This is a genomic window from Silvibacterium bohemicum (assembly GCF_001006305.1).
GTDB lineage: Bacteria > Acidobacteriota > Terriglobia > Terriglobales > Acidobacteriaceae > Silvibacterium > Silvibacterium bohemicum.
This window is the reverse complement of the sequence record NZ_LBHJ01000008.1, coordinates 57,380-172,722: the sequence shown is the minus strand read 5'-3', so window position 1 is coordinate 172,722 and position 115,343 is coordinate 57,380. Positions and strand designations below refer to the sequence as shown.

The 115,343-nt window shown below is 58.6% G+C and carries 97 protein-coding genes (1 of these 97 cut by a window edge); 54 read left to right on the top strand and 43 right to left on the bottom strand.

Annotated elements, in window-relative coordinates:
• Nucleotides 1-2,651, top strand: the 3' portion of a protein-coding gene (locus XX99_RS15910) for an FG-GAP-like repeat-containing protein (protein ID WP_050060392.1). It extends 499 nt beyond the left edge of the window; only the last 2,651 of its 3,150 coding nucleotides appear in the window; the start codon falls outside the window, past its left edge; the stop codon is at nt 2,649-2,651.
• Between the two features lie 144 nt (nt 2,652-2,795).
• Here XX99_RS15910 and XX99_RS15905 read toward each other — a convergent pair whose 3' ends face one another.
• The 9 genes from XX99_RS15905 to XX99_RS15865 all read right to left on the bottom strand — a co-directional run bounded on the left by XX99_RS15905 (nt 2,796) and on the right by XX99_RS15865 (nt 12,376).
• Nucleotides 2,796-3,254 carry a chemotaxis protein CheX gene (locus XX99_RS15905; RefSeq protein ID WP_050060391.1) on the bottom strand — a complete coding sequence of 153 codons (459 nt, stop codon included), beginning with the start codon at nt 3,252-3,254 and terminating at the stop codon, nt 2,796-2,798.
• Between the two features lie 60 nt (nt 3,255-3,314).
• Nucleotides 3,315-4,193: a CheR family methyltransferase gene (locus XX99_RS15900; RefSeq protein WP_050060390.1), complete on the bottom strand. Its 879-nt coding sequence runs from the start codon at nt 4,191-4,193 to the stop codon at nt 3,315-3,317.
• Nucleotides 4,190-5,395 carry a protein-glutamate methylesterase/protein-glutamine glutaminase gene (locus XX99_RS15895; protein WP_082125633.1) on the bottom strand — a complete coding sequence of 402 codons (1,206 nt, stop codon included), beginning with the start codon at nt 5,393-5,395 and terminating at the stop codon, nt 4,190-4,192. The genes XX99_RS15900 and XX99_RS15895 overlap by 4 nt, the downstream gene beginning before the upstream one ends.
• Before the next feature lie 4 nt (nt 5,396-5,399).
• Complete coding sequence (locus XX99_RS15890) at nt 5,400-5,774, bottom strand: response regulator (protein ID WP_050060389.1); 375 nt, start codon at nt 5,772-5,774, stop codon at nt 5,400-5,402.
• Between the two features lie 79 nt (nt 5,775-5,853).
• Nucleotides 5,854-7,536, bottom strand: a complete 1,683-nt coding sequence (locus tag XX99_RS15885) for a methyl-accepting chemotaxis protein (RefSeq protein ID WP_082125632.1) — start codon at nt 7,534-7,536, stop codon at nt 5,854-5,856.
• A gap of 106 nt (nt 7,537-7,642) precedes the next feature.
• A complete protein-coding gene (locus tag XX99_RS15880; protein WP_197081896.1) occupies nt 7,643-8,101 on the bottom strand; it encodes a chemotaxis protein CheW in 459 nt (152 codons plus the stop codon).
• A gap of 68 nt (nt 8,102-8,169) precedes the next feature.
• A complete protein-coding gene (locus tag XX99_RS15875; protein WP_082125631.1) occupies nt 8,170-10,905 on the bottom strand; it encodes a hybrid sensor histidine kinase/response regulator in 2,736 nt (911 codons plus the stop codon).
• 312 nt (nt 10,906-11,217) lie between these two features.
• Nucleotides 11,218-11,775, bottom strand: coding sequence for a chemotaxis protein CheX (locus XX99_RS15870; RefSeq protein WP_050060388.1), 558 nt, complete (start codon nt 11,773-11,775; stop codon nt 11,218-11,220).
• 34 nt (nt 11,776-11,809) lie between these two features.
• Nucleotides 11,810-12,376, bottom strand: a complete 567-nt coding sequence (locus XX99_RS15865; protein ID WP_184085185.1) for a response regulator — start codon at nt 12,374-12,376, stop codon at nt 11,810-11,812.
• A gap of 107 nt (nt 12,377-12,483) precedes the next feature.
• On the opposite strand from XX99_RS15865, the gene XX99_RS15860 reads away from it, so the two are divergent.
• From XX99_RS15860 to XX99_RS15850, 3 genes are all read left to right on the top strand, one after another.
• Nucleotides 12,484-14,637 (top strand): outer membrane protein assembly factor BamB family protein, encoded by a 2,154-nt coding sequence (locus XX99_RS15860; protein ID WP_050060386.1) that lies wholly within the window; start codon nt 12,484-12,486, stop codon nt 14,635-14,637.
• Nucleotides 14,638-14,704: 67 nt separating this feature from the next.
• A complete protein-coding gene (locus XX99_RS15855) occupies nt 14,705-15,940 on the top strand; it encodes a nucleoside permease (protein ID WP_156186023.1) in 1,236 nt (411 codons plus the stop codon).
• Between the two features lie 96 nt (nt 15,941-16,036).
• A complete protein-coding gene (locus tag XX99_RS15850; protein ID WP_197081895.1) occupies nt 16,037-17,431 on the top strand; it encodes an NAD-dependent succinate-semialdehyde dehydrogenase in 1,395 nt (464 codons plus the stop codon).
• Nucleotides 17,432-17,449: 18 nt separating this feature from the next.
• On the opposite strand, the gene XX99_RS15845 is transcribed toward XX99_RS15850, so the two are convergent.
• A complete protein-coding gene (locus XX99_RS15845) occupies nt 17,450-18,835 on the bottom strand; it encodes a cytochrome P450 (protein WP_050060383.1) in 1,386 nt (461 codons plus the stop codon).
• 254 nt (nt 18,836-19,089) lie between these two features.
• On the opposite strand from XX99_RS15845, the gene XX99_RS15840 reads away from it, so the two are divergent.
• Nucleotides 19,090-20,562 (top strand): ArnT family glycosyltransferase, encoded by a 1,473-nt coding sequence (locus tag XX99_RS15840; protein WP_184085188.1) that lies wholly within the window; start codon nt 19,090-19,092, stop codon nt 20,560-20,562.
• Between the two features lie 280 nt (nt 20,563-20,842).
• Nucleotides 20,843-21,325 (top strand): GNAT family N-acetyltransferase, encoded by a 483-nt coding sequence (locus XX99_RS15835; protein WP_184085191.1) that lies wholly within the window; start codon nt 20,843-20,845, stop codon nt 21,323-21,325.
• A 180-nt stretch (nt 21,326-21,505) separates the two neighbouring features.
• Here the strand turns inward: XX99_RS15835 and XX99_RS15830 are convergent, their stop codons facing one another.
• The 4 genes from XX99_RS15830 to XX99_RS15815 all read right to left on the bottom strand — a co-directional run bounded on the left by XX99_RS15830 (nt 21,506) and on the right by XX99_RS15815 (nt 23,838).
• Nucleotides 21,506-22,024 (bottom strand): c-type cytochrome, encoded by a 519-nt coding sequence (locus XX99_RS15830; RefSeq protein ID WP_050060380.1) that lies wholly within the window; start codon nt 22,022-22,024, stop codon nt 21,506-21,508.
• A 1-nt stretch (nt 22,025) separates the two neighbouring features.
• Nucleotides 22,026-22,382 carry a cupredoxin domain-containing protein gene (locus tag XX99_RS15825; protein ID WP_050060379.1) on the bottom strand — a complete coding sequence of 119 codons (357 nt, stop codon included), beginning with the start codon at nt 22,380-22,382 and terminating at the stop codon, nt 22,026-22,028.
• Nucleotides 22,383-22,461: 79 nt separating this feature from the next.
• Entirely contained in the window at nt 22,462-22,773 is a 312-nt protein-coding gene (locus tag XX99_RS15820; RefSeq protein ID WP_156186022.1) for a c-type cytochrome, read from the bottom strand.
• A gap of 3 nt (nt 22,774-22,776) precedes the next feature.
• Entirely contained in the window at nt 22,777-23,838 is a 1,062-nt protein-coding gene (locus XX99_RS15815; RefSeq protein ID WP_050060377.1) for a hypothetical protein, read from the bottom strand.
• Between the two features lie 327 nt (nt 23,839-24,165).
• Here XX99_RS15815 and XX99_RS15805 point away from each other — a divergent pair, with 327 nt between their 5' ends.
• The 5 genes from XX99_RS15805 to XX99_RS15785 are packed head-to-tail and all read left to right on the top strand — an operon-like array spanning nt 24,166 to nt 31,733.
• Nucleotides 24,166-26,886 carry an SLBB domain-containing protein gene (locus XX99_RS15805; protein ID WP_050060375.1) on the top strand — a complete coding sequence of 907 codons (2,721 nt, stop codon included), beginning with the start codon at nt 24,166-24,168 and terminating at the stop codon, nt 26,884-26,886.
• Between the two features lie 35 nt (nt 26,887-26,921).
• Nucleotides 26,922-28,190 carry a GumC family protein gene (locus tag XX99_RS15800; RefSeq protein WP_050060374.1) on the top strand — a complete coding sequence of 423 codons (1,269 nt, stop codon included), beginning with the start codon at nt 26,922-26,924 and terminating at the stop codon, nt 28,188-28,190.
• The gene (locus XX99_RS15795; RefSeq protein WP_050060373.1) at nt 28,187-29,539 is read left to right on the top strand and encodes a hypothetical protein; all 1,353 of its coding nucleotides are present in this window, start codon (nt 28,187-28,189) and stop codon (nt 29,537-29,539) included. Before XX99_RS15800 ends, XX99_RS15795 begins: the two co-directional genes overlap by 4 nt.
• The gene (locus tag XX99_RS15790) at nt 29,536-30,834 is read left to right on the top strand and encodes a lipopolysaccharide biosynthesis protein (protein WP_050060372.1); all 1,299 of its coding nucleotides are present in this window, start codon (nt 29,536-29,538) and stop codon (nt 30,832-30,834) included. Before XX99_RS15795 ends, XX99_RS15790 begins: the two co-directional genes overlap by 4 nt.
• The gene (locus tag XX99_RS15785) at nt 30,831-31,733 is read left to right on the top strand and encodes a glycosyltransferase family 2 protein (protein WP_050060371.1); all 903 of its coding nucleotides are present in this window, start codon (nt 30,831-30,833) and stop codon (nt 31,731-31,733) included. The genes XX99_RS15790 and XX99_RS15785 overlap by 4 nt, the downstream gene beginning before the upstream one ends.
• On the opposite strand, the gene XX99_RS15780 is transcribed toward XX99_RS15785, so the two are convergent.
• The 12 genes from XX99_RS15780 to XX99_RS15725 all read right to left on the bottom strand — a co-directional run bounded on the left by XX99_RS15780 (nt 31,730) and on the right by XX99_RS15725 (nt 46,668).
• Nucleotides 31,730-32,848 (bottom strand): glycosyltransferase family 4 protein, encoded by a 1,119-nt coding sequence (locus tag XX99_RS15780; RefSeq protein ID WP_050060370.1) that lies wholly within the window; start codon nt 32,846-32,848, stop codon nt 31,730-31,732. The genes XX99_RS15785 and XX99_RS15780 overlap by 4 nt on opposite strands.
• Entirely contained in the window at nt 32,839-34,017 is a 1,179-nt protein-coding gene (locus XX99_RS15775) for a glycosyltransferase (RefSeq protein WP_156186021.1), read from the bottom strand. The genes XX99_RS15780 and XX99_RS15775 overlap by 10 nt, the downstream gene beginning before the upstream one ends.
• Nucleotides 34,018-34,142: 125 nt before the next feature.
• Nucleotides 34,143-35,870, bottom strand: coding sequence for a sensor histidine kinase (locus tag XX99_RS15770; RefSeq protein WP_184085194.1), 1,728 nt, complete (start codon nt 35,868-35,870; stop codon nt 34,143-34,145).
• 96 nt (nt 35,871-35,966) lie between these two features.
• Nucleotides 35,967-36,644, bottom strand: coding sequence for a response regulator transcription factor (locus tag XX99_RS15765; RefSeq protein WP_050060367.1), 678 nt, complete (start codon nt 36,642-36,644; stop codon nt 35,967-35,969).
• 157 nt (nt 36,645-36,801) lie between these two features.
• On the bottom strand, nt 36,802-38,118 hold the full coding sequence (locus tag XX99_RS15760; RefSeq protein ID WP_050060366.1) for an amidohydrolase family protein: 1,317 nt from the start codon (nt 38,116-38,118) through the stop codon (nt 36,802-36,804).
• Nucleotides 38,115-38,840: a class I SAM-dependent DNA methyltransferase gene (locus XX99_RS15755; RefSeq protein WP_050060365.1), complete on the bottom strand. Its 726-nt coding sequence runs from the start codon at nt 38,838-38,840 to the stop codon at nt 38,115-38,117. The genes XX99_RS15760 and XX99_RS15755 overlap by 4 nt, the downstream gene beginning before the upstream one ends.
• Nucleotides 38,837-40,300, bottom strand: a complete 1,464-nt coding sequence (locus XX99_RS15750) for a B12-binding domain-containing radical SAM protein (protein ID WP_050060364.1) — start codon at nt 40,298-40,300, stop codon at nt 38,837-38,839. The genes XX99_RS15755 and XX99_RS15750 overlap by 4 nt, the downstream gene beginning before the upstream one ends.
• The gene (locus XX99_RS15745; protein ID WP_184085198.1) at nt 40,297-41,256 is read right to left on the bottom strand and encodes a class I SAM-dependent methyltransferase; all 960 of its coding nucleotides are present in this window, start codon (nt 41,254-41,256) and stop codon (nt 40,297-40,299) included. Before XX99_RS15745 ends, XX99_RS15750 begins: the two co-directional genes overlap by 4 nt.
• Nucleotides 41,257-41,297: 41 nt before the next feature.
• Nucleotides 41,298-42,128, bottom strand: a complete 831-nt coding sequence (locus tag XX99_RS15740; RefSeq protein WP_050060362.1) for a class I SAM-dependent methyltransferase — start codon at nt 42,126-42,128, stop codon at nt 41,298-41,300.
• Nucleotides 42,119-43,555, bottom strand: a complete 1,437-nt coding sequence (locus tag XX99_RS15735; protein WP_050060361.1) for a B12-binding domain-containing radical SAM protein — start codon at nt 43,553-43,555, stop codon at nt 42,119-42,121. The genes XX99_RS15740 and XX99_RS15735 overlap by 10 nt, the downstream gene beginning before the upstream one ends.
• 39 nt (nt 43,556-43,594) lie before the next feature.
• A complete protein-coding gene (locus XX99_RS15730; RefSeq protein WP_050060360.1) occupies nt 43,595-45,103 on the bottom strand; it encodes a B12-binding domain-containing radical SAM protein in 1,509 nt (502 codons plus the stop codon).
• Nucleotides 45,103-46,668 (bottom strand): B12-binding domain-containing radical SAM protein, encoded by a 1,566-nt coding sequence (locus XX99_RS15725; protein WP_082125645.1) that lies wholly within the window; start codon nt 46,666-46,668, stop codon nt 45,103-45,105. Before XX99_RS15725 ends, XX99_RS15730 begins: the two co-directional genes overlap by 1 nt.
• A gap of 182 nt (nt 46,669-46,850) precedes the next feature.
• Here XX99_RS15725 and XX99_RS15720 point away from each other — a divergent pair, with 182 nt between their 5' ends.
• Genes XX99_RS15720 through XX99_RS15705 form a run of 4 tightly spaced genes read left to right on the top strand, consistent with a single transcriptional unit; the run spans nt 46,851 to nt 51,782 of the window.
• Nucleotides 46,851-47,801, top strand: coding sequence for an HPr kinase/phosphorylase (locus tag XX99_RS15720; protein WP_156186019.1), 951 nt, complete (start codon nt 46,851-46,853; stop codon nt 47,799-47,801).
• Nucleotides 47,798-48,256, top strand: coding sequence for a hypothetical protein (locus XX99_RS15715; RefSeq protein WP_050060358.1), 459 nt, complete (start codon nt 47,798-47,800; stop codon nt 48,254-48,256). The genes XX99_RS15720 and XX99_RS15715 overlap by 4 nt, the downstream gene beginning before the upstream one ends.
• Entirely contained in the window at nt 48,253-49,551 is a 1,299-nt protein-coding gene (locus XX99_RS15710) for a nucleotidyltransferase family protein (RefSeq protein ID WP_050060357.1), read from the top strand. The genes XX99_RS15715 and XX99_RS15710 overlap by 4 nt, the downstream gene beginning before the upstream one ends.
• Nucleotides 49,548-51,782 carry a glycosyltransferase 87 family protein gene (locus tag XX99_RS15705; protein ID WP_050060356.1) on the top strand — a complete coding sequence of 745 codons (2,235 nt, stop codon included), beginning with the start codon at nt 49,548-49,550 and terminating at the stop codon, nt 51,780-51,782. The genes XX99_RS15710 and XX99_RS15705 overlap by 4 nt, the downstream gene beginning before the upstream one ends.
• A gap of 14 nt (nt 51,783-51,796) precedes the next feature.
• On the opposite strand, the gene XX99_RS15700 is transcribed toward XX99_RS15705, so the two are convergent.
• Nucleotides 51,797-52,411, bottom strand: coding sequence for a hypothetical protein (locus XX99_RS15700; RefSeq protein ID WP_156186018.1), 615 nt, complete (start codon nt 52,409-52,411; stop codon nt 51,797-51,799).
• A gap of 107 nt (nt 52,412-52,518) precedes the next feature.
• A complete protein-coding gene (locus XX99_RS15695) occupies nt 52,519-54,009 on the bottom strand; it encodes a periplasmic heavy metal sensor (RefSeq protein ID WP_050060354.1) in 1,491 nt (496 codons plus the stop codon).
• A 297-nt stretch (nt 54,010-54,306) separates the two neighbouring features.
• Between XX99_RS15695 and XX99_RS15690 the strand changes: the two genes are divergently transcribed.
• A complete protein-coding gene (locus XX99_RS15690; protein WP_050060353.1) occupies nt 54,307-57,231 on the top strand; it encodes a ligand-binding sensor domain-containing diguanylate cyclase in 2,925 nt (974 codons plus the stop codon).
• A 516-nt stretch (nt 57,232-57,747) separates the two neighbouring features.
• Complete coding sequence (locus XX99_RS15685; protein ID WP_231581421.1) at nt 57,748-58,893, top strand: phosphatidylinositol-specific phospholipase C1-like protein; 1,146 nt, start codon at nt 57,748-57,750, stop codon at nt 58,891-58,893.
• A 143-nt stretch (nt 58,894-59,036) separates the two neighbouring features.
• On the opposite strand, the gene XX99_RS15680 is transcribed toward XX99_RS15685, so the two are convergent.
• Nucleotides 59,037-61,952, bottom strand: a complete 2,916-nt coding sequence (locus XX99_RS15680; RefSeq protein ID WP_050060351.1) for a glycoside hydrolase family 9 protein — start codon at nt 61,950-61,952, stop codon at nt 59,037-59,039.
• A 153-nt stretch (nt 61,953-62,105) separates the two neighbouring features.
• The gene (locus XX99_RS15675; protein ID WP_156186017.1) at nt 62,106-65,474 is read right to left on the bottom strand and encodes a TonB-dependent receptor; all 3,369 of its coding nucleotides are present in this window, start codon (nt 65,472-65,474) and stop codon (nt 62,106-62,108) included.
• Between the two features lie 708 nt (nt 65,475-66,182).
• Between XX99_RS15675 and XX99_RS15665 the strand changes: the two genes are divergently transcribed.
• Nucleotides 66,183-66,686: a YciE/YciF ferroxidase family protein gene (locus XX99_RS15665; protein ID WP_050060349.1), complete on the top strand. Its 504-nt coding sequence runs from the start codon at nt 66,183-66,185 to the stop codon at nt 66,684-66,686.
• Between the two features lie 67 nt (nt 66,687-66,753).
• On the opposite strand, the gene XX99_RS15660 is transcribed toward XX99_RS15665, so the two are convergent.
• A complete protein-coding gene (locus XX99_RS15660) occupies nt 66,754-67,638 on the bottom strand; it encodes a hypothetical protein (protein WP_050060348.1) in 885 nt (294 codons plus the stop codon).
• A gap of 258 nt (nt 67,639-67,896) precedes the next feature.
• Between XX99_RS15660 and cutA the strand changes: the two genes are divergently transcribed.
• From cutA to XX99_RS15640, 5 genes are all read left to right on the top strand, one after another.
• Nucleotides 67,897-68,223: a divalent-cation tolerance protein CutA gene (cutA, locus tag XX99_RS15655; RefSeq protein ID WP_050060347.1), complete on the top strand. Its 327-nt coding sequence runs from the start codon at nt 67,897-67,899 to the stop codon at nt 68,221-68,223.
• A 66-nt stretch (nt 68,224-68,289) separates the two neighbouring features.
• The gene (locus XX99_RS27305; protein ID WP_156186016.1) at nt 68,290-68,448 is read left to right on the top strand and encodes a hypothetical protein; all 159 of its coding nucleotides are present in this window, start codon (nt 68,290-68,292) and stop codon (nt 68,446-68,448) included.
• Between the two features lie 24 nt (nt 68,449-68,472).
• Entirely contained in the window at nt 68,473-69,081 is a 609-nt protein-coding gene (locus tag XX99_RS15650; protein ID WP_050060346.1) for a biotin transporter BioY, read from the top strand.
• 223 nt (nt 69,082-69,304) lie between these two features.
• Nucleotides 69,305-70,189 carry a menaquinone biosynthesis family protein gene (locus XX99_RS15645; RefSeq protein ID WP_050060345.1) on the top strand — a complete coding sequence of 295 codons (885 nt, stop codon included), beginning with the start codon at nt 69,305-69,307 and terminating at the stop codon, nt 70,187-70,189.
• Nucleotides 70,190-70,390: 201 nt separating this feature from the next.
• The gene (locus XX99_RS15640) at nt 70,391-71,356 is read left to right on the top strand and encodes an amidohydrolase family protein (protein ID WP_050060487.1); all 966 of its coding nucleotides are present in this window, start codon (nt 70,391-70,393) and stop codon (nt 71,354-71,356) included.
• Between the two features lie 259 nt (nt 71,357-71,615).
• On the opposite strand, the gene XX99_RS15635 is transcribed toward XX99_RS15640, so the two are convergent.
• The 4 genes from XX99_RS15635 to XX99_RS15620 form a co-directional block, all read right to left on the bottom strand.
• Complete coding sequence (locus XX99_RS15635) at nt 71,616-73,166, bottom strand: S10 family peptidase (protein WP_231581438.1); 1,551 nt, start codon at nt 73,164-73,166, stop codon at nt 71,616-71,618.
• Nucleotides 73,167-73,406: 240 nt separating this feature from the next.
• Nucleotides 73,407-73,892, bottom strand: coding sequence for a bifunctional nuclease family protein (locus XX99_RS15630; protein ID WP_050060344.1), 486 nt, complete (start codon nt 73,890-73,892; stop codon nt 73,407-73,409).
• An 81-nt stretch (nt 73,893-73,973) separates the two neighbouring features.
• Nucleotides 73,974-75,317 carry a tRNA (N6-isopentenyl adenosine(37)-C2)-methylthiotransferase MiaB gene (gene miaB, locus XX99_RS15625; RefSeq protein ID WP_050060343.1) on the bottom strand — a complete coding sequence of 448 codons (1,344 nt, stop codon included), beginning with the start codon at nt 75,315-75,317 and terminating at the stop codon, nt 73,974-73,976.
• Between the two features lie 29 nt (nt 75,318-75,346).
• Nucleotides 75,347-76,492, bottom strand: a complete 1,146-nt coding sequence (locus XX99_RS15620; RefSeq protein ID WP_050060342.1) for a GGDEF domain-containing protein — start codon at nt 76,490-76,492, stop codon at nt 75,347-75,349.
• 183 nt (nt 76,493-76,675) lie between these two features.
• Here XX99_RS15620 and XX99_RS15615 point away from each other — a divergent pair, with 183 nt between their 5' ends.
• The 12 genes from XX99_RS15615 to XX99_RS15560 all read left to right on the top strand — a co-directional run bounded on the left by XX99_RS15615 (nt 76,676) and on the right by XX99_RS15560 (nt 87,616).
• Complete coding sequence (locus XX99_RS15615; RefSeq protein ID WP_050060341.1) at nt 76,676-77,638, top strand: threonine dehydratase; 963 nt, start codon at nt 76,676-76,678, stop codon at nt 77,636-77,638.
• Entirely contained in the window at nt 77,635-78,147 is a 513-nt protein-coding gene (locus XX99_RS15610) for a PaaI family thioesterase (RefSeq protein ID WP_050060340.1), read from the top strand. Before XX99_RS15615 ends, XX99_RS15610 begins: the two co-directional genes overlap by 4 nt.
• 163 nt (nt 78,148-78,310) lie before the next feature.
• On the top strand, nt 78,311-79,936 hold the full coding sequence (locus XX99_RS15605) for a glycoside hydrolase family 5 protein (protein WP_197081894.1): 1,626 nt from the start codon (nt 78,311-78,313) through the stop codon (nt 79,934-79,936).
• A 145-nt stretch (nt 79,937-80,081) separates the two neighbouring features.
• Nucleotides 80,082-81,467, top strand: a complete 1,386-nt coding sequence (locus XX99_RS15600; RefSeq protein ID WP_050060339.1) for an MFS transporter — start codon at nt 80,082-80,084, stop codon at nt 81,465-81,467.
• Nucleotides 81,468-81,719: 252 nt separating this feature from the next.
• Nucleotides 81,720-82,703: a pyridoxal 5'-phosphate synthase lyase subunit PdxS gene (gene pdxS, locus XX99_RS15595; RefSeq protein WP_050060338.1), complete on the top strand. Its 984-nt coding sequence runs from the start codon at nt 81,720-81,722 to the stop codon at nt 82,701-82,703.
• Between the two features lie 77 nt (nt 82,704-82,780).
• Nucleotides 82,781-83,053, top strand: coding sequence for a UPF0175 family protein (locus XX99_RS15590; RefSeq protein WP_050060337.1), 273 nt, complete (start codon nt 82,781-82,783; stop codon nt 83,051-83,053).
• Nucleotides 83,050-83,532, top strand: a complete 483-nt coding sequence (locus XX99_RS15585; RefSeq protein ID WP_050060336.1) for a hypothetical protein — start codon at nt 83,050-83,052, stop codon at nt 83,530-83,532. Before XX99_RS15590 ends, XX99_RS15585 begins: the two co-directional genes overlap by 4 nt.
• Nucleotides 83,533-83,545: 13 nt before the next feature.
• Nucleotides 83,546-84,175: a pyridoxal 5'-phosphate synthase glutaminase subunit PdxT gene (gene pdxT / locus XX99_RS15580; protein ID WP_050060335.1), complete on the top strand. Its 630-nt coding sequence runs from the start codon at nt 83,546-83,548 to the stop codon at nt 84,173-84,175.
• 13 nt (nt 84,176-84,188) lie between these two features.
• Nucleotides 84,189-84,944 carry a cytochrome c oxidase subunit II gene (locus XX99_RS15575; protein WP_050060334.1) on the top strand — a complete coding sequence of 252 codons (756 nt, stop codon included), beginning with the start codon at nt 84,189-84,191 and terminating at the stop codon, nt 84,942-84,944.
• Nucleotides 84,941-86,599, top strand: coding sequence for a cytochrome c oxidase subunit I (locus XX99_RS15570; protein WP_231581417.1), 1,659 nt, complete (start codon nt 84,941-84,943; stop codon nt 86,597-86,599). Before XX99_RS15575 ends, XX99_RS15570 begins: the two co-directional genes overlap by 4 nt.
• 24 nt (nt 86,600-86,623) lie before the next feature.
• Complete coding sequence (locus tag XX99_RS15565) at nt 86,624-87,385, top strand: cytochrome c oxidase subunit 3 (RefSeq protein ID WP_050060332.1); 762 nt, start codon at nt 86,624-86,626, stop codon at nt 87,383-87,385.
• Entirely contained in the window at nt 87,386-87,616 is a 231-nt protein-coding gene (locus tag XX99_RS15560; protein WP_156186015.1) for a hypothetical protein, read from the top strand.
• Between the two features lie 19 nt (nt 87,617-87,635).
• Here the strand turns inward: XX99_RS15560 and XX99_RS15555 are convergent, their stop codons facing one another.
• Nucleotides 87,636-88,445 (bottom strand): DUF1223 domain-containing protein, encoded by an 810-nt coding sequence (locus XX99_RS15555; RefSeq protein ID WP_050060330.1) that lies wholly within the window; start codon nt 88,443-88,445, stop codon nt 87,636-87,638.
• 310 nt (nt 88,446-88,755) lie between these two features.
• On the opposite strand from XX99_RS15555, the gene XX99_RS15550 reads away from it, so the two are divergent.
• Nucleotides 88,756-89,802: a VWA domain-containing protein gene (locus tag XX99_RS15550; protein WP_050060329.1), complete on the top strand. Its 1,047-nt coding sequence runs from the start codon at nt 88,756-88,758 to the stop codon at nt 89,800-89,802.
• A 99-nt stretch (nt 89,803-89,901) separates the two neighbouring features.
• Here XX99_RS15550 and XX99_RS15545 read toward each other — a convergent pair whose 3' ends face one another.
• The 5 genes from XX99_RS15545 to XX99_RS15525 all read right to left on the bottom strand — a co-directional run bounded on the left by XX99_RS15545 (nt 89,902) and on the right by XX99_RS15525 (nt 93,639).
• A complete protein-coding gene (locus XX99_RS15545) occupies nt 89,902-91,164 on the bottom strand; it encodes a glycosyltransferase (protein WP_050060328.1) in 1,263 nt (420 codons plus the stop codon).
• Nucleotides 91,165-91,321: 157 nt separating this feature from the next.
• Complete coding sequence (gene thiS, locus XX99_RS27745) at nt 91,322-92,521, bottom strand: sulfur carrier protein ThiS (protein ID WP_184085201.1); 1,200 nt, start codon at nt 92,519-92,521, stop codon at nt 91,322-91,324.
• Between the two features lie 78 nt (nt 92,522-92,599).
• The gene (locus XX99_RS15535; RefSeq protein ID WP_050060327.1) at nt 92,600-92,809 is read right to left on the bottom strand and encodes a hypothetical protein; all 210 of its coding nucleotides are present in this window, start codon (nt 92,807-92,809) and stop codon (nt 92,600-92,602) included.
• Between the two features lie 168 nt (nt 92,810-92,977).
• Nucleotides 92,978-93,244: a ubiquitin carboxyl-terminal hydrolase 14 gene (locus tag XX99_RS15530; RefSeq protein WP_050060326.1), complete on the bottom strand. Its 267-nt coding sequence runs from the start codon at nt 93,242-93,244 to the stop codon at nt 92,978-92,980.
• 92 nt (nt 93,245-93,336) lie between these two features.
• Nucleotides 93,337-93,639, bottom strand: a complete 303-nt coding sequence (locus XX99_RS15525; protein ID WP_050060325.1) for a putative quinol monooxygenase — start codon at nt 93,637-93,639, stop codon at nt 93,337-93,339.
• Between the two features lie 554 nt (nt 93,640-94,193).
• On the opposite strand from XX99_RS15525, the gene XX99_RS15520 reads away from it, so the two are divergent.
• The 16 genes from XX99_RS15520 to XX99_RS15445 all read left to right on the top strand — a co-directional run bounded on the left by XX99_RS15520 (nt 94,194) and on the right by XX99_RS15445 (nt 109,011).
• Nucleotides 94,194-94,601 carry an NADH-quinone oxidoreductase subunit A gene (locus XX99_RS15520; RefSeq protein WP_050060324.1) on the top strand — a complete coding sequence of 136 codons (408 nt, stop codon included), beginning with the start codon at nt 94,194-94,196 and terminating at the stop codon, nt 94,599-94,601.
• 3 nt (nt 94,602-94,604) lie between these two features.
• On the top strand, nt 94,605-95,111 hold the full coding sequence (locus tag XX99_RS15515) for an NADH-quinone oxidoreductase subunit C (protein WP_050060323.1): 507 nt from the start codon (nt 94,605-94,607) through the stop codon (nt 95,109-95,111).
• Entirely contained in the window at nt 95,111-96,346 is a 1,236-nt protein-coding gene (nuoD, locus tag XX99_RS15510; protein ID WP_050060322.1) for an NADH dehydrogenase (quinone) subunit D, read from the top strand. Before XX99_RS15515 ends, nuoD begins: the two co-directional genes overlap by 1 nt.
• A complete protein-coding gene (locus tag XX99_RS15505; RefSeq protein WP_050060321.1) occupies nt 96,343-96,909 on the top strand; it encodes a hypothetical protein in 567 nt (188 codons plus the stop codon). The genes nuoD and XX99_RS15505 overlap by 4 nt, the downstream gene beginning before the upstream one ends.
• The gene (locus XX99_RS15500; protein WP_050060320.1) at nt 96,887-97,252 is read left to right on the top strand and encodes a hypothetical protein; all 366 of its coding nucleotides are present in this window, start codon (nt 96,887-96,889) and stop codon (nt 97,250-97,252) included. Before XX99_RS15505 ends, XX99_RS15500 begins: the two co-directional genes overlap by 23 nt.
• A gap of 3 nt (nt 97,253-97,255) precedes the next feature.
• The gene (locus tag XX99_RS15495) at nt 97,256-97,765 is read left to right on the top strand and encodes an NADH-quinone oxidoreductase subunit NuoE family protein (protein WP_050060319.1); all 510 of its coding nucleotides are present in this window, start codon (nt 97,256-97,258) and stop codon (nt 97,763-97,765) included.
• Nucleotide 97,766: 1 nt separating this feature from the next.
• Entirely contained in the window at nt 97,767-99,080 is a 1,314-nt protein-coding gene (gene nuoF, locus XX99_RS15490; RefSeq protein ID WP_050060318.1) for an NADH-quinone oxidoreductase subunit NuoF, read from the top strand.
• Between the two features lie 6 nt (nt 99,081-99,086).
• Complete coding sequence (locus tag XX99_RS15485; RefSeq protein ID WP_050060317.1) at nt 99,087-99,272, top strand: type II toxin-antitoxin system HicA family toxin; 186 nt, start codon at nt 99,087-99,089, stop codon at nt 99,270-99,272.
• On the top strand, nt 99,269-99,574 hold the full coding sequence (locus XX99_RS15480; RefSeq protein ID WP_050060316.1) for a type II toxin-antitoxin system HicB family antitoxin: 306 nt from the start codon (nt 99,269-99,271) through the stop codon (nt 99,572-99,574). Before XX99_RS15485 ends, XX99_RS15480 begins: the two co-directional genes overlap by 4 nt.
• 6 nt (nt 99,575-99,580) lie before the next feature.
• Nucleotides 99,581-101,929 carry a molybdopterin-dependent oxidoreductase gene (locus XX99_RS15475; RefSeq protein WP_050060315.1) on the top strand — a complete coding sequence of 783 codons (2,349 nt, stop codon included), beginning with the start codon at nt 99,581-99,583 and terminating at the stop codon, nt 101,927-101,929.
• Nucleotides 101,930-102,014: 85 nt separating this feature from the next.
• The gene (gene nuoH / locus XX99_RS15470) at nt 102,015-103,073 is read left to right on the top strand and encodes an NADH-quinone oxidoreductase subunit NuoH (RefSeq protein WP_082125623.1); all 1,059 of its coding nucleotides are present in this window, start codon (nt 102,015-102,017) and stop codon (nt 103,071-103,073) included.
• A gap of 75 nt (nt 103,074-103,148) precedes the next feature.
• Nucleotides 103,149-103,643: an NADH-quinone oxidoreductase subunit J family protein gene (locus XX99_RS15465; protein ID WP_050060314.1), complete on the top strand. Its 495-nt coding sequence runs from the start codon at nt 103,149-103,151 to the stop codon at nt 103,641-103,643.
• Between the two features lie 3 nt (nt 103,644-103,646).
• A complete protein-coding gene (gene nuoK / locus XX99_RS15460; protein WP_050060313.1) occupies nt 103,647-103,952 on the top strand; it encodes an NADH-quinone oxidoreductase subunit NuoK in 306 nt (101 codons plus the stop codon).
• Nucleotides 103,953-103,965: 13 nt separating this feature from the next.
• Nucleotides 103,966-105,933 (top strand): NADH-quinone oxidoreductase subunit L, encoded by a 1,968-nt coding sequence (gene nuoL, locus XX99_RS15455; protein ID WP_050060312.1) that lies wholly within the window; start codon nt 103,966-103,968, stop codon nt 105,931-105,933.
• A 43-nt stretch (nt 105,934-105,976) separates the two neighbouring features.
• Nucleotides 105,977-107,521 (top strand): complex I subunit 4 family protein, encoded by a 1,545-nt coding sequence (locus XX99_RS15450; protein ID WP_082125622.1) that lies wholly within the window; start codon nt 105,977-105,979, stop codon nt 107,519-107,521.
• Complete coding sequence (locus XX99_RS15445; RefSeq protein ID WP_050060311.1) at nt 107,518-109,011, top strand: NADH-quinone oxidoreductase subunit N; 1,494 nt, start codon at nt 107,518-107,520, stop codon at nt 109,009-109,011. Before XX99_RS15450 ends, XX99_RS15445 begins: the two co-directional genes overlap by 4 nt.
• A gap of 177 nt (nt 109,012-109,188) precedes the next feature.
• Here the strand turns inward: XX99_RS15445 and XX99_RS15440 are convergent, their stop codons facing one another.
• A complete protein-coding gene (locus XX99_RS15440; RefSeq protein WP_050060310.1) occupies nt 109,189-111,375 on the bottom strand; it encodes a PP2C family protein-serine/threonine phosphatase in 2,187 nt (728 codons plus the stop codon).
• A gap of 101 nt (nt 111,376-111,476) precedes the next feature.
• Nucleotides 111,477-112,397, bottom strand: a complete 921-nt coding sequence (locus tag XX99_RS15435; protein ID WP_082125621.1) for a YihY/virulence factor BrkB family protein — start codon at nt 112,395-112,397, stop codon at nt 111,477-111,479.
• 694 nt (nt 112,398-113,091) lie between these two features.
• On the opposite strand from XX99_RS15435, the gene xrtE reads away from it, so the two are divergent.
• Complete coding sequence (gene xrtE, locus XX99_RS15430; RefSeq protein WP_050060309.1) at nt 113,092-114,792, top strand: exosortase E/protease, VPEID-CTERM system; 1,701 nt, start codon at nt 113,092-113,094, stop codon at nt 114,790-114,792.
• 312 nt (nt 114,793-115,104) lie between these two features.
• Nucleotides 115,105-115,341, top strand: a complete 237-nt coding sequence (locus tag XX99_RS15425; RefSeq protein ID WP_050060308.1) for a cold-shock protein — start codon at nt 115,105-115,107, stop codon at nt 115,339-115,341.
• Nucleotides 115,342-115,343 lie beyond the last annotated feature (2 nt).

The following is a 115,343-nucleotide window of genomic DNA, read 5'->3' as shown; positions in this document are numbered from 1 at the left end:
CCTTCATTTCGACGAACACGTCGCAAACCACTATCCTGGTAGAAACCTTTTTGAACGACGGCACGGGCAACTTTCCGGCACAAAAGACTTCGACTTACACGGTGCCCATACTGTCCACTTTGGAAACCGGTTCAATCGCCACACTGGCGGATGTAAATCAGGATGGCAAGCTGGATCTGCTGCTGGTAAGAGACTGTGTCCAGGGCAATCCGCCCTGGACCTTCGGCAATCCCCTCTATGTCGATGTGCTGTTAGGTAATGGAGACGGCACTTTTCAACCGCCTGCAGCGGCCGGCACAATCTCCTTTGCAGGAAGTGCTGCGGTCTTCCCCTTCAGTAGTCTAACCCTTGCAAATCTCGTCGCCGGCTCGTCCATTCCAGACATCGTGTTAAGTAATTCTTCCGGCATTTATGTGGCGAATGGTAACGGTGATGGGACATTTCAGACCCCCACTTACCTTTTGCAGGACTATACATTTCCTTCCGTTCAGATCGCAGATCTGAACGGCGATGGCAAGTTGGACCTTGTCCTGGGCGGTGCCGCTGGAGTGACGTCCTTTCTTGGCAATGGCGACGGAACCTTCGGAGGGGTTACCGGAGCTGTAGTTTCGGGCGACGGCCAAATGACGATTGCCGATTTCAACGGCGATGGCAAGATCGATCTCGCAGCCCAGAATAGCGAGAATGGGGACGTTGAGGTCGCCCCAGGTAACGGCGACGGAACATTCCGCGCTACTCCGGTGCTGTTTTCTACGACAACACCGATACTCAATCCTCCGGACATAGATATACAGGTCGCTGGCGATATCGCCGGAAACGGAACTAACTGGGTTATCGGTTTGGGTAACGGAATGGTCCTGAGCGGATCGCCGAACGGAAAGGAAGGATTCAACTACCTGAACGCTCTGCCGTCGGTGGCAACGTATTACACCTTTTGGCTCTTTCCAGTTTTGGGCGACTTTAACGGAGATGGAAAGCAGGACCTTATTCTGGCAGGAAACAACAACGTCGCGGTCGCGCTCTCAAATGGCGACGGAACGTTTGCAACTCCAGTGAACGTGCCTCTCAGTGTGACTCCCAGTTGCGTAATTCTCAATGTGGCCGTTGCCGATGTGAACAGAGATGGCAAACTCGATTTGCTCATCGCCTATCCAGGTGATTTCCGATGCGGAATCCCTAACACAGTACCCTCGGGTTACCTAGTGGCGCTCGGGAATGGCGATGGAACCTTTAAGACCGCCACCTTTACACCTTACGGGGAGTCGCTCTCGGAGCTTGCGCTGGCGCCGTATCACGGACCTGGAAAACCACTGGACATGGTGGCCGAGGATGAAGGCTTACCACCGGGAAGCTCATCAATAGTGAATCCCAGTGTCAGCTTGCTGCCCGGAAATGGAGACGGCACCTTTGGAGCGCCGGTCACGCTTTTCACTGATTCACAACAGGGGGTCTCGCTTCGGACTGACGATTACAATCAGGATGGGAAGCCCGACCTTACACTCTTCGATGGCTCCGAAATAGATGCAGATTCAGGGATACTCCTGTACGCAGGGAACGGAGACGGGACTTTTGCTGCGCCCGTGTTACTCAGCTCCGTCGGTGGGGCTCTCGCCGGAACTTATGCCGATGTCAATAATGACGGCGTTCCGGATCTCATTTTCACCGGCTACTCTGGTCTTTCGGTTGCCCTCGGAACCGGCGGCGGTTCATTTGCGGCTCCAATCGCAAACTTTGCACCAGAGCTTTTTGGTCCTGTCCTGACCGGCAGCTTTCTTGGAGACAATACCATCAGTGTCATCATCAGCGACGGTTCCCACGGCGCTACCACCTTTTACATGAATGAGGGTGGAACAAGCCTCAGCGTCGTACCTAATTCGACGACATTAACAGCTGGCCAAAACCTAATATTGAACGTGCCGCTTCAAGCCACGCTGCAGAACCAGCCCGCTCCTACAGGAACCATCACTCTTTACGACGGCTCAACGGTACTCAGCAGCGGTTCGGTCTCGGGATTCACCTTCATCACCACTCAGTTGGCGGTTGGTGGCCACACCATCAAGGCCGTCTATAGTGGAGACTCTCACTTCTATTCGAACACTTCTCCCACTATCTCGATTTCTGTCAACGCAGTGCCGCCCGACTTTACGCTGAAGACAAATCCCTCAAGCGTAACCGTCTCTCCCGGACAATCAGCCAATGTTCAGATGACAGTCGCAGCAAACGCTACGCTCGCAGGGAACCTTACCTTCCAGTGCAGCGGATTGCCCTCAAAGGCAGCATGCACCTTCAGTCCCTCGACTTTGAGCGTGGCCTCAAGTCAATCCGGAGGCGTGGCTCTCACAGTCTCGACCCAATCGACAACAGTCGCTCAAGCGAGCTTTGGCAGCTTTCCCTTTATCGCCAGATGCTCGATTGCCGCTCTGCTGCTTTTCGGCTTCCCTCTCCGGAGGAGAAACCTTACGCGGCTTCTGCTGCTCTTCTGTGCTGTGGCGCTATCATTCACTGGTTGCGGCAGCAGCAGCACCATCCCCGCTCCACCAGCGAATGCAGGAACACCCGCTGGAACCACGACCTTCACAGTTGCTGCCACAGTTACATCGGGAAACACGATGATCACTCACACCTCGACGATCACCTTAGTCGTGCAGTGAAGGTTCACTGAGTGACGGCAGAGCATTAAGAGTAATCGACCCAGTTAGCCATAACATCATGCAGTTGGCTAGATTGCGGCTTGATTTGCAGATCGGGCAACTCGCAGTGCCGCGTTTTCCCTATTAGGCCGAGCATGCCAGAGGTCAGTTGCAGTGCATCAGCGAGAGCTTGAGCTGACCTAGCTCGCTTTCGAGGACGATCTTGCTGTGCTCTTTGTATGGTTCCGAACGGGTGCGGTGGGGGTTTTGCGGCAGGATGGTGGTTACTGGGATCGATAACTCGGTGTCCGCGGGCAGGAGGCATTTGAGATTGCCGGCGATGGTGTTCAGCACCTCGCCCATGACATCGGTGAGGTCGGACTCGGATAGGTCGGATCGATTCGTGGAGAGCATGAGGCTGGCCAACGACACGGCAAAGGGCCGCGTGCATTCCAGCAGAAAGACACCCTGCCACTGGTGGGCGAAGCGGATCTCGCTGCGCACGTTTCCCTCGCGCGATTGCCACCTCTCTTCGACGGGCAGCATGAAGCTGTCGGTCATCTGATAGATGGTCTGCTGGGCGACGGTGATCTGCTCCTCGCGATAGACATCGAAGATGGACATCGGATCAGTTCCCGCCTTTCGTGAATCAATTCTGGATCAAATTCCGGATCAAACTCTGGATCAAATTCCGGATGAATTCTTGGAAAAATAGACGATTGCTCCGCCGATGGTCTCGGTCGCGAAGCCGTCATGCAGGTTGATGATGGTCTCGGCGCAGCCCAGAACCAGGGTTCCTCCAGGTGCGAGCGCGCCGCGGATCTGGTCGAGAATGGCTTTCTTGGTGTCGACATCGAAATAGATCAGGACATTCCGGCACAGGACGATATCGAAGGGGCCCATGCCGCGCATGCTCTGGCGCAGATCCATGGAGCGGAAGGAGACCATGTTGCGGATCGAGGCGTCGATCTCCCACTCCAGCCCGTTCTGGCGGAAGTATTTCAGAAGATAGCTGGAGGGCAGGCCGCGATTGACCTCGATCTGCAGGAACCTCCCTTTGCGGGCGCGCTCCAGCACCTGCTCGGAGAGGTCGGTCGCCAGGATCTCGACTTCGCCGGGGCGGATGCCCATCTCGTTCAGCATCATGCCCAGGCTGAAGGCCTCCTGCCCGGTCGATGCGGCGGCGGACCAGATGGAAAGCTTGCGTCCGGCGGCCTTGGCCTGCAGGATGCGGGGGATGACGGTTTTGCGCAGCGCGTCAAAGATGGCGAGGTCGCGAAAGAAGAGGGTCTCGTTGGTGGTCATGGCCTCGACCACGCGCCGGGCGAGAAGCGAGGAGGAGTTCTGCCGTACCTGCTGACAGAGCTCGTTGAGCGACTGCAGCCGTTCGATGCGAACGATGGGAGTGAGGCGCGACTCGATCAGATAAAGCTTGGAGGCGTCGAGAACGATGCCCGAGGCGTTGTAGACATGCTTCTGAAGAAAGCTGTAGTTGTCGTCGGTAATGACGGAACGAGGGGGCGCGGGCTTGGTCTCGGCGAAGGCTTTCGAGGTTTCTATCATGCGTTTGCGACCTGCCTGACCTGCCTTAGAAGGCATTGCCCCATGGATTTGAGGCTGACGACCATGTCCGCGAGACCGGCTTCGACCACGGCGCCGGGCATGCCCCAGACCACGCTCGAATCGTGATCCTGGGCGATGACAGAGCCGCCGAGGTTTTTTACCAGCTCGGCTCCGAGCGTGCCATCCCTGCCCATGCCGGTGAGGATGGCCACCAGCACATCGCCCTGAAAGATCTCGGCGGCGGAACGCAGCATCACGTCAACGGCGGGGCGACAGGAGTTCTCCATGGGCCCCTGATCGAGGGCGATCAAGGTCTGCGTTCCGCGCGTCGCAAAGCGCATGTGGAAGTTTCCCGGCGCAATGTAGGCGGTTCCCGGCTCGAGAGGCATACCGTGGCCGGCCTCGACCACGCGGATGCGGCACTTGCCGTTGAGCCGCTCGGCCAGCACCTGGGTAAAGAGTGGGGGCATGTGCTGGACGATCACGATGGGGAGAGGGAAATCGGCGGGGATCTCGGGCATGACCTCACCCAGCGCGGTCGGTCCTCCGGTCGACACGCCGATGGCGAGGATGCGGTAGGGCCGGGTGCGGCGCGCAGCCGGCCGGGCGGGAAGAATCAGGGAAGAGGTCGGGGAAAAGCTCGGGGTAAGGGTTGGGGAATGGGTTGGGGGCGCGATTGCCGCGCGGGCGGGTATGGCGGCAATCGGGGGCGGCGTCTTCGCCTTGGGCGTGAAGAACTGCTTGAGTTTAGGCAGCAGCACCTCGCGCAGATGCGCAATGGCCTCTTCGGCCGAGCCGGTATTTACCGGCTTGGTGACATACTCGCTTGCGCCGCGCAGCAAAGAGTCGATGGTGGCTCGCGCTCCCCGCTCGGTGAGCGTGCTGAACATGATGACGCGGATGCCGGGATGGCGCTGGTGGAGACGGGAAAGCGTCTCGAGACCGTCCATCTCCGGCATCTCGATATCCAGGGTGAGAATGTCGGGACTGAGCTCGTCGACCTTCTGCAGGGCAAGCACACCGTTGGCCGCGGTTCCCACTACTTCGATCCCGGCATCCTCTTCGAGCACGCGGGCGATCATGCGGCGGATGACTACGGAGTCGTCGACGATCAGGACGCGTATCCTGCGGTCCACGCCGGGAATACCGGGGATGCTGAGGATGCCGGCGATGGGATGGGCCGCTGTGCTCTCGGGGGTCATGGCGTCAGTCCGCGATGTGCAGGATTTCCAGCTTTTCCAGGATGGCCGCTTCGGTGAAAGGCTTGGTCACATACTCGCTGACACCTGCCTCGAGCGCAGCTTCCATCCGCTGCCGGTGGGTTTCGCTGGTGATCATCATGACCGGCGTGTTTTGAAAACGGTGGTCGGCGCGCAGGGCCTGAACGAATTCGAGACCGTTCATCTCCGGCATGTTCCAATCGGCGCAGATCAGCGAGAAGGCGCGCGGATCGCGGCGCATGAGCGCGATGCCGTCGCGTCCGTTCTCGGCCTCGACGACATCGAAGCCGGCGCGCACCAGAATCCGCGACAGGATGCCGCGGATGGCCCGTGAGTCGTCCGCCACCAGCGCCCTCTTCATCGTGACTTCCCTCCTCGAAGCGTGCGAAGTGTGGACCAACATGCAAAGCCTGGCTAGGCAGTCCGGATCAAGCCCGAGTTCAGGCCTGGGGCGCGAAGGTGGCGATCAGGGTGCGCAGCTGCGCGGCCATCTCGGTCAGGGAGCGGGCCGCGACCTGCGTCTCCTTGGAGCTGGCCGTGGTGTGGGCAGCGGTTTCAGCAACGCGCGAGATGCTCTGCGCGATTTCGCTGGTGCCGCGCGCCGCCTCGGTGACGTTTCTGCCGATCTCATTGGTGGTCGCGGTCTGCTCTTCGACGGCGGAGGCGATGGTGTTCGAGATATCGTTCACCTGGTTGATGACCTCGCCCACCTGGCCGATGGCAGTGACCGCGGCCTGGGTATCGCTCTGGATGGCGTCGATCTTGTGGCCGATCTCCTCGGTGGCGCGGGCCGTCTCCTTGGCCAGCTCCTTGACCTCGTTGGCAACTACAGCGAAGCCTTTGCCTGCTTCGCCGGCGCGCGCGGCTTCGATGGTGGCGTTGAGGGCCAGCAGATTGGTCTGCTGGGCGATCGAGGTGATGACCTTGATAACTTTGCCGATTTCGACGCTCGAGGCTCCGAGCTTGCCGATGGTGTGATTGGTGGAGTCGGCGAGGGCCACCGCCGATTTGGCGACGCGCGAAGCCTCGGTGGCGCTCTTCGAGATCTCGCGGATGGAGACCAGCATCTCTTCGGAACCGGCGGCAACCACGCCTACGTTGGCCGAGACCTGCTCGCTGCCCCGCGAGGCGATGCTGGCCTGCTCGGCGGTCTCGGCGGCGCTCGAGGTGAGCTGCTGGCTGATGGCGGAGAGCTCTTCGGAAGATGCGGCAAGAGCAACCGCCGTCTCCTGCAGGCTCTCCACCTTCTTTTCGAGTTCGGCAGCGGTTCGCTTGTCCCGTTCCATGGCGTCGGCAATCTCCTGCCGCATGCGCACCTGCGCGGTGATGTCAGTGGCGAACTTGACCACCTTCATGGGCTTGCCATTGAGATCGAGGATGGGGTTGTAGGAGGCCTGGATCCAGACCTCCCGTCCGCCCTTGCCCAGCCGTTTGTACTCCCCTGCCTGGTATTCGCCGCGATTGAGCGCGGCCCAAAAATCGCGATAAGCGGCGCTCGCGGCCAGGGCGGGATCGGCGAACATGCTGTGGTGGCGGCCCTGAATCTCGGCCAGCGCGTAGCCCATGGCGCCGAGGAAGTTCTCGTTGGCGGCGAGGATGGTGCCATCCATCGCAAATTCGATCACCGCCTGCGATTTGTGGATGGCCTGGATCTGCCCGGCATGGTTGGCATTTTGCAGCTTGGCGGCGGTGATGTCGGTCGCGAACTTCACCACTTTCACGGGCTTGCCGCTGTGATCGAGGATGGGGTTGTAGGAGGCCTGAATCCAGACCTCCCTACCGTCTCTGCCGACGCGCTTGTATTCGCCGGCGTTAAATTCGCCGCGGTTGAGCGTCAGCCAGAATTCGCGATACTGCGAGCTCGAGCGCGTGGCGTCGTCGACAAACATGCTGTGGTGGCGGCCGCGTATCTCGTCGAGCGTATAGCCCATCACGGTAAGGAAGTTTTCGTTGGCGGTAAGGATGGTGCCGTCGAGTGCGAACTCAATCACCGCCTGGACGCGGTTGAGGGCAGCGACCATGGCGGCCAGGCCGGAGGAGTCGCTGTACCTGCTATTGCGTGGCAACGGGGCGAGAGCGTTGACCCTTACCGAGAGATTTGCTGGTGCGATTGCCTTGCTCATGACTCTCCTTTGTGCCGTCTTCTAAATTTGGTCTTACACTTTCTGCGGTTAAAAATTCTCAGGTTGAAATTTCGTGGTTTTTAATCTGTGATGCCGGTTGTGCGCCTCAGCTCGAGGCGCTGGCCAGCAGCCGCTTGGTATCGAGCACCAGCAGCAGCCGGTCGTTCAGGTTGTAGACACCCTCGATCAGCTCGCGGCGCGCGGCCGGCATGTTCTCCGGGACCGGCGCAAAGGCCTTCAGGGGAACGTCGAGGACGTCGCCGATATCGTCGACCAGCAGGCTGACGCCGCCGTCGTCGGAGCGGATGATGATATTGCGAGCCAGCACCTCGGATTCGGACGAGGGCAGGCCCAGACTGCGCCGGGTGTCGACCGCTACCACGATCTGGCCGCGCAGGTTGATGAGTCCGCGGATGGCGGGCGGGGCCAGAGGGATGTCGGTCATCTCCTGGTGGCGCATGACCTCCTGCACCTTCTCAACCTCGATGCCGAGGAAGAGTTCGCCTACGTGGAAGGTGGCATATTGCCTGGTCATCGACCTGCCCGGATCGCCGGCTTCGATCATCGTCTTTCCCTGCCCTCTCTCTGGTCTCAGTCCTGTGTTATCCGTTTTGTGTTTCCGTTTTTCTTCTCTTATCTGTGCCCCAGGAAGACCGGTTCCCGATCCGGCTGATATTCCACGTCGGGCTCGCGATCCGCATCGATCTGGCGCAGCAGCGAGTCGATCGATTGCAGCAGCCCCTCGCGATCGGCCACGCTTTCGATCCTCTCGAAGCGCAGATCGCCGTGCCGGTGGGGATGGTTGTCATGATTCGAGAGCCCGATGACGGGCAGTCCCTTGAGGAGGTCGTTGCCGCGTATGGCTTCGAGCAGCTCCCATCCATCTTCTTCTTCGAGATCGAGCGCTGTGACCACCGCATCGATGCCGCCGCGCAGCAGGCGGGTAATGGCATCGGGCACGCCGGTGGATTCGAAGACGCGGTAGCCGGAGATCTCGAGGTAGCTGCGCAGCATCTCGCGAGCCATCAGCGCCGGCTCGACCAGCAGGACCGATGGCGCGACCTTCCCGGACTTTGGCGGGGCCTCCAGCCAGTCGTCGCCGCATAGCTTTACCAGCGCATGGAGATCGACGAAGTCGGTCAGCGCGTCGGCTACCAGCGCCGAGCCCAGCAGGCCGGGCGTGGAGCTGGCCCGGGAGACAGTGATGGCCCCTTCGGTGATATCGAGAATCCGATCGACGACCAGCCCCAGGCTGCGCACTCCATCACTGAAGACGATGACCAGCACCGATCCCCCCTCAGCGAAGCTCGCGCTTTCCGAGCCGTTCAACGCGCTTTCGAGATGCACCAGCGGCAGGATGCGCCCGCGATAGTGTAAGGCCGGGCGTCCCGCGGCATACTCCACGCGCGAAGCCGGAAACTCCTCGAGGCGCGAGACCAGGGCCAGCGGCGCGGCCAGACGGCCGTGACGGCCGGCGCTGAAGAGCAGCAGACGCTGCGTCGAGGCCTGAGCACGCTCCATGCTCTCTGCCGCTGCTGACGAGGTCTCGCGGGCGCGCGGCCCGATGCCCGCCAGCCGGGCAATCCCCGCCACGTCGAGGATGAGCGCCACCTTGCCGTCGCCCATGATGGTGGCGCCGACGTAGCAGTTCAAGCCCTTCAGCTCTTTGCTCAGCGGCTTGACCACGATCTCCTGGGTGTCGCTGATGTGGTCGACGACCAGGCCGAGCTGGCGGTCGTCCATCTGCAACACGACAATGTTCATGACCTCGCGCGCGCCGGGCGGGCGGGTCATGCCCAGGACTCGGTTGAGGTCGGCCAGCGGCAGCAGCTTGCCGCGATGCTGGTAGACCGGAGTGCCGTGTATATCCTGCACCTGGGTCAACTTGGCTTCGCCCTCGATGCGGACCAGCTCGAGCAGATTGGCCTGGGGGATCACGAAGCGCTGCCTGCAGCTCAGGTCGCCGCCGCCGGTCACGCTGCCTTCGACGGTGACCACCAGGCCGGGAATGATGGCCAGGGTGAGGGGAATCTTGATGCGGACGGTAGTACCGGCGCGCGGGTTGTTGTAGATGTCGACGCTGCCGCCGATCTTCTCTACGTTGGTCTTGACCACGTCCATGCCTACGCCGCGGCCGGAGATGTTGGTGACCTTCGCCGAGGTGGAAAAGCCGGGCTGAAAGATAAGCTGCGTGGCCTCGCGATCGGAGATCTGATTCAGCTGCTCGGGGCGCAGCAGGCCTTTCTCCAGAGCTTTGGCCTTGACCCGCTGAGCGTCGATGCCGCCTCCGTCGTCGGAGATCTCGATATTGACGTGGCCGCCCTCGTGAAAGGCGCGCAGCAGAATCTTTCCGGCGGCATGCTTGCCCCTCTGCAGGCGCAGCTCGGGCAGCTCGATGCCATGATCGCAGGAGTTGCGGACGATGTGCGTAAGCGGATCTTTGATGGCCTCGATGATGGTCTTGTCCAGCTCTGTCTCCGCGCCCTCCATCTCCAGCTGAATCTTTTTGCCACACTCCGCCGCGAGGTCGCGCACCACACGCGGCAGCTTGTTCCAAACCACGCCGATGGGCTGCATGCGCATCTTCATGACGCCCTCCTGCAGCTCGCTGGTGATGAGATTCAGGCGCTGCGAAGCCCCGCTGAGGTGAGAGGCCTCGGTCGAGACATCCTGGAGCAGCTGATTGCGCGCCAGCACCAGCTCGCCGACCAGGTTCATCAGCTTATCCAGCAGCTGGACATCGACGCGGATGGTGGAGTCGGCCAGGTTGGACGATGGCGCGGCGCTGTCTTCACTGCGGGGCTTGCTGTCCGAAGCGATAAAAGAAGGCGCGGCGGCCTTGGCCGACTCCTCCTTGGCCGACTTCTCAGGGAGCGGTTCTGACGGCAGTTGGACAGCTGCCATCGGTGGTATCGGAGCATCGGAAAGGGGAGCCACAATCGCGATTGCGTCCGCGGCTTCGACCACCCTCTGCGCTGCACCACTCTCGCCGCGATAGACCGCCTCCAGGCGGAGACAGAGATCGGGATAGGCATTGTCTCCTTCGTTGCCGGTGGCCTCGATGTTGGTGAGGATGACCTTGACCGCATCGACGGTTTCGAGGATGAGCGAGGCCACCTGGGGGGTGAGCGCGCGCTGGCGCTCGCGCAGCTGGCTCAAAATGTTTTCGGCGACGTGGGTGATCGCGCCCAGCTTGTCGAAGCCGAAGAAGCCTGAAGTGCCCTTGATGGTATGGACGGTGCGAAAGACCTCGGCTATGAGGGAGGCATCTTCGGGACGCTCTTCGAGCTCCACCAATTGGCGATCGAGATTGGCAAGGTTCTCGTTGCTCTCGATGAGAAATTCGCGAACGTCTTCGTCTTGCACCATGTTCCAACTCTTCTCTCAAGTCTGTAACTGGAAAATCGACGACCGGAAAATTCCGCGACAGCAGTGCGCGTGCACGCGGGCAGCCGGGGGTGAACAAGAGACGGCTGCGTTTTTACGCGTGAACCTTCTTCAGGCCACTTAGGCTATTTGCTGCGTCTTCTGCTCTCATCGGCGCAGAATTGGCACACTTGAGAACTTTCGTTTCGGAGATTGCAAGAATGATGAGGCGGGATTTGTACGATTTTGAGACGGCGTCGCGTTTTGAAACAGCTTCTCAACCAAATTGGCGGCAAGAAGCGATGGCTTAGAAGGCTAGCGGCCGGCGCAGGAGATGGTCCAGAACTGGCCCAGCGCGCCGCGCTTTTCCTCCAGGCTGTTCATGTAGAGTTTGACGCGCAGCAGCTGGTCGCCGATTTCGATGGGCAGCACGGTGATCAGCTCGCCCGAGGTGCGCATCTCGACGTCGGTGCCGTAGATGATGGTGGGAATGCTGAGAGCCATGGCGCCGAAGTGTTTTTCGAGCTGCGTCTTCATGCCTCCGAAGACGATGTTAGTCATCTCGGCAACGGCGTCGAGCGCGTCTTCGGTGAGGGTGGTGGCCTCGGTGCCGAGCATCAGATTGGCCAGGGTGCAGGCGAACTCCGGCGAGCACTCGAGGATGCCGGTTCCGCTCAGCGCGCCTACCCAGCCGATGACCCCGGCGACACTGCGACCCGCGCTGCGGGCGGCATCCTTGCGCTCGTCGCGCTTATCTTCTCCGACCACGGCCTCCACATTGGCCATGGTGAGAAAGGCGTGAGGAATCAGCCCGCTTACTGTCTCGGCAGCCAGCTTCTTGATGCCGAAGATATCGATCTCTTGAACGCTCATTTTTTCCTTTGCGACCGTCAGGGCCCAGGGATGTTCAGGCGGCGGCGGTGTTCAGGCACTGGACGAGCTTCTGCTTCACCTCGTCAGTAGTAAAGGGTTTGTGAATGTAGCCTTTCGCGCCGAGCTGCACGGCTTTGACTACGTTTTCCATTCCGCCCTCAGTGGTGACCATGATGATCGGAATGCCGCTCCATTCGGTGCGCTGCTGCACTGCCTCCAGAAACTCGAGGCCGCTCATCACCGGCATGTTGACATCGCAGAGGACGAGCTGAACCTGATTGGCCTCCATGGCTTTGAGCGCCTGACTCCCATCGCCGGCTTCGAATATCTGGGTGATATCGATGCTGCATTCGCCGAGCACTCGGCGCAGCATCTTCCGAATCACCATGGAATCGTCGATAAGAAGAACATTGAGCAAGCTGCCCTCCGGAATGATTGCGTCATTTACAGCACAGTTAGCGCCGTGCGCGGAAGCTGCTTCGGGAGCAGGCTCCGCGAGCACAGCGTCTGTTGTTGCTCCGCATGTTCTCTGTATCGGCGACGACGCGCGGCACATTAGAGGATCGGCTCCAGTCTTCTGCATGGGGATGGGCCGTGCCATTTGCCTCTCGGGTAAGATTGGGACGCGAGAAAATCGGCCAATTGCAATGCGGACACAAAGTCGGTCGCTTTCTTCTACGCTCGCCGCTGGGGAGAACATTGCCGAGCATGGATCGAATTGGGACACAGTACGCAGCGACGGCGCTAGCTATCGCCGGGACGGCAATCGCGTGCATGACGGCTGTATCGCCGGCTTATGCAGGCCCCGCCAAAAAAAATACAGACCAGAAGAACGTGGGTTGGACCGCCTATAACGGACAGGCCAACGGCGACCACTACTCGCCGCTGACCCAGATCGACCGCAACAATGTCCGCAGGCTCAAAGTAGCGTGGAGCTTCGACACCGGCGAGCGCGGCGGACTGCAGACCAATCCTCTGATCGTTGGGCGCAGGATGTTCGTCTATTCTCCGTCGGAAAAAGTCATCGCGCTCGATGCGACGACGGGAAAAATCCTCTGGACCTTCGACTCGGGCGTGAAGGGCGAGCAGCCGGATCGCGGCATGTGCTATTGGACCGACGGCAAGGAGAGCCGGCTGCTGGCGAGCGTGATGGATCATCTGTATGCGCTCGATCCCGAGACCGGCAAGCCTATCCTCACCTTCGGAGAGAATGGCTCCATCGATCTGCGCAAGAACCTGAGCGAGGCCGACTCATCGAAGACCTTCGCGGTGATGACGACGCCCGGCGTTCTCTATCGCGACCTCATTATCACCGGCTTTCGCGAGCCTGAGACGCGGCCGGCGGCGCGGGGAGATATTCGCGCCTACGACGTGCGCACCGGTAAGCTGCGCTGGTCGTTTCACACCATTCCGCATCCCGGCGAGCCGGGATACGAGAGCTGGCCGAAGGATGCGTGGAAGACAACGGGCGCAGCCAATAACTGGGCGGGGATGGCGCTCGACGAGAAGCGCGGCATCGTGTATGTGCCGACGGGCTCTGCGGTATCGGACTTCTACGGCGCGGATCGCGTTGGCAACGATCTTTATGCCGACACGCTGCTCGCACTGGAGGCGAAGACCGGCAAGCTGCTCTGGCATTTTCAGGGGGTGCATCACGACATCTGGGATCGCGACTTCCCTTCACCTCCGGCATTGGTGACGGTAACACGCAATGGCCGTCGCATCGATGCGGTTGCGCAGACCAGCAAGCTCGGCTATGTCTATCTCTTCGACCGCGTGACCGGTACACCGCTCTTCCCCATTGAAGAGCGGCCGTTTCCGGCGAGCGATGTTCCGGGAGAGGTGGCATCGGAGACGCAGCCGATTCCGGCTGCGCCTGCTCCCTATGCGCGCCAGCGGCTCACCGCGGATATGTTGACGCAGCGCACGCCGGAGGCGCATGCGTGGGCATTGGCGCAGTTTAAAAAGCTTCGCAGCAATGGGCAGTTCATTCCCTTTGCAGCCGACAAACAGACGGTGATCTTTCCCGGCTTCGATGGCGGCGGGGAGTGGGGCGGACCGGCAATCGATCCACGATCAGGCGTGATCTATGTGAACTCGAACGACGTGGCATGGACGGGCGGGCTCACTCCCAATGTGCAAAGCGGCAATGCAGGCGAGGATATTTACAATCGCGACTGCTCGCTGTGCCATGGCGACGATCGCGAGGGCTCTCCACCAGCCTTTCCAGAGTTGACAAATATCGATAAACGGCTTAGCGATGCGGATATTCTCAAGGTTCTCCGCGAAGGCCGGGGACGGATGCCGTCGTTTACCGATCTCAATGATGCGCAGCTGCTCGACCTGCTGCGCTTTCTGCATGCAGGACCGGAGCAACCAAGTGCAGACGAGAAAGAAGTCGCTTCTCGCTCAGTGACGGCGGAGGGCGCGGCCCGGTATCGCTTCACCGGCTACCGGAAGTTGCTCGACCCTGATGGCTATCCTGCGATTGCTCCACCATGGGGAACGCTGAACGCCATCGACCTGAACACCGGCAGATATCTTTGGAAGATTCCCTTTGGGCAATATCCCGCGCTTGCGGCCAAGGGCATGGCCGATACCGGCTCAGAGAATTACGGCGGCCCTGTTCTGACTGCGAGCGGCGTGCTGTTCATCGGCGCAACCATCTACGATCGGAAGATACGCGCATATAACAGCGAGAGCGGCACGCTGCTATGGGAAGCGGAACTTCCCTACTCTGGAGTGGCGACGCCGGCGACCTATATGGTGGATAGCAAGCAATACGTGGTCATCGCAACGAGTGGGCTACGCGATCCTAAAGGCCCGCAGGGCGCAGCGTACGTTGCGTTTTCGCTTCACTAACAAACAGAAAGCAGCCGCGGGAATAAAGCCTGGCAGGAATTGTTTTGGGGACTTGATGAAGAAACAAATGAGTGTTCGCCTGAGCTTGATGATGCTCCTGGAATATTTTATCTGGGGCGGTTGGTATGTAACGTTGGGAACCTGGCTGGCTCAGACGCTCCACTTCAGTGGTGAGCAGGTGGGACTGGCGGCCGGCGCAACGGCGATTGGAGCGATCGTTTCGCCTTTCTTTGTCGGCCTTATTGCCGACCGGCTCTTTGCCACGCAGCGGGTTTTGGCAGCGCTGCATCTGCTTGGCGCGGTTTTGCTTTTTTTTGCCTCGCGGCAATCGAGCTTCGCTTCGTTCTACTGGCTGGTTCTTCTCTATTGCTGCTGCTTCATGCCTACTCTGGCGTTGACCAATTCGCTGGCCTTTCGCCAGATGCGCGATCCGCAGACGCAGTTCGGTCCGATCCGTGTGATGGGCACGCTGGGATGGATCGCGGCAGGGATGCTGATCGGCAGCCTCAAGATCGAAGCGACCGCCCAGCCGATGCGTATTGCCGCGGCCTGCTCGCTGCTGATGGCGATCTACAGCCTGACTCTGCCGCATACTCCGCCGCTGGAACGCGCGGAGGGGCTGTCTCTCAAATCCATCTTTCCGAAAGAGGCTTTTCAGCTTCTATCCGGCCGCTCGGTCGCGATCTTCGCGCTCGCATCGTTCCTTATCTGCATTCCGCTGCAGTTTTATTACGCCTTCACCAACCTCTTTTTGAATCAACAGGGCGTGGTGAATGCCGCGGGCAAGATGACGGGCGGACAGATGTCGGAACTCTTCTGCATGCTGCTTATCCCGTGGTTCTTCCGCCGTCTCGGAGTGAAGTACATGCTGGTCGCAGGCATGCTGGCCTGGGTGTTGCGTTACGTCTTCTTTGCGTACGGCAACAATGGTCCGGGCATGTGGATGTTCTGGGCAGGGATTCTTCTGCATGGCATCTGCTACGACTTTTTCTTTGTCACGGGACAGATCTACATCGACCGCAAGGCGACGGCTGCTCTGCGCGCCGCGGCGCAGGGGCTCATCACGTTCATCACCTACGGAGTGGGTATGTTCGTGGGCTCGTGGCTTTCGGGCGCGGTGGTGCAGCACTACAGCTCCACCATCGCAGGAGTGACGAGCTATCAGTGGCGGGCCATCTGGCTCTTCCCCGCTGTCTGTTCGGCCGCCGTATTGCTGCTGTTCCTTGTAACCTTCTCCGAACGGGAGAAGCCGGGATTGGATGCTGAAGCGGCGGCCGAGGCCATGCCTTCGACGGTGAACTAAAGCTCGGGCCGCAGGCAACGGGGTGTACTTGAAATTGACGCCTTCGGTAGGATGGACATCTCACAGCAGAGGGGATGTCCTCCCGGAGGTATGCCATTGCCAGCTATTGCTAATGTGACCGCAGAGTCGGCGGTTTCGATCAATCCCGCAACCGGCGAAGAATTCGCGCGGTATGAGTTTCAGCGTGAACGCGTATGGGATCGCTCGCTGGCGCAGGCTCATGCCGGATATCGCCTTTGGGCCGCGGAGCCGATAACCCAGCGCATCGATGTGCTGCGCCGCATGGCAGGTGTTTTGCGCCGGAACCTTGACCGCATGGCTTCGATGGCCACGCGCGAGATGGGAAAACCCATCGTCCAGTCGCGCGCCGAGGTAGAGAAATGCGCCACGTTGTGCGACTGGTGCGCGGAAAATGGCGAAGCGATCCTGGCCGATGAGAAGACCAGCATCGGCGATCAGGCTTATATCTCCTACCTGCCGATTGGGCCGGTGCTCGGCGTGATGCCGTGGAATTTTCCTTACTGGCAGGCGATGCGCGGCGCGGCGGGAATCGTGCTTGCCGGCAATGCTTATCTGCTCAAGCCGGCTCCGAACGTGATGGGATGCGCTTACCTGCTGGCGGAAGCATGGCGCGAGGCCGGCGTTCCGGAGGGCGTATTCAGCATCCTCAATCTGACCACCGATGGCGTGTCGAAGGTGATTGCCGATCCCCGCGTGGCAGCGGTCTGCGTGACAGGAAGCGTTCGAGCAGGCTCGGCGATTGCCGCGCAGGCGGGGGCAGCACTGAAGAAATCGGTGCTTGAGTTGGGAGGATCCGATCCATTCATCGTATTGGCGGATGCGGATCTCGAACGAGCGGTTCAGGCTGCGATCGTGGGGCGCTTCCAAAATAACGGCCAGATCTGCATCGCCGCCAAACGCATCATTTTGGAGAAACCGATTGCCGAGGAGTTCACGCGCCACTTCGTGGATGAGGCAGCCAAACTGATCGTTGGCGATCCCATCAATGAAGCCACCTACATCGGTCCCATGGCGCGCTTCGATCTGCGCGACGAGCTGGCGTCGCAGGTGGACAAGAGCATTGCCGAGGGTGCGAAGCTGCTGCTCGGCGGCAAGAAGCTCGATGGTCCGGGGAACTATTTTGCTCCCACGGTGATGGCGGGAGTTACACCGGCGATGACGGTGTTTCGCGAGGAGGTCTTTGGTCCGGTCGCCTCGCTTATCGTCGCGAACGATACCGAAGATGCGGTGCGGCTTGCGAATGACAGCGAGTTCGGACTGAATGGCGCGCTTTGGACCGGCAACAAGGATCTGGCGCGGCGACTGGCGCGACGCATCGATACGGGCGGCCTGTTCATCAATGGCACATCGGCGTCCGATCCTCGCGTGCCTATCGGCGGAGTCAAAAAGAGCGGCTACGGACGCGAGCTGTCGTATTTCGGCATCCGGGAATTCACGAACGCGCAGACGGTCTGGTTCGATCGCAGTTGAGCACCTTAGCTCGATACGTTATCGCGGCTCGGGAATCATGGGCAATCCATATTTCGCGCGGAGGATGAGCCGCCCCTGCGGCTCGACTTTGTGGCCCGGAACGAGGCGCAAACGATAGTGCTGCGCAATGGTCGCCAAGATCATCGTTGTCTGGGTCATCGCAAAGCTGGCGCCGATACATACGCGGGGGCCGACACCAAAGGGAAGATATGCGAGGCGAGGCCGCGATGCTGACTGCGAGGGGTGAAAGCGCTCCGGGTCGAAGCGTTCAGGGTCGTCCCACAGCTTACGATGGCGATGCAGAATCCACGGCACGACGGATATGGTCGCGCCCTTGGGAATCGACTGCCCGCACACTTCATCGTCGGCGAGCGCTTCCCTCCACGCCAGCATGTGAAAAGGCGGATAGAGACGCAGAGCCTCTTCGATGACCATGCGGGTGTACGGCAGCCTTTCGAGATCGGTGAAATCCGGAGCGCGACCCGCAAGCACGGTGTCCACTTCCCGATGCAGCTTCGATTCCTGTTCGGGATGTTGCGAGAGCAGATACAGAGTCCAGGCAAGGGCCTGGGCGACGGTCTCGTGTCCCGCCGTAAAGATGGTGATGACGTAGGAGCGCAGCTCTTCCGGGGTCATCGGGCTGCCGGTCTTGGGGTCATTCAAGGTAAGCAGCGAATCGACCTTGGCACCGTCTTCTGCTTTGCGGGTGCGACTTCGAACTGCAATGGCTTGATCGATCGCGGAGGCCATGTGGTTGAACATTCGCCGGCCCTGGCGTCTCCGATACAAGCGGCGCAGACGATTGAGAACGGGGATGAAGTCGACCAGATCGATCATCGGCTCCGAACGATAGCGATGCGAGATGGTTTGCATCGCCTCTGCAATCCCTTCGTACTCGGAGGCGAAGAGAATTTGTGCGATGACCTGCGAAGTAAGCCGCAGCATGGTCGCGGAGATCTCGATGGACTCGCCGCGAGGCAAGCTATGCCAGGTCCTCAGCATCCGTTGACAGGCATCGGAGATGATGGGCGCGTATTGCGGAATGCTGCGGTAATCGAAGAGCGGAGTCATGGCGGAGCGCCGTGTACGCCAGGATTCATCTGCGATTTCGACGACGCTGTCCTCGATGCCCATGGCCGACACGCGCTGCTCCATCTCGCCCTTGACATAGTTTTTGGCGTTGTCGATCAGCACTCGCTTAATTCCTGCGGGATCGTTTATCAAGAAGTGATTCGGTCCCAGGTGGGGAATCTTGACAATCCAATCTTCATACATACCGTAGTGATAGCCGGCAAGCGTGCTATCGCTGGTAGCTCGCAGGTACTGGAAGAACGGCAACTGTTCCGGCGGCGGTATGGGTGCGGCGGGGATGGGAGGGGTCTCGGTTTCTTCGATGCTTTTCATATAGGATCGGACATCAAGGATTAGATATTGATATTAAAGAAAGACGCCCGACAAACGATTATGCCTCCGAGAGTGTCAGAGACTTTTCAGAGAAATGTCTCTCCTTGAGCCGAATGAAAGGAATATTTTGAGTCCGGGCGTGTCCATCGGCTCACGGCGCATCGGATTCGGCGACAATGAGGTATACGGGTCGCCGGTATCGAATGATAAATAAAATTCGTAACTCAATTCCCGCATGGATATGGCCGCACTTTTTGTTGTCTTTCCTCCTGCCTGTTTATCTTTATCTAAGCCTGTTCCGCTTTCCATGGGCTCCTATCTACCTTGACGGAGATCAGACCTTCTTCTGGGAGTATGCACTGCGCATGCTCCAGGGAGAGCATATCTATCGCGATTTTTTCCAATTCACACCTCCAGGCACCGACCTTGTTTTTCTCCAAGCATTTCGCCTCTTCGGTCCGCACATCTGGGTGCTGAATGCCGTGGTTTTGCTGCTTGGCACGGCGCTTGCCTGGATGTGTTTCAAAATTGCGCGACGGTGGATGGACCAGGAAGCGGCGCTGCTGGCAACCGCCATTTTTGCAGTGATCATTTATGGCCGCTTGCTCGATGCAACCCATCATTGGTTTAGCCTGCTCTCCGTGCTCTGCGGCGTTCAAGCGGTGCTGCCGGCGCGAACATCGGCGCGAATTGCGATTGCCGGAGCGTTTTTCGGCATCGCATCTTTCTTTACGCAAACGGCTGGTGTCGCCGGCGTCGCAGCGTTGTTATGCACTCTGCTCTGGGAACATGCGTTCTGTATCCGGCCGTTAAAAAAGACGCTGGTATTTTCCGCAGTCCTTGTGGGAACATTTCTGGCCGTACTGGGAGCGCTGAGCGCGCATTTTCTAGCCGAGGTGGGATGGCGCACGGTATGGTATTTTCAGGCTACTTACCCCCGCAAGTATATCGCATATCGGCATAACGGAATCTTGCCAGGCGGAGAAGCCTGGCGCCGGATTTCCGACCTCTGCGAGCATTATTTTTTCTATTTCCTTCCTGCGGCGATCTACCCTCTGACGTTGTGGCGATGCTGGAAGGACCGCGATGACAAGGTGCGGACGCCTCAGGTACTTCTGCTCGCGATGACCGGCAGCCTCCTTTATCTGGTGGTTGCGGCGCGGACCAACTGGACGCGAGTCTATACAATTTCACTGCCTGCGGTGATTCTGCTGATCTATTCCATGACTCGTCATCGCCGTCTTCGCTCCAGATCCGCGGGAGCCGTTTGGGTGCTAATCGCATGCCTCGCAACGGGACAGACTGCGCTGCGATATCGGCATAACGGGTATGTGACACAGCTACCTGCGGGGCGGGTTGCACTTTCCAAGCAAAAATTCGATAAGTTCGTATGGCTTGCAAGCCATACGAAGCCGGGCGACTATCTTCTTCAGGCTCTATGGCTGAATCTCTATCTGCCTTTAGAGTTACGCAGTCCTGTGTTCGTCGACGGACTGTTAAGCGGCGAGGTCACGCGACCCGAATTTGTCGATCTTTCCGTTCGGCAGTTAAAGAGCAAACGGGTGAAGTACATCGTTCTCACTCCATGGATCGCGTCAGCAACCGATCCCCCTCCGCCATGGGAGAATCATCTCGGTCCGTTTGAAGACTACGTGCATAACCATTACAGCTTCGTCTACCGCTTTCCCGATCAGGATGAGGTTTGGCAGCTCCGCGAAGACGATTGAGACATCCGAAAATGCGGATTAGTATGGCCGCAAATTCGACGAGATCGAAACGACCCCGAGAGAGCACGTTCGTTCACCTGTCACGATAAAAAACAAAACCGTGAAGACTCTCTGACAAGCAGCAGACCGGCCAAGTTTATGCTCGGCTTGCAGTGATGTTGTCGAGACCACTTTTGTCCGCGACACCAGCGCGGCGAAGAGCCATACGACAAGAAATGTGGCAGGTATCGAAATGTCCCAACATCAAGCAGTTTCGTGCATTCCCTGCACCGAGGAACCATTGCGACAGATAAGACTTGCACGAACCGACGAAGCCTCTTCTGTTCTTGAATTGATTGAACGAAGCTTTCGCGGCCGCGATTTCTACGCTGAGATGCGCGCCTACAGCGAACATGAAGTTATAGCTCTGATCTCCGAGGGGAGCATTCTGGTTGCGGAAAGCGCGGGAGCCCTCCTGGGCTGCATTCACATCGCGCTCCGTCCGGACGTGACCCGCTTAAAGCTGCTAGCCGTATCGGACTGCCAGAGACGCTCCGGAGTCGGCACCCAGTTGCTAGAGACTGCCGAGCGGCTTACCGCCAACATCTCCTGTGCCTTTGTTCATGTAGCGGTCTTCAGCCTGCACCCCGACATCCTGTCCTTCTTCCGCGGCCGCGGTTATACCCCATTTTTGATCGAGCGTTTCCCTTCTACCGAGCAATCATCGCTGCTTCACTTCGTATGGATGTCCAAGCAGCTGGAGAATTATCCCCGCGCGTTCTGATGCGGCAAGTCGCTGCCGCGCCTGCGGGCCCTGTAATCTTGCTCCTTCGAGATTCTTCCTTGTTGCGGTCATCTGAATGACGTGGATCGCTTTGAGGTCTTGATGACCCCTACAATGCAAAATAAAAATGCCTCGGACTGCACGCGCAGCTCCGAGGCATTTTTTTCTATCAGCGATCTTTCATTCCGACTTGCTTTTACCCGAATCGTCCGACCCGTATTCGTCGCCGCTATAGGCTTTTGGATCTCCCAGGCTTCCCGCAGGCGGGAGGTGACGGATGAAAAGGATCATCTTCCAGACTTCTTCATCGCCCAAGGTTCCCTTGGAGGCCGGCATTCCGGAGGGGAAAATGCCGTTGTCAATAACCCACTTCAACTGCCCATCGGAATAGCTCTGTACCTGAGCCGAAGCCAGCGATGGGATAGGGGGAGAAATCTGCGCAGCGAAGGGGACACCTGTGTTTTGCGCGTCTCTTCCGTGGCATGACACGCAGTAGTAACCGAAGGTTTTCTTTCCGTCGTCGATATTCTCGGCCGTTGCCGGCAGAGGGTTGCGCTCGGCGCGATTGCCGACGGTGACATGATGCTTTGTCCACTGGACCGCGGTCGTCTCAAAGCGGCCAGGCGTCTTGACGCGGCATCCTGCGACGCTGGCCATCGCGAGGATGGCCAGGATTACGCTTCGCCGGGGAGCACGCATCTTAGTTGCCTACCACATGAACTACGAACAGCATGGAGCCGTGGCCGGAGCCGCAGAACTTTCCGCACTTGCCGTGAAAGTCTCCGACCGTGTCGGGGGTTACCTGAACTTCAGTGACCTTTCCCTTGTTCATGGCTGCATTGATGTGCAAGCCTTCGACCAATAGGCTGTGCGGAACGTCGTCCGACGTCAGGGCAAGCGTTACGGTCTGTCCCTTGGTTAGGGTTATTTCAGCGGGGCTGAAGGAAAAGCGCTTGGCGTGAATCTCGATTCGCTTAGAAGCATCCTGCGCGTTGACTGCATGCGAACCGCCCAGGACGAGTGAAAGTGCCAGTCCCAGATGTAAGAGGTGTTTCATGTCCGTAGCTCCTTATTGCGCTGTGTGGAGGTTTATGTTTCATCATTCGGGAGACAATGATGCCGGCGTCGAAAATTGTTTAGGGGGCAAGATATCTGAGTAGCGCCTGTTCATCTGCACGGGACAGGCGTGCGCGGACGCGCATGTGCATCACGACCGTGCCGGTTATACGCGGAGGTATGGTCATCGGCGGCTTGTGGCAGCGCGAGCAATTGTTGGCGAAGACCTTTTCGCCGCGATCGGTGTCGCTCGCCTGTGCCGCTTGGGGCGCAGGCTTAGCAGCCTCCGGGGACTGACTCTGGGCCAGCAAACCCGCCGCGCCGATCCATACTCCCACCGCTGCCAGAACTACGAGCACCGTCTTCTTCGAAATCAACCTTTGTTTAGCCACGAGCTACTTCCTTCCCGGCCAAAGAGGCCATAGAAAACGATAGGTGAAACCGACGTTCCAGACGTTTTGATCGTTGCCGGAGCTGAACTGGCGGCCGTAGTTTGAAATCACGCGCCAGTTGTTGTCGCGAAAGTAGTAGTTCAACGCGATATCGACACGCTGCGTGTTTACGGTAGGCAGGCCGTGGCCGCCACCGTTTAAAGGATCGAATTGCTGCGAGCGCAGTCCGATCTGCAAGTTTTTAAATAAATTGTTAGCTACGGGCAATTGAGAAAGCATGTAATTGCCTTCTACCCAATAGCCCTGCCCGTAGAAGCTGCGGTCGTATTCCGTCTTTACATCCAGCGGTATGGCTTGCGGCTTCCACTGTGCATACAAAGCGCCGCTGTTGATCTCATGTCCTTCGAGAAGACGCTGATACGAACCGCCAACCTCGATATGCTTATCCGGAAAAAAGATACTTCCATCACCGCCTGCCACGCGTGATGCCTGTAGCTCGTTGGTATTGCTGTGCGTCGAGAAGTAGGCGGCATAGTCGATAGTGAATTTATCCGTTTGAGCCGCGACGCCACGCAACTGGCCGCCATCGCCCGAGCCGTTTGGAGTACCGATTGCGCCAGTGATCGGTCGATCCTGGAAGACGGCGATCCATAATGCCTGATATCGCTCAGGATAGAGGCCGAAGGGGAGCCAGTATCTGCCAGCTACAGCGGTCACATGCGAACTGGCGAGCCAATCCAGCTGGGCGTATTCTACCGATTTAAAAATTTCACCGGTGTAGTCTCCAGTTCCGTTGCGTCGTTCGAAAAAGCCCGTGAAGTCAGTTCTGCTTTCGAGCAGCACATGGCTTCCGAAGGGCACTAGAAGAACAGGGTCAATCTGCGGCAGCAGAGTGGGCACACCGCCAACCACGTTATAGACGTAACCGAGTCCGCCCGAAACCACCGGAACATATCCGGCGCTCGTCGACTTGCTATCGGTATCGGTTGATTTGTTATCGGCATCTTGCGCTCTTGCGGCGAATGAGCACAGCAGCATGCATCCAGCCCAAATCCATTTCTTCATGTCGTCGCCATTTCTTAGGTTTTCTACTTAGTCGCGTATCGAGATGGTGTTCGTAACGTCTAACTGGTAATCGATGTGCTGCGTCGTCCGAACGCAGGTACGCGTTATTCAGCAGCAATGCCAGTCTACGAAGCGCCTGTCTTTCGCTTGCACGCGGAATGTCATTCTCTTGTCATTGGTTGCGGGCCGCCGTTTTATTCCGATGAAAGTGATTTATAACCAGTTCATCGAAGGCGCACATGTGCGCGGAGAGCGACGATGCATCGAGGGAATCCTCAACACCTTCAGATTGGCCGCGACTCAATCGTTTGTTTCGATGAAGGAATCATGATCACCAAAAGAATTGACACCAAAAACGGATCTTCCGCGGACAGTCGTTCGTTGCGCGCCATCTATCGTTCAGGCCTCTGCAGATGGCTGATGGTTGCGGCATTGACGCTTTCATTCAACGTCCGCGCTCATGCGCAGGACCCGCTGATGCAGGGTCAACAACAAAATTCGCAGTCGCAGCAGTTTCCCGGAAGCATCTCAAGCCAGCAATTCTGCAATGACTTTCTGTCTCCTTGCACATCCGGTAGTGGACAAGGCGGGGTGTACTCTACACAATCTCCCTTTCAGACCGCGCCCGTTCCTACGAATACCGATTTGAGCGGCCCAGGATTTACAACTCCCCAAAGCACAGATCCGTCTCAGGCGCTCGCGCCTGCCAGCACACCGGCGCCGGCAGTGCAGCGGAAAGCCGAACATCCGACGGAGTTTCAGATATTCGTGGCGGGTGCGGTCGGCAAGCTTCTGCCTATTTACGGACACCAGCTCTTTGTCGACGCCCCTTCCACTTTCGCTCCCTTGGATAAAGGACCTGTGACTTCGAACTATGTCGTGGGACCAGGGGACGAGCTGATGATTCACGCATGGGGTAGCGTGTCGTTCAATGTGCGCCAGCTCGTGGACCGCTCGGGAAATATTTTCCTGCCGCACTTCGGCAGCATCCGGGTAGCGGGGCTTCACTCTTCCGAACTTAATCAATTCCTGTCCGATCGTATCGGGAAGGAATTTCGCCAGTTCGACATCTCAGTGACGCTGGGGCAGCTGCGTTCGATTCAGGTGTTGGTAGTGGGCCGCGCTTATCGTCCAGGTTCATACACGCTAAGCGCGCTCAGCACACTGGTCAATGCGCTGTTTGCCTCTGGCGGACCCTCTTCTACCGGCTCCCTGCGCGCCATCGAATTGCGGCGCGACGGTAAAGTGATAACTACTCTTGACCTTTACCAGCTGATCGCTTTAGGCGATGAGTCGAACGATGCTCCGCTACTTCCCGGCGATGTGATCTACATTCCTCCGGCCGGCCCACGCATCGCGGTTGCAGGGAGCGTGAACCAGCCGGCGATTTATGAGATCCACGATGGCGATACAGTATCGGCTGCGATCAAGCTGGCCGCCGGTACGACGTCGATTGCGGCGCTACAGCGCGCGGAGCTGGAGCGTATCGATTCCGACGGCGAGCGTCATGTCATCGATCTGAAGCTCAGTTCGGACCAGATGCAGACTCCACTGCACGATGGGGATGTACTGCGAGTGTTCCAGCTTGCTCCCAAATTCGACAATGCGGTAATTCTGCGAGGCAACGTCGCAAATCCAGGACGATATGCGTGGCACGAGGGAATGCGCATCCGCGATCTGATTCCGAGCAAGGAAAGCCTGATAACACGGGACGCTCTGAACAGTCGCAATGCACTGGCCTTGACCGACGATGAGCGCACGCATGCCAATCGGATCGAACTCTCGTCGCGCAACTCAAACATGAACGACAACGCCGGAATGCAATCCGGTAGCAGCGACAACAATCAGGATTCGCAGACATCAGGAACACCACCACCTTCGTCTGGTGATGCTGCGAAGACCAACCAAGCGAGTCAGACCGGCTCTTCCAATCAGAACACGCCGCCTACTCCGAGCCAGATGCGTACGATGCCGGCAAGCCCAGAGGATCAGGTACCGAGCTCATCGACATCGACAGGGCGAAGCATCAGCTTCGATCTGGGCCGGCCTTCGGAGGAGTTTCCACGCAAGAACTTGGTGGACTCCATCGCACCGGAGATCAATTGGGATTATGCGGTAATTCAACGCGTCAACCCCACAGACATGCGATCGGTGCTGAAGTCTTTTCATCTTGGCCGGGTGGTGCTCGATCATGACGACTCGGAAAACTATGAACTTCAACCCGGCGACGTTGTGACGATCTTTTCGCAGGCGGATCTTCGCGTACCCGATAAGCATCAGAGGAAATTCGTTCGTTTGGAGGGAGAGTTCGGAGCGAGCGGAATCTATAGTGTCGAACCAGGAGAGACTCTTCGCGACCTGGTGGCTCGTGCCGGCGGACTGACCCCAGACGCTTACCTCTTTGGGTCTTTCTTCACGCGGCGTTCGACGCGGTTGCAACAGCAGTCGATGCTCGATCAATATACGGTAGATCTGGAGAAGGAGATCGACCGCGAAGCAGGCAATTCCGCCAACGATGCGATCACGCCGCAAGAGGCAGCGGTCTCCGCAGTCAGCGTCGAGAATCGACGCGCGCTGCTAGTCAAGCTGCGGCAGGTGCAGGCCACGGGAAGAATCGTGCTGAGTCTCGAGCCAGGCAGCAACGACATCAGCAGCCTTCCCGACATGCCGCTTGAAGATGGAGACGTATTCGTTGTTCCTACACGGCCAGCGAGCGTCTCGGTTGTCGGCGCGGTCTACGATCAGAACTCCTTTCTCTTCGCTCCTCGCGGCGACGTCGAACACTATCTGCAGCTCTCGGGCGGCGTGACCAAGAACGGCGACTGGAAGCACTCTTTCCTGCTGCGAGCCGATGGATCGGTGGTCAGTCATACGTCGCTGCTTGCCCGCTCGGATCACGGACTGGAGCATTTCAACGTGAATCCCGGAGACTCCCTGATCATTCCTGAGCAGTTCAGCAAGAGCACCTGGATGCGTGGTCTGACCGACTGGTCATCGATCTTCGCTCAGTTCGGATTAGGCGCTGCGGCTGTCAGCGTCCTCAAGTAACAGGCGAGGAACAGATGCGAATTGAGGACGTGAGAATGATCGAGAATCAAGAATCCGAAGAGCAATCAGAATCGGAGCTGCTCAAAAAGCTGGTGGTGTTAACGGCGCACCGCCGGCTGATTGTGGGCGGTGTATTGGCTGTAGCCTTGTTTACCGCAGTTTTTTCGCTCGTGGTGCCTCCGGTATATACGGCAACGGCGTTGATTATGACTCCACAGAACTCGCCCACGTCCGCTTCGGCTCTGTTAGGGCAGCTCAGCAGCGGACTGGGAGGCGGTACTTCCGGCGGTGGTGGTGGTGGTGGTGGAATCGGCGCTCTGGCTTCACTGGCGGGAGACGGCGTTTTGAAGAGCCCTACGGAAACATTCGTTGGAGTGCTGGCAAGCCGCACCGTGGCCGATCACCTCATCGAGCGATTCCATCTGCAAAAGGCTTATCACAAACGGACGTTGGTCGATTCACGGCTCAGCCTGGCACATCACACGCGCGTTGAGATCACGCGCGGCTCGTTGATCCGCATTTCGGTGGAAGACCGCAACGTCGAACGTGCGGTGGCGGTAGCCAATGGCTATGTGGATGAGCTTTACCATATGAACCAGAAGCTGGCGCTAACGACCGGTGCGCAGCGCAGACTCTTCCTGGAGCAACAACTGGCAACTGAGCGCATTGCTCTGGGACAGGCCGAAGATGAGTTCACCAAGCTCGAGCAGAAGACAGGCGTGATTCGTCTCGCGGATCAGGCAGAGATCACGATGCGTTCGGTGGCGGAGATCCGCGCAGCGATGTCGGCGAAGGAAGTGCAGGTGGAAATGCTGCGAAAGACCGCTACGGAACAAAACTCCGCACTGCAAGGATTGGAAGGCGAGATCGCAGCATTGCGCGGTCAATTGAATAAAGCAGAGAGCACCGCCCCCGCAGAGAACGACAACTACTTTCTTTCGATAGGCCGTATCCCTACCGCCGGTCTGGAGTATGTCCGTGCAGAACGCGAGCTCCGCTACCATGAAGCTTTATTCGAGATGCTGGCCAGGCAATATGAGGCAGCACGCTTGGAAGAGGCGCAGGCGCCGCCGCTGATCCAGGTGGTAGACCCAGCGATCGTTCCGGATAAGCGGTCGTGGCCGCCGCGAACCCTACTGGTGATGCTGGCGATGCTGGCCTCCGCAATTGCGTTCACGTGTGGAGTTTTGCTCAAGGCGCGGTGGAACGCAATGATCGCGCGACCGGCCAATGTGAAACACATGAATGCACTGCGCAGCATGCTGCGCGGAAGTTTGAGGGATCAGATCAGGGGCGGTGCGTGAAGGTAGCGTCATTCTTTTACGCCCTGGCGCTGCTGACGTTGCCGGTGGGACCGGCGACCAAGCTTCTGCTCGGGCGCGAAGAGATGGTCTGGCTCGATCCGACACTCATCTTCGGGGTGCTCGCCTTTGCAGCGCTCATTCCGGCATGGAGAGCAGAGCACTCTCGCCAGCTACCGCAGGTGGCCCCTATCCTTTCTGGGCTTGCGCTCATCTGCATAGCCTGCGCACTTTCGGGATATCTGCTGCGCCTGCCCGAAAATCTGTATGGCGCGCTGCGCGAACCGCTGAAATTTTTCCTGATGATCATCTGGTTTGTCACTTCGTGCTGGTTCCTGCGTTTTCGCTCGTCACTGGTTTTTCGGTGGGCATCGGTCGCGGCGGTACTCGGCATTCTGAGCGGGCTCTCCATTTATTTCATGGCCGCAGGTTTGCTGCCGGTTTCAGCCGGAGCGGTCTCTTATTCGCGGCTTTATATTCTTCGGCAATCCATCTGGTTCGACTTCACGCCGATTCCACGCATGGGTGGCCTCTTCATCGAAGCCCCGCCATTCGGCCTGACGATGTTGGCGCTTTGGGTGTTGTTTTGCGTGGCGCTTCGCTCTGGTGTTCGCACTAAGGCAACGTTGATCGGCGCAGGATTTTCACTGATTGGTGCTTTGGCATCGCTCTCGGATCAAGTAACGGTAGGGCTGGCCATCTGCGCGACGGCTAGCGTCTTGTCGATTACCACGAGGCCTCGTTGGATGAAGCGCGCCGTTCTGAGTTTCACCGTCGTCGTATTCATCGGAGTCTGCGTGCTCTCCTTGCAGAGCAAATTGACGGCAGCGGCAGATGCACAAACAGCCGTGAACATTTATCGCAATAGCGTCGGAGAAAGAACCTTTCACCTGAATTACGGCCTTTCCGTACTCCGACGTGAGCCCTCGGCTGCGCTCTTCGGAATTGGGCCCGGGCGATATGGCGAATATGTCGCCGAGACCGGATTGTTTCCGGCTGAAACCACGATGCAGTACACCGGACCGGAGCTTCTGGTGGAGTGGGGTGTCGCTGGAGTTGCAGTATGGCTGCTGGCCATTGTGCTGTTAAGCGACCAGGTTTGGAAGCTGCATGCCATGGGCGGCCTGGGTATGCTTATCGGCCTGCTTATCTCCGATAGCTTTCAAGCAAATTGGAAATTGGAGGCGGTATTTCTCGCCATTGCTGCGCTTTGCACGTCCCAACTGGCTTCATCAAAGAACGGCAAGGCTGCCGTGTCGAAGGCATTTAGTCCGCCGCCTTTGCCGCCGGCCGGCAAAGGTAAGAAACCTCTTCCGAGCGGTTGGACTGCGGGCGAGGTTCCGTCGACATGAGGCGTCTCTCTTCCCGGGTTCTCGCCATTGCTGCGGGCGAAGGCGTTGCACGGGTCTGCAATCTGTTGCTGATGGTGTTTATCGCGCGTGTCTTTGGCGTGAAAGCCGCGGGAGCTTATGCCCTGGCATTGACGGTATCTCTTTATCTGGCTCATGGCACCGACTTCGGACTTCGCCATGCCGGCGCTCGGCTAACGGCGCAACATCCGAAGAGCTATCCGGTGATCGTGCGTTTCATTCAACACCGGCGCATGATTCTTGCAGTTTTACTCTCAGCCGCTGGCTGCGCGTATGGCGCGTGGGGACCGGTGCCGCAGGACGCCCGGCGAATGGTCAGCCTTTATGCGATCGCCAGTGTGGGCTACGGATTTTCTGTGGACTGGCTGGCCTGGGGCACACAACGTTTTTCGCTCATGTCCGGGTGGCGCGCACTGGTATCGCTGATCGCGATGGGCATAACCATTGGATATGCCTATTTTTTTCACGGCTCGCTGCTGATCATTCCACTGGCATGCGGCATCGCCTACGTCATTGCCGATTCCCTGCTCTGGTTCGGCTGGGCGCGAAAGCTCATCGCGCATCCTTCGCAGCAGCAGGACGGCCCCGCTTTGAGTTTTATTCCGGAGAAGAGAGCCACCCTGATGCTGGGTGCGGCGCTGCTGTTGAATCAGGCGTTCAATTCCATAGACACACTGCTGCTTGGGGGACTCACCAGCAGTTCGCAAACAGGCCTGTACAGTGCGGCCTACCGAATCCTTTTGCTGGTGCTCGCGCTCTATTATCTCGGTATGCAGGCGTTATATCCGCAGTTGGCGGCGACACCGAAGCAGGAGCGAAACTTAAAGACACTGCGGCGGCCGATCCTGATAGCAGCGGGGATTGGCATCGCGGCAGCAGCGATCATGATGATGGTCCGACGTCCATTGATCGCATTGATGTATGGGCCTTCTTTCGCACCGTCGGCTGACCTGGCCACTCCGCTGCTCTTCGCCATCCCGCTGGACTTTGTAACCTCGGTTTTCATGACCGTAATGGTGGCGTGGGATCATTCCCGCGAGGTGCTCATCGCAACGATCACGGCATTGACTTCGAATGTACTAATGAATATTTATCTGATTCCGCGATACGGAGCGATGGGCGCAGCATACGCGACTCCGCTCTCGTATATTCCCTTCCTCATCGCGCTTGTCTGGCAGATGCGAAATGCCTCGGGCGAGATGCAGAAGCTAAGAGCACCTGAGGATACGCATCAGGATCGCGTCGAGTATTCCCTTTCGTCCGGGGAGAGTTCATGAGCGATATCCAGGCTATCCCGGTGCGGTTTTCGCTCATTGTGGCTACCGTGGACCGCGTCGAGCCGCTGCATCGACTGCTCGCTTCGCTCGCGGCGCAGGCCTTCCGCGATTTCGAAGTGATTCTCGTCGATCAAAACACTGACGATCGTTTGGACGCGGTTCTCGAGCAGTGGGCTCCCACGGTTGCCTGCCGGCGCATTCGCTCCGCACGCGGACTTTCGCGGGCAAGGAATGCAGGCATCCTGCAGGCGCAGGGCGAGCTGATCTGCTTTCCCGACGACGACTGTTGGTATCCCTCCGATCTTTTGGCGCGCATCGATACTTGGTTCCGGTTGCACATCAGAACCTCGTTGCTGAGTGTGGGCGCGCGCGATGAAAAAGGAGCGGAAGTTTCTGTGAGATGGCCGCGCAACTCCTGCCCCATCGACCGCATGTCGGTGCTGCGCACCTGTCCCTCCTTTTGTCTCTTCGTTCGCCGCAGGGCGCTGGGCAAGGCGGGAGACTTCGACGAAGAGATGGGACTGGGAAGCGGAACGAAATTCCAATCCGGTGAAGAAACGGATCTTGCGCTGCGAGTGCTTGAGTCGAGCGGTCCCGGATGGTTCGAGAAGTCGCTCTGGGCCTGGCATCCATCGAGCGATCCCCGGTCAGCTCCGAGCAGCCGGGCGCTGACTTATGGGATAGGCTTCGGATATCTGCTACGCAAGCACAACTACGGCGTGCAGGTATGGCTTTACCATGTCCTTCGCGCATTCTCGGGCATGGGAAAAGCAATCATCATGCTGCGGTGGCACGACGCAAGGTTCTACTGGAACAGTGCAATGGGACGCATCACGGGTTATTGCTCTGACGTGAACCTAAAAAACGAAGAGCCCGTTCGATCTTCTACCGCGGTCTAAGCGTGGACCTCGAGCACGGAAGCCAGCACCTCGGCATAGGCGCTGGCGGCTCGATCGCGAGTAAAGAGTGCGGCGCGCTGCAAACCGGCCTCAATTAAATCCTTCACCATATCCGGAGAATCGATCAGCTTCAGCATGGCGTCGGTCATTTCTTCTTCCGACTCTGGGTCGAAGGAGAGAGCGGCGTCGCCTGCGGCTTCGGGAAGCGACGCACGGTGGGAACAAAGCACCGGTGTGCCGCAGGCCATCGATTCGGCTACAGGCAATCCGAAGCCCTCTTCAAGAGAAGGCACGATCGTCGCCGTGGCTCCTGCATAAAGACTGCTCAAAGCCGCATCATCAATGGCGAGCATGCGGCGAATACTGGGATGGTCGATGAGCTTATGTAGGTTTGTACCGCCCAGATGTGAAGGAATGTCCTTAGCCATCGCCAGAATCAACAAGGGTGCATCGGATCGGCGAGAGCAAAGACGATGGTAGGCAACGAGCAACCGCTCCAGATTTTTGTGGGGCGCAGCGGATCCGACAAAGAGAAAATAGGGCCGGTCGATTCCATATTCCCGTCTCACCGTTTCTGTCGCGACGCTTTTGTCCTGGAGATGGAATACATCGTCCACGACGCCCGGAATGACAGTGATCTTCTCCGGGTTCGAACCCAGATGCTCGACCATCTTTTCCTTGGTGTAGTTCGACGGAGTAACGATGTGGGAGGCGCGCGCAGTGGCCATTCGCAACATCGGTTTGGCATAGACAGAGGCGCTCAGGCGCTTGGCGTAGGCCGGCATGAAGAGATGCGTGAGGTCGTGGACCGTGACCACCATCGGGCCGCGGCGTAGTACGGGGATGTTGTAATGCGGCGCGCAGAATACGGAGGCGCCGGGGTTCACAAACGGCAACCGCAGCTGCTCCGCGATCGAATAGATGCCGCAGTCGACGGCGACTACCCTGTCGCAATAGGGCGCAATGGTCTTCACGTTTTGCGGCAACGTAATGCCGATGAGTTCGATGTCAGGGATGTGTTGTTTCAGGTTGGCAAGCAGGGTGAGGATGTAGCGGCCGATTCCCGTGCGCAGCCATCGCGCATCGATCACGGCCTGGCGACGCTTCAGAGGCATAGCTGCAGTTCACGCTCCGCGTTGGAGACGTGCAATGCTCCATCGATCAGATCGCCAAGGCTGCGGCGGAAGACATCGGCTCCGAAGCGCTGCGCCTTCTGCCGGATGACATGAGGATTGAACCTGTGCTCTTCCATCTCGAAGCGCAGGATGGCGCTTTGAACGTCCATCGGCGTCTGTTCGCCGAAGAACATGCCGGTCGATTGGCCGCGATTGGCCGCGTGATCCAGGGATACAACACTCTCCAGGGCGCCACCTTTGCCAAGTGCGATGACCGGCCGTCCGCAGGCCTGAGCCTCGACCAGGGCCATTCCGAAATCTTCGTTGGCGGCGAAGAGGAAGGCCCGGCAGTTGGCGTACTCGTTCCACAGGGTCTCATTGTCGACATTGCCGAGGAACTCGATGGTTTTGCCAGCCATGGAACGCAATCGCGCCTCTTCCGGCCCGGTGCCGATGATTCGTAACCGCCGCGAGAGCTTATTGCAGGCCTGGATGAGAAGATCTATCCGCTTGTAGGAGACTAACCTTCCTACGGTCAGGTACGCATCGCTCTGAGTTTCGGCAAGATAGGACGAGGCGGTATCAATGGGCGGATAGATGACCGTGCTTGAGCGCCCGTAATACTGCCTGATCCGCGAGGCGACATAGTGCGAGTTGGCGGCGAACTGGGTAACACGCTGGGCGGCGAGATGATCCCATCCCCGAACGTAATGCGCCGTATATCCGAAAGATGCGCGCGCGAAGCGGCCCATATGGCTGCGGTACTCGTGGTACTGGTCCCAGATGTAACGCATGGGAGCGTGGCAATAGCAGACGTGAAGCGCGGAGGGCGAAAGGATGACGCCTTTCATGGGTCCACTGTCCGAAGTCAGGACGAGGTCATAACCGGTCAGATCGAGCTGCTCCACTGCCATCGGATACAACGGCAACAAATGCCGGTAGATGTTGCGGGCAAAGGGGAGACGGTTCAAAAACGACGTGTGCATGGTGTGGCTGCGAAGCGATTCCGGGACCATCTCCGGGGCCGCCACCAAGGTGAAAATGTCGGCCTCAGGGTACATGGCGGCCATCGCCTCGGCGACGCGCTCTCCGCCGCCCAGCGAAACAAACCAATGATGAACGAGGGCTACTCGCATCTGATCGGGATCTCCCTGGAGTCTCTCCCTCATGGAAAGATGCTCCGCGATTCTTAAGGTAGCGGCTGGGAGGGATGGTGTTGTCCGATGGCGGTCGATGCAATGTCATGCTTTTGTCAAAGATGACGGATCGATAAAGACAAGAGGATGGGCAGGTGCTAGGACGGAAGAGTGACCGGTTCGCCTTCTTCACGAAGCTCCGGGGAGGCGAGCACCGGCTTGGGCAGAGAAAACACGAAGACCGTCTGCCCCGGACGCGAGGTCTCAAGCTGAATCGCCCCTCCGTGCTCCTGCGCGACCCTGCTGGCGATGGTGAGGCCCAAGCCGATACCGCGCTTTTTTCCTTCGCTGACAAACGGCTCGAACAGCGTTTCCTGGATGCTCTCCGGAACTCCGGGACCGTTGTCAGCGACGCGGATTTCGATGGCAGACGAAGTTTCAGTCAGAGACACACACACCGCGGCTTGCGGATGTCCGGGCATGGAGCCGCTCTTCGATGCGGACTGAACTGCGTTGATGAGCAGGTTGCAAATAGCTCGCTCCACCATTCTCGCGTCGATCCACGCAGTGATCGGGGCAAGCGGCTCGATGACGATGATCACCGACTGCGCATCCGGATGCATACGGATGACGGAGACCGAGCGCTCGATGAGCAGGTTGACGGACTCGTACGAGGGATGGAGCGACCGGCCGGTGCGGCTGAAGATGAGCAGCGACTCGATCACGTCGGTCATGCCATGGACGGCAAGTTTGACATCGGCCATCAGCTCTTCGCGTTCGACGGCCGGGGTCGCAGGATGGCTCAGGAACTCCGCATTCGCGTAAATGGCCGAGAGGTAATGACGAAGATCGTGGGAGATGGAACTCGCCATTCTGCCGATGATGGCGAGGCGCGCGGACTCCACCAGCTCCTGCTGCGAGGTTCGCAGCTGATTGCGCATCTGGTCGAAGGCTTCGCTCAGCTCATTCAATTCCCTGGCGCCGCCACGGGTGAACTTGTAGTCGAAGTTCCCGGAGCCGATGGCGCGAGCGCCGGCCAGGAGCGCATCCAGCGGACGCGTGATGGTGCCCGACACATAGAGCGCGAGCAACGTGCTGACCAGCACGACTACCAGTCCGAGACCGAGCAGCAGGCGGTTGAGCTTCATGACGAATCCGCTCGCCTGGTCAAAGGACTTCAGAACCAGCAGGTGCACCGGCGACGTCGAAAGCGTGGGGATGGGAAGCGAGGCCACCAGATAATGCTCTTTGCCCAGCCAGATATCGTCTTGAGAATCCAGCTGCGAGAGCTCACTCGCCTGTTTGTGCAGCGAGCCATCATATTTCGGGCCCAGCGTGCTCGAGATGATCTGATCCGCGGCGACGAAGATCACTTCGGCGGAGGCCGCTTCACGCACCTGCTTCGCGATGCGCTCATCCAGCGCGTAGCCCGCGACGACGGAGCCGAGCAACGTGCCACCGGAGTCCGATCCAAAATACAAGGGACGAAACGCTACCTGATAGAGGCGATGGTTCGTATAGAGATAGTGCTGTTGCTGTTTCGAGTTCAGCAGGAGATTCAGCTGGCGCCCCAGATCGGAGCGCTCGGTGAGAGCCGGGCTGCTATAAACCGCGGCCAGCGATCCCGAAACATCCATCAGTGCAAAGAAGTCGCTGCCGCTGACCCTCCAGAACTCGAAGCCACCATCCTGGATGGTGTTCGAATCGTTGGAGGTCATGAGCGCCTTGAGGCTGGGCAGATCGGCCAGCAGGTCGACCTCATGATCCAGCATTTGCTGCCGTTCCAGCTGAAGGTTTTGGAAGGTTTGAGTGGAGTTGGAAAGATCGGCGACCAGGTTGTTATGGATCTGCTTTTCGAGGCTGCTGTGCAGCACGAAAAGGCTCATCGAAGTGATCCCACAGGTGAGGGATATCACAGAGAGCAGGAGGATGGTCCGCATGCGCATAACTGTTCGGTCCTCCTCTCACTCTCTCCGGTTCTTTTAGGTCTGGCCGACGAATTTATAACCCATGCCGTGCATGGTGCGTATGTACTGGGGGTTGGCAGGATCGGTTTCGAGCTTCTGCCGCAGCTTCAGGATCTGATTGTCGACAGTCCGCGTCGAGGGGTAGCAGTTATAGCCCCACACATGGTTCAGCAGCTCTTCGCGCGATAGAACCCGGTCGACGTTTTCCAGCATGAACTTCAGAAGACGAAATTCGTGCGCGGTGAGAGCGACGACTCGACCTTCCCGGACCGCCTCCATCTTCACGAAATCCACTTTGACGGAGCCGAACGAGTAGGTATTCACGGGCTGCGGCTTGGCTTGGCGGCGAATCGCCGCCTGCACGCGGGCCAGCAGCTCTCGCGGGCTGAAGGGTTTGGTCACATAGTCGTCCGCACCCAGCTCCAGGAGTAGAACCTTATCGGTCACATCGGAGACCGCGCTCAATACGAGCACCGGCACTGCGGGAAAAACCTGCTTCAGAGCCTTGCACAGCTCTTTGCCCGAGGTGCCCGGCAGCATCAAATCCAGGATCACGACTTCGGGCGCGGTGCCTTTCATGGCCTCGTGCGCTTCTTTTCCGTCGTGGGCAGATTTCACCTGAAAGCCTTCGGAGGTGAAAAGGCGGTGCAGTACTTTCTGAATCCCGGGATCGTCTTCAATCACAAGTATCATGCTTCACTCTTATATATACATATACACAATTGAGACGCGTTCATTCCGCTACCTCTATTTTCGCCTACCCTGGGCAAAATCCCAACGGCAATGCCCGCAAATGACAAACAGGCGACAAATATCTGCAATCTGCTGACACCCGAGACGGTTGCGGGACCTATTGAAGGGCGTAGGCAGGGGTGGAGCTGGGGCAAAGGATGGCATCCGATGGCCCTTCGCTCTCAACACTTCTGCCGGTAATCGAGAGGGGCCGGCCTAAGACAGTCTGGGTTTCGTCCAGCAACTTCTGCACAGGAGCGCGAACGAATCTCTTTGTTCCGTCGACGAAGATCCGCTCCATGCCGCTGCGCAGCTCTTCCGGAAGGCGTGCGGCGATCTCCGCGGAGGCGAGCATGACCTTGCCAGCCTGCATGACCAGCTCTATGTCACGCCATGAGATGCCGGCAAGGGTCTCCGATGGATCGCCGGACATATCTTTTGTCGCGATCAGGTCGGCGTGGCCTCCCGGTTTCAGCTCCCCTTGCCCTGAATTCAGACGGAGCAGGCGAGCAGCCTTGGTGGTTACCAGCTCATAGAGCAATGGCGCCGGTGCATCCATCTCGCGGTGGACAAAACGAACCTCGTCCAGCAGGTCGCGTGTCGAGGTCAGAGGAGAATCGGTGGCCAAAGCTGCGTTGGGCAGTCTTCGCATCTGCTCGACGCTCAAAGTGCGGCCTAGCAGGAAGAGATTGGTGGATGGGCACCAGACGAGTCCGGCGTGGCCCTGCTCAACCGTCTTCCATTGCCGGGAAGAGAGTCCGACAGCGTGTATCAGAACCACGCGCTCGTCGATGGGCAGTAGCGATTGCAGCTGCTCGAACTCCTCCTCTGCCGCGTCGTCCGTGCCTTCGGCAACGTGAATGAGAAATGGCCAGTCGGATGGAGTTTGGCGGTAGCTCTCGCGGACTTCTTCAGGATCAGTAACGGAGTGCGCCCATCCGTACTCGGCTGGAACGCTCACCGGGAAGCCGTCTTCGAAGACCTCAGGCAGATAGCGATTGTGATGGGAGACTGACGTTACACCGCAGAGAAGATTGCGAATGCCACCCCACCAGACGCGGGTTTCGCGCGGTACGCGTAGCAGCTGATCGATCGGAGGTCGGCCAGGATGGTAGATGTCGGCGGCCCACTCTTTCCAATTGTTGTAGGGTCCGTTGCCAAGCCGCGGAAAGATCGAAAAATCCAGGTGGTCGTGAGCATTCACCAGACCGGGCAGAACGGTATAACCGGAGAGATCGATGACCGCCTCGTCTCCGCGATGAGAGCGTGCCTGGTCCAGCCATTGCATCTGGATGCTTTCGATAAAGGGCCCGGCGACGACGATCGTGCGGTGTTTCGCGCTGAATGGCGAGCGGGCGACGCGCGCACCGGCGAGGACAATTCTCTGCGAGGAGGTTGCCGCGATGGACCGGAGGGGTGCGGCCGCAGAGATCATTCCGATGCGCTCGTGAAGTGCGCCCAATAAATTACGGGCTTGGCTTCGACATCGTTATAGGCGGCGGATTTGCCGGCGCGGCGGAATATCTCACGCTCCTGAGGCCCGAAGCATGGTTCGATAAGCTCGGTGAGCAAGAAGCCTTCCTCGCGCATCGCAGCGATCAATTGTTGCAGGGTGTAATCCTCAGTGGCAATCTCGAAGGACTCCGCGGCGATCTTGACGGTGCGCCGCCAGCCGTAAGAGCGGCCGTGGGGATGGACGTCGGAAACAAAGATGCTGCCATTGGGTCGCAGCAGGCGAGCCGCCTCGCCTGCGAAAGCCTGCAGGTCAGTGACGTAGGAGACAACGAAGGAAGCAACGATGCAATCGGCGCTGCGATCGGGAAGTTCGCTCGCAGCGCAATCTGCCTGCTTGAGGCGAGTGGCTGTCTGGCATCGCTGCGCCGCCTGGCGCAGCATGGCTTCGCTGCTGTCGACACCGGTCAGAGACTGCGGAGCGCATGCCTCTATCCGAGATAACCACCGGCCGGTTCCACAGCCCAAGTCAACAACGTCTTTGCCCTGGAACATTCCCTTCGCGAGCGGGGCGATGCGCTGCTCGAGCGCAAGCAGCGGATTCGCAGTGGAATCATAGGTTGGCGCCCAATGGCGATAGGCCTCGTCTGAATCGATGAGCTTTGCGCCGATGCCCCTCTTCCCCTGCGTCGCGGTGGACGTCATATGCTCTCAACCTTTGGCCGGCGCAGACGAATCCATTTCTGAGCCATGGTCAGTTCCTTCGGATTGTTGTAGAAGCCGGTCGTATACCGCCAGGCGCTTATGGTCTTCAGAAAGACGCGACTCGCTTTGCTGGCTCGGATGTCTTGCACGGTTGGCCAGCGTGCGGCCACCACTGTTTCGAAGTTATCGATGAGCTTCTTGGTCTTGGGCTGCAACCATGGCATCGATGGATTGACGCGAATGGTGAAGTTGTACCAGCGCGGTGTGGCCCATTCTTCAATAGTCGAGGGAAAGCCGACGATGCCGCCATCGATGCCGCCATACATCTTGCCCCGCTGGGGAACGGGCGTGTAGTGCTGCACGATGATCTCGGAAACGGGATTCAGGCGCTTGAGCTTGCGGATGAAGGAGATGGTTTCGTGGGTGTCTTCTTCGGGATTCTGCGGGTTTCCGATCACGAAGGAGAACTCGGGAACGATGCCCAGCTTGCGCATCCGCTTGGCGACTTCTATGGTCTGCTCAATCGTGATTCCCTTCTTCATCTCCCTCAGCGTCTTGTTCGAACCTGACTCGGCGCCGAAGAAGATCATGGTGCAGCCGGCGCGGCGAATCCATTCGAGCGTCTCGTCGGAGTAGCGGGAGATGGCATCAATCCTGCCTTCGCACCACCAGTGCAGCCCGAGAGGCGCAAGGTTTTCCATCAGCTCGCGAGTGTGGCTTTCGCTGAGGAAGAAGTTCATGTCGTAGAACTGCACGCCATCCATTCCGTAGTTGTCGACGAGATGGCGAAGGATGGCAGCGGTGCGCGCTGGCGATTCCATCTTCTGCAGGCTGCCGAAGGCCTCATGTACGGCGCAGAAGCTGCATTGGAAAGGGCATCCGATGCTGGCCTGGTGCGCGCCCGTGCGTTTGCCGAAGTACGACGGGCGGAGATAGCTGGCTACCGGCACACGCTCATAGGGTATCCAGGGAAATTCGTCGGGACCCTGCATAGCGCGCTCATGATTGTGAAACTTCTGGCGGCCTTCTTTATAAGAGAGCCCAGCCACCTGAGCTGGACTGCGCTGGCCGCGCACCACTTCGATCAACTCCAGGAGCGTAGTCTCGCCCTGACCGCGCACCGCGTAGTCCACGTAGTTGGCGTTGAGCGTCGCATCGCGATAAGTCGACGGAAAATATCCGCCCCACACAATAGGCACATCTGGATAACTTTCGCGGATCGCCTTGCACGAGTTCATCGCGGAGACCATCTGCGGACCCGGCATCACGCTGACGCCGAGCAACTCCACATGATTGGTCTCGATCAGGCGTGCCAGTGTCTTATCGGGCTCGGGGTCGAGATTGCCATCCACGACTTCGTACTTCTCGCGGCCTTCGAGCACCGCGGCAAGCGCCATGATGGAAAGAGGAAAGCGCCGATTCTTGGGGCTGGTGAGCTTGGGGTAATAGAGAAGTATCATGCTGAGAGCATCCGCCCTTCATAGAGATAAAACTGTGATGGTTCTCTGCGCCGCTTCAGCCGGGCGATCAACGGACGCATGCTCCAGCGGAGACCGTACGAGGCAAGGTGCCGCGTCCATTGAATGCCCAATCCGGACAGCGATTCCACGATTTCCGGCGTCAGAAAGTCCTGCGTCGCATGCGCATCGCCCGACACGCCGAACCTGGCTTCCGACGAACGCTGGCGCTCACGCCGCATCGCCTCGCCTCCAGCGGCACTGCGATAGGTCGGTGAGTCAACGATCAGGATTGTTCCTCCGGACCGCAGGCAGCGCAGCGTCTCGCGCAAGGTCTTGCTGTAATCCGCCGAGTAATGGAACGACGCGTTGAAAATCGCCACGTCAAACTGCGCATTGGCAAAGGGAAGATTATCCATCTCAGCCTCGATGCGCGGAAACAGGCCGGGGATCGCGGACGTGTAGTGCTTCGCGGCTTCAAGGCCATCCCACTCGTTGCGGCACAAATCGACCGCAGCGGGGAGATAGCCGCGCAGCGCCAAACGATAGCTAAGCCACCCATTGCCTGCGCCGATGTCCAGCACGCGCATCTGGCTTCCATGGCGCTGTTCGAGGCTAGGCAGCAGGGTCTCTTCGAGAAAACGATAGCTGCGCGCCCGAATCTTCCACTGCTCGCTGAACCTTCCCGTCACATCGGCGAAGGGCAGGGCAAGATAGAAGTCGGACCGATCCGAACCGCGGCCCTCGGTGCGGCGGATGGTTTCATAGTCACGCAGGAAAGCCGCGTGATCGATACGTTGCTGCGTGGAAAGCATTCTCCACACACCGTTGGTTTTGCGAATTACTTCGGGACACCAGTCGCAAGGAATCCACGCAGTGTTGAAGGTCTCCTCGCAATCGGAGAGCGGCCTCAGCTCGTTGGAGCAGGCGGGACACAGCAGCGATAACCCTTTTGTCACTGTTGGCAGCATAGGAGACACGGAATGTAAACTTACGGAACTCACTCACCCTCACGTACAAACTGAAATAAGACATGGTCGGCCATTCCTCGAAACACGGGAAGTGCGCCAAGTCTTCGGTCGATCGCCGTCAGACGATCGACTAACTTCGGACGATTGTGAAAAGAAGCCTCCATCCAGGAAGGCGGAAGCGCAACCCCGATGCCGCGGCGGCTCTCGAGCCGGAAATAAGGCGCGAAGGCGGCGCGCATCTCTCGCGCCGATGGATAATGAACATCGATCGTCGTGCCGCCGAGGGAGACCTTCGTTCCTCCGGTCGCGATGCGGCGGAAGGCTTTCCTCCACTCGCCTCTCAGGCAATACCAGAGCTGCTCCCAGGCACATACGCGGCCCATGAGACAAAGAAACAATCGGCCGCCCGGTCGGACGAGACGTGCGAGCTCGCCGGCAACTTCGGATAGATCGCGAGTGCAGTTCAATCCGCCAAAGTTGGACAGAACGCCATCAAAGACATGACTGCCCTGCAGCGTATCGAGGCGCTCGTTGGCGCATACGGCAAACGAAACCGACACCCGCGCGGAGCGCGTGGAAAGCCGACGCGAGGCAACCTCGATCATTCCCTCCGAGGCATCGCACGCCAGCACCGAAACACCGTGCGAGGTTAAAAACGCGGCATCCTCACCGGTGCCGCAATTCAATTCGAGGATTCGATCTCCCCGGTAGAAGAAGGTCTTCAGCACCTCGTGAACGAGGGAGCGCTGTGCTTTCCCGATGAGAGAGCGCGTGAAGATCTCGTCGTATTCTTTGGCAATACCATCGAAGGCGTGGCCCGCAGAGATGTAATCCTCCGCGCTTTCGCAAGCTAATTGCATTGCAATTCCCTCTCAGCCTCGGGGTATGCATAGAGGGTGCGCCGCCTGTCTTCTACTAATTCCGATAGCGTGTGCATGCGCGAAACAACTTCATTCTCGGGATCGCCGCTGTTTGCCTCGCGGCCCGCTGTTTTTGTCTGCAGCCTCGCCAACTCGACTTCGTAGCGCAGCAACTCATCGGCGACACGGTAGAACTCACGCGGCTTGCGGCCGGCGACTTCAAACTCCCGGTCCGACGTTTGCCCCCAAGGCTTGATTTGAATAACTTTCGACGCCACTTTTTTGTAATACGGCGTTCCCTTGATGGGATAGGAGACGGTGGTCAGGAAGATATCCGGCTGCGAGAGACGCACATGCTCGATGGTCTCTTCGATGTCGGTCATCTGCTCGTCTTCATAGCCCCACATCAAGAACATTCCTGTCTCGATCCCGTTTTCCTTGCATAGGGCGATGGATTGCCGCACCTTCTGTACGCTCACGCCGCGCTGCATGGAATCGAGGATGCGCTGCGATCCGCTCTCCGACCCAATCCACAGGCGCTGGCATCCCAACTCGGCGAGAGTTCGAATAGTAACTTCATTCAGCCGATCCGCACGAGAGATGCACTCGAACGGGATGTGAATGTTACGAAGCTTCAACTCCGCGGCCCAGCGCGCCAGCCAATCATGGTTGATCGTGAAGACGTCGTCTGCGATCCAAAGCGCGTCGGGCTTGTAGCGTTCGATCAGCCACGCAAGCTCTTCGGCAACCAACTCGGGACGGCGGCGGCGATGAGTCTGTCCGAAGACCTGATGGCTGCACCATTCGCAACGATAAGGGCATCCGCGCGCAGTAATAATCGATACGGAACCTTTGCCATGATGAGTCCGCCAGGTTTCGACATAGCGATCCATATCGATCGCCTCTCGCGCTGGCCAGGGCTGCGCATCGAGGTCCGCAATCTGGGCGCGCGGCGCAGTGCGCACGACAATTCCATTCGACCGGAAGGCGATTCCATCGATCCCATCGAGCGGCGCATTCTTATCCTCACGCCATGCTCCAAGCAGCTCTTCGAGCGTGATCTCGCCTTCGCCGAGCACTACCAGGTCGGCGCCCGCATCGAGATATTCATCCACGTAGGCTCCGGGCTCGGGTCCTCCAACGATGATTCTCCAACCCGCCTGCTTCGCCTCCTGGATGATGGAGACGATGTTGGGCCGGGTCATGAGGTTGGCGTAGATACCGAGCACCGACGGCGGCGTGGTCGTCAATTTTTCGCGCAACGCGGCGCGCGACTGAAAGGTGCTGTCGAAAACGTCGACGGCGAAGCCTTTGTTCCTGAGATGGGAACAGATATAGAGCAGACCCAGCGGCGGATATGGCTTCATGATCTGAAGCTCCTTGGGATCTTCGTACAGAAAATATCCGTGTGTTAACAGCAGGTCCATCGTTTGGCTCCTTCAGTTCCGGTACTGCTCATCTTTGTTTCAGTCACCCGACGCGCACAATGACAGGTCTTCGGTTTTACTCGGCGTGAAGATGGGAAGCTGCATCGAGCGGGGATTTCTGCAGCTTTTCTCCAGCCGATAGACTTCGTTCCACAGTGCGGCGACCCGTTGTGATTCCTCCGCACTCGGCGGCAGGTTGTAATACGACACCTCGGAATGCAGGGCATTGCGAAGCGCAAGATAAAATTTGTCGGTGTAGGCGGCGCGAAACATCACCGTCAGATCCTCGCTATCGACCCAGTTCTGCTTGGCTCCGAGTTGATCCTGCACCTTCTGATAGAAACCGGTGCCCGGCAGCGGATAAGAGACGGAGACACCGATATCGTCAGGACGGCAGCTGCGGACCAGAGCGATGGTTTCCTCGATCTCTTCAAGCTGTTCGCCGGGATAACCGAACTGCAGGAAGAACGAAGCGCGGATGCCGTGCGAGCGCAGAAGTTCGCGAACGCCACGGACGATGCTCACCTTCAGCCCCTTGTCCATGGCGTCGAGGATGCTCTGCGAGCCCGACTCGACGCCCATCCAGATCTCTTCACATCCGGCACGCCGCAACGCATCCACAGTCTCTTCCGACATGAGATCGGCGCGGCTCTGAATCTTGAACGGAATGGCGGCATCGAGCGCTTCCACGGCCTCGGCAAATTCCAGTATCCAGTGCCGGTCGAGCGCAAATACATCGTCCGCGAACCACAGATGCTCGACGCCGTATTCGTTCTTCAGCAGATACATTTCCGTCGCCACCGACTTGGCGGAACGGAGCACGAACTTATTGCCGTAAATCGGCTTTGCGCACCAGTTGCAGCGAAACGGGCAACCGCGGCTCGCGACGATATTGGTGGAAGCGCGGCCGTGATGAATACGCCAGATTGTGGCATAGCGATCCATGTCGACCAGACTCCGCAACGGAAGCGGATAGAGATCAAGCTGCTTGGATGGAGTGCGAGCGCCAGTCGAAGTGAAGGCGCCGTCAGTGCTGCGCAGGTAGGTAAGACCGGGAATCTTCCAGTTCGCATGCTGGCCATCGTGAAGGTATGCGCCCAGCAACTCAACGATGGTCTGCTCGCACTCGCCCAGCATGACGGCGAGAAATCCCTGGTCGAGATAGGTCTGCGTGTGATCGCTCGAATCCGAGCCGTGAACGATCGTGGGAATTCCGCGCAGCGCTGCATGTCGCCGCATGTCGAAGCTCACTTCCCTCATGCGGGAGAGGCACATCTTGGAGAGGAAGTTGAAGCTGTCCTCGCAGATCACCACGATCTTGGGCTGATATTTTTCCAGTGCATGATCGAAGTCGTTATCGGGATCCTCGATCATGGTGTCGAACAGAGCGACGGAAAATCCGGCTTCGCGGGCCAGCGCAGCCGCATAGAGCGTTCCGAGCGGAGGATAGGGCTGCTGCTTCTGCGCCTGCTTGCGGTCGTAGGCAAGATGGTACGAGTGGGTGAACAGGACGTCGACAGAAGTTTGCTTGTCGGGAACGGTTGCCATTAGCAAGCCTCCTTGAGCTTGGCCGGTAGCGGTGCTCCGGTAATGAGGGAGCGGCGGGAAACAACCCGGTCGGTCGCACGCGCCAGCCAGATCTCCCACGGAAAGAAGAAGACTCGCGACTTCATGCGCTGCTTCATCGGCGCGCGAAGGATCGTATTCAATACTTTGCCTGCGAACCGGTTGTGCTGCATCGTGACGCGGATATTGTTGTTGACCATGAAGTAGTCGAGCATGCGCTCCAGCCGTCTCAGCTCGGCGCCTTTGAGCCAGGGAAGTACATTTTTGCCGAGAGGAAGCCCGGCCCATTCTTCCAATGACTCCGGCTCTTTCACTCCCATTTCTTTCAGCTGCGGCCAGATGGGAATACCTGGGTAGGGCGTGAAAATGTTCGGCGAGAAGCTGACGTTGCGATGCTTCTGCGCGATCTCGTTCATGGTCTGCAGAGTTTCGATACGATCCTGCTCCGTCTCGCCGGGGTAGCCGAAGATGAGGTTGAAGCTCACGCGGATTCCGCCGAGTTCGGCCTTGCGCGCGGTTTCATATAACTCGTTCAGACGCTGATGACGCTTGTTCATCAGCTTCAAAACCGACTCCGAGGTCGTTTCTGTCCCGAAGCCCATGAAGGTGACGCCGCTCGCTCCCATGATCCGCACCTCTTCGTCGGTCATGCGCGAAAGGAAATCGGTCGATGCCTGGAAGGTCCACGAAAAACGAACGCCCGACTCATAGATGCCGCGCGCAATCGCGACCGCACGTTTCACATCCACGGGAAAGTTTGAATCGAGCAACGCGACTTCTTCGATGCGATAGCGAGTGACCAGGTCGACGAGCTCGGCAACCACATGCTCAGCGGAATAAGCATTGAAGCGGCGGTGATAGAAAACAGTATCGGTGCAATAGTTGCACGCATAAGGGCAACCGACGCTGGTGGCGTAGGTGAGCTTCCTCTTTCCGCATGCGCGTTCGTAGGCGTCATGGTCGGCAAGATGAAAGGCCGGCGCGGGCAGGTCTCTCAGGTGAGTGACGCTGCGCTCAGGGTTATGAATGAACTTTCCATCCCGCTGGTAGCTGACTCCATCGACTCCGTCAAGATCCTCGTTCGCCTGGTAGCGCTGCACCATCTCCAGAAAAGTCCAATCACCGGGACCTCGAACCACGGCATCGACGAATTCGTTGCGCAGAGTCGATTCACTGGAGAGAGTCGGATGCCATCCTCCGAAGACGACGGGCAGCTGCGGATGCGCGGCCTTGACCTTACGCGAGACTCGCAGCGCCGCGTTGATGGTTGGCCCGGTCAACACCGAAACACCCATGCAGATCGCGTCTGAACACTCACGTACCGCACGTGCGTCGGCATCGGCGTCAATGGCCGCATCGATCAGCACGACTTCGAATCCGTTGTCGAGGAGCGGAGCGGCGAGCGCCAGCATGCAAAGGGGCGGGCCAAGCGGCGGGCCATCGTACGCCGGATAAAACAGCACAACTTTCTTCTTCCCGGACGAACTTCCGCTGAGACGCTTTCTGGGGGCCGGCGATATTTGCGTGATGAGCGATGAGTCAGGCATCGGATGCTCCATGGGTGTGCAATTATTGTTTTCCCATTGCCACGCTAGGGCGGTGTCAGCCTAATGTCACTCCTTTGTCATTTCGGCCAGGAGGCTGAAAAAGCAGCGGATTTCAGCGATAGCCTTTGTGCATACGAGGCTGACGAAAGTGTTGTCAGTCGCGATAATCGCGGATGGATACCTTGAGAATTTTCACGCAGCCGGCCATGTTCGCAGGACGCACAATTCTCTTTCGCACGAATGCGACGGAGATGGTGCGCCGTATTCGCGAGTACTTTCCTGCGATCGAAGCCGGAAGCAGTTCAGACATCGCGGCAGAGATAAGCTTGACCGCTGACGACCAGCCGAATTCACAGCTGGAGGATGCTCCATGGTTTCGCGGCCGCGGCTACTTCGCCTTTGCACGATTCACCAGGAGCGATCGCTTCTGGTTCAACCTGCGTACCCGTTCGGTGCTGGGACACTTCCCCCGCGCGCTTGCCGACGATCGCCAGCGCTGGCATAAAGACATCTTTCCTGCGTTGATGGGAGTTCTGGCCGCTGCGATCGATGTCGTTCCGGTGCATGCCGCATGCCTGGTGCGCGATGGCCGCGGAGTTTTGCTCAACGGGCGATCGGGCGCGGGCAAGTCGACACTCACGATCACGCTCGCCAAGCGAGGCTATTCGCTGCTCAGCGATGAATGGACGTACCTGTCAGACAACGGCGCGATCGAGGCTTCGGGACTACCCACGCTGGTTAAGCTGCTTCCCGATGCGGTGCGGTTCTTTCCCGAGCTCTCGGAGTATCGGCAGGCAGAGTCGCTGAATGGCGAGATTGCGTACGAAGTGGATCCGGAGAGATGCTTTGGCGTGCAGAGGGCCTTCAAGTGCAATGTCGACTGTGTTGTCCTGCTCGACCGCGCAAAGGATCCCGGCTGCACAATCACGCCGGTCTGCGGATCCCAGGCCGCCGCACAGCTGATCGGCGAGTTAGAACCGCTCGAGCCTCCTCTCGATACTTACTTCGAACGCCAGACCGCGATTGTAAGCCGGCTGAAAACAACACCGACTTTGCGGCTTTCGTTCAACGATCATCCGACGACGGTTGCGCAGCTGCTGGATCATACGCTTTCAAATCGAGGTTACCGATGAATACTTCAAACGACCGGGATGCTTCTTCCACTGATCTCATGCATCGACGGGTTCGCCTTGCGGAATGCGGACGCTTCTCGTGGTCCGGCGCCTTGGTCGCTCTTTCTACAAATTCGGCATCGGTCTTGCGCGCGGCCGAACATGCGGGATTTACGAAGCAGGAATCAGTCGACGACCAGGCTTATCGCTGGGAGATTACCGCTGAGTCATCGGTCGACGATGCCGCCGGTGACTGCACCTGCCAAGTATTTCGCGATGCACGCTCGATCTACGTGAGTGTGGGACATACGCAGTGGTTTGCCTTCGACCGGGCGACTGGAGACGGCGCGGGCTTTGTGACCATAGGCAAACACCCCACCCACACGGACGCCAACCTGACGCTCTACTTCCGCGCCTTGGTAGACGCCTTGGGAACCTTGGTGGACAGCGGACAACGCGAGGGCTTAATGACATGAGCAAGTCGATTTCCTTTCGATCCGCCGTGGTAGCAGCTCTGGCTGCGAGCCGGCTTACTCCCTGCGAAAACATCGAAGGCCGCGTTTGGGATGAGAATCTGCGCTGGCTCGATCGCAGCGGACTCGCGTTGCCGCTCGCCTCTCTGTTGCAAACACAAACCGCAGACACGGAGAACTATCGCGGCATTCCTCTTCCTGTTCAGCAAGCGCTCAGAGAACGGCTGACCGATAACGCGGAACGTATGCGAGTCATGCTGGGCCAATTCGGTGAGGCCTGTTCCGCGCTCGCGTCTTCGGGAACCCACTACGGCTGCGTGAAAGGCTTCAGCCTGTTTCCCGAATGCTTCGCGGATATCCGCGAACGACACCAGGTGGATATCGATTTTCTTATCGACCCACGGGATGCGAAGAAGGCGCAGCGGGCTATCGAGTCGCTGGGCTATCGCACGCAGTACAGCTCCGACTCCGGTGAGCTGCGCTTCACACAGCCGTGGAATCGTCACATGGGAGTGAACGCGTACCTCTATCAGATCCCGGGACCGCCCGCCATCGAAGTGCACACGCGAGCGTGGGAGTCGGAAGACGGCATCGTCGATTTTCCGTCTCTGCCCAGCTTTCTCGATGCGGTCGAGCCGCACCAGGTCGATGGCGTGGAGTTCTCGCGTCTTCTTCCCGCCTATCAGTTCGTCTATCTGCTGCTCCATATCTTTCGTCATCTTCTCGGCTCGTGGAGCCGTCTGCTTTCTCTGTACGAAGTTTTTTTATTTATCCAAAACCGGCGGCAGGATTCCGCATTCTGGGCACAGGTGAATGGCATTCTCAATGCGGATCGAAATCTCGCCGCTGCTGCCGCCCTGGTGCTGTCTTTGGTGGAGCGTTTTTTTCCAACGGAGCTTCCGACTTCCGTCATTGAACTGGGGCCGGCAACGCTTTCGCCCCAAAGCCAATTGTGGGTCGAGAACTATGCCCAGGAGTGGCTATTCGCCAACCCACCGGGCACAAAACTTTCGCTGCTGTTACAGCGGCAATTTTTCCCTGACCGGCAGACCTGGCGACGCTATCTTCTGCGGCGGCTGATACCGGCACGCAAGGCTCATGCGCTAAGCGATCACGCAGGCACGAAGATGAAGCGTTCCTTCTCTTACAGCGCGGAAAATCTCGGATACCAGTTAAGCCGCATCTGGTATCACGTGGCATCCGATTTTCGTTACCTTACGGCACGTCTTCAATGGGCTGGTCTCGCGGAATCGCCGTGTGGTTCCATCGCATGCCGTTCGGATGAGAGCAAGGCATGACGACCCAATCCACAGTTCTGCCTGCGCAGACCCGGTCGAAGGTCGGCGGGACGGCGCAGACGTTTTTCGAAATCATCGCCGCCGCCGGACTGGCGACTCTGCTGCTGTGGAAGGGCATTTATCGCGGCTGGATGTCGATCAACTCTGACTTCTCGCAATACTACGTCGTCGCGCGACTGATCCGCGAACGCTTCAATCTTAGCCGCATTTACGACTGGATCTGGCTGCAACGCGTAGCGGATCATTTCGGAGTCGAACATCAGCTGGTGGGATTTCTCGGGCTCACTCCCTTTTCCGCGCTTCCGCTGCTTCCCTTCTCCTATTTCCCTGTCCTGCAGGCAAAACATCTGTGGCTCGTCTTCAACGTTGTGTTGTTGATTGCCACGCTTCAGCTGCTGGGAAAGTTCACCGGCCTGTCGATTCGCCGCACCTGGATCATCGCGCTCTGCGCCGTCTTTCCTCTACGCAACAGTTTTCTGCTGGGACAGATGCACCTGCTTGTTTTCGCTCTTCTCGCGGTTGCGTATGTGAGTCACATGCGGCGGAAGCAGGTTTTGAGCGGGGTTTGCATTGCCATTGCCGGCGCGCTCAAGGTTTATCCGATCTTCTTTTGCCTTTATTTCCTCCTCAAGAGGCGTTGGAAATCGCTGAACGCCGCGCTGCTATGTTTCGCTCTTTGCATCGGCATATCGTTTCTGGTGGTCGGGCACACTGCGATGACCGATTACCTGGTGCAGCAACTGCCGCGAACACTGCAGGGCGAAAGCACCAATCCCTTTCTGCAGACGGGAACTTCGTCGACTGCTCTCTTTCATCGGCTTTTCTTATTCGAACCGGAGCTGAACCCTCATCCGCTCCATTACTCGCCGCTGCTGTATGCGGTTCTTTATCCGCTGTGGCAGGCTGTTCTTGCGGCGATGGCGCTGGTCTTTCTGCGTCTGGGCTTTCAAAGCGACGATCGGGAGACGCTGGACTGGAGCCTTTATCTCACGCTGCTCCTGTTGGTGTCGTCGAACCCCGCTACTTATCATTTCGTCGTTCTTATCGGCGCAGCAGCGCCAACCGTAGCCGCGCTTTGCAATCGCGGGAAATCACGTGCGGCCATCATGTTCTTGACGCTGTACGTGGCTTTCTGCAATGTGGGCAATCTTTCCGATGGAGGTCACGGTCCAACATTTCTCACGCCGCTGCACTTCCTCAAGCTATGGATCGGCATAGCTCTGGTTGCCTTCTATTGCGCCCAGTTGATGTCGAGCGATGTCGCTACCCAGAACGATCAACGGAGCGATCGTAAGAAGCCGCCGGTTCCGACCTATCTGGCCCGCGCCACTCCGGTGATCGTCGCGCTCTGGCTCGTCACTTTCTATTCCGCGCACAAGCACCTCGACCGCGTGCCGACGAGCAGCATGGCCAATCGGGTTGTTGCGGACTCCGCATTTTTGCGCAGCGCGCCGAAGGCCGCGTCAGGAAGCATCCTCTATGTGGCCATGCGCAGCAATGGGTACGAGATTCTCCGCGATGGTTCGCCCCTCGCTCTTCGCCAAAATGACGCCACCCTCTCAAATGACGAGCTGAGCTTTGCTGCCAGCTCTGACGGCAGAGATATCTGGGTGGAAGAAACATCGGTCGAAGGATCGCGGCTGGCGCGAACAAGCTCGGCCAATCCTGCTGCAGGCTCCTGCACGGTCGAAGACGCGGAGGATGGTGCTCTGTCGGCGGACGGCGCGACACTGGCTTTTCTCCGCGAGAAGAGAGGACAAGGAAGCCTGTGGATCTTTGCGACGCGTTCGTGCGACGGGGCCACGGCGACACCAGGCAAGCCGCAGCGGTTGACGCCCGCCGAATGGGATGTGCGCACGCTCTCCGCTGCGCCTGGAGGCGGCTGGCTCTTGAGTGCGGTCACGCCGCAGACGCATGGCCGCGAAAGCCTCTTCCAGATATCAGCTGATGGATCGCCGCGCTTGCTTGCACAGGAGAGCTCCGATTTCGATTCACCCGCAGTTTCTCCCGACGGATCGCGCCTTATCCTGCGACGGATGATTGCGGGCAGATGGCAACTCGTGGTCTTCGAACCGGCATCCGGCAAAAACCGCCAGCTCACCTTCAGTGACTGCAACGCCTGTACACCCACCTGGAAAGATGAAGAGACGCTGCTCTACGCTACCGACTGCGAACGAGGCATGGGAATGACCGGGTTGGCCGAGATGCACTTCCATGGCGACGGCGAATAGCGGACCGGGCAGCCTCAGTAGTTGCTCGACTGTCTCAGATAAGGCTCGCCGAATTTGTTGCTGTGCGGCGTAACCGCAGCTTCGTCGACAGTTACGGTTCCCAGGTTGACACTTCCGGCCGATACCACCACGCGGCGTTCCAGGTCGGACAGAGATATCTCCGAGCTGCCCATAGCCCATACGTGCATTTCATAAACACCTGGCGCAACGTCATGAATGGTGAGCGCTCCGGTTGCCGATGACGAAGCATAGTAGGGAGTAGGAACGGCGACGACGACTGCACTCATGTCGGGATGGATGTTGCAGAAGATATAGGAGACACCCTGTCGATTGAAATGCACCGACTTAGTAGTGCCGCTTTCATACAGGCCGAGATCGAAACGCTTGCCATTGAATTGCGAAAAAACATTGTGAAAAAACGGATCGAGGTTCGGAAACTCAACCACGCTTCCAACCTGCACCACCAAAAGATGAGGAACGAACTCTTTGTTCTTCTGTGCGAGCTGTAAGCGTCCCTTAGGAGGGGCGGTATCCGCTCCGGCAGTGGCGGCATTCACTGGAGTCAACCAGATGACGACGCCTTCGTCGGAGAAATGCATCGACTTTTTTACCGCGTCGGAGGATCTCACGTGGACCTGCGCCGTAATTTCGGCTCCGAGAGCAAACGACGGCAGCGCAAAAGCAATTGCTGCCGTAACGCAACATAACCAGGGGGATATTTTTTTTAAGTCACGCATCAGAAAATGTAGCCCATCGTCAAAGTGAAAGTTTGAGCAGAGTCATAGGGACCGGCGGAGTACCATGACCGCAGATTCCGGTATTCACCGGAGAAGAGCAAGTAAGTTTTGGGCCGAAAGACGATATTCGACCCGACTGCCCGGTTTCTTGTTAGATAGAGGTACGGCGTAGGGGTTGTCGTGGCGAGATCAGCCGAATTGCGGACCTGGCTCGAGTTGGCGTTGTCGACGCCCCAAAATGCATTCAGCTCGGTGAGGTTATTGAGCCGCAGCTTAAGCTGCGACCATCCGCCGATCGCGTCAAGGCCGTACGCGTAATTCTCATCCGAATCGATCACCACATCCTTAAAGGCTCCGCCTCCGAGGTCGCCGATTCCGCGCCCGCGGTAGAACTCTCCTGAAAGTGTCAGGATGGGCGCCAAAGGAAGCTTCCAATCGGCGCCGGTATTCCAAAAATCGAGGTCCCGGGTTTCGGGGTTCATCGCTGCGGTATAGGAATACCGCTGCTTCGTGTAATACCCGTTGACACCTAGCTCGTAGGGATGGTCGGTATTTCCCCATTCGTAGGCGGCTCGTGCCTCATAGCCGGGCTGCAGGCTGGTTCTTTGTATGCCGTAGGTTTGCTGGTTGATGTAGTTCCAGGTCGTAGGGTCGATCAGCCCGAAGGCAACCGCAACGTGGGATTGTCCCGAAACCGGCATCCGGTGCTCGATCTTGATCTGCGGCAGCCACGTCCAGAGATTGCCCGCCCAGGCCAGGGATGGCTCTCCGACAGTGGCATACGACGTGGGCGACAAGGGAGTGATCAAGGGCGTCTCCAGTCCGGCTGAGACATTGGTGCTATGCCAGTCTAGATTCATGTCGGCGGTACGCAGGCGCAGGTTTGTGCCATTGTTTTGGGTCACTGTCGTGTAATTGGGCTGGCCGAAGAAGTCCGCTGTGCCTTCCGCAGAGGTTTGCGCCCCCCACACTTCAGGACCGTTGGCGAAGAAACCAAACTGGGTCTGCTGAATGCTGGCGCCGATCGAGTGGTGAACATACCCGCCATTTCTGGGCAGGGCGATTATTGGCAGAGTCGGGTTATCGACCGCGCCGTCAACGACGAATGAGTTGAAAAGCACCATCCCGGAGAGGGTGAGCGAGTATTTCGAAGCCGTCTCCACCTTGGCCTGGTTGAGGGTCTTTACCTCGGATTTCAGCATTTCCTGGTTGTCGCGGAGTTCATCGACGGCGTCATTCAGCTTCTCAGCAGTTTCGTCCGCATTCTTGCCGGAGCCGATCTGGGCACGCAGATCCGAGACCTGATGCTGAAGATTTTCCACCTGCCGGTGGGAGTCGTCGAGCTCCTTTTGCATCTTCTGCATGGCGGCGAGGATATCGGCGAGAGTGGGTTGCGCCGGTTGGGCGGCGGCCGGCATTCCCGGCCCACTGACCTCCTGGGCGCGGAGGGGAGCGGCAGCCCCGCTCACAGTAAAGACGGTCAGGCCCATCCAACAGAGCCCTCTTCCCGTAAGGGTCGCTATCGTCCGCGAGATGAACTTCATGGATAGACTGGCTCCTGGCACGAACGGGATCTCTTTTTATTGTATGAGGTTTACGTGAAAATGATTATTATGGCGTGGCAACAGGGATCGTGAAAAAGCTCTCGCTTCGGAAGTCCCCTCCGATCGCATCCAGGGTTGCTGACAGGATTGCAAAATCGTTGGTATCCCTATGAGAACACACGATTCGCGGAAATGCTGCGCCGGTTGGAATGAAAACGCCGGATTGCCGATAAATCCCAAATCATGAGCCTGGCTGGTTACATTCGAGCCGCCGGCGTTGGGGCGCTGCTGGCGCTTGCAGCAGGCGCGGAGTCGCGGGCTCAACGGTACTCTTTTCGGCAATACGGCTCCCAAGATGGTCTCGGCAATCTCTCCACCACCTGCCTGCTTCAAGACCAGACCGGCTATATCTGGGTGGGCACCGACAACGGACTTTTCCGCTATGACGGGAATCGATTCCGGGCTTTCAGTCACGCCGACGGTCTGCCCAATTCTGAAATTCTAGGCATGGCTGAATCGCCGCGGGGCGTTCTCTGGGTAGCAACCCAGGGCGGAATCGTGCGCAGCGAGGGCCATCAATTCAAGGTCGTGGACGGAACCAAAAAGGAAGCATTCCAAGCGGTCGCCTTCGATGGGTCGGGGAATGTCTATCTCGAACACAATGCCGGGATTATCCGCGGGCTGGCCGATGGTGCTGGATGGTACCGCTTCAGCGATGTGGCCAACGGGCTGATGAGCGCGCTGTACGTGAGCGGCGACGATGTCTGGTTCGCGAGAGATGGAGACATCTGGCATTTAAGAGGGCAGAAGGCAGATAAGATAGGCTCTCCTGCCGGACTTCCCAACGATCAGTGGACCGCGATCGCCAAAGACAGCCAGGGCAATTTGTGGGTGCGGAGTGCAACCCACCTTTACGAGCGTCCCTCTACGCAGGCGCGCTTTGTCGACCGGTCTGAGGGAATAACCCACGCCACACGTCCCCGGCTTTTCGCCGACACGCACGGACGCCTCTACGTCTCCAGCGATTCGGGAGTCGTCATCTTCCGGGGCGGCGCCAAAACCTTTATCGATCCCGAGCACGGACTTCCCTCGGATACGGTAGCCCCGATTCTGATGGACCGCGGAGATTCCCTCTGGATGGGCATGTTTGGCGGCGGCCTGGTTCGCCGTCTGGGTCACGGCGAATGGATGAGTTGGCAGAAGGCAGACGGCCTGCTGCATAACAGCGTCTGGTCGGTGCATCACGACCGCGCGGGGCGGCTGTGGGTCGGAACCAGCGGGGGTCTCAGCATCTTTGGCGCAAACGGGAAGCTGGAACACTCCTGGAGCTCCCACAATGGATTGGCCGGCGACTGGGTGAGGGCGATTACGGAGGGGCCGGCTGGAGATTTCTTTGTCGGAACCTTTCCCGGCGGAATCAGCCGCTTCAGTAAAGATGGAATGCTGCTAAAGACCTATCGAAGCGCGGCCGGGCAAAAGATCGATCAGGTGATTGCGATGGCAGTCGACCAGCAGCACCGGTTGTGGGTTGCGGGGCTGGCGGCAGGCTGTTTGCGCAGCCGGAAACCTCTCAATGGCTCCTCCGATCTGGAGTTCGAGAGAATCGATATCCCCGGTCTTCCGCCGCAGACAGTCTTTCGCGATGTGCTCGCCGACGAGGACGGCAGGGTGTGGATCACCACCTCGCAAGGCGTCGCCCGCTTCGACGGCAGCAGTTGGAGGATCTTCACCACCGCCGACGGTCTCAGATCGAACGATCTGAGCGCCATCGCCGAGGGTCACGGATCACTCTGGCTGGGCTATCGCGATGCTCTCGGTATCGCCCGGCTCGAATTGCACGGTGATCGCATCGCAGTGTCGCGTTTTACCCAGCAGGACGGCCTCTCGTCCGACCTGATTTACGCGCTCGCGCTCGATCCGGCCGGAAGGCTCTGGGCCAGCACCGATAACGGCATCGATGTGTTCGATCAAAATCAATGGCGGCACTACGGAAGAGAGGACGGGCTGATCTGGGATGACGGCAACGACCTCGCCCTGTCCGTCGATCATGACGGCAGCATCTGGTTCGGCACCTCCGGAGGACTCTCGCGTCTGTCGCCGTCGCTTGTGAAGAAGACCGCCTCCGCCCCACCCGTGGTACTGACAGCGATTGAAGGGACTTCGCGCGAGTTCCAGGCCGGCGACCGGCTGGTCTTGCCGCACGCGCAGGATTCTCTCCTCATCCGCTTCAGCGGGCTGGACTACTCCTCGGAGACGAGGATGCGGTTTCGCTATCGGCTGCTGGGTTACAAGACCTCCTGGAGCGAGACCAGCGAAAAAAGCGTCCACTTCGAAGGACTGCCCGGAGGCCACTACGTCTTCGAGGTCATCGCATGCGGACCAAGCGGCGAATGGAGCCCGGTCGCGGCCCGATTCGCTTTCTCGATCAGCCCTCCGTGGTGGCAGTCATGGTGGTTTCTGACCGCTTGCATGTTCACGGTTCTCTTCCTGGCGCGTGTAGTGTGGCAGTTCCGGGTGCGCGGACTAATGAAGCAGAAGGAGTTGTTGAAGAAGCAAGTAGCCGATCAGACGGCCGAGCTGATCGAGAGCCATCGCCAGCTGGAAGAGCTCGCGTACTGCGATGTGCTGACTTCCCTGCCAAATCGGCGGATGTTTACGGAACAGTTTCGTTCTCGCGCGGCAACGGCCTATCGCTATGACAAGCCTTTCGCACTGCTGCTGGTCGACCTCGATCACTTCAAGGGAATCAACGATACCTTCGGGCACGATGCGGGAGACGCGGTCCTGTTCGAAGTTGCGGCCCGGCTGCGCGTTGCGGTGCGCGAGTCGGATTGCGTGGCTCGCCTGGGAGGCGACGAATTCGCGATCCTGCTGACGAGCGCATACGACCCGGTTTCCGTAGAAAGAATCTGCCATCGCATCATAGAAGGCCTTTCGGCCGGCGTCGCTTTTAAAGATGAACACCTCAGCACAGGATGCAGCATCGGCGTCGCCGTCTTCCCGCACCACAGCGATACGCAGGAAGGCCTCTATAAATCCGCCGACCTCGCGCTGTACGCGGCGAAGCGGACCCGCCGCAACAGCTTCTGCTGGTATTGCCCGGAGATCGCCGAACCGGAGATCGCCGACCAGGCATCGCCCGAGTTCGCGCCTGCCGCAGAAAATTAGGGGCGGCATAGGATACCCGGCTAAAAGCCGAGCCCTGCCCCATGCAAAATCCCTTCTGCAATCGGTTCTGGAGAATCGCGCAGCGATGAAACTCCCTCTCACTCACTTCTTCTCAGGTTGAAACTGAACCCTATCTCACACGCTTCCTCGATATGAACAGATGATGAAGACGGGTATCGCTCCTGCGGTTTCACAATGGAGTCATTGAACAGTGATAAAAATATTGCGTAATTCGCATTTTTTTAGCGGGTCAAACGGCACACCGGCATGGGCTTGAAACACTTGACACCGATGATGCTGCGAATTGACTACGCCGCGTCTCGAAGAACATAACGCTCAAAGTTTCATACGCCGGCAAGCCCGTCGTTCACCTTTTCGCCCTGACCAACTTCCATCAACGCGTATTCGCGTTGATGCTTCAACTCGTCCGATTAGGTGAACTCTTGCCTAGCCTGGTAAGGCTTATGCCTGCCGGGATTTTATGATTCCTGAACAAGTTCTCCGGAGATGATTTTAGTGATCACGAATAGGCCTGCTTTCCTGCGCCTCGCTGCTCTGTCCCTCGCCGCTTTCTCCTTCTCGACTCTTCCCTTCGCCGATGGACAAACGGCCGCGGACGATTCCGTACACATCAATCAAATTCAAGTGATCGGCTCTCACAACAGCTATCACGCGGGCATTGCGCCAAGCGAAGTGAAGCTGATGCAGGAGAAAAATCCCCGGCTCTATCAAGGCCTCGAATACCGTCACCAGCCGTTGGATCAGCAATTCGACGCGGGTGTGCGCCAGATCGAGCTCGACGTCTACGCCGATAGCCAGGGAGGCCGCTTTGCCGACCCACTGGGGCCGAAAGGTGTTGCACAGGCCGGACTTCCCGCCGATCCGCCTTTCGATCCGAACGGTGTCATGAAGAAGCCGGGCTTCAAGGTCATGCATGTGCAGGATTTCGACTACCGCAGCACCTGCCAGCCCTTCACCGCATGCCTGGAGGTGGTGCGCACCTGGTCGCACGCTCATCCCAACCATGTGCCCGTCTATATATTGGTCGAGACCAAGCAGTCCGATCTGCCTCCGCAGTATCACGCCGCGACGGCCGAGAAGTTCACGGCGGCAACCTTCGATGCCCTCGATGCCGAAATCCGCTCCGTCTTTCCAGCGAACGAACTGATTACTCCGGATGATGTCCGCGGCAACCATGCCACATTGGAAGAAGCGATCCTCAATAACGGATGGCCCACGCTCGATGCGGCGCGCGGCAAGGTGGTCTTCCTCATGGATCAGCGGCCGGTGGGGCCTGTTTATCTCGAAGGGCATCCTTCGTTGCGCGGCCGTGTGATCTTCACCAATGCCAAGCCGGGCGAGCCGGATGCCGCGTTCATCGAAGAAAATGATGGCTCAAAGGAAGAGATCGCAGCACTAGTTCGCAAGGGATATCTGATCCGCACGCGCACCGACTCCGACACCAAGGAAGCGCGCACCAACAGCACCACGCAGCGTGACTCCGCAATCGCCAGTGGTGCTCAGCTTCTCAGCACCGACTATCCGGCATCCGAGCCGGCCTCGTGGACAGGATATTCCGTCAGCCTGCCCGATGGAGTCGTCGCCCGGTGCAACCCGGTCAACGCTCCGGCATCCTGCAAGAACGCTTCACTGGTAAAGTAGGGCTTCTCTTAGCAACGCAAGGAAAATGCACGAATCGAAGATTCGCCGCGAGGGGGAACATTCGATTCGTGCATCCTGCGTTTAGGACAAACGTTGAATACCTAAGCGAGAGATAGTCCGCATTTACAAACTCTGGCATATCTTCAGTGCGAGACGCCGGTGACCTCTTTGCGCCCGTCGAGTTTGTCATCTGGAACGATGACGGCGACCCACGGCGTATCGGCAGAGACGATATGAGCGTGCCACACTACTTCGCCTGATGTCTGAGTACTGAGATTGACTGCCTGCTGTTCGGCTTCCTTGAATGCGAGGTTGTCTGCGCGAATGGAGAGCCGATGCTGTCCAACACCGCGAGTCGAAACCCGCAGCGTAACATCGCCGGGATCTTCTGCCTGCGTGGTGACAGTAAAGTCGAGAGCCTTATCGTGCCTTAGTTCGAGATCATAAGTTTTGCCGGAAATTGCGGTTAGCGTGGTGTGCGTTGTGCCATGCTGCACCGTGTAGTTTCCTTGCGGCAGAAGAATGCGAAAGGCTCCATCAGACGCAGTCACGGATTTGCTAAAGCCCGTGTGTGAGTTCCGAACGACGACGGGATCATGATTGCCCTTATCCGTCATGCCCCGCACCACCGCAGAACCGTTGAGGTCGCGCATGAGCCATATCCATTCGCCCACCGGCTGCGTCCAAACTTCTTTATAGGTCCAGCAGATTTGCGTGGGCCAATAAGGTGCGTCGCTATTTCCCCTGGTCTCGACGCCGACCGGAAGCGCGCCCACCAACTGGCCCGAACGAACGCTGTAGAGCGGAGTCCAGTCGTAGCCTTCGCCGTACATGATGCTCGCCGAAAACGGATTGCGCCCCGTCAACCACTGCGCCTGCTTTTGCGCCAGATCATCCGCATCAAGATTGTTGCGTATCTGCGCGGCTGCGGACAAGGCCTTGGTTTCGGAAAGCAGCACGCTGGAGTTGCCGCGGAAGTTGAACCAGACCGGAAATCTGCGCAGATAATAATCTCCGCCCAAGTGGAGTCCGGTATGCACTTGCTCGAGATAAGAATTGCGATCGGAGGCGCGAAGCGGCCTCCACTCTTCGGAATTGGGAAGCAGACGCACTTCGCTCTCGCTGTAAATTCCGGCGGGGAGAACATCGTAGGGCGCATCAAGCCTCGCTACCGCCTGCTGATAATACTGGGAGTGCAGAACGATGGCCGAGTACCACTTGATCCAGCTTGGATTATCTGGAAACGCTCTGCACAGTTCCGAGAGAGCGATCAGCGGCTGCTCTTCCTGTCCGATATGAAAGCGGTGAAAGAGATTCTTGCGCTCAGGGCTGGTGTAAAAATACCCGGTAATTGGAACAGACCACGGCTGCAGCTTGCGCTCCTGCGATTGCAGGATGAGGTTTCCTAGAAGCATCGCTTCATCCGCGTATTGCTGCTCGCCGGTGGCGCGAAACAGACCTACGGAAGCAATCGCACCGAAGGAGATGCGCTCCAGCTCATCTTGAGCTCCGTAAACCTCAGGCTTGGGCGCTGCTTTTTTCAGTCCTTCGACTGCATACTTCCAATCATCCTTCGCCGTCGCCAGGCTGCGGTTGGCAAGCTCCGGGTCACTGTCCTTCAAGACACGCGCGGCCAGAGACTCAACTGCGGCCACGCGGAAGTTCCACTCGGGATCGTTCACAGCTTGCCCGAAGCGATCGTCGGCATCGCCCATGATGCCATTCGTCCAATAACTGATGAGCTGACCGGTGGTGCGATAGCCGTCTCCAAAGCTGGTTTTGAGAATCCACGCCAGACCCCACTTCGCCTCTTCCGTTAGTCGGTTCCGAAGCGCGGGATCTTCCTGCTGTTGCTGCAATCGGTCGACATAAGAGAACAGCGCATACGTCATGCCCGTGACGTTTCCGGTTGCCGTCAGATCGCCTGCGTCGTGATAACCGCCGTTGACGACGATGCGCTTGTCGCCGTGGATGCTGTAGTCGTCCTGGTGGCAGATGCCATGAATGCCGGGGATGACCGTTCCGCAGCGCTCGCTATACATAAAATTAAGCGCCTTCCAGGTGCTGTCGCTCCACGCGTCATCGCCGATGCGGAAGGGACGAGTAAGTTTGCTTCCAGCGCGGATGCGATAGGTTCCAGGATGCCGTAATTCCGAAAAATCGAGCACCTGATACTTACCCAGGCTGGCCGTCTTTTCTTCGACGGGCCTGGTGAGAATCACCTTCCCTGTGTGTTCATCAATGACGGAGAATTCGCGCGCAGTGAGATCGCTGGCAATCGCTGACTTCGAGGCGCCGACGGTATAGCCGCTGTGACTGAAGGCGATCTTGCCTGCAGCTACGTCCCAGCCTTCGACGTGATCGGGATCTACAGTCTGCAGCTCGAGCTGATCGATGTATAAGGTCGTGTGATCCCCGGGGTCGGGGAACATCTTCGGCAGGCTGTAGGCAAAATCGATGGCCGTGACTTTGTCGCGATCGAGCGGCGCAATCTCCCACACCAGATGGGTCCACGCGTGGTTGTTCAGAAGAAGAGATTCGTTGCGGCCCTCGTTGTATTGGTCGGGCAAAATATGCGCGCCTTCGTTATGGAGCGTAAGTGATGCGGCGAGAGCGGGAGCTCCGGCGACGTCGGCATAGACCCACAGCGAGATGCGATTGTATTTTCTCCAATCTTCAGACGGAAACTTCCGCGTCGCGATCAGATCTTCCCATTCGCCGCCTCCATCGACACGAGCAACGCTGAAGGTTGAACGGATTCTCAAGGAGTGCTGGCCGTCTTTTTTGTATTCGTCAGAGAGCGCCATATCTCCCTCGCCCTTAAAAGACCAAGTGGAAATATCTTCCATGTTGTCGAGCACACGCGAATCGAGCACCTTCTTATTCAGCCAGCGATATTCTGCACCGTCTTCGAGTTTGGCCTGCATGGGCTGTCTCGGGCTGCCATCCTCTGCGGAAAGGCGCTGGCAGACGCCGCCCAGCAACACGCCGAAAGCCAGCAAACCAGATAGACCTGCTTGCCGCGGATTGATTTTTCTGCGAAGGAGCCCTCGATTCATTCTCTTCCCCTTGGTTCGTGCACTGAGTCGGTTGATCAAAAATCTATCTTAGTTGGTCACTTAAGGATGGCCACTTAGGACAACTAGGATTTAACAATAAAATGCCTGCCGGAAAGTTAATGCCGGCAGGCAAGGAGGAAAAACGAGAAACCACTAGAAGGACAGGTGCGCGTTCAACTGCATGGTGCGTCCACCGACTGTCACCTGGGAGATGCTGGTGCCGGTCCCGGAGAAGGTCGTGACGCCTTGACCATTGGGCGCGCTGTCAGGGATGAGCGCCTGATTCGGCGGTCCGAAGCTGGGATGGTTAAAGGCATTCGTGCTATCTGCGCGAATCTGAAGCTGAATTCCCTCGCGCACGGTGAAGGTCTTTCCGAGCGACAGATTGACAACCTTCAGCGCTGGACCGATCAGGCTGTTTCTCTTCATATCGCCGAAGGTGCCGTTCGCGGGCAGAGCGAAGGCGGATGGATCGTACCAGTTCTGAATGGTGCGATGCGCGGGAGTTGGATTGCCGATGACATTGGGATACCAGTTTCCGGCCTGCGAGAAAGAGTTATTACTGCTTCCGATATAAGGCGTGAATGGATTGCCCGAGGAAAAGATCATCGTTGAAGAGAGCTGCCATCCGCCAACGGCTTCATCCAGCAAACGGTTGTTGTTGAGGAACATCTTGCCCTTGCCGACAGGAAGCTGATAGACAATGTTGCCCTTCAGTGCGTTGCGGGAATCGAAGTTCGACGAGCCATAGTTTGCAGACGGGTTGAACGAGTTCTGATAGATCTGCGTGCCGGCAATACCGCCTTCCGACGACGAATCCTGATCGTCGAGGAAGTGAGACCAGACGTAGTTGAAGTTGAAGCTCAGCCCCGAGGTCAGGCGCTTGGTGATGGAGGTCTGCAGCGAGTTGTAGTTAGAGATAGCGTTGTTGGTGCTGCCCGAAATGCTTTGATAAATCGGATAGGGGCGCGAGTTCGGGCTGTCGTTCGGACCGAGCAGATTTTGCGGAACCTGATTGATGTCGACCGGGAAGCTGAGATTGAATCCGTGGCTGGCCACATAGGCCATCTCGACAACCATGTTCGTTCCCACGGTGTGTTGGATGGCGAAATTCCACTGGTAAATCTTGGGAACTGGTGTGTGGAACTGGTTGTATGTCACACCCTGGCCATTGAGCGCAGTGGGATCGGTGGTAGGGCCGATGTACGGAAGGTTCGTCCCCTTTGAGGAGAGTATGACGACAGGCGAGATGCCGTTCGTCTGATCGGTCGCGTTGCCTTGCGTGATGAAGGAGTTTCCAAGGCCGGCGCCGTAGGTGTTGGTGCTCCAGTTGTAAGAGAAGATGCCGAAGCCGCCGCGAATGGTGGTCATCGGATCGGGCGAGTAGTTGAAGCCGACGCGCGGCATCACCGTGGTGTAGACATCGGCCTGCAGCGCCTTGCGTCCGTGCGCCCCAGTTGCGGCATACCAGATGGCGCCGTCGGTTCCTGTCGCGGCGTTGGGTACTTCGGGATCGAAGGCCGCGATGTTGTTCTTGACTTCGTTCCAGCCGCGCTGAATTTCATAGCGCAAGCCAAGGTTGACGGTGAGGTTGGGACGCAGCTTGATGTCATCCTGAACGAACAGCTGCGGCGTCTTGAGGCGAGCTCCGTACTCCGGCTGTACGCTCGCGTTCCACGAGTTCACCTGCCCGAGCAGGTAGTCGGCGTAAGCCAGGCCGGTGGTCGAGTCACCCACTGTCGATTGCGTGTATCCGCCGCTGAAGGTGAAGGTGCCGCCGTTGAATTCACTGCCGTTCACCTGATTGGCCTGCCACATCATAAATTCGCCACCGAAGTGCAGGATGTGTTTGCCGCGGATCATGGTCACGACATCGGACGGATCGTAGACGAACTCTTTCTGGAAGACCTGGAATCCGGAGTTCAGTCCGAAGCAGCAGCTGCCGGAATAGTTCAGGTTCGGAAAGATGTTCGCCTTGGCGAACTGCCATCCGATCTGTTGGGGAATGTTCTGGTTAAGCGATTCAGGGATGTAGTAGTTCAGCTCCGAAGTAAAGCCCATGCGCGCTTCGTTGATGGTCGTGGGGTTGATGTTCCATACATCGGAGATTTGCGCGGCATTGCTGTCGACGTCGCCTTTCACGCAATCCATCGGGCAATAGGCGAGCCCGATACCATCGTTGGTGGTCGGGTTGTCACGCTGCGTGTCGGTGATGGTCAGGCGGTTGTTCGGAGTGACGTCGTAATCGAGGCGTCCGAAATACTTGGTGTAAGGCAGCGTGACCGGCGCGAAGTAATAAAAGTTGGAGTTGGGCACGCCCTGGGTGAAGCTGGATGGCGTGGCATTCGGCAACGGGAAGTAGGCGTTCAAAGCCTTCGCCACCGGGTCCAACAGGTTCGCAGGAATTTTGTTGCCGTAGCCTTCCTGCTCAAATGACTGGCGCGTCACGACAGGACCGTTGGGCGTCTGCGTCACTACCTGCGAGGTCGGGTCGTAGATGGTGGGCAGGCCGGTGAAGTCTCCGTTGCGCATGGCCTGCGTCGGCACGGTCAAGAATCCAGAATAGGCAGTGTTGTTATTGGTCTTGTCGAAGTTGAAATAGAAAAACATCTTCTTCTTGAGGATGGGTCCGCCGATCGATCCGCCGAAGTTGTTATAGCGGATGGGCGTGACTGGCACCGCGGTTCCGAAGCCGTAGTTCGCGGCGTTCAGGGCGTCGTTCTGAAAGTACTCATACGCCGCTCCGTGGAACTGATTGGTGCCGCCCTTGCTGATCTGGTTGAAGATGATGCCGCCAATTCCGTACTGTGCGGAGAAACCAGAGGTGATGACCTGCAGCTCGGAGACCGTCTCGAAGATGGAGACGTCAGCATTGCCGCTGCTCGGCAGTGTGGTCACCGCTCCGTCAGCGAGGATAGCGCTGTAAGGGAGATTTCCGTTGGCCGAGATGAACTGCTGCGGGTCGTTACTGCCCTGCCAGCCGTTCGCGAGCGATGTGCCTTGCGTATTGCCCTGGGCTCCGGGAAGCAGGATCGAAAAGGTCTCCCAATCGGTGCCCACATTGGGCAGCTGCGACATGGACTTCGAGTCGAGAGTGGTCGACTGCTCGCTGGTCTCGGTGTTGAGCAGGGGAATGTCGTTGGTGTTGACCACGACCTGCTGAGTGGTCGAGCCCACACTTAGCTGGGCGTTCACTGTGGTCGTTCCTACTTGCAGGGTGAGGGGACCGCGGACGATCTGTCCAAAGCCTTCCTTGGTGTAGGTGAGCTTGTAATTTCCCGCAACGATGGATGAGGTGTCGAAGAGCCCGTCATTGTCGGTGACGTAGTCTTTGGCCACGCCGGTATCGACATTGAGGACCGTGACCTTCACGCCGGGGATCAGCGCGCCGGACGAATCGGTGACGGTGCCCCGGATATCGCCGGAATTGGTGCTCTGGGCATGAGCAGTTCCGGTGAAGCACATCGCTGTACAAAGAAGTGCGCTTACGCCGACGGCCTTAAAGAATTTCAGTTTGCTCATAGTCGATTACCTCTGGGAACGATCAAGCCATTCTGTAGTTTCTGATCCGGATAAGCCGTGGTGGGGGACGTGCATAGCCGGAGTCTTCGCTTACGTGCCCGGTTCCGGACACTGCCGGATTGCACCAGGCGATCACGTTGCGTGGAATGATTTAAAGCGCTCGAAACTTACTTTGTCAACATTAGTAATAAACTTTTTAGTCTGCCCCTAAATTTCCTTATCGGGGACATAAGCGGATCGAGGACTCCTCGTTTGAGATCGAAAGTGTGCTTACTTTGATTCTGGATGCGGACTGGGAACACAAATCGGGGATGGCACAGGCAGACTGCAGGTCCTTCGACTCGCTCAGAATAACAAGGTTTGAGAGGGAGCCGGGATATCGACGTCGAAGGATGAAGGGGCAGGAAAACAACGGCTGGACCGGACGCGCTCGTGCCGCGCGTACTCATGCGAAATTTTCTGTGGAGCTCGCACGCCTGCACCACGCCATTCCCTGCTTCACGTATCCGAATTTTTGTTAGCAAACCCCCTTCCCAACTTCGCATCGTACAAGTGGGCAGGCAAGTCAGGAATGTAAGCCTGGAAATATTCGCCCGGAACGCCCCTTTCGGGGTCGATGTTCTTCGCAAGTTCTGAACACACCTCAAGAATTACCGAGAGCGCGGCCACGCGCACAAACTCTCTTATCCCAAGCGAAAGGAACATGACATGAAACTGTTTTCAGCCAATATCGAAGACCTCCGCAGCCTGTATATCGCAAACCTCAAGAAGGCTCTCGACATGGAGCAGAAGATCACCAAGGCGCTCCCCGACCTGATCGAGAAGTCCAGCGATTCGACGCTCGCTGCTGCCTTTTCCAACCATCTCGAAGAGACTCGCGGTCACGTCACGAGGGTGGAAGCCCTGCTGCACAAACATATCGGAGAAAGCGAGACGGAGACCTGCAAAGTCATCAACGGCCTTACGACGGAAGCTTCCGACACCATTAAAGACGTCACGGACCCCGCGGTGCGCGATATCGCGCTGGTGGGTGCCGCGCAACAGGTCGAGCATCATGAGATTGCCGTTTATGGCACGCTGCGCAGCTGGGCCCGCCTGCTCGGCCTCAATGACGATGCGGCAATCCTGAAGAGCATCGAGGCTGAAGAAGTGAAGGCCGATCAGACGCTCACCCAGATTTCGGAGCGGGTGAACTACGAAGCCGCCGCATAAACAGCGGGCATCGAAACACAAAGGCGGAGCCGGAAACGGCTCCGCCTTTTTCGCTGCTACTCAATGTTTAGCGGCTGCCGCCCGAAACGCGTGCAAGGTTTTGTTCGTGGCCTGTCTGCTGGCCGCTCTGATCGAGAAGGCCCTTCGCCGCAATCAGGCTAATATCGTGCGGAACTGCACGGAAGTCCGATCGCGATTCGCGCTGATCCTTGGTGACGTTCTTGAAGAGCAGCACTTTGCCTTGAATGTGGACCTCGACCAGGTCAGTCTTCCAGTGAGTATCGCTTACCTGCTGACGATGAATCTCGAAGGTGCCGTCTTTCTCCACGTGTCCAAGGATGCCGTACCCGAAATCGACCCGCTCCATCACCCGTCCATCCATATCGACCATGCGCTTCAAACGCTGATTCACGGTCACGGTCCCGCCGAGCGCGTGTACCACGCGAGCCTCGTATCCCTGTGGGACGAAAGCCGGATTGGGACGGAAGGAAATCTGCACCCGCTCGCCCTCGCTCGCTCCGTTGTACTCGAAGAGAAAGGCGTTCGGAAGCAGCTCCATCACTTTCTTCAGCCGCTCCTCGTCCTGCTCGTGCTCTTGCTTGGTGCGGGCCATCGCGCCGGGGCGCTGCACCAGATCCTGCAGACGCTGTTCTTCTTTCCGCTGCTCGGTCGGATTCAGAGGCGCGCCGTGATCTTCGAGTACCCGAAAGATCGGACCCTCGGTGGTTTCCACCTGCACGCGGACGATGTCCTGGGGACCCGAGACGCGGATGCTCCGATAGGCCCAGAAGCTATCGGAGGCACGGTCATGCAACTCGTTATAGATGACGTCGGCGACGAGCTGCTGAGCGGGTTGGGAAGGTGTTCCGACCGGCGTCTGCGCCAGCATCGATCCACCGCTGAAAGCCAGAAAACATGGGAGAAAGACTACGAAGGACGCGCGCGAAAGCATGATTCGTATCCACCTCTCAGGCAATATAAAAATTATGATGCAAGGGTGTCAGAGTTTGAATACGGAATCGAGAGAAGGATATTAAATGCACAAGAAAATGTGCATCGCCGCTCCAGAATTGAAGCACAGCTATACATTCAACAATTCCCTTCCTGGTTTTAGACGATCGCATCGGGAATTCAGTGGTTCCGGCGGGGAATTCAGGAGCTTCGATCCTGCGAAGGAATAGCGGGAAAGGAATATTTTCTAGCCATCTCCATGTCTCACAGAACTGCGCGGATCGTTCTCACCACCATTGACAGCGCCGACGCGGCGCAACGCCTGGCCCAGGTCCTTGTCGAGCAACGGCTCGCCGCCTGCGTCAATCTTCTTCCCGGCCTGACCTCGATCTACCGTTGGCAGGGCGCGGTCGAAACCGCCTCTGAAATTCTGCTGCTCATCAAGACTGAGGAGGAGCAGCTGCCTTCGCTGGAGGCCGCTCTGCATGAGCTTCATCCGTATGAGCTTCCCGAATTTCTGGTGCTCTCCATCGAATCCGGGAGCGAACTTTACCTGCGATGGCTGCATGATTCTTTGATGCCTTGAGCTGCGAAGGAGCTGCCACCCTGTTCCGCGTTGCCGCCGCCTGATATTCTTAGACTCTAGGAATTCATGCGCGTTTTGTATGTGGTGTTTGTCTTGAGCGTGGGTGCGTTGGTGTGGGCCGTCATTTCCGTGAGGAGGCACATCCGGAATCACGACCTGCAGCCCGCCGATCCGCTGAAATTAAAGGGATCGAAGACCGAAGAACCGGCTAAAAACGCCGAGTAAATAACTTCCCGGGAGAAGAGAAAGATGGCAGAGATACAAACCGCAGGAACGGTATCCGCCGTATGCTCCCCGTTGCAGCCCACGCTGGCCTCGCACCTGTCGCGCCAGACGGCGTTGGTCATCGGCGCGAGCGCTTTCGTGGCGGTGTGCGCGCACCTCTCCGTCCCGCTGCTGTTTACGCCGGTCCCGCTCACCATGCAGAATTTTGCGGTGCTGGTGGTTGGCATGTTCCTGGCGCCCGCACCGGCCTTTGCCGCACTGGCTCTTTATCTCATTGAAGGCGCATCCGGACTGCCGGTCTTCACTCCACACGGAGGCGCGGGTCTGCTTCATTTGCTCGGACCCAGCGGCGGATTTCTGCTGGCGTATCCTTTTGTTGCTGCCGGCGCGAGCATGCTCAGCCGCCGCATTCGTCCGGCATCATTTACTACCTACGCATTCTCCGCCGCGGCCGCCAGTGTCTTTCTTTATCTATGCGGTGCGGCCTGGTTCACCGTTCTCTCGCATCTCTCTCTGGCCGCCACGCTCAAGATGACCGTGCTGCCGTTTCTTCCCGGAGATGCACTGAAAGTCATTACGGCAGCGGGCATCGTCTCTGCCACAACCAAATTTCGGAGGCGTATCGGCGCATAAAGCCGATCGATCCAGACGATTCCACACTTACTGGACTTCTGTGACGACTGCATATAGGTAAGTTTCCAAAAACGTCGCGGCTTCAGCCGCGCTGGAAGCACAATCAGTCCGAGGGGCAACGGCCCCGGAGAGACGTTGTTACATTTCGGTCTCTTTGAACACACTCTTGAGAAGCACCCGCCGCACCCCGGCCGCCGTACAGTCGAAAGGATCAGGAACAGCAGTGAGCACAACCCCTTCAATACCGACCGAAACTCAGAATGCCGCATCGCAGACTCGCGAAATCACCATCGCACACAGCCCGGACTCTGACGACGCCTTCATGTTCTATGGACTCGCCACCAACAAGGTGCGCGTGCCCGGCTTCAAGTTCACCCACACCCTTACCGATATCGAGACCCTGAATCAGAAGGCGATTCATGAGGCGTTCTACGATGTGACGGCGATCTCCTTCCACGCGTATCCGTATCTGCAGGAGAACTACGCGTTGATGTCTTGCGGCGGCTCGGTGGGCGAGGGCTACGGTCCCATGATCGTATCCAGCAAGCCCTTCACGCTGGACGATATCAAGCGCGAGCGCATCGCGATCCCCGGCACGCTGACCACCGCGCACCTCACGCTCAAGCTCTTCGCGCCGGAGATCGAGACGGCCCTCGTGCCCTTCGACCGCATCATCCCCGAGGTGTTGGCAGGAAACTTCAGCGCCGGCCTCATCATTCACGAGGGCCAGCTCACCTACGCACACAGCGGACTGCACAAGGTCCTCGACCTCGGCGTGTGGTGGCGCGAGCAGACGGGTCTTCCCTTGCCTCTGGGCGGCAACGCCATTCGCCGGTCGCTGGGCGAGAAGACCATGCTGACGGTGACGCAGGCATTGCGTGACAGCATTCAGCACGGACTCGATCATCGCGAGGCGGCGCTGGCCTATGCCATGCAGTTCGCCCGCGACCTGGATGAAAACCTGGCCAACAAGTTCGTCGGCATGTACGTGAACGAGCGCACCCTGAACTACGGCGAAGACGGTAAAGAAGCCATCCGGAAGCTGCTGCAGATGGGACACGAGCGAGGCATCATTCCCCATCCGGTCAAGGTGGATTTCGTCGGCTAAGTGTGGGCGTGCTTCAACAGGCGCGCCTTCCAGCTTCTAATATCGCTTCGCAAAGTCCGGCAACAGCTGCGTTTTGGGTTTTCGACTCGTTGCGCTCTCTCTGAATGATGCCTTCATTGCTGTTTGAAGAATATCGAGAGAGCCGGACGCGGTCTGCCTATACAAAGAGAACCCTGCTCTTCCGCTTCGCGTCCAATGCTCATGCGCACTGTCACGCTCGAAGAGCACTTCCTCACTTCCAGTTTCCTGAAGGCTGCAGAATCCTCCCTGCCGCCGAATCCACAGATGGCCGCCATTCGCGAGAAGCTGCTGGATCTCGGCGCGGGCCGCATCGCGGCCATGGACGCGGGCAGCGTGGATGTTCAAGTCCTGTCGCTCACATCGATGGGCATCGAGAGCCTTGCTCCTGCGAACGCCACAGCCGTAATGCACGACGTCAACGATGAGCTTGCCGCAGCGGTTGCAGCGCATCCGGCGCGCTTCGCGGGATTCGCGAATCTTGCGTTGCGGGAGCCCGAAGAAGCGGCAAAGGAGTTCGAGCGCTGCATCCGCACGCACGGTTTCCGCGGAGCACTGGTGGACGGCCTTACCGGCGGAGCCTTCCTCGACGACCCGCGGTTTACACCCCTCTTCGAGGTCGCTCAAGCGCTCGACGTCCCCATCTATCTGCATCCCGCGCTGCCACCGAAAACGGTACAGGAGGTCTACTTCAGCGGACTTCCTGGGCACACCGGTCAGCTGCTCTCCATCGCTGGCTGGGGATGGCACGTCGAGACCGGCCTGCATTGCCTGCGCCTCATCGTCTCCGGCCTCTTTGATCGGTTTCCGCGCCTGCAGGTCATCATCGGCCACATGGGCGAGAACCTTCCTTACTCGCTCGCACGCGCCGCGGGAGTTCTCACGCCCGCCTGTAAGCACCTGCAACGGCCGGTGGCGGAATACTTCCACTCCAACTTCCACGTGACTACGAGCGGCTACTTCACCAATCCACCTTTTCTATGCGCACTACAGGTGTTGGGCGTAGACCGGCTGCTTTATTCGATTGACTATCCCTACAGCGATACCAGCAAAGGACAGGCCTTCCTTAATAACCTTTCGCTGTCGCCGGAGGATCGGGAGAAATTCGTCCATCGCAACGCGGACAAGCTGCTGCGGCTGAATAGCTAGAGTATTTTTCTAATTTGCAGCCGGTATCAGCGTCGAACTTAGGGAAAATTGCAGGTCCCTCTGCTCCGCTACGATCGGGATGACAATTTCCGAGAGAGCCGGAAGCCGTCAACAATGCCGTCCAACTTCTAGCCACTCAAAGAAAAACATTCCGTGCACGAAATACATTCGCGCACGGAATGAGGAAAGGCGAAGCGACTAAAGGGAGCGAAGCAGCAACAACCCGCGCCACCGGCGCATTTGCCTGGACGGCAAGTCCTTAGTGGAGGAGCGAGGCGTAGAAGTTATCCAGGTCGTGGGTTAGATCCTTCAGCGCGTCGACGTTGAGATAGATCATGTGCCCTGCCGGGTAGTAGCCGAACTCGACATTCCTGGCGAGCTCGGGAGTCACCATCATGTGATTCAGATCGTATTCGGTCAGGAAGAAGGGCGTCGCCAGATCGAAGAGCCCGTTCGCCGAAAAGACTTTCAGCTTGGGATTCTTGCGCATGGCGTCTGCCAGGTCGATGGCCACATCCGGCAGCCGCTGACCACCGAAGTTGCCGCGTCCTCCGCCACTCCCAGAGGGGTGATGGGTCTGATCCCAGGGCGTGTTCGATTCGGAGTGAACATAGTAGGTGTCGGTGGTGTCGTACTTCAGCTCGCGTGAGAGATAGTCGTGGAAAGCGGCGGTGAATGCGCCGGCAATGCCTGAATCCGAGGGATCGTATCCCGGATTCTCGCCGGCATTGTCGACGTCCGTTCCCTCGAAGCGCGCATCATAGCGGCCGAGAATCTCTCCCTCGTCGCGCAGCAGCTCTTTGCGGAAGCGCGTCGGCGAAATCTGCAGCTTGGACTCTTTCACATATTGCACGCTCAAGCCGGTGTAGGCTGCAACCTTGGCTGCGATGGTGTCGAATTTATCCTGCGGCAGCAGATCGCCCTCGGCCAGCGCCTCGGCGTAATCGCCACGGGCGAAGGCGCGAACCTCATTCAGGAATGCCTTCACATCGGCTGGTTTATTGGGAATCTTGTTGTGGTACCAGGCGATGGCCGCATACGACGGCAGGTTTCCGACATACTGGATGTCCAGTCCCGGAACATTCACGTTGTAATTCAGGACCGACGACACCAGGATCACGCCGTTCAGCGAAACGCCGCTCTCCTGCAGCATCCCAGCCAATCCAGCGGAGCGCGTGGTGCCATAGGACTCACCCATGAGGAATTTGGGCGAGTTCCAGCGCTGGTTCACCGTGATGTAGCGCTGGATAAACTTGTCGAAGGCCTGCAGATCCTGGTCGACGCCGCGAAAGTCCTTGTCCGTTCCCTTGCCCACTGCTTTGGAGTATCCAGTGAGCGGCGCGTCGATGAATATGAGGTCGGTCTTGTCGAGCAGGCTGTATTGGTTGGGCACCACCTGATACGGAGCCGCTCCGGTGGCCGCCGGGCTCGCGGTCGCGACCCGCACCGGCCCTACCGATCCCATGTGCAGCCATAGTGAGGCCGATCCCGGCCCGCCATTGTAGAGAAAGGTCACGGGACGGCTCTTCGCGTCGGCTCCATCTTCGGTGTAGGCGACGTAGAAGATGCTGCCGTAAGGCTTGTCTTCGTCATTGTGGATCAGCAGCGTTCCGGCGGTGGCCGTGTAGTGGATGCTCCGGCCGCCCAGAGTCATCTCGTGGTGCGTGACCGACGATTTTTCCGGCGGGATAGAAGCGGCCTTGTCGTCATCGTGCTTCGGCGGATCGTCCGATTTTTTCTGATCCTGAGCAAAGGCGGGAAGGAGAGCAACGGAAACGCCCAGCATCAGGGCGCAGAGCTTGGGGGCCACTTGTCTCAACAGCGTTCTCCGTACAACAAGCTAAAAAAAGCAAGAGGTTAAAAAACAAGAAATTATGGGATTGACTTAGTCTGCCACGTTTGTGGCCGGAGAGGGGTCTGAAATGAAGAGAAGTGGAGTTGATGAGATGAAAGAGCGCGGCCGACCTATGGGCGGCGCGGGATGCGAAGCGATTCTCAACATGCCGATTTTCTACACGCGAGAATGGAGCATCCCGCTAGGCTCTACGGCCTACATCTTGTAGCGGCCGAGATCCTCGTCGTTCAGATTTTCGAGCCATTTGCGTACGTCCTGCGCTGAGGCCTGCTCGGCGGGATTGGGCAGCACCTTCGCGGCGAGAAGAACATCCTCGTCCACGAAGACCGGGCAGTCGGTGCGCAGCGCCAGCGCTAGTGCGTCCGAAGGCCGCGCATCGACGGAGATGACTTCGCCGTTCTGCTCCATCCACACCACCGCGTAAAACGTGTCGTCTTTGAGCTCCGTCACCACCACGCGCTGTACCTTTGCGTTCAAGCTGCGGATGAGATTGCGCAGCAGATCATGCGTCAACGGACGAGGGGTCTGAGTCTTCTCCACTTCGAGCGCGATGGCATTGGCCTCGTACAGGCCGACCCAGATGGGCAGCAAGGCTTCGGTCTCGGGATCTTTCAACAGCACGATCGGCATGTGCGTGGAAGGATCGACCATGAGTCCGCGAATTTTCATCTCGATTTCCATCGTGCACCTCTTGAACCCAATTACTGAACCCGAATTCCAGATGGGATGTTGCGCCGTCTCGCCGCAACATCCCCGATTGCTCTAAACCGCTTCTCCCGCCAGGCTGTTTGGAAAACTCTGCGTTACCCGCACCTGCTGATAACTTCCGACCGCGGGAAGAATCGGCTGGCGCGTTGTGAAATTGAGCGTCTTGTTCTGCGAGGTCCGCCCCATTACCTGGCCGCGGGCGTGATTATAGCCCTCGACCATCACTTCCATCTCCTGGCCGATGTGCTTGGCGTAATTGGCCCTTTGCCACTCACGCTGGCGATCAAGTAACGCCTGAAGCCGGATTGATTTCTCCTCTTCCGGAATGGAATCGGCCATGGTGATCGCCGGTGTGTTCGGACGCGGCGAATACTTGAACGCGAACACTGCGTCGTACTGAACTTCGCCGAGAAGGCTGATGGTCTGCTCGAAGTCTTCGCCAGTCTCTCCGGGGAAGCCGACGATGATATCGGTGGTCATGCTGATCTCGCGGCGCGCGCTCTTGATCCAGGCAATCCGCTCCAGATACCACTCGCGGGTGTACTCGCGCTGCATGTGATGCAACACGTTGGATGAACCGCTCTGCACCGGCAGATGGACGTGATCGCACAGCGTGGGAACGGCATCGATGGCTTCCACAATGTCGCGAGTGAAGTCGCGCGGGTGCGAGGTGGTGAAGCGCACTCGACGGATGCCGGAGATCTCGCCAACGGCTACCAGCAGTTCGGCGAAGCTGCGCTTCCCTTCTGTATCGCGATAGGAATTCACGTTCTGGCCGAGCAGCTGGATATCGGTGTATCCGGCATCGGCCATGCGGCGCGCCTCGGCAAGCACGGAAGTCGAAGTCCGGCTGCGCTCCTTGCCGCGTGTGTACGGAACCACGCAGTAGGCGCAGAACTTGTCGCAGCCTTCGATGATGGTGATGTAGCCGCGGTGGGTATTCGAGCGTGCGGTGAACTCGGTCTCGAAAGTCTGGTCGGTCTGGCGGTCGTCGAGGCCGGTGATACGCTGGCCGCCCAGTTCCAGCTGGACCAGCATCTCGGGCAGCTTGCGGTAGGAGGCCGATCCCGAGACCAGCGACACATAAGGAGCGCGCTCAAAGATCTTTTCGCCCTCCTGCTGCGCCACGCATCCCAGGACGCCGAAACGCTTCCCCTGCTTGTACAGCTTCTTGTAATCGTTGAGGCGGTTGAAGACCTTCTGTTCGGCCTTGTCGCGGATGGAGCAGGTGTTGTAAAGGATCAGGTCCGCGGCCTCTTCGGTCTCGACCTTGGTATACCCCTGCTGCTCCAGCGTGCCGATGACTTTCTCCGAGTCATGGACGTTCATCTGGCATCCGAAGGTCTCGATGTAAAAGGTCTTCGTCGATGCCTCGTCCGGAGCTTTTACTAATGGCATGATTCTTTTAAGTATAGAACAATGCCTCTTCAGACCGTGGCCGTGCTTACGCGGTTCCTGCCCAGGCGCTTGGAACGATAGAGGGCGTCATCGCTGCGCTTGACCAGAGACGTTATCGTGTCGTCGGGACCGTAGACGGCAATGCCGATGCTGGCGGTAAGGCAAATGCCGTGCGGCAGCCCTTCAATGGCCGCGATCTGGTTTCGTAACCGCTCCGCTACCGACTCGGCATGGCCGGTCTGCGAGCCACGCAACAGCATCACGAATTCCTCGCCACCGTAGCGCGCAACGGAATCGGCAGCCCGCGTCTGAGCATGCAGCAGCTTGCTCATGCAGCGAATAACCTCGTCACCGGTCTGGTGCCCGAACTGATCGTTGATCGCCTTGAAGTGATCGAGATCGATGAGCAGCAGCGCTATTGGCTCGCTGCCATACTGGCTTCTCTGTATTTCGCGCTCCAGAAGCTCGTCGAAACCTCTCCGGTTCATCAAGCCGGTCAGGCCGTCGGTGAAGGCCATGGCATGAAGATCGTCTCGCTGCGAGCAAAGGGCGAGCCATAAGACCGCGGCCATGTTCGCCAGTCCCATGATGCACTGCAGCAGCATGAAGAAGGAGTGGACATCATCCGCATGCATGATGTCCGGCGGTGGCGGCCGGAGAATCGCCGCCACGATGCGAGCGATCTCCAGTACCTGGAAGGAAATCAGCACCCCGGCCAGCATGCGCATGGGTGAGCGAAGCGCAGGTTCATCGGTGGTCAACAAAACCCAGGCGCTGATGGCGCATTGGAGCGCGACGGCGGCGCTCATCACCACAATGCGCGACGCGATATCGGGCGCGGAGTAAGTGAAGTACATGAGCGCCGCGCAAACCAGGGCCGCCAATCCCTGACTGAACCCGGGATAGCTGCGGCGCGAGCGCACTATGACGAGAATCGCCTGATGCAGCAGAACAAAAGAGGCGAGAATAGCCTCGTTTCCGAGAACGATGGAGGCGAAATCGGGAATCAGGCCGCGGCCATCGACCAGCGCCACTCCGATCAAAGCGGCGCTCACAGAGGCCGTCAGCCAATGAATGCCGCGATACGCATACCGGCTCCGCGCCACGATCACGCACCCCAGCAGCACGGCGAGCAGAGCCAGCGAGTACCCCGTCATAAGCAGCCGCATGGACATCGTCGAGCTCCGGAACCTCCCTTGAAAAACATAGGCGGCCACATCCGCAGAAACCTGCCCCACTTCTCATGATAAGGAATTCCGATTCGCCGCAGCGTGCCACACGCTACACCGAAAGTGCCATTCCAGCGAAGGGATCGGCCTTATGCTGACGCCGCGGCTCCAGGGCGTTACAGTGAAGGCATGAATCTTCCCGAGTTGCCCGAGTTGCGGCGCGCCACTGCTCTGGTGCGCACGGTGATGCCGCCCACGCCCACCTACACGTGGCCGCTGCTGAATGCGCGGGCGGGCGCAGAGGTGTGGCTCAAGCATGAGAACCATTCGCCGGTCGGCGCGTTCAAGCTGCGCGGGGCTGCGGTCTACATCGACTGGCTGGCCCGCGAGCAGCCTTCGCTGACCGGGGTGGTCGCTGCGACCCGCGGCAATCACGGGCAGGGAGTGGCTCTCGCTGCCAGGCGCAAGGGATGGACAACAACTATCGTGGTTCCCTTCGGCAACAGCCGGGAGAAGAATCGCGCCATGCTGGCACTGGGAGCGGAGCTGATCGAGCACGGAGAAGACTTTCAGGCAGCCAACGAGTACGCCACCGATCTGGCGAGGGAGCGTGGAGCGCATAAGGTTCCATCTTTTCATCCGCTGCTGGTCGCAGGCACGGGAACCTATGCGATGGAGATGTTCGAAGCCGCATCGGAGCTCGACACCGTCTATGTGCCGATCGGGATGGGCTCGTCCATCTGCGGCGTAGCTGCGGCGCGCGCGGCGCTAGGGCTGAAGACCAAGATCGTCGGCGTGGTAGCCGAGGCATCGCCGTCCTACGCGCTCTCCTTCGCCGCCGGCAAGGTCGTCGAGCATCAGGCGGGCACAAAGATTGCCGACGGACTGGCCTGCCGTGTTCCGGTCGAAGATGCGCTGGGCGTTATCCGCAAGCATGTGGAGAGGATTGTCCAGGTAAGCGACGAGGCGATTGCTTCTGCGATGCGCGCCCTCTACGAAGACACCCACAATGTTGCCGAGGGCGCGGGAGCCGCGGCCGTGGCGGCTATTCTATCGGAGCCGGAAGCTGTGCGCGGCAAGCGGGTGGGAACGGTGATCACCGGCGGCAACGTCGACCGGGAGGTATTTCTGCAGGCGTTGACGACAGCATGACGGCTTCTTCGAAAAAGTCCCGATCACAAAAAGGCTCCGCCTCGGTGGCCATGCCCCAGCTCTTCGCTCACGGTGCCGTTCACAACTGCTTCGGCTGCGGACAGACCAACAAGACCGGTCTGCGCCTGAAGTTTTTTGTCGATGAGAACCAGCGCATCCTGTGCCGGGTGCGCATTCCGCAGCGCTTTCAGGGTCCTCCGGGATATGTGCACGGCGGCGTGATCGCGACGCTGCTCGATGAGGCCATGAGCAAATCGAACCGGCAGTTCGGCGTCCTCGCCATGACTCGGCAGATGGAGGTCGAGTATCTCAAGCCGGTTCCGCTGAGCACGCCAATCGAAATCCGCGCACGCCATGTGAGCGCATCAGGCCGCAAGCATCACTGCGAGGCGGAGATTGCCTCAGCGGACGGGACGGTATTGGCGCGCGGCAAAGCCTTGTTTATCGCGATCCCGGTGGACTATTTGCAGAAGACGGAGCTTGAAACCTCCGGCGCGTCGAAGTCCTAATCCGCTACTGCGTCATAGATAGATTGAATGTTCTACTGACGCGAAAGTAGCGCTTCGATCGGACGATATCTCGCCATACCAAGGTTTGTTAAAGAATTGATAAGTGCAGACCAGCATATGGATAGCTGCCCACGATGTAGAATCGCGTGATTGGAGACGGTAGATGATAAAGGGATCGATTGGCGGTCAACCACGGCGTGAGTTCTTAAAGCTGGCAGCTCTCACCGGAGCGGCAGTGTTCACTACCAACGAATCTGTCGCTGAAACGATCTCACCCAACAGTTCTCATGCCTCGGCCATAGATCACAAAGAGCAGAAGATGAGTTTCCTTCGCGTCAAGGGCCGTGACATCGTCGACAGCGAAGGGAAAAAGGTTCGGCTCAGGGGAACTTGCCCAGGCGGCTGGATGAACATGGAGGACTTCATCAATGGTCATCCGGGTTCGGAGCACACTCTGCGAGCACAGATGGTGGAGACGCTCGGCGCGTCGAAGGCTCAGTTCTTTTTCGATCGGATGCTCGATTATTTCTTCAATGAAGACGATGTGATCTTTCTACGCCAGGCTGGGGTAAACGTCGTCAGATTCCCCCTCAATTACCGGCACTTCGAAGATGACATGGCTCCCTTTAAATACAAGGAGTCAGGGTTTGCGCGCCTCGACAAGGTTCTCGATCTCTGCGAGAAACATGATCTTTACGTCATTCTCGATCTTCATGCGGCGCAAGGCTGGCAGAACGTCCACTGGCATTCCGATAACGCCTCGCGCATCAGTTTGCTTTGGAGGGATGCGTCGTATCAAGACCGCTACGTCGCTCTCTGGAAGGAGTTCGCCCGGCGTTACGCGAACCGGTCAGTGATTGCTGGATACGACGTGCTGAACGAACCTTGCACAAACAACGAGATGGGCGATTACCCCTGGAATGTGCCTCCAAATTACAAGCCCAACTGGAACGTAATGAATGCGGTCTACCGGCGTGTGGTTACAGAAATCCGCAAGATAGATTCCAGGCACATCATTTTCCTCGAAGGTGATAGCTACGCCTCGTTGTTCTCTGGACTCGAAAAGCCTTTCGACGACAATCTCGCCTACAGTTCGCATAATTACACCGCCCCGGGATTTGGCCCTGGCCAATACCCTGGCTTGATACATCCTAGAACTGCGCTGGGTAGCGGCTCCGTGCAGTGGGATCTAAAGAAGCAGGAACAGTTCTTCCTCGATGCGGAAGGCACAAAATTCACGCAGCAGAATAACGTTCCACTGTGGGTAGGCGAATTTGGATCGGTCTTCAATGGGCCAGCCGACGAGGCCGGCGACAGGCTCCGCGCACTGGACGATCAGCTCAGCATCTTTGAGAGCAACGGCGCACATTGGACGACGTGGAACTACAAGGACATTGGCGTGATGGGTATGCTGACGCTCAATCCTGAGTCGCCTTACGTGGAGCGGATCAAAGATCTTCTCAGTAAGAAAAGAGCTATCGGAACGGACGATTGGATGAGATGGCTGCCAGCAACACCAATCAAAGATTCCACAGCACAGCTCGCAGAGCAGATCCGCCGAGTGGTGGATGATCCGCAAATTGATCCTCTTCTCAACGCTAAGAGCATGAGCCAGACATTGCTATGCTTCTATGCCGGAACGCTGATGCAGCCGATGTATGCCGGCTTATTCAAAGGGTTGTCGGAGACAGAGCTGGACCACATCCTTTCGTCCTTTTCCGCGAAGCAGTGCGTTCCTAACAAAGGTCTGGTGGATGTGCTGAGCAACCACATGGCCAAGCCTGCTTAGTGTTCAAGTGGCACGCCGCACATTGCGATAGAGAGTCCGCTGTTGTGCGGACTCTCTGAAAGCCCTCGCAACCAGCCCGAATTCACACTCCTGCAACATGGCGTTCATCTTTCCTTGCATCCGTATAAGGACAGAGGGCCCTCCCATGGCGACATCACACACCGCACACGACTTTTCGGAGATGGATAACGCACACATCTCCAAAGAACACTGGAAGATCATGTTCATCTCCGGCATGGGTTTCTTCACCGATGCCTATGACCTGTTCGTAATCGGTGTGGTGATGTCGCTTCTCAAGCCCATCTGGCATACCGGCAAGCTGGAAGAGGGGTTGGTCGAGTCGACTGCTCTGCTGGCCACAGCCTTTGGAGCTCTGCTCTTCGGCCGCGTCGCCGACATGCTCGGGCGCAAGCGGATCTACGGAGTCGAAGTGCTGGTGCTGGCCGTCGGAGCCATCGGCTGCGCGCTTTCGCCGAATATCTGGTGGCTGATCGGACTACGCTTCATCCTGGGCATCGGCATTGGTGGCGACTATCCGGTGTCGGCTACCATCATGAGCGAATATGCGGGCAAGACCCATCGCGGGATGCTGGTTACGCTGGTCTTCGCCATGCAGGCAGCGGGCCTGATCGTCGGGCCACTGCTGGCCGCCGGGCTGATTGCGTCAGGCCTGCCGCACAATCTCATCTGGAGAATACTGGTCGGCTTCGGCGCGGTTCCGGCCATGGCCGTGTATTGGTCGCGTCGTCACTTGAAGGAAACGCCACGCTTTCTAGCCGCCTCGGGCAAGCAGGAAGACCAAGCCGGGAAGATCACCAGCATCGATCAGTCCGACAAAGGCCCGCAGTCGGTCTCCTTCTGGGACGGCTACCATCGCCTGGTGAACGACAAGAAGCTGGCGCTGCGTCTATTTGGAGCCAGTGCGGCGTGGTTCTTCATGGACGCCGCATATTACGGCAATACCGTCTCCAGCCCGCTCGTGCTCTCTGCCTTGAACAGCGATCACACCCTGTTGCAGAAAACCCTCACCCAGCTGGGCATCTTCGCCCTGTTCGCCGCGCCCGGCTATGCGGTGGCCGCGCTCACCATGGACAGACTGGGCCGCAAAACTATTCAGGTATTGGGCTTCGCCATGATGGCCATGACCTTCGGCCTGCTGGCGCTGATTCCGAACCTCGAAAAGATGGCGCTTCCCTTCCTCATCATCTACGGATTCAGCTTCTTCTTCACCGAATTTGGACCTAACTCGACGACCTTTGTTTATCCTTCGGAGATCTTTCCGGTGCAGGTCCGCACCACCGGCCACGGTGTTACGGCGGCTATGGGCAAGCTGGGCGGATTCTTCGGCGTCTTCGCATTTCCCTTCCTGCTGCACTGGAAAGGCCTGCTGGGCGCGGAATCGGCAGCGGCGATCGCCAGCATTCTCGGGCTCATCTTCACGGTGACGATGCTGCCCGAAACCAAAGGCAAGAGCCTCGAAGAGATTTCTGCGGAGCCATCGAGCCCGGCGGAGAGAGCGGCGGCGGCCTAGAATCTCGGCATGTACAAAAGACCCGCGGCTGAAGCCCTCTAAATTTCGCCGGGCTTATTCGTGAGGCTGAAGCCTCACGCTCCCTCCCAAAAACCTATCGCAGGGTTTTTCATCGACTTGGGCTGCCCTTTTTCGGGCGGCCTTCCTTGTGTCAAAACTGCTAAACTGATGCTTCACCGAAATCTTCGTAATGTACGCATCCGGCTCCACGAAAGGTGTCCGGCAGTCGCGCTTGGAAACGAGAGGTACCTCATGGCAGATCACATCAACACTAACGGCAATTACGCAAACAACGGAACCGGGCTGCGGCTCAAGGTCGGCCTGGCCGAAATGCTCAAGGGCGGCGTCATCATGGACGTGATGAACGTGGAGCAGGCCAAGATCGCCGAACAGGCCGGAGCAGTTGCGGTGATGGCGCTGGAGCGTGTGCCGGCGATGATTCGCGCCGAGGGCGGCGTAGCCCGCATGGCCAACCCCAAGCTCATTCGCGAGATCATGTCTATCGTGTCGATTCCGGTGATGGCCAAGGCCCGCATCGGGCACTTCGCCGAAGCGCAGATTCTGCAGCATCTCGGCGTCGACTTCATCGACGAGAGCGAAGTTCTCACCATGGCGGATGAGACGCACCACATCGACAAGCATGCCTTCAAAACCCCATTCGTCTGCGGCGCGCGCGATCTGGGCGAGGCTCTGCGGCGCATCGCCGAAGGCGCGGCCATGATCCGCACCAAAGGCGAAGCGGGCACCGGTGATGTGGTTCACGCAGTGAAGCACATGCGCCAGATCGTGCTGGAGATGAAGGCTCTCACTGTGCTCAGCGATCAGGAGCTTTACGTCGCAGCCAAGGAGCACAAGGCACCCTACGAGCTGGTGCGCATGGTGGCCAAGACGGGCAAACTGCCGGTGCCGAACTTCTCCGCAGGCGGCATTGCCACTCCTGCCGACGCGGCCCTGATGATGCAGCTCGGCGCCGAGTCGGTCTTCGTCGGTTCGGGCATTTTCATGAAAGAGCGCGCCACGCCGCTCGATGTTTCGATCAACGAACAGGGCGAGCCGAACAATCCCAAGGAGCGCGCCGAAGCCGAATCGCGCGCCAAGGCCATTGTCATCGCGACCACGCACTACGATGATGCGAAGATTCTCTCCGAAGCCAGCGAACAGGTGACGGGAACCATGAAGGGCCTGGCCGTCGCCGCGATCGAAGAGAGCCAGCTGCTACAGACTCGAGGGAACTAGGACTGGCCGGGACTACGCAGGACTGGCCGTCCAGGCAATCGCGCCTTTGGCGCAAAGGTCGATGAGGAAAGGACGTCATGGAAATCACGGTCCAGTTACCCGACGATCTTGCCGAGCACGCAAATCCAGGCCGCGAGGCCCTGGAAGCGTTGGTGGCCGAAGGTTACCGCAATGGCGCACTGAACAGGAAGCAGCTTCGCAATATGCTGGGCTTTGTTACCGGCTATGAGGTGGATGGCTTTCTCAAGAAGCACAACATCGAGCGTGGAGCTTACGATGTCTCGGAATATGAGAGAGATCAAAAATTACTCGACACGCTCGTGCCCCCTCCAAGCAATCCCCACGGATGATCGTCGTAGCGGACGCAGGGCCACTTCGATATCTTGTGCTCATCGGAAAATCTCAACTGCCTGGCGAACTCTTCGAGCAAGTTGTGATCCCACCCGCTGTCGTCGACGAGTTGACTCATAGCAGAACGCCGGAAGCTGTAACCTTCTGGATAAAGCATCCTCCGGAATGGCTTTTAGTCGCGCCAAGGTCATCCTTTCCCTCCGATTCCCGCCTCGATCATCTCGATGAGGGCGAACGGCAGGCAATTGCTTTGGCAAAAGATCGCGGACATCCACTCTTGTTGATGGACGAAATAGAAGGACGCGGTGCAGCTGAATCTCTGGGGCTGTCAGTCCTCGGCACCATTGGAGTGCTGGAGCGCGCTGCCAAGCTTCAATTGATTAATTTCGCAACTGCCTTCAAAGATCTTGAGCAAACCAACTTTCATATGTCTGCAGCATTGCGAAGAGTGCTTGCGGAACGTCATCATCTAGAATAAGAAGTTGGCCAGAATGCAGGATCATACAGTCGAAATGTCAATCGAGCCGGAAAACAGCCTACCCAAAATCGGAGTACTCGCCATCCAGGGTGACTTCGATGCTCATGCTGCTGCTTTGCGCGAAGCGGGAGCGGATTCGGTTCTTGTACGTAAACCGGGCGAGCTGGCGAACGTCGACGGACTCATCCTCCCCGGCGGCGAATCCACCACATTTCTGAAGTTCCTGGAGCGCGACGGCTTTCTCCATGCTCTGGAAGACTTCGTCCGCAACAAGCCTACCTTCGGAACCTGCGCCGGCTGCATACTGCTGGCCAAGGAAGTGACGCGCCCCGCGCAGCAGAGCCTCGGTGTTCTCGATATCGCGGTCGAGCGCAATGCTTACGGCAGGCAGAATGACAGCGTGATCGAGATGTCGTCGACCAAGCTTGGCGGCGACCCTCTGGAGCTGGTCTACATCCGCGCGCCGCGCATTGTGAAGACCGGGCCGGGGGTCGCAGTGCTCGCTGAGCGCGAAGGTTCTCCCGTTCTGGTCGAGCAGGATCACATCATGGCAGCGACCTTTCACCCCGAGCTCTCTTCCGACCGCCGCGTTCATCAACGATTCGTGGATCTAGTCCGCAGCCGCGCTGCCGTCAAAGCCTGAGGCGGCCGAAGAGATGGCTGCGCTTCCCATTCACGGCGCTTCCCTGCTCTTCCTTCGGATGCCGCCGAATGCGTCGCTACACGGCGTCGCCGTCGACCACCTCATGCTTTGGAATCTGGCCGCGCTGCTGCCATGTTTCGTCGCAGCTCAGGCCTGGATCATCTTCGCGATGGTGCGTCGGAAGAAAGCGGCCGTCCTCAAGACATACAGTCATCTCGTCGAGCGGCTCCTCCTCGCCGCTTTCTGCGCAATGTATCTCTGGATGGCAATCACCGCGCAGCATCTCTGGGCGGTCAACCGCTTCGAGGGCGCATCGGCCGAGTCCATGCAGGTTGAGGTGGTCGGACAGCAGTTCCAGTGGTACTTCCGCTACCCTGGAGCCGACGCAGCCTTCGGCATTGCGCGTCCGTCGCTGGTCAATGCCGCCGCCGGCAATCCGCTTGGCCTCGATCCGCAGGATGCGCGCGGAGCCGACGATATCGTTTCGAGCGTGCTGGTGCTTCCCCTCGGCCGGGAAGTCGATCTGCGCCTGCGTTCGCTCGACGTCATCCACGGCTTCTTCATCCCAGCCATGCGGCTCAAAGAAAATACTGTTCCGGGACTGGTGCTGCACGTCCACTTCACGCCAATCGCGGTCGGAACGTATCCCATTCTCTGTTCGCAGGTTTGCGGATCGGGCCACGCCCGGATGCAGGCACAGCTCCGCGTGGTCTCACCGGACGCCTATCGACAATGGCTCCAGCAGCACGCGAAGGAGCACTCACGGTGAGCAGCATCTTTACCACCGGCCATCGCGCGATCGGGATTCTCTACCTGCGACTCTCGCTTGCGGCGGTCGTCGTGGGAACGCTGCTCTCGCTGGTGATGCGCATCCATCGCCTGTGGCCTGAGGTACCGCTTCCCTTCTACGGCCTGCTTAAGCCCGAGGATTATCTGGCGCTGGTCACCATGCACGGTACGCTGATGGTCTTCTTCGTGTTGACCACAGCCCCGCAGAGTGGGTTCGCAAGCCTCATCATGCCGGCGCAGATCGGCGCGCGGGAGATGGCCTTTCCGCGGCTCAATGCCCTCGCCTTCTGGCTCGCTGCCGCTGCTTTTCTTATCCTCATGGCGGCTTTCTTCGTGCCGCAGGGCGCGCCCATCTCAGGATGGACCAGCTATCCGCCGCTGAGCGCGATTCCCTCTGCCGGCCCCGGCCAGGGCGCGGGCATGGATCTCTGGCTGATTAGCATCGCCGTCTTCTGCCTCTCGTCGTGGCTCAGCGCGGTCAATATGCTCTCCACCATCCTCACCGAGCGCTGCCCGGGAATGACCTGGTCGCGCCTGCCCATGACCGTCTGGGCGTGGCTGGTGACCTCGATCCTCACGCTGCTGGTCTTCTCCGTATTGCTGGCGGCGATTCTGCTGCTCTTCTCCGACCGCCACTTCGGCTCGAGCTTCTTCGTGCCGCTCGGAGACCTGGTGAACGGCCGCATCGTTGGGCGCGGCGATGGCTCGCCGCTGCTGTGGCTGCATCTCTTCTGGTTCTTCGGCCATCCCGAGGTCTATATCGCGGTGCTTCCCGGAATGGGTCTGGCCACCTCGCTCTTTGCGAATTTTTCCCGGCGCAATGTCCCCGGCTATCGCCTTATGGCAGGGATGCTCGTCGCCATCGGACTCCTCGGTTTGCTCGTCTGGGGACATCACATGTTCGTCAGCGGCATGAATCCCTACGCGGGAACGGCTTTCGCGGTTACCACGATGGCCATTGCCGTCCCCAGTACCGTCGAGGTTCTAGGCTGGCTCTTCCTGCTGTCGCGCGGCGGCCTGCGCCTGCACACTCCGATGCTCTTTGCGCTGGGATTTCTCTCCTTCTTTATCGCGGGAGGCCTCACCGGGCCGATCCTGGCCCAGCCCGCGCTCGACAGCTACCTGCACAACACCTTTTTTGTGGTCGCCCACTTCCATCTGGTGATGGCCATGGCCGGCGTCTTCTCCCTTTTTGCCGGAATCTACTACTGGTTCCCTCTCGTAACGGGCAGGATGATGAGCGAAACTCTGGGCAAAATCCACTTCTGGATCAGCCTCATTGCCGCTTATGGCACGTTCCTGCCCATGCACCTCTCAGGATTGGCGGGTGAGCCGCGCCATTACGAGCGCCTCACCGGGCCGGCAACCTCGTTCTCTTCGATCCTGGCCAATGAGCGCGGCATCACGTCCTCGGCACTGCTGCTGGCCGCCGCGCAGCTGATATTTCTGTGGAACATGATCTACAGCGCTCGCCGCGGCCGGAAGGCTGAGCCGAATCCCTGGCAGGCGACGACGCTCGAGTGGGCGCCTGAGGGTAAAACCATCCGGGTTCAACGTGGACCTTATGAGTACGAAGTAACCGCCGGAAACGCAAAGTTTTTTCCGCAGTGGGAATCGGCATCCAAACAGGAGTAATCTGATGCAGTAGGGAGCAGCCCCATGCCGGCCACCTTCACCAGTCATCCAGTTGAGATCGAGCGCAAAGACCCCGGCATCGGCGGCAAACCGCCGGTCGACCGGCGGCCTACGGGTGGCGGAGGCGATGGCGATAACTGGGAAAATCGCCCTTCCGGACGCCGCGGGCCCCGCGAGCTGCTTAGCCGCTACAGGTTAGGCGTCATCTTCGCCCTGGCCGGCGACCTGATGTTCTTCGTGGCCATTGTCAGCGCATTCTTTGTACGGCAGAGCGCCGGCCACTTCGACGCCCGTGAGAATTATGTCTCCGATTGGCATCCGCTCGCGGTTCCTCCCATTCTCTGGCTCAATACCGCGGTTCTCCTGCTCAGCACCGTCACGGTCGAGATAGCACGCCGCCAGCTCTTCCGCGAGATCGACGTCATGGAGGAATGGCTGGGGCTTGGCCGTCCGGCAGTCAAGCGTGCTTCACCGTGGCTGATAGCGACCGCTGTTCTCGGCGTCATCTTCCTCGTCGGCCAATGGATCGCCTGGAAGCAGCTGGTCCTGGCCGGCTTTCACTTCGACTCGCCCGATCCCAGCAGCCATTTCTTTTACCTGATTACCGGAACCCATGGGCTGCACCTGGTGCTCGGCGTTCTCGCGCTTGGCGGAGCGCTGATTGGGCTCTTCACCCTGCGCCGCATCGAGTTGCGCCAGATTGTCGTCGATTGCACGGCATGGTACTGGCACACCATGGGCATCTTCTGGGTCTTTCTCTTTGCCCTATTGGTCGTTTTCCAATAAATGAGCTGGCTACGACGAGCCTGGGTGACGGCGGCGCTTGGCCTGTTGCTGGTTTTTCCCCACGTCTCGAATGCTCAAGGCTGCAGCCTCTGCAAAGATGCCACCGCCGGCTCAGCTCCAAGAGCGCGCGAGGGGCTGCGCCGGGCTATTCTGGTCCTCGGAATTCCGGCTGGAGCGATCTTTCTCGCCATTCTGGTAATTGCGCGACAGAGCCGGCCCAGAGAAGACTGAGCCGGGGGGAAAGACTCGATCAGACCCGCCCGGCCACAAGCACAGCGGCTGAAGCCGCACCCACCACCGGCCCTCCGCGGCCTTCTTCGACGAACGCAACCACATGCCAGCCACTGCCCGCGATGGCCTGAGGCAGCGCAACGGTGATGCGCCCTGAATATCCGGCCCCGCTGCGAATCTGTGCCGCCTCGGTGAAGCTGCGCGCGATCATGACATGGCGCAGCGTGTGTCCGCCATTTTCGCCCGTCGAGATGTGCTTGGTCCCTTCATCCTGCGCTGCGACGACGATCAGCTGCGCCGATGTTTTGGACGCACCAATCTGGACCTGAAAGCTGGCCTGGCGATTCCCATCGACGGTCAGCCCGGAGATGGAGACGGGCACACGAACCTCCTCCGAAACGTGAGCGATGGCCTGAGCGGCGGCGCGGCCATCGCTGCCCACAAACTCCCTGGTTCCATTCACCACCATTTGCGGCGTATAGCTGCTGTCCAGGCGCAAATGGTCCACGTAGTCGGCCTGCCGCAAGGTCGATTCATCCGAAGAAAAAGGATCATGCCAGCCGAGGTTGTTCCAGTAGGTGACATGCTCAGAGAGAACCACAGCGTTGGGCACCTTCTGCGCGATCTGGGCCAGAAGGTTATCCGCCGGCGGGCAGCTCGAGCATCCTTCGGAGGTAAACAGCTCGACGAAGACCGGGGCCTCGGCGCTGGCGGCGCGAACATCGCCCAGGCGATGCGAACCTGGCCCGTAGAACAAAAACGCCAAGCCAGCCAACGCTGTGATCGCCGCCGATAACCATCTCCCGAGTTGCTTTTTCGTATCTGCCATTGCGAAACTCCTGCTATCGATAGGACGCTGCGGCCGCACCGCGGTTACAGCACCAATCAAATCCCGGTCTTCGGCCCGGGAGAACTTCCTTCGGCGGCTGAGGCCAAACTCCTTTCATATTCGTGATGGCATAACTGTAGCCATGTCCTTCCCTATCAAACGATAACTTCGGGTGATAGGGTCTTTTGAGCGGGTGCAACGTCTCAATAATCCACGAGATTCGTTGCAGGCATCCCAATTACGGACCGCTTCAAGAATCTCTCGGGGTACGTCGATGAAAGCATGGTTTTCGCGCAGGTCAGTTCGCTGGATGGTTCTCTTGTTTCTGCCGCTCTCTCTCCCAGTCATGGCTCAGCAGCCTGTTGCGCCGCCTGAAGCAACGGCAGCACCGGCTTTCTCCCCCGACCCGCACATCTCGCTCAACGTCGTGGTGTCCGACCGGTCGGATAAGCCGGTTGCCGGTCTGCAGCAGCAGGACTTCACAGTTCTAGATAACAAGCTGCCGCAGAAGCTAGTCTCCTTCCGTGCTGTCGAGAAAAGCACGGCCGAGGCTCCAACCGAAGTCATTCTCCTCATCGATGCGGTGAACGCAAGGTTCACGACCGTCTCCTACGAGCGCAACGAGATCGCAAAATTCCTGGGGCAGAACAGCGGAAAGCTGGCGCAGCCGGTTTCGATCATCTTCTTCACCGATCAAAACACGCGCGTGCAGACCGCTCCCACCCGAGACGGGAAAGCGCTGCTTGCCTCCTTCGACCAGAATGTGACCGGCCTGCGCACCATCACCCGGTCGGAAGGCTTTTACGGCGCCGTCGATCGTTTGCAGCTGTCGCTGCGCACCATCGGCACCCTCACGGAATACGAAGCACGCAAGCCAGGGCGCAAGGTGGTTATCTGGATCAGCCCAGGCTGGCCCATTCTCTCCGGTCCGCGCATCGAGTTGACCAATCGCGAGGAGCGCCAGATTTTCAACTCCGTCGTCGGGCTCTCCACCGCTCTGCGCCAGGCGCGCATCACGCTTTACAGCATCGATCCGCTGGGAACGACAGACGCAGGCGGGCTTCGCACCATCTACTACGAGGAGTTCCTCAAGGGAGTGCCTTCTCCCAATAAAGTGCAGGCGGGAAATCTGGCTCTACAGGTGCTCGCCGTGCAGAGCGGAGGTCTGGCTCTCCATTCCAGCAACGACATCACAGGATCGATCACCCGCTGCTCGCAAGACGCCGACATCTACTACGAGCTCTCCATCGATCCCGCGAAGGCCGAGCATCCCGACGAGTATCACGGACTGGAGGTCAAGATCGACAAGCCCGGCTTAGTCGTCAGAACCCGCACCGGCTACTACGCGCAGCCGTGAGCCTCCTAAGTTTCTGACTTGTCCTATAAATTGGCCTCCCGATCGCGAAATTGGGATGCCGGGCATGCCTGCATGTGTTCGGTCTGCCGTTGCAAGAGCCTAACTTGCGCGGAAGACCTGCTCGATCACGTCGGCAGCGATGTCGAGGCCATGTGTCTTCGCGATCACGTCCCGGAAGTAAAGAGCCTTGTCTCTGTAGGCTGGATCCCTCATCACTTTGAGAATCAGCTCCGTGAGACGCTCTTCGCTCAGTTCATCAATCTCGATGAACTCCCCCACCCGATGATAGGCAATCCTGGAGGCAACACCGGGCTGATCGTACGTGTTGGGGATGGCGACCATCGGCACGCCTTGTCCAAGGGATTCGAGCGCCGTATTCAGTCCCGCATGCGTGATGCAGAGGGCAGCGCGCTTCAGCAATTCGATTTGAGGTGCAGTGCTGACGACGATCGCGTTCGATGGAATTGGTCCGAGATCCGCGGGATTGATGTTCTTCCCCACCGAAAGCACTAGCTGAACATCGGGGAGCAGTCGCACCGCAGCAAGGATGGTTTTGTAAATCTCTTCCAGGCCATTCAGAAGTGTTCCCAACGAGGCATAGATGAGAGGCTGGCCGGTCAGCTTCTCCCATGGAAAAGATACCGGCTCTCGCCCGCGATCGTCGTGAAACGGACCGGCGTAGTGGAACTGTGGAGGCCAGGGAATGCCCGGGAAATCGAATTCTTTTGGCGTCTGCGCAACGATGGCCAGCTTGGAAGCGGTTGCGTTGGGGTCGCTCCAGTCGATCGAAAGGCCGTTCTTTTCTACATAAGCTTTCGCATGCGCCAGCGTTGGTCCGAAAAGGCTGCCTATCTTCTTCAAGCCCTCGATGTTTCTGGCGCGAGCTTCCGGAGTTGTTTCGTGGGGCCAGCTGAAAAAGTAGGGCGGAGTCGTTCCGGAGCGATCGCCGGGAACGATATTGACGATCTGCACGAAAGGAACACCCATCGCTATGGGCACCAATTCAAGAAAGCGATATGAGACGTCGAGCAGCAGAAACTCGATACCGGTCTCTCTTATTTTTTGCGGGAGATGCTTCAACCCCGCTTCGAGGAGATCGGGAATTAGACTCATTGCCGAATACTTGAGCGCTTCCATACCTCGCAGTTTCGCCACTCCACCCCAGGTCTTGGCCATGGAGCCGATGGGAAATTTTTCCTCGCAGAAGGGGACGAAATCCAGACCGGCAGCACGGATAACCGATTCGTTGTCCGGCACTCCGACAAACACCATTTCATGTCCCCGCGATTGCAGCTTGCGGGCGAGTGCGGTCATCGGGTTCAAATGACCGGGCACGGGCAAACACAAAAAACCAATTTTCATCGATGCTATCTCTTTCCTTCAGCGTGAGGAGATGGCATCACGCGAGAGTCATAAGAGACATAAGTTCGCGGACCTGAATTTATTCCCGAAAGGCAGCCTTGAATCGGTTTTTACGGCGCTACGGAAGCGATTTCCACCTGAAAACCGATCGTGCGATTTAAGGAGCGGTCAGCGTGAACTTGTCCTTCACTTCGAGGCGGAAGTTTGCTGACTTGGGATTGGCTACCCGATACATCGTGACATCTGCAGCCTTGCCGTGAATCTGCAGGACGAGGTAGTGGTAGTTGGGATAAGAGCGGTCGCGGTACTTGTCTTCCGGACCGCGGAAAGCGATGCGGTAGGGGATAGCTCCGCCGCCGCCGGTAATCAAATACGTAACTTTGCCGGTTTCAAATCGCTCGTAGTTGTGAATGTGGCCATTCACGACGACCATCTTCGCGTCGACCTTCGGAGCTAGCGACAGAATGTATTCGCGCAGCGATAGCTCGGCGGGAGTGGGCAGCGTAGCCACTACCTGGCTTTGCAGGTCGTTGTAGAGCGGCATGTGGGAGAGAAAGAAGACGAAGTTCGCCGTCTTCGGAAGGTGGGTGAGCTGCGAACCCAGCCATTCGCGCTGCGGCGATCCCTCCGGGTAGCCCTGCGTGCAATCGAGGGTGATGAGATAGACATTCCCGATCTGCACCGAGTAGTAGAGATAGCCCTTCAACTCCGGAAAGGTGGCGTTGAAGTTTTTAATTCCAGCATCCCATCCGCCGCGCACATCGTGATTTCCGAGCGTGGGATAGATCCGCAGATGCTCGGCCTGCCAGGGTGCAGACTCCTCGCGAAAGATCTGCCAGTCGGCGGGATCGGCTCCATTAAAAGGCAGGTCGCCGGTCATGAAGACGGCGTCAGGCTTTTCGCGGGCAATCTGATCGACGAGGTATTTCCGCACCCTCGGATCGGTATCGTAGTCGTCTTTGACCTGGGTAAAGCGGGTATCGCCGTAAGCCACGATCTTCAGCGGCTGGGTCGCTTCGATGCCGTCTACAGAAAAGGTCGGTCCGACGAGCGGAGGCTGCGGGGAATGCTGGGCTCGCGCCTGTCCCAGGCTGAGAACACCCGCCACGATGGCCAGAAGCCAGAATGTAGACCGTCCGCGAGCCGGCGAGCCCCCGCCGACGAAGTGGACGATCTCGAATTTGTCGCCGGAATGGATCGAAGTCCGCGCCCATTCAGAGCGCGGCAGGATGCTGCCGTTGTGTTCGACCGCAACCCGGTCGCCCTTCAGGCCCAGGCTGGCGACCAGATCCGTAACTGTAGCTGTCTCAGGAAGATCGGGGAGATTGCGGCTCTGCCCGTTGAGAATGATTTCCATTCTCTGAATCTATCAGGGGAAGATCAAGCAGTGGAGAGGATCAAACAGAGGGTTAAGCTGAGGTCGAGTCGCGCGAATCTAGCGGATCACACGCCAGAGAATCCATCCTGCCGCGCCTATGAGCGCGAGCAGGACATTGAAGATCAGCGCAAAGGCCAGACCGCGATAGGCGCCGGTGGGATTTTCGGTATAGACATCATCAGCAGGAGCGAAGCGCTCTTTGCGATTGGCCACGGAGCCCAGGCTGGGCTTCTCGAAGTGGCCAGTAACGATAGTTGGAGTACCCATGGAATTACATCCCTCCGTCTGGGGGCCCATATCGGCATTCTACGCATAAAATTCCAGTTTTGGGAAAATATTCCAAAACTTCTTCCCGGGATTTACGCTTTCGCTACTTTAATCTTAACGGAAAGGATTGCCGTTCCTCCCTAGTGTTATCAATTGATGAGGCTTAGATCAGGCGACGTCGACCTCGATCTCGTCGATATAGCACCATCCCCATTTCTCTCCCGGCTCGATAGAGCGCATGATCGGGTGGTCGGTTGCGTGGAAGTGCTTGGTCGCGTGCTTGTTTTTGGACGAATCGCAACAGCCAACATGCCCGCACTCCAGGCACATGCGAAGATGGACCCAGCGGTCGCCGGACTTCAGGCACTCTTCGCAGCCTTTCGGCGTGTGCGGCTTTACTTTATGGATGTGATTCAAATGTGTGCAGGCGGCCATCGCGTCCCCTCGGCCCGAAATCGAATTACAGCTTCGGGCGATCCGGGCCCTGCTTCACGAAGGATTCGCAATCAGGGCCCGCTGTCATCATGCTACTTCGGTAGCTTGGATGCCAAGACATTTGCCTGCTGGATGTTCGGCGAACCCTGGAACAGATCGGCGGCCTTTTCCATCAGGGCTGCTGCGACCTTGCCGGTGAGATGCGCCTGACGTCCGGCTTCATCGGGGAAAACATCGAAGATGCCAAAGGTCGAAGGGCCGATCTGAATGCCGAACCACGCCGTGGTTTCCGGCTCCGCCTCGACCAGAGGCAGTGCGCTCTTCAGGAAGGCTGCAGCCTCTGCTTCTTTACCCGGTTTCGCTTCCAGCAAAACCAACAATCCAAACTTCACCATGTTCTTTCTCCTTAGGACTAATCCTGCCCATTGGATGGATCGAACGCGTATTCGGTTACGAGGCAGAGATGCCGGCGGTGCATTTTCATCCCAGGTCAATGTAGTCCGACCAACGTGGGTAGTCAGACCAACGTACAGCGAACTCTTTGTCCCGTTCGAAAGATCTAAAGAGTAAGGAGCACGGCTCATGATGGTTGTTGCTGCGCAAGTTATTTCTATATACAGGTGCGAAATCACTGCCCATCCGGGCGACTGTGGCGGCCGTCATGAACTTTACTTCATGTGTGACGATCCGAAGAACGAGAGAGCGGCGCTCGCAAAAAAAGCGCCGAATTTACGGCGATAGACGAAGAGCAGTGGGTTTCGAACACTGAACTTCCAGCTTCCTGGCGGAGGCCAAATCGGCCTCTACCACCCGAGGCATCCGGTTGGACTGACGAGAACTTCCACTTGATGTTTGTTCTTAGCAATCCACAACTTGACTCTTGACAGTCGAAAAACTAGAGTCAAAAGGTAGCCGTTCGACGCTTCCTTTCTTGAGGTCACACAGCATCATGCAATCCCACCCCTATACATGGAATTACATCCCGCTGATGATCCAGATTCTGGTCGCAACGGGCATGGGCTGCTCGATGACGACAGTGTCGTTCCTCATCGGCCGCCATCGCCGCATCAAGACCAAGCTCGAAGCGTACGAGTGCGGCATCCCTGCGGAAGGCGACGCGCGCGGACGATTTTCGGTTCGCTTTTACATGGTCGCAATGCTCTTCATCCTCTTCGACGTTGAAGCGGTCTTTATGATGCCCTGGGCCGTCATCTATCGTCAGCTGCCTGCACTTACCGGCTCACGACTCTTCGGCTTCTGGGAGATGCTTGTGTATCTCGGCTTCGTGCTGGTCGGCTTCTTCTACATCTGGAAAAAAGGCATCCTCGATTGGGGCACGGACAAAGGCGATTTGTAGACCATGACAGACACGATTCAGGAACCGGGGCACGATAAAGACGCCGTCCTTGAGGCTCACGCGCAAAACCGGGCCATCGCTTCTCTTCTCTCTTCCATTCCTGACGCAATCACCGACGCGAAGTTCGACCGCAACGAACTGACGCTGACCATCAACAAAGATCAGATTCGCGATGCCTGCCGCACAGTGCAGTCCGCCGGATACAACTTTCTCGAAGATGTGACCTGTGTCGACTGGTATCCCAGCGAGCCGCGCTTTCAGGTGACCTATCACATTCTTTCGCACGGGCTGAAAGAGCGGATTCGCCTAATGGCCTTCGTCGGAAGCATCGATCCCTCCATCGACAGCATTACTCCGGTCTGGCCTTCAGCTAATTTTTATGAGCGCGAAGTATGGGATCTCTTTGGTGTGCGCTTCCACGGTCACCCCAATCTGCGCCGAATCATGATGCCCGAAGAGTGGAATGGGCATCCTCTACGTAAGGACTATCCGGTTGAGGGGTACCGCTGATGGGCGCTAATTTACCCGATTTCGTTGCTACCTCTTCGCTGATCACGCCGCGTCCCGAGGAAGGCTCTAAAGACCGCACCATGGTCCTCAACATGGGCCCGCAGCACCCTTCGACCCACGGCGTTTTGCGCCTGGTGGTCGAGATCGACGGCGAAACGGTGCTGAAGGTGGTGCCGGATATCGGCTACCTGCATACCGGCATCGAGAAGACCTGCGAGGCAAAGTTCTACCAGCAGGTGGTGCCGATGACCGACCGCATCGACTACCTGAGCCCGATGACCAACAATCTCTGCTACTGCCTGGCAGTCGAGAAACTGCTGCAGATCGAGATTCCGGACCGGGCGCAGTGGATTCGCGTGCTCTTCAACGAGCTGACGCGGCTGAATTCGCACCTGGTATGGCTGGGCACGCACGCCATGGACATCGGCGCGCTCACCGTTTTCTTGTATTGCTTCCGTGAACGCGAGGAGATACTGCGCATCTTCGAGGCGGTCTCCGGACAGCGCATGATGACTTCGTATTTCCGCGTCGGCGGCCTGGCGCTCGAGCCGCCGCTCGATCTCTTCGGCAGAATCCGTAAGCTGCTCAACGTGATGCCGGAGAAGATCGACGAGTATCAAAACCTGCTCACCGGCAATCCGATCTGGGTGAGCCGCCTCAAGGGTGTGGGCCATCTCAGCGCGGCAGACGCCATCGCTCTCGGCGTAACCGGGCCTCCGCTGCGCGCATCGGGTGTGGACTGGGATCTGCGCCGCGACATGCCGTATTCGAGCTACGAGAAGTTCCAGTTCAAGGTGCCGGTTTCGAACGACTGCGACGTGTGGGCGCGTTACATCGTCCGCCTGGAAGAGATGCGCGAATCGGTGAAGATTTGCCTGCAGGCGCTGGACGGCATGCCCGAAGGAGACATCAAGGCCAACGCGCCAAAAGTTGTGCTTCCCGACCGCGAGAAGATGAAGACCCAGATGGAGTCGCTCATCTACCACTTCAAGATCGTGACCGAAGGCTTCACCGTACCCGCCGGTCAGGTCTATCAGGCAGTGGAATCGCCGCGCGGCGAGATGGGCTACTACGTGGTCAGCGACGGCACGGCAAAGCCTTACCGCGTACACATGCGCAATCCTTCGTTTGCGTCGCTCCAGGCATTGCAGGCTATGTGCGAAGGCAAGCTCATCGCCGACGTGGTCGCGGTGATCGGGTCGATCGACATCGTGCTGGGAGAAATTGACCGATGAGCATCATCGTCGAAAACGCGAAGTGGGCGGAGCTGCAGCAGAAGAGCTTCGGCGAGCGTACCGGAGCCGCGCTCGCCTTCTGGCCTGAACTGAAGCGGGCGTTTCTGGAGCTTGCCGGGCACGAGCCGGCGAAGAGTCATGTAAAGGTAAACGTTGCGGACGAAGACCCATGTCTGTTGGTCGTCTCCGCAGGGCTCTTCGATCTCAAGTTCGCGACCGATAACTTCAGCGACACGATCTTCTACGCCTTTACTTCAGCCCAGCTCAAGCGGCTGGTTCCGACCGAAACCGCGATCTTTCACTACGGCCAGATCAAGCTGACGCGAGGCGCATGGGGTGTGATCGACAATCCCGGCGAGGATGTGCCCAAGGCCTTTGTCGACGATCCGCAGAGCGTGCAATATCTGTCGCTCGCCGATCAGGTCGCGCGCTGGGGCGTGGAGCAGCTGCTGGGCGGATATCCGAGCATACTGGGCCTGGAAGAAGCGGCTGCGGACGCGGCCGAAGCCAAGGAAGAAGCTGCCAGGAAAGAGGCGAAGCGTGACAGCGCCCGCGGCAAGTAACTTATATCGCGAATTATGGATCTCGTTCGCGTCGCTGATCCGATCCTATGTTGCGGCTCACGATATCGGCAGGCCGGTTGGCCGAGCGCTCATCGATGAAGGCGAAGGCGGTCACCTGACGCTGCGCAGCGACGAGAAGATTTTGACGCTGGAGTTCGATGACGCGACCGGCACTGGAAGCTGGGCCATCTACGAAGACGATCCCGGACCGGAGAGGTTGATCGGTAGAGGCGAATTCAAGATCGGCGAAGACAGCCAGGTGGAGTTTAGCGACCGTCGCGGCAAGCTGGAATTGGAAGTAGCGGCAGAGGCATTCACGGCAAAGGTTTTTGACGAGGAGTAAGCGTTGGCCACAGAAAAGACAAGCATATTTTCACCCGAACTTGCGGCGCGCTTCGACCGCCTGGTCACGATCTACCCTGTGCGGCGCTCCGCGTTGATCCCCATGCTGCTTTACGCGCAGGACGAGGTCGGCTATATCTCGGATGCGGTTGTTTCGGAGATCGCCGAGCGCATCGGGATCAAAGACCACGACGTAAGGAGCGTGCTCAGCTACTACTCCATGCTGCGCACCAAGCCGGCCGGGAAGTACAACGTCCAGGTATGCACCAACATCAGCTGCATGCTGCGCGACGGCTACGGCATTATGGAGCACTGCAAGAAGCGTCTGGGTATCGGACACAAGGGCGTAACCCCGGATGGCCTCTTCTCACTCGAAGAAGTGGAATGCATCGGAGCCTGTTGCTGGGCGCCTGCCATCCAGGTGAACTACGACTTCTACGACAATCTGACGACGGAAAAGCTGGACCAGGTCCTGGACGATTACCAGGCGGGACGCGGAAAGGTCACGGTTTAACATGCCAACGCTCGTCTCCCACCCCGATGAAGTGAAGATCATCTCCCGCCGCTTTGGACAGGGCGCGACGGATATCGATAAGTATGTCGAACTCGACGGCTACAAGGCCGTGCAGACAGCGATCGAGAAGGGCGTCGACTGGATCATCAGTGAAATGAAAGCGTCCGGCCTTCGCGGACGCGGCGGCGCCGGCTTCCCTACCGGACTCAAGTGGTCCTTCGTGCCCAAGCAGTCGGTGAAGCCCAAGTACGTACTGGTGAATGGCGACGAGAGCGAACCGGGAACGTGCAAGGATCATGTGATCTTCCTGCACGATCCGCATGCCGTGATCGAAGGCACCATGATTGCGGGCCTGGCCATCGGCGCGAAGATGGGCTTCATCTACTTGCGCGGTGAATATCGCTACCTGCTCAAGATCATGGAGAAGGCGGTTGCCGATGCCTATGCCAAGGGCTTTCTAGGCAAGAATATCTTTGGGTCAGGCATCGACTTCGATGTCGTAACGCAGACCGGCGCGGGAGCCTATGAGGTCGGCGAAGAGTCGGCTCTGATGGAGTCGCTCGAGGGCAAGCGCGGCGTGCCGCGCATCAAGCCGCCCTTCCCTGCCGTGGTTGGACTTTACGGCGGACCGACGGTCATCAATAACGCGGAGACCATTGCCAGCGTGCCCCACATCCTATTGATGGGCGGCGAAGCCTACGCCAAGGTGGGATCGGAGCGCAACGGCGGCACGCGTCTCTTCGGCATCAGTGGCCACGTGGAAAAGCCGGGCGTCTATGAGCTGCCCATGGGATACAGCCTGCGTAAGGCGATCTACGAGGTTGGCGGCGGCGTACGCGGAGGCAAGAAGCTCAAGGCCGTTGTCCCCGGAGGCTCTTCAACGCCAGTGTTGAAAGCGGATGAGATCGATGTAGGGCTGGACTTCGACCAGCTGGGCAAAGCCGGAACCATGCTGGGCTCAGGCGGCATCGTGGTGCTCGACGAGACGGTGAGCATGGTCGAGTTCGCGCTGCGGACTATCCAGTTTTATCAGCATGAAAGCTGCGGATGGTGCATTCCCTGCCGCGAGGGTACGGATTGGTTGAAGAAGTCGATCGGCCGCATCAACGCGGGCGGCGGCGAGATGAAGGACATCGACAATATTCAGTACCTGGCCGAGAACATGATGGGGCGCACCTTCTGCCCGCTCGGCGATGCGGCGGCGATGCCGATTCTGGGATTTGTGAAGAAGTTCCGCAACGAGTTCGAAGACTACGTAAACGGCAAGCAGAGCCTCTACCAGATTTCTGCGGCGCATGAACCGGCGCTGGTGTAAGCAAGCATGAAGGCGCGGGAGATCATCCGCGTTATCGAAGAAGACGGGTGGAAGTTAAAGCGTCAGACCGGAAGTCACATGCACTTTGCTCATCTGAGCAAGCCCGGAATCGTAACTGTTCCTTTTCACGGCAGTAAGGATCTTCCCAAGTTCATCGTCGCGAGTATTCTGAAACAGGCGGGATTGAAATGACAAAAACATTCCTGGTTGTCTACGCGAAAGTACCCGGCAAAAACTTTGCTGGGCAGGCTCCCGATGTTCCCGGCTGCGTCTCCGCCGGCGATACGCTGGAAGAGATGCGCGTGATGATGCGGGAAGGTCTGGAATCGCATTTTCAGGTAATGACCGAATACGGTGAGCGGCTTCCTGAACCCGCCACAACAAGCGTTGACTTCAAGGATGACGATTTTGAAGATGTCGAATATTTCGTTGTCGAGCATCTGCAGGTCGAAATGCCGGTTCAACATCACAAGGGCGAAGCAATCTCTGCATAGGATTTTATGGCTGACGTAAATTTCACTGTCGACGGCAAGAAGTTAACCGCACCTGCGGGAACACTACTGATTGAAGCCTGCAAGGCCGCGGGCATCGAAATTCCGGCCTTCTGCTATTACCCCAACCTCGCCATTCAGGCCGCGTGCCGCATGTGCGTGGTGCGCATCGATAAGATGCCCAAGCTGCAGACCTCCTGCTCGACCCCGGTAGCCGAAGGCATGGTCGTGCATACCGAGACGGACGAGATCAAGCAGTCGCGGAAAGCCACCATCGAATTGCTGCTCGGCAACCATCCGCTCGACTGCCCGGTCTGCGATGCGGGCGGCGAGTGCGAACTGCAGGACATGACCTTCAAGTACGGCGCCGGCGAATCGAAGTACGTCGAGACCAAGCAGCATCGCGAAGAACAGCAGTGGTCGCCGGTGGTCTATTACGATCGCCCGCGCTGCATCCTCTGCTATCGCTGTGTCTCCGTCTGCGGCACGGGCATGGACGTGTGGGCGCTGGGCGTGCAGAACCGCGGCGCAAGCTCCGTGATCGCACCCAATGAAGGCGATCATCTCGACTGCGAAGAGTGCGGCATGTGCATCGACATCTGCCCGGTGGGCGCGCTCACCTCGGGCACCTATCGTTACAAGACACGGCCTTGGGAGATGAATCACGTGGCTACCGTCTGCACGCACTGCGGCGACGGCTGCAAGACCACGCTGGGCGTGAAGCGCGCCGATGACGGCATGGAGATTGTGCGCGGCGACAACCGCGACAAGAGCGGCATCAACGGCGACTTCTTATGTATCAAAGGCCGTTACGCATTCGATTTCGCGAATCACACCGAGCGCCTCACCAAGCCCCTGGTGCGCGGAGCCGACGGCAAGCTGGCTCCTGTGAGCTGGGACTACGCGATCGACTTCGCGGCGAAGAAGCTGGCCGAGATTCGCGATACGCGCGGCGGCAAGGCCATCGGCGTGATCGGTTCCAACCGGACTACAAATGAAGAGGCGTACCTGCTGCAGAAGTTCGCACGCACGGTGCTCAAGACCAACAACGTCGATCATCATCGGACCGCAGATTACGCGGCCTTTGCGGGAGCACTGAAGGGACACACTGGCCGTGAGGCTTCGTTACGCGACTTCCTCACCGCGCCGGCCATCCTGCTCCTCGGCAACGATCCGACCGATCAGCATCCCGCGCTTGCCTGGCAGATTCGCAGCAACGTGCGGCTGCATGGCGGACGCATCTACATCGCGAACCACGAGGAGATCAAACTGCGCCGCCAGGCCAAGGCCGCAGTGGAGATTCCCTCGACCGGCTACGCATCCTTCGTGCAATATCTCGCCGGCAAAGACGACGCGCTGCAGGCGGACGAGAGCTTTGCCAGCTTCCGCGAGGCGATCCGCAAGGAAGAGTCGCTGGTCATCGCCTTCGGCTCGGAGTTCCGCGGACGCGATATTCAGGCTCTGGTTGAATTCGGTCTCTCGCTGCCCAATACGAAGTTCGCGTGCCTCGGCGATTATGCCAACTCGCGCGGCGCGGCCGATCTTGGTCTACTGCCCGATCTGCTGCCCGGCTATGTTCCTGTCAACTCGCCTGCGCACTTCGGCGCCGAGTATGGCAACGTTCCGTCCGACGCGGGTCTCGATCTGGTGCAGATGTTCGATGCCGCAGGCAGCGGCGATCTCTCCGCGCTTTACATCGTCGGTTCGAATCCTGTGGCCCGCTACGGTGTGGATCCCTCGGCGCTCAAAAACACTTTCCTAATCGTGCAGGAAATGTTCCTCACCGAGACGGCGGTGCTTGCGGATGTGGTCTTCCCTGCTGCCAATCTTTACGAAAAATCCGGTACGGTTACAAATACCTACGGCGATCTGCAGCTGGTGAAGAAAGGCGCGGACAAGGCTGGCGTTCGCACCGATTTCGAAATCATCGTGCGGCTCTCCGCCAAGCTGGGCGCGAATCCTCGCGAGCTGGTTCCGGTGGGCAAGGGCGTACACGCCGACTTCGGACAGACGCGCGGCGCGCAGTCCGGCGAGGCCGATCGTCATGCCGTCTGGCTTGCCGCCAACAGCCTCGAGCCCAAGCTCAGCCCCTTCGATCCCTTCGCCATTTTCGACGAAATTCAGCGGCTGGTCCCGGCTTACGATGTTCCGCGGCTCAATCTGCTGCTCGGCAACGACGAGCACCTGAAGTCCGAGCTGGTGCAGATCGACACTGGCGCACAGCGGCGCGATCTGGTGCTGCCAGCGAACGATCGCCTTTACACCTCCGGCACGCTGGGCCGTTACAGCGCCAAGCTCGCCGAAGTAGTGGCCTCGCACACCATCCTGACCGACTCCGCAGAAACCGCGGCCGACTAAGACGGAGCAAGAATAGATTTTCGGAACTGCGCCAGAACAGATTTTGAAAACGTAACTCAAGAAGATCGTTATTCAGGAAGGCCCTGTGGAAGTTAGCATCTGGATTTTTTTATTGCTGAGCGTGCTGAAGGTGTTAGTGGTCACGGTGATCCTGCTCACCGCCGTGGCCTATACGGTTCTGCTGGAGCGCAAGGTGGTCGGGCGCATTCAGAACCGCTGGGGACCCAGCCGCGTCGGTCCCTTCGGTCTGCTGCAGCCCCTTGCCGACGGACTCAAGCTCTTCCTGAAGGAAGACCTGATGCCGACCGCGGTCTATCGTCCGCTCTTCGTGCTGGCGCCGATCATTGCTTTGGCCTGCGCGCTGATGTCGATTTCGATGGTGCCGTTCGGTCCCGAGAACGTGCAGTTCCACGGCGTGGGTCTCTTCCAGATTTCCGACGTCAACATCGGCCTGCTGATTCTGCTCGGCATCACCTCGGTGGGCGTCTACGGCATTGCGCTCTCCGGATGGGCTTCCAACAACAAGTACTCGCTGCTCGGCGCACTGCGCGCCAGCGCCCAGGTAATTAGCTACGAGCTGGCCCTCGGACTCTCGCTGGTGGGCGTCGTTCTGCGTTCGCAGTCGCTGCGTCTGCGCGACATTGTCGACGTGCAGTCGACGCACGGCCTGCTCTCCTGGAACGTCTTCGGTGGTCTTCAATTCGTTGCCTTCTTCATTTATCTGACGGCAGCTTACGCGGAGACCAATCGCGCGCCCTTCGATCTGCCTGAAGCAGAGAGCGAACTTACCGCCGGCTACCACACCGAGTACAGCTCGATGAAGTTCGCCATGTTCTTCATGGCGGAATACGCCAACATGATCACGGTCAGCTGCGTGGCCACGCTGCTCTTCTTCGGTGGATGGAGCAGCCCCTTCGGCAGCTTGATCCCCGCATTCGGCGGGCCCGTTGTTCAGGCTCTGCTGCCGCTCTTCTGGTTTGTCGCCAAAGTTTTCTTTTTCCTCTTTCTCTATGTATGGGTGCGCGGCACGCTGCCGCGCCTCCGCTACGATCAACTGATGGGCTTCGGCTGGAAGTTTCTTACGCCGCTGGCCATTCTGAATATTATTGCTACCAGCCTGTGGCTTGCGTTTCGAACTACTTAGCTGATTTACAATCGTCCTTCCGGTCTACTGAACTTTCCAAGTCCCTGCAACCGGCACCTGTGAGCGACTGAAGCGATGCATCTGATTCTGTTCTTCATCTTTGGCGGATTATGTGTGGCGGGAGCATTGAACCTCCTGCTGCAGCGCCATCCCATCAACTCCGCACTCTCGCTCATCGTCGTGATGAGCTCGCTGGCTGTGCTCTATCTGCTGCTCGGCGCGGAGTTCCTGGCTGCGGCGCAGGTGATTGTCTACTCCGGCGCGGTCATGGTCCTCTTCACCTTCGTCATCATGCTGCTCAACGCAGGTCTCGAAGAGCGGACGCATGGCAGCCGAGCCGCATATATCGTCGGCTTTCCCGGAGCCGCTGCGCTCTTCGCCATTCTGGCCTACATGTTCCTGCAGAATCGCGGAGCCCTCGGCTTTGCCCGGCTCGGCGATCAGCTGGTGACGACGGCAGACCTGAGCCGCGTGCTGTTTCGCAACCTGCTGCTTCCCTTTGAAGTCACGTCGGTCCTGATTCTGGTTGCCATCCTCGGCGCTGTGGCGCTGGCACGAAGGGAGCACTGAGCTGTGGACGTCCCAATTTATTACTACCTGATCCTCAGCGCCATCCTCTTTTCTATCGGAGTAGCGGCGTTCCTCATCAAGCGCAACATCATTACCGTCTTCATGTCGATTGAGCTGATGCTCAACGCTGTCAACCTCACCTTTGTGGCCTTTGCACATCACTGGCACCAGGTGAGCGGACAGATTTTTGTCTTCTTCGTGATGGTCGTCGCTGCGGCCGAAGCCGCTGTGGGTCTGGCCATCATCATCGCCCTCTTCCGCACGCGGAATACCCTGAACGTCGACGCGGTCGACCTGATGAAACTGTGAGCTTGGCGAGATCATGACCGCTTCCCTGCATCTCTGGCTTCTTCCTCTCATTCCCTTCGCCGGGTTTCTGGTGAACGGTCTAATCGGCCGACGGCTGCCCAAGGCGCTGGTGACCGGCGTCGCGCTGATCGCGACCCTCATTCCCTTCCTGCAAGTCGCGAACATCTGGTTTCACCTCGGCTCGACCTCGCTGCCGTACGTCGAGAACCTCGGGACGTGGATTTCGGCCGGACCCTTTCACGCCGACTTCACGCTGCAGCTCGATCACCTGACCATGATCATGCTGTTGGTGGTTACCGGCGTGGGCTTCCTGATCCACATCTATTCGGCCGGCTACATGGCGCACGAAGAGGGATACTGGCGCTTCTTTGCCTATCTCAATCTCTTCATGTTCTTCATGCTGACGCTGGTGCTGTCGGAGAACTTCCTGCTGATGTTTGTCGGCTGGGAAGGTGTGGGACTCGCGTCGTACCTTCTGATCGGCTTCTACTTCCTGCGCGACTCCGCGGCCAATGCAGGCAAGAAGGCATTCGTCGTCAACCGCATCGGCGACTTCGGATTTCTGCTGGCAATGTTCCTGATGGTCCAGCACTTCGGCACGTTGAGCTACAGCGGCGTCTTCGCGCAGATCACGCAGCATCCTGAGTGGCAAGGCGGCTTCCTTACTGCGATTGCGATCTTCCTGGTGCTGGGCGCAACGGGTAAATCGGCGCAGATTCCGCTTTATGTCTGGCTTCCTGATGCCATGGAAGGCCCGACGCCAGTCTCCGCCCTCATCCACGCGGCAACCATGGTCACCGCCGGCATCTACATGGTCGCGCGGACTCACGTCCTCTTCGATCGCTCGCCGTTTACGCTGAGCATCATCGCCATCATCGGCGCGGCTACTGCTTTTTTCGCTGCGACCATCGGACTGGTGCAGACCGATATCAAGCGCGTGCTGGCTTACTCGACTGTTTCGCAGCTGGGCTACATGTTCCTGGCCTGCGGCGTGGCCTCGTACACCTCGGGCATCTTCCATCTCGTGACGCACGCCTTCTTCAAGGCGCTGCTCTTCCTCGCGGCCGGCTCGGTGATTCATGCCTTGAGCGGCGAGCAGGACATGCGCGTGATGGGCGGCCTGCGCAAAAAGATTCCCGTCACCTTCTGGACCATGACCGCGGGCGTCGTCGCTATCTCAGGAATTCCGCCCTTCGCGGGCTTCTTCAGCAAGGACGAGATTCTGTATCAGGCATTCATCTCGCCCAACGGCGGCAAGATTCTGTGGTTCGTTGGACTGGTCACTGCGTTTCTGACATCTTTCTACATGTTCCGCCTCTGGTATCTCACCTTCTTTGGCGAGAGCCGCGCGGTTGAACAGGCTCACGACGCACAAGGGCACGACGATCACGGGCATGCGCACGGCCACGGCGTTCATGAGAGCCCCTGGATCATGACCGGACCGCTGGTGATTCTGGCGATTCTCTCCGTTATCGGCGGATGGATCGGCGTTCCTGCCGCTTTGCATGGCCACAACGAGATTGCGAACTTCCTCTCGCCGGTCTTTGGCTCCGCGGAATCCGGAGGCTCGAACCAGATTGCTCTCATACTGGCGGTGGTTTCGACGCTGGTTGCCATTGCGGGCTGGTTTACCGCGCACATCCTGTACTTCGCCAAGCCGGAGCTGCCGGGTAAGCTGGCGCATTCGCTGCACGGCGTCTACACTCTGCTGCTCAACAAGTACAAGGTGGATGAGCTCTACGGCCTGGTGGTGATGGCCCTGATGATCATCTCGCGCTATCTGCTCAAGGCGCTCGTCGATACCGGAATTGTTGACGGCACCGGCTATGTGGCCGGCTACACGGCGCAAGGATTCGGCGCGCTGGTGGCACGCATTCAATCGGGTAACATTCGTTCGTATGCAGGCTGGCTGTCGCTGGGCGCGGCCGTCCTGCTGGTCGTAACCTACTTCGGACTGACGGCGCATCTTTCACTGCGATGACCAACACGATGACCGCAATGCTTGAAAGACAAGGAATATATTCGTGCTGATTGACTCCATATTGACGCTGACGACCTTTGTACCTACCGCGGGCGCGGTGGTCGTGGCCCTGCTGCCGCGCAAGGGACGCATCATCCAGTGGTGGACTCTGCTGGTATCGGTCGTAACCTTCCTGCTGACTCTGCACCTGCCCGCTCACTTCATCTACGGGCAAAGCGGCTTCCAGTTCGAAGAGAACTATGCCTGGATCGCAAACCCGGCCATCCGCTATCACCTTGGCGTAGACGGCATCTCCATGTGGCTGGTGGTGCTCACCGGCTTCCTGGCCGTAGCCGGCTGCCTGGCTTCGTGGAAGACCGTCGAGACGCGCACCAAGGAGTTCTACTTCTTCTTCCTGCTGCAGCAGACGGCCATGATCGGCGTCTTCGTCGCGCTGGACATGTTCCTCTACTACGGCTTCTGGGAGCTGTCGCTGGTGCCGATGGCGATTCTCATCGCCATGTTCGGCAAAGAGCGTGGCCCGAAGACGGCTCTCAAGTTTTTCACCTACACCTTCATTCCGTCGGCGCTGTTCCTGGTCGCCATCCTCTACCTTTACGCCAAGACCGGCACCTTCGATTACGTGAAGCTACAGCAGGCGCTGACCGCCAACGGCAGCCTGTTCACGGCCGACGCGCTGGGCTGGGTTTCGCTGGCCTTCCTGGTCGCCTTCGCAGTGAAGGTTCCAGTCTTCCCGCTGCACGGCTGGTTGAGCGACACCATTACCGATGCGCCAACTGCGATGGCCATGGTCGTCGCCGGCAAGCTGGGGCTGTACTCGATTCTGCGCTTCAATCTCGGGCTCTTCCCAGCGCAGGCGCGAGCCATTGCTCCGCTAATGATTGCTCTATCGGTCATCGGCCTGCTCTACGGCGCCTGCATTGCGCTGGTGCAGCGCGATATGAAACGGCTGGTGGCCTACTCCATCCTTAGCCACTTGAGCTTCTGCACACTGGGCATCTTCTCCTTCGCGCTTTCGGGGCTGAACGGCGCGGTCTACCAGATTCTCAATCACGGGCTCTCGGGCTCGGCGATGCTGATCCTGATCGGCATCCTGTATAACCGCTACGGAACCTACGAGCTATCGGAATACGGCGGCCTCGCGGCGAAGACGCCGTGGCTGGTGACGCTCTTCGTCATCACCACGCTGTCGCTGATCGGCCTGCCCATGCTGAACGGCTTCGTCGGCGAGTTCCTCGTCCTGAGCGGCAGCTATGCCCACCATGCCGGATGGATCTTCGCGGCGACCATCGGAGTGATTCTGGGCGCGGCTTACATGCTGAGCATGGTACAGAAGATCTTCTACGGTCCGGAGTCGGCCATGATCACGCGCCATAGCGTGGCAGATCTTGGCTTCCGCGAACATGTGATTCTGTGGCCCATGGCCATCCTGATGCTGGTGATGGGTGTGGCTTCGCCTTACTGGATCAAGGCCATCAACGGCGCAGTGACTGGACTCGCCGATACTGCAACACAGACGGTTACTTATACTGCTGATCATCTTCCCGCTGATCATCTTCCCGCTGATCATCTTCTGGAGAAGCGATGAACACGACACCTCAGATCCTTCGCATTCTCCCCGAGGTGATCCTCACCCTCGTCGGCGTGATCATCATGCTGGTCGAGCCGCTGATCGCGAAGTCCTCGAGCCGCAAGCCGCTGGGCTGGTTCTCCGTCCTCGGCGTAATTGCCGCGCTGGCGGGAAGTCTCTATCAATATCAGCTGCCTTCGGGCACGGCGTATTTCGGAACCGTGCAGACCGATCCCTTCAGCATCTTCTTTCATGTGCTGATTGCCGGCATCGTGCTCGCTTCCCTGCTGATCGCGCTGGATTCAGCCCCGGACAGCACGCCGTTTCTCGGCGAGTACTTCGCGCTCGTCTGCTTCGGAGCAGTCGGCATGATGCTGATGAGCTCGGCGGTCGAGTTGCTTCTGGTCTTCATCGGCCTGGAAATCTCGTCGATCTCGACGTACATCCTCGCCGGTTTCCGCAGGAAGAGCGCGAAAGCTCCTGAGTCTTCGATCAAGTATTTCCTGCTGGGCTCGTTTGCGACAGCATTCTTCCTCTACGGCATCGCCCTGGTCTTCGGCGCAACCGGCACCACGGACATCTCCGGAATCGCGCAGGCACTCGGATCGAGCACCACTCCGATGCTGGCGCTGATCGGCGTGTCCATGATGCTGATCGGCCTGGGATTCAAAGTCTCGGCCGCTCCCTTCCAGGTGTGGACGCCCGATGTCTATGAGGGTGCGGCATCTCCTGTCGTCGCGCTGATGTCAACGGGCCCCAAGGTCGCAGCCTTCGCCGTGCTCCTGCGCGTGCTCTACGGCGCGGTCCCCGCGCTCCACCTGCACTGGGTGCCGCTGCTCTGGCTGCTTGCCGCCCTGTCCATGACCGTCGGCAACCTGGGCGCGCTGCGGCAGAAGAACGTGAAGCGCATGCTGGCCTACTCCTCCATCGCACACGCCGGATACCTGCTGGTCGCCTTCACCGCGCTCTCCGCCGACGGCATCGCCGCGGCCAGCTTCTACGCCGTCTCTTACGCCGCAATGAATGTCGGCGTCTTTGCTGTGGTCAGCCATGCCGGCGGCTACGACGATCGCCTGACGCTGATCGAGGACTACAAGGGACTCGCCTATCGCTCTCCTTTGCTGGGTGGCGCGATGGGCTTCTTCCTGATCTCGCTGATTGGGATTCCCTTCACCGGCGGATTCTTCGGCAAGTTCTATGTCTTCTCGGCCGCGATTCACTCCGGATTTGTCTGGCTCGCGGTGATCGGCCTCATCAACAGCGGCATCGCGGCGTATTACTACCTGCGAGTGCTGGCTGCGATATACAGCAAGCCGGCGGAATCCTCACCGGTCATGGCGGTGCCTGCGGCAACCCTGCCGCTGCTGCTCGCATTGCTGATCACGGTCGCTTCCACGCTGATTCTGGGTATCGCTCCGGGACGGATCCTGGCGCAAGCCAAGGCTGCAGCCGCGACTTATCCGGTGATCAATCCGGATGCTGATTCGGCAGCGGTGGCAGGGCGGTAGGACTGTATTAGAGTCTCAGTAATTCGTCACTCTTACGACCGACGAGAAGAGTCCCAGTGATGCAGGCGGAAAGCGCATCACTGGGATTTTTCGCTTAGCTCAGAATGAGGAGTACGTTTCACCATCGATAGAAGGCATCAATACTTCTCCGCAAGAAGGAGCGGTGTTAAACCTGCCTCACCGCTGCCGTGCCAATACCAGGGTGATGTCATCCGGCTGTTCCTGGCCGCCGATCCAGGTGCGCAACGACTGCATCACTTGCTCTGAGATGGCTTCGAGCGACAGATGCCGATGGCGGCGCACCACTTCGAGCAGGCGGTCCTCGCCGAATTCTCCAAACTCATTCTCGGGCTCGGTCACACCGTCGCTATAGGCGATGAGAATGTCTCCCGGATAGAGCTGCTCCGTGGCCTGCTCGTAACTCATGTTGTTGAGCAGCCCCACTACCGTGCCGCCGCAATCGAGGCGCGTCACCGAGTCGTCGGCGCGCAGAAGAAACGGCGGTAGCTGCCCGCCATTCGAGTAGATGAGGCGGCTGGTCAGCCCGTCATAGTGGCCCAGCCACAGCGTGGCGTACTTCTCCGGCTGCGTGCTGCGATAGAGATGGCGGTTGAGCAGAGCCAGGATCTTCGACGGCTCCTCGAAGAGCTCGCCGCACTCGACCTCATCTTCGCCCATGGCGCGGGTCGAAGCGATGGCCAATGCCGCTGTTCCCGCCGTGATCAGCTCTTCCCCGGCAAAGCGGTAGGCACGCACCGCGGAGTGCAGCGTCGCCATCAATAGAGCAGCGGAGATGCCCTTGCCGCTGATGTCTCCGATGGCCAACCCCATGCTGGTGCCGCCGAATACCAGGAAGTCGTAGTAGTCGCCGCTCACGGTGCGGGCGGGATAGCAAGCGCCGTGCAGCTCCAGCGATGGCACGCTGATATTGCCGCGAGGAAAGAGATTGGCCTGCACCTCCTGGGCAATGGCCAGCTCATTCTCCAGCCGCTGCTTCTGGCGCTGCTCTTCGAGCAGCCGCTCCAATGAAGAAATCATGCGATTGAAGGATCGGCTCAAAGCGGCCAACTGATCGTTGCGCGTGACCTGAATGCGATGCGAGAGGTCACCCTTATCGATGGCCACCGTCGCCTGATACAGATCGCGGATCGACCGCGTGATGGTGCGGTTGAGACGCACGGCCATGTAGAACGCAAACAGCTCGATGACGCCGAAGAAGATGGCGATGCCGATCAGGATCTCCTGAATCACGGCGGCAATCTTGAGCGAGGTAATGAAGAGGCGCTGGTACAGCAGCGAGGGACGCGAGCTGACCTTGGCGTAGGTCTGGATCGGTTTTCCCGTTTCCCAGTCAATGGTGTCGAGCGGCGCCCAGAAGGTAACGGTAACGTCGTAGAAGTGCTGAGCGCCAGGGAGCATACCACCGGTGATCGACCGGCGCCGGGTCTGCATCTCGTCCAGGTCTTCGCCGTTGACCTTTACTCCTCTGGCGGTGCGCTGGTAGCTGAATTGCACCTTCTTGGGAGGCTTCGCGTCGCTGGGCATATCGTCATCGTCGATCTGGACATCGGGAACGATGGTGACGGTGCCCAGCCCCCGCGCGATCTGGTCCACATTTTCGCGATGCAGCGGCAGGCTGGTGATGGTGGTGATGGTGTGGCCGCCCAGCGTCTGGGTATCGATAGCGCGCAGATACAGCTTGCCCTCGTGGATCACGATGCGCTTGAAGCGATCTCCCCGGTCATTGTCGTGATACCACGCCGGTGCTTGTGAAATGCTGGCGTCATGCAGGCTGGAGGGCGTGAGCGCCAGGGGTTGGCCGTCCTCGAAGGCCGCGACAGTCATACCGAAATCCTCGTGGACAGGCATGGAGTCTTCGGCTTCGGCGAGATCCACCACCTTGATCTTGGGCTGCTGGGCGACCATGTGGGCGATATGCAGAGCGAAGGCGCGGTCCTGCGTGGCAATGTGCCCCAGCTCCGAGGTAATCTCGGAGCTCGCCGCAAAGATGGCGAACTGCCCGGAGAACACATAGAGCAGGATCGAGGCCAGCGTGACGAAGAGCACCACCGGGGCGAGACCCATCAATAAATAGGTGACCACCAGCCGGTTGCGGACCTTCCACATCAGGCGTCCGAAGACCCAGCGCCACAGCAGCGGGATACAGAAGGCGACCAGCAAAAGCAGGGTGAGAACGCTCACTCCGCCGAAAAACACGCCGGCCTGGCCAGGCAGCAGCCTCCCTGCACTGAGGGCCAGATAGAAGACGAAGAGCCAGAACGCAATCCGGTGAACTTTTCCGAGCGGGGGATCGCGACGTACACGCCGAAAGACGGCGGTCTCGAAGTTGCGTAGGTGTCCCATCTGCTGCTGAGTTTAGCGAAAACTGGACAGCTAAGAAACCGATAAGACCCGGCCGTGGGTGCAGGTGTCCAAACCCTCACCCCTTGGTTCTCTGCTCGTGTCTACGGCTTGGCCTGCTGTTCTTCGAGATCGGCCTGGTGAGCGAGCCGTAGAGTGTACCGCGTCGCCGAGAGATGTGCGCCTGCCAGCAGGATCAATCCGGTGAGAAAGGCCCAGATCATCAGGCTCACCGAGACGGAGAAAGGCCCGTAGGCGGACTCCAAATCCATCCACGGCAGGACGAAGACATAGATGGTCTTGGCCATCTCCCAAAGCAGCCCGGTCACAATCGCGGTGGGAAGCACGGCGGCTACCGGCAATTTGCGGTTGGGAAGCACCCAGTAAATAAGGAAGAAGATGCCGATGCTGAAAAGCGCCGCCGACATGCGCAGGATCGCTCCACCGAGCAGATGGAAGACAATGCCCTGCGTGCGGTTGAGAAAGAGAATCGAGAGCACCCGGTTCTGGGCAGCAGTGAAGGCCACGGAGAAAAGTGCGAGCACACCGACCGAAACGGCCAGTCCCAGGGAGATGAGCTGGTTGACGAGATAAGAGCGGTTCTTGGTCACGCCCCATACGCGATTCAGAGCCACTTCGAGAGGCATGAACACGCCGGTCGAGGAAATCAGCAAGGTCACAATGGAGATGACCTGCACTTTGCCCCGCGCATGCGCCAGCAACGCCATGTTCTTGACGACAAAATCCTGGTGGGCGGGCAGGAAATAGCGCAGCATGTCTCCCAGGACGCTTTCCATCGATTGCGAATGGAAGACGCGGCGCTCGATGGTCCAGGTCATGACGATAAAGGGAAAGAGCGAGAGGATGGTATTCGCCGCGACGCTGAATGCGTAGGTATGGACCTCGCTCTGGGCCAGGTAGATTGCCAGCGTCTTCAGCTGTCCCGCAAAGCTGGCATTGGCGGCCGAACGCGACGGCGGATAGGTCGCACGCTCCTCGGGCAGCGCAGGTTTAATGGTGAGCATCTGTGTAGTAGTATGCAGTAATTCGAGACTAGGCGAGACCACAGGTCCAATCGTTCATCGCGATTGAAAATGGTCCGGATCTACATATAGAAGCAAAAAAACTGAAGCAAATTTAGCGTTTCACTGCCGAATCCAGCGTTCTCCGTGTTACCGATTTATTACTTTTTAGCGCCCCTGGGGCAATCCAAAATGGGATTGCACGGCCAGAATCTGGGTGCATAATCTTGTTATTGCTGAGAAGAACCAGCTGGCTCGATAGCCGCATATGAGCAGCGACCCGAGCTTCGCACCGCGGAACTTCCCCCGAATTCTGTAGTTTGCAGCCACCCCAGACGCAAGGTGTCTGGTCAACTTAACCGGCGCACTGTCGAACCGGGAGAATGAGGCTTCGCCTTCAGGGGAATCCGCAATCCTTGCTGGAATGACCGAGTGGTCTTGCCGATAACAAAACCGAGAGCGTGACTATGAAGAAACTTTTCAGGTATTCAACCCTGGCTGTAGGACTGGCGCTTGGTACGGGTGTGATGGCTCATGCGTACGACAGGCCCTGGCCCCATGACCCAGGCCCAGGCCACGAGGCCCCTTCGGCTCCTGAAGTTGATCCAAGCCTTGCATTCAGTGGCATCACCCTGCTGGCAGGAACGCTGACAGTTATGCGCGCCCGCAAGAGGAAGTAAGCGGAGCACCATTGTCTATGGATTCAAACTCAGCCTTGGCCGGGAATGCTCGCTTTCGGCCAAGGCTGGTTTTTAGTCTTCCGCGTTACCTCCTCGGCCGTTTCTATTTCCTCGCCGCAACCCTGTGCTGCGATTGCCTGCTGCTGGCGACCATCTCGCGCCGCGCGGCCATCTTCGGCATTCTCGCACCCTTCGGCATCGTCGCCTTCGCGGTCTTTCTGGGCCTCGGCTACTCGGCATTGAAGGCGGATCGCCTCGAGATCCCATTCAATAAACGCTGGTACATTTATCACCTGGCCGGCGTGCTGATCATCTGGCTGCCCTATGTGATTGCTCCACGCGGCCCCAAGTATCACCCCTACGCAGCGCCGGCACACATCTTCGCCAGCAGCGTTCTTCTTATCTCGGTGACGCTTCTGGCTCTCTCCTGCCTGCCGCTTCAGGCGTGGATCAGAGCCTTTCGCATCACCAATCCCATCTGGCTGATCGCTACGTTGGCCGGGCTGGTGGCGGCACTCCTGCGCAGTCCGCTGCAGGCGATGTGGGGAAATCCCCTGCTCGGCGGCGGCAGCGCTCTGCAGGCGATCGCGTTCCGATCCGTCGACGCGGTGCTCCGTATCTTTCTGCCCAACGTCATCGTCGATCCGCAGACCTACATCATCGGCACCCAGCGCTTTGCCGTTACGGTAAGGGAGCAGTGCTCGGGGTTGGAAGGCCTGGGCCTGGTGCTGGTCTTCACCGTGGTCTGGCTGTGGTATTTCCGCAAGGAAAATCGCTTCCCGCAGGCCTTGCTGCTCATTCCAGCGGCGATGCTCTTCGTCTGGGTGCTCAATATTGTCCGCATCTGCGCCATCATCCTGATCGGGAACGCGGGCGCGGGCGATATCGCCATGGTCGGCTTCCACTCGCAGGCGGGCTGGATCGCCTTCACCGGTGTCGCCCTCACCTTTTCGATGGCGACGCGCAAGCTCTCCTGGGTGCGCGCCACGCCGACCTACGCCGGGCTTCCGGCAGACGGAGTGCATAGCTCGGAAATCGCAGCGACGGGTGATAGCAAAATCGCAGTCCACACCGAAAGCGGAGAGTCGGCAGCAACCGGAGCCTATCTGGTTCCCTTCCTTGCCATCCTGGCCGCATCTTTTGTCTCCAAGGCGGCATCGGGCACTTTCGAATGGCTCTATCCTTTGCGCTTTCTGGCCGCCGCCATCGCCCTCTGGCATTTTCGGCATGAGTACAAGAAACTCGACTGGCGCTTCGGCTGGCTGGCGCCAGTGACCGGACTGGCCATCTTTCTGGTCTGGATCGCACCGGAGTGGTTGAAAAAGGAAGATGCGGCCAACACCCTGGGCGCCTCCCTGGCAGCTCTGACCCCGCACGCGCGAGTGGCCTGGATCGCCTTCCGCACCGCCGCTGCGATCATCACGGTGCCCATCGCCGAAGAGCTTGCCTTCCGCGGCTACCTCACGCGCCGCCTCATGAGCCGCAGCTTCGACGAGGTGCCATTTCGTACGCTGAGCATCTTGTCCGTCTGCATCTCCTCCGCTCTCTTTGGCGCGATGCACGGCCGGCACTGGCTGGCGGGCATCGTGGCCGGGCTCGCCTTCGCAGGCGTACTCAAGTGGCGGGGCAGAATCGGCGACGCAGTCGTGGCCCACGCGACCAGCAATCTGCTGCTCGCGGCATGGGTTCTGCTGCGCGGCGACTGGGGTCAGTGGTAGCTCCCCGCTACCGCCTTCCGCTGCTGGCTCAGCCCGCCTAAATGATGAGTACGGATGGACAATGTCCTTCAGTAACATGATGTTGCGAGCATTTCCCTTACGAAATTTTAGCTTGCGTCACAAACCGTTTCCTGACATAACTGGTAAACCACTTGGCTTTTTTGAGAGTTTTTAGGTTACTTGGAAGGCCATTTTTTCGGTATTGGGTTCCGGCGTTTTCCGAACTGTTCGTAGTCGACGCGAGCTGCCGAATCGTCGCGATGTGGCGCGATGTTGGCGGCTCTCGGTGTCTCAGAACAGAACTGACGGCGCATGACTGGTCTGTTCACCAAAGGAGTGGATGTGAAGGAACGTGGCGTAGTGAAGTGGTTTAACGGCGCAAAGGGCTATGGGTTCATTCAACGTGCGACGGGCGAAGACGTCTTCGTGCATTTTTCCGCGATTCAGGACACCGGCTACAAAACGTTGAACGAGGGCGAGCCCGTGGAATTCGAATGCCAGCAGGGTCCAAAGGGCCTCAACGCCGCGAACGTCGTCCGAGGCAGCTGACA

Coding starts and splice junctions, on each gene's coding strand:
- XX99_RS15750 (WP_050060364.1), bottom strand. CDS start 40,300: ATGATACTTCTCTATTACCCCAAGCTCACCAGCCCCAAGAATCGGCGC.
- XX99_RS15675 (WP_156186017.1), bottom strand. CDS start 65,474: ATGAGCAAACTGAAATTCTTTAAGGCCGTCGGCGTAAGCGCACTTCTT.
- XX99_RS15905 (WP_050060391.1), bottom strand. CDS start 3,254: ATGTCCATCTTCGATGTCTATCGCGAGGAGCAGATCACCGTCGCCCAG.
- XX99_RS15555 (WP_050060330.1), bottom strand. CDS start 88,445: ATGGCAGATACGAAAAAGCAACTCGGGAGATGGTTATCGGCGGCGATC.
- XX99_RS15790 (WP_050060372.1), top strand. CDS start 29,536: ATGAGGCGTCTCTCTTCCCGGGTTCTCGCCATTGCTGCGGGCGAAGGC.
- XX99_RS15885 (WP_082125632.1), bottom strand. CDS start 7,536: ATGAGCAAGGCAATCGCACCAGCAAATCTCTCGGTAAGGGTCAACGCT.
- xrtE (WP_050060309.1), top strand. CDS start 113,092: ATGGATTCAAACTCAGCCTTGGCCGGGAATGCTCGCTTTCGGCCAAGG.
- XX99_RS15660 (WP_050060348.1), bottom strand. CDS start 67,638: ATGCTTTCGCGCGCGTCCTTCGTAGTCTTTCTCCCATGTTTTCTGGCT.
- XX99_RS15825 (WP_050060379.1), bottom strand. CDS start 22,382: ATGAAACACCTCTTACATCTGGGACTGGCACTTTCACTCGTCCTGGGC.
- XX99_RS15505 (WP_050060321.1), top strand. CDS start 96,343: ATGAGCATCATCGTCGAAAACGCGAAGTGGGCGGAGCTGCAGCAGAAG.
- XX99_RS15800 (WP_050060374.1), top strand. CDS start 26,922: ATGATCGAGAATCAAGAATCCGAAGAGCAATCAGAATCGGAGCTGCTC.
- XX99_RS15870 (WP_050060388.1), bottom strand. CDS start 11,775: ATGAGCGTTCAAGAGATCGATATCTTCGGCATCAAGAAGCTGGCTGCC.
- XX99_RS15480 (WP_050060316.1), top strand. CDS start 99,269: ATGACAAAAACATTCCTGGTTGTCTACGCGAAAGTACCCGGCAAAAAC.
- XX99_RS15535 (WP_050060327.1), bottom strand. CDS start 92,809: ATGGGTACTCCAACTATCGTTACTGGCCACTTCGAGAAGCCCAGCCTG.
- XX99_RS15725 (WP_082125645.1), bottom strand. CDS start 46,668: ATGCCTGACTCATCGCTCATCACGCAAATATCGCCGGCCCCCAGAAAG.
- XX99_RS15475 (WP_050060315.1), top strand. CDS start 99,581: ATGGCTGACGTAAATTTCACTGTCGACGGCAAGAAGTTAACCGCACCT.
- XX99_RS15565 (WP_050060332.1), top strand. CDS start 86,624: ATGCCGGCCACCTTCACCAGTCATCCAGTTGAGATCGAGCGCAAAGAC.
- XX99_RS15865 (WP_184085185.1), bottom strand. CDS start 12,376: ATGGCACGGCCCATCCCCATGCAGAAGACTGGAGCCGATCCTCTAATG.
- miaB (WP_050060343.1), bottom strand. CDS start 75,317: ATGCCATTAGTAAAAGCTCCGGACGAGGCATCGACGAAGACCTTTTAC.
- XX99_RS15760 (WP_050060366.1), bottom strand. CDS start 38,118: ATGATCTCTGCGGCCGCACCCCTCCGGTCCATCGCGGCAACCTCCTCG.
- XX99_RS15550 (WP_050060329.1), top strand. CDS start 88,756: ATGGTTCTCTTGTTTCTGCCGCTCTCTCTCCCAGTCATGGCTCAGCAG.
- XX99_RS15805 (WP_050060375.1), top strand. CDS start 24,166: ATGATCACCAAAAGAATTGACACCAAAAACGGATCTTCCGCGGACAGT.
- cutA (WP_050060347.1), top strand. CDS start 67,897: ATGTCTCACAGAACTGCGCGGATCGTTCTCACCACCATTGACAGCGCC.
- XX99_RS15710 (WP_050060357.1), top strand. CDS start 48,253: ATGAGCAAGTCGATTTCCTTTCGATCCGCCGTGGTAGCAGCTCTGGCT.
- nuoF (WP_050060318.1), top strand. CDS start 97,767: ATGCCAACGCTCGTCTCCCACCCCGATGAAGTGAAGATCATCTCCCGC.
- XX99_RS15785 (WP_050060371.1), top strand. CDS start 30,831: ATGAGCGATATCCAGGCTATCCCGGTGCGGTTTTCGCTCATTGTGGCT.
- XX99_RS15740 (WP_050060362.1), bottom strand. CDS start 42,128: ATGCAATTAGCTTGCGAAAGCGCGGAGGATTACATCTCTGCGGGCCAC.
- nuoD (WP_050060322.1), top strand. CDS start 95,111: ATGGGCGCTAATTTACCCGATTTCGTTGCTACCTCTTCGCTGATCACG.
- XX99_RS15485 (WP_050060317.1), top strand. CDS start 99,087: ATGAAGGCGCGGGAGATCATCCGCGTTATCGAAGAAGACGGGTGGAAG.
- XX99_RS15755 (WP_050060365.1), bottom strand. CDS start 38,840: ATGACGTCCACCGCGACGCAGGGGAAGAGGGGCATCGGCGCAAAGCTC.
- XX99_RS15770 (WP_184085194.1), bottom strand. CDS start 35,870: ATGAGCCTTTTCGTGCTGCACAGCAGCCTCGAAAAGCAGATCCATAAC.
- thiS (WP_184085201.1), bottom strand. CDS start 92,521: ATGGAAATCATTCTCAACGGGCAGAGCCGCAATCTCCCCGATCTTCCT.
- XX99_RS15880 (WP_197081896.1), bottom strand. CDS start 8,101: ATGATCGAAGCCGGCGATCCGGGCAGGTCGATGACCAGGCAATATGCC.
- pdxT (WP_050060335.1), top strand. CDS start 83,546: ATGCAGGATCATACAGTCGAAATGTCAATCGAGCCGGAAAACAGCCTA.
- XX99_RS15690 (WP_050060353.1), top strand. CDS start 54,307: ATGAGCCTGGCTGGTTACATTCGAGCCGCCGGCGTTGGGGCGCTGCTG.
- XX99_RS15730 (WP_050060360.1), bottom strand. CDS start 45,103: ATGGCAACCGTTCCCGACAAGCAAACTTCTGTCGACGTCCTGTTCACC.
- XX99_RS15520 (WP_050060324.1), top strand. CDS start 94,194: ATGCAATCCCACCCCTATACATGGAATTACATCCCGCTGATGATCCAG.
- XX99_RS15890 (WP_050060389.1), bottom strand. CDS start 5,774: ATGAAGAGGGCGCTGGTGGCGGACGACTCACGGGCCATCCGCGGCATC.
- XX99_RS15560 (WP_156186015.1), top strand. CDS start 87,386: ATGAGCTGGCTACGACGAGCCTGGGTGACGGCGGCGCTTGGCCTGTTG.
- XX99_RS15425 (WP_050060308.1), top strand. CDS start 115,105: ATGACTGGTCTGTTCACCAAAGGAGTGGATGTGAAGGAACGTGGCGTA.
- XX99_RS15605 (WP_197081894.1), top strand. CDS start 78,311: ATGATAAAGGGATCGATTGGCGGTCAACCACGGCGTGAGTTCTTAAAG.
- XX99_RS27305 (WP_156186016.1), top strand. CDS start 68,290: ATGCGCGTTTTGTATGTGGTGTTTGTCTTGAGCGTGGGTGCGTTGGTG.
- XX99_RS15780 (WP_050060370.1), bottom strand. CDS start 32,848: ATGCCTCTGAAGCGTCGCCAGGCCGTGATCGATGCGCGATGGCTGCGC.
- XX99_RS15665 (WP_050060349.1), top strand. CDS start 66,183: ATGAAACTGTTTTCAGCCAATATCGAAGACCTCCGCAGCCTGTATATC.
- XX99_RS15705 (WP_050060356.1), top strand. CDS start 49,548: ATGACGACCCAATCCACAGTTCTGCCTGCGCAGACCCGGTCGAAGGTC.
- XX99_RS15440 (WP_050060310.1), bottom strand. CDS start 111,375: ATGGGACACCTACGCAACTTCGAGACCGCCGTCTTTCGGCGTGTACGT.
- XX99_RS15765 (WP_050060367.1), bottom strand. CDS start 36,644: ATGATACTTGTGATTGAAGACGATCCCGGGATTCAGAAAGTACTGCAC.
- XX99_RS15545 (WP_050060328.1), bottom strand. CDS start 91,164: ATGAAAATTGGTTTTTTGTGTTTGCCCGTGCCCGGTCATTTGAACCCG.
- XX99_RS15815 (WP_050060377.1), bottom strand. CDS start 23,838: ATGAAGAAATGGATTTGGGCTGGATGCATGCTGCTGTGCTCATTCGCC.
- XX99_RS15695 (WP_050060354.1), bottom strand. CDS start 54,009: ATGGGCCTGACCGTCTTTACTGTGAGCGGGGCTGCCGCTCCCCTCCGC.
- XX99_RS15830 (WP_050060380.1), bottom strand. CDS start 22,024: ATGCGTGCTCCCCGGCGAAGCGTAATCCTGGCCATCCTCGCGATGGCC.
- XX99_RS15715 (WP_050060358.1), top strand. CDS start 47,798: ATGAATACTTCAAACGACCGGGATGCTTCTTCCACTGATCTCATGCAT.
- XX99_RS15855 (WP_156186023.1), top strand. CDS start 14,705: ATGAGTGTTCGCCTGAGCTTGATGATGCTCCTGGAATATTTTATCTGG.
- XX99_RS15615 (WP_050060341.1), top strand. CDS start 76,676: ATGAATCTTCCCGAGTTGCCCGAGTTGCGGCGCGCCACTGCTCTGGTG.
- XX99_RS15860 (WP_050060386.1), top strand. CDS start 12,484: ATGGATCGAATTGGGACACAGTACGCAGCGACGGCGCTAGCTATCGCC.
- XX99_RS15735 (WP_050060361.1), bottom strand. CDS start 43,555: ATGGACCTGCTGTTAACACACGGATATTTTCTGTACGAAGATCCCAAG.
- XX99_RS15875 (WP_082125631.1), bottom strand. CDS start 10,905: ATGGTGCAAGACGAAGACGTTCGCGAATTTCTCATCGAGAGCAACGAG.
- nuoL (WP_050060312.1), top strand. CDS start 103,966: ATGACCGCTTCCCTGCATCTCTGGCTTCTTCCTCTCATTCCCTTCGCC.
- XX99_RS15650 (WP_050060346.1), top strand. CDS start 68,473: ATGGCAGAGATACAAACCGCAGGAACGGTATCCGCCGTATGCTCCCCG.
- pdxS (WP_050060338.1), top strand. CDS start 81,720: ATGGCAGATCACATCAACACTAACGGCAATTACGCAAACAACGGAACC.
- XX99_RS15515 (WP_050060323.1), top strand. CDS start 94,605: ATGACAGACACGATTCAGGAACCGGGGCACGATAAAGACGCCGTCCTT.
- XX99_RS15640 (WP_050060487.1), top strand. CDS start 70,391: ATGCGCACTGTCACGCTCGAAGAGCACTTCCTCACTTCCAGTTTCCTG.
- XX99_RS15585 (WP_050060336.1), top strand. CDS start 83,050: ATGATCGTCGTAGCGGACGCAGGGCCACTTCGATATCTTGTGCTCATC.
- XX99_RS15895 (WP_082125633.1), bottom strand. CDS start 5,395: ATGACCCCCGAGAGCACAGCGGCCCATCCCATCGCCGGCATCCTCAGC.
- XX99_RS15900 (WP_050060390.1), bottom strand. CDS start 4,193: ATGATAGAAACCTCGAAAGCCTTCGCCGAGACCAAGCCCGCGCCCCCT.
- XX99_RS15525 (WP_050060325.1), bottom strand. CDS start 93,639: ATGGTGAAGTTTGGATTGTTGGTTTTGCTGGAAGCGAAACCGGGTAAA.
- XX99_RS15600 (WP_050060339.1), top strand. CDS start 80,082: ATGGCGACATCACACACCGCACACGACTTTTCGGAGATGGATAACGCA.
- XX99_RS15590 (WP_050060337.1), top strand. CDS start 82,781: ATGGAAATCACGGTCCAGTTACCCGACGATCTTGCCGAGCACGCAAAT.
- XX99_RS15435 (WP_082125621.1), bottom strand. CDS start 112,397: ATGCTCACCATTAAACCTGCGCTGCCCGAGGAGCGTGCGACCTATCCG.
- XX99_RS15845 (WP_050060383.1), bottom strand. CDS start 18,835: ATGAAAAGCATCGAAGAAACCGAGACCCCTCCCATCCCCGCCGCACCC.
- XX99_RS15465 (WP_050060314.1), top strand. CDS start 103,149: ATGCATCTGATTCTGTTCTTCATCTTTGGCGGATTATGTGTGGCGGGA.
- XX99_RS15445 (WP_050060311.1), top strand. CDS start 107,518: ATGAACACGACACCTCAGATCCTTCGCATTCTCCCCGAGGTGATCCTC.
- XX99_RS15530 (WP_050060326.1), bottom strand. CDS start 93,244: ATGGCCGCCTGCACACATTTGAATCACATCCATAAAGTAAAGCCGCAC.
- XX99_RS15775 (WP_156186021.1), bottom strand. CDS start 34,017: ATGAGGGAGAGACTCCAGGGAGATCCCGATCAGATGCGAGTAGCCCTC.
- XX99_RS15575 (WP_050060334.1), top strand. CDS start 84,189: ATGGCTGCGCTTCCCATTCACGGCGCTTCCCTGCTCTTCCTTCGGATG.
- XX99_RS15630 (WP_050060344.1), bottom strand. CDS start 73,892: ATGGAAATCGAGATGAAAATTCGCGGACTCATGGTCGATCCTTCCACG.
- XX99_RS15610 (WP_050060340.1), top strand. CDS start 77,635: ATGACGGCTTCTTCGAAAAAGTCCCGATCACAAAAAGGCTCCGCCTCG.
- XX99_RS15620 (WP_050060342.1), bottom strand. CDS start 76,492: ATGTCCATGCGGCTGCTTATGACGGGGTACTCGCTGGCTCTGCTCGCC.
- XX99_RS15680 (WP_050060351.1), bottom strand. CDS start 61,952: ATGAATCGAGGGCTCCTTCGCAGAAAAATCAATCCGCGGCAAGCAGGT.